Raw genomic sequence first — 82,835 nt, forward strand, 5'->3', positions numbered from 1 at the left:
TGGCCTTCGTCGTCGTGAAGGGGACGTCACTCGTGGCTCGGGCCCGTGTGGTACTCGAACACCAGGCCGCCGATGGCGATCAGCAGCATGACGACCGCGATCACCAGCAGCCAGACGTGCCAGAACGCCAGCGCCACGCCGGCGGTCGCCGCGCAGGCGGCCAGGGCGATCGGCCAGTAGCTGCCCGGGCTGAAGAAGCCCAGCTCACCGGCGCCGTCGCTGACCTCGGCGTCCGCGTTGTCCTCGGGGCGCACCTCGATGCGCCGGGCGACGAAGCGGAAGTAGGTGCCCACGATCAGGGCCAGGCCACCGGTGAGGGCGAGCGCCACCGTGCCGGTGGGCTCGACGGCGTTGGTGTCCGCCCAGGTCCAGTAGCCGTACACGACGGCCATCAGGAACGAGAACGCCATCACCAAGTCGAAAATGCGGGCTTCGACCTTCATCTCAGCCTCCTCCTACTTACCCGCGCCGGACGACGCCTCGCGGACGGTCCGGTCGGTCTCGAAGGGCTTGGTGGTCACCGCGTAGGGGGTGCACAGCTCGCCGCAGTCCATCTCGGTGAGCGCCTCGGCCGCGGTGTAGGGGACGCCGGTCTTCTCGTTCGTCTCCTGGCGCAGTTCCATGTACCGGTCGAAGTCCTCCGGTGTGAGCGCCCTGACCTCGAAGTTCATCACCGCGTGGTAGGTGCCGCACAGCTCGGCGCAGCGACCGACGAACGACCCGGTCCGGTCGATCTGGTCGATCTGGAACTCGTTGTCCTGGTTGTTCTTCTTCGGCTGCGGGAAGACGTCCCGCTTGAAGTGGAACTCGGGCACGAAGAACGAGTGGATGACGTCGGTCGACTCCAGCCGGAACCGGACCGACTTGCCCTGCGGCAGGACCAGCAGCGGGATCTCGCCGGACGAGCCGACGGTGCTCACCGGCAGGTCGGAGGTCCCCGTCTTGTAGTCGGGGTAGCGGAACTCCCAGTTCCACTGGAACGCGACCACGTCGACCGTGACGTCCGGGTCCTCGCTCTGGTCGTTGACGTAGTTCTGCGTCACCGCGGTGAAGTAGAACAACACCGCCACGATGACCGTCGGCACGACGAGCAGGACCAGCTCCAGCGGCAGGTTGTAGGCGACCTGGCGGGGCAGTTCCTCGCTCTTCTTGCGGTGGAACGCGACCGACCAGAGGATCAGGCCCCACACGATCACGCCGACGGCGAGAGCCGCGACGACCGACCAGGTCCACAGCTCGCGCATCGCCTCGGCCTGCGGCGTCACGGCCACCGGCCAGCCGAAGCGCAGCACCTCTTCCGTGGAGCAACCCGTGGCCCCGACGCCGACCAGGCCGACCAGCCCGACGACCTTCGCCAGCCGCGCTGCCCTGGTGCCCTCCTTCAGGCCCACTGCTCGCCGCCTCCTCGCTGAAAGCTCGCAGGCAAGGGCGGAACTTCCCCTTGCCGGATCATGCGGGAGCGTAGCCCAGCGCACGGCAGGTCACCCGCCGGGGGCGGCACCCGCGCGGTGCAGTTTCGGTCACACAGAGGCCCCCCGGCATACTGGGAGCTTCTCCACACGACTCGAAAGGTGTCTACCGCGTGTGTGGCCTGGTAGGACTGGTTTGCCCTAGTGAGCACGAGGCCGAGCGGGCGCGTTCGGCGGTGGCGGGGGCCCTGCGCTGCATGCGGCACCGCGGCCCTGACGAGAGCGGCACCTGGCAGGGCGGTGAGGTCGTCTTCGGCTTCAACCGACTGTCGATCATCGACATCGAGCACTCGCACCAGCCGCTGCACTGGGGTCCCCCCGAGGCGCAGGGCCGGTACGCGATCCTGTTCAACGGCGAGATCTACAACTACGTGGAACTGCGCGCGGAGCTGACCAAGCAGTTCGGCGCGGTGTTCGCCACCGACGGCGACACCGAGACCATCGTGGCGGCCTACCACTACTGGGGCCCGTCCGCGGTGGCGCGGTTGCGCGGCATGTTCGCGTTCCTGATCTGGGACAAGGCGCGGCGCGTCGTGTTCGGCGCGCGCGACCCGTTCGGCATCAAGCCGCTGTACTACGCGGCCGGCCCGGGCGGCGTGGCGTTCTCCAGCGAGAAGAAGTCCGTGCTGGAGCTGGCCCCGGCCGTCGGCATCCGGCCGGAGGTCGACGAGAAGGCGCTCCAGCACTACTTCATCCTCCAGTACGTGCCGGAGCCGGAGTCGCTCCAGACGCACGTTCACCGCATCGAGTCCGGCACCTCGTTCACGCTCACGCCGGGTGGCCGCCCGGTCGTGGAGCGGTACTTCCCGGCGACGTTCCGGCCGCGCGCGGTGCGCGGGCAGGCCGACGAGGACCGCCTGTACGACGAGATCACCGAGGCGCTGCGCGACTCGGTGGCCAAGCACATGCGCGCGGACGTGACGGTCGGCTCGTTCCTGTCCGGCGGCATCGACTCGACGGTCGTCGCGGCGCTGGCCAAGGAGCACAACCCGGACCTGATCACGTTCACCACCGGGTTCCACCGGCAGGGCTACTCCGAGATCGACGTGGCCGCCGAGTCGGCCGCCGCGATCGGGGTGAAGCACGTGGTCAGGGCGGTGACGGCGCAGGAGATGATGGACGCGCTGCCGCTGATCACCTGGTACCTGGACGACCCGGTGGCGGACCCGGCGCTGGTGCCGCTGTGGTTCATCGCCCGCGAGGCGCGCGAGCACGTGAAGGTCGTGCTGTCGGGCGAGGGCGCGGACGAGCTGTTCGGCGGGTACACGATCTACCGCGAGCCGCTGTCGCTGGCGCCGTTCGAGAAGGTGCCGGGCGCGCTGCGCAAGGCCATGGGCAAGGTGTCGACGAAGATCCCGCAGGGCGTGCGCGGCAAGGACCTGCTGCGCCGGGGTGCGCTCACCCTGGAGGAGCGCTACTACGGCAACGCCCGGATCTTCATGGACGACCAGCTGCGGCAGGTGCTGCGCACCTACGACCCGAACGTGTCGCACCAGGACGTGACGGCCCAGCCGTACCGCGAGTCGGCGAGCTGGGACCCGGTCACCCGGATGCAGCACGTCGACCTGTTCACCTGGCTGCGCGGCGACATCCTGGTCAAGGCCGACAAGATGACGATGGCGAACTCGCTGGAGCTGCGGGTGCCGTTCCTGGACCCCGAGGTCTTCAAGATCGCCTCGCAGGTGCCGTCGGAGCTGAAGCTGACCCGGGAGACGACCAAGCACGCGCTGCGCCGCGCGATCCGCGACATCGTGCCCGCGCACGTGCTCAACCGGCGCAAGCTGGGCTTCCCGGTGCCGATCCGGCACTGGCTGAAGGACGAGATGCACGAGTGGGCCGTGGACCACGTGCGCCAGTCGCAGACCGACCGCTACCTCGACAAGAACGCGGTGCTGCGGGTCATCGAGGAGCACCGGTCGGGCGTGGCGGACAACAGCCGCCGCATCTGGGCGCTGCTGGTGTTCATGATCTGGCACGGCATCTTCGTCGAGGGGCGCATCCGGCCGGTCGTGCCGGAGCCGCACTACCCCGTGAAGCTCTGACCCGCGGGAACGCCGGGACGTGAGCAGCGACAAGCCCTACCGGGCGGTAGTACCACCCGGTAGGGCTTTCGTCAAGCGTTTCACGCGCATACGGTCGATGGTGTGAGGAACACCGAGGCGGACACGCTGGCCCAGCTGATCGACGACTGCACCGCGCTGCCCGAGGGGCTGGTGACGCCCGCGGCGGCGTCCCCGGAGCCCCGCGCGGCGGCGCCGTGGGAGGTGGACGACGCCCACTACGCGCAGGTCGCGGAGCTGGACGCCTACGTCTGACCGACTCGTCCGGGACGGAGCCCGGGACCAGCCGGGAACGGAGAAGGCCCCCGCCGAGGCGGGGGCCTTCTCCGTCGGTGCGCGTTCGATCAGTGGAACGAGTCGCCGCAGGCGCAGGAGCCGCCCGCGTTGGGGTTGTCGATCGTGAACCCCTGCTTCTCGATGGTGTCCACGAAGTCGATCACGGCGCCCTCGACGTAGGGGGCGCTCATGCGGTCGACGGCCACCTTGAGGCCGCCGAAGTCGCGCAGGGCGTCGCCGTCGAGCGTGCGCTCGTCGAAGAACAGCTGGTAGCGCAGCCCCGCGCAGCCACCGGGCTGGACGGCGATGCGCAGGTGCATGTCGTCGCGCCCCTCCTGGTCCAGCAGCGCCTTGGCCTTCACGGCCGCCGCGTCGGTGAGCTTCACGCCGTGGGTGGGCGGAGCGTCAGGAGTGGTGGCAGCGTCCTGAGCGGTCGTCATGGCTCTCCCTCAGAGGTCCTTTGCGGGCGTCTTTCCCAACAACACGGGCAGTACCCGCTTTGTTCCTCCCCCCATGGTCGCACAGCTACCGGGGACGGGGGTGTGACCACTGCCTCGCGACGTGCTCGGCCAGGTCGGCGAGGGTGCCGGCCGGGTCGGCCAGGCTCGCCCCGACCGAACCGGCGTGGTCGGCGACGGCGTAGCTGTCGGCCACCCCCGCCGCGGCGGCCTCGCGCCTGCCCACCTCGACCCGGCCCGCGAGCACCAGGCACGGCAGCCCGCGCTCGGCCGCGCCCCGGGCCACGGCGGTGACCAGCTTGCCGCGCAGCGACTGCCAGTCGAAGCTGCCCTCGCCGGTGACGACCAGGTCGGCCCGGTCGAGCGCCGCGTCGAGGCCGGTGAGCGACCGGACCAGGCCCGCGCCGGACTCCGCGGTCGCGCCGAGGGCCATCAGCGCCGCGCCGGGCAGGTCCCGCACGGCGGCCAGCTCGTCCACGGCGGCCAGCCGCGCCTCCAGCCGCTCCACCGCCTCCGGTGACGCGCCCTTCTGCGGGCCGAACGTGCGGGCGGCCCCGTGCGGCCCGAGGAGGGGGTTCTCCACGTCCACGGCGGCGACGAGGCGGGCGGTGACCGGCAGCACCACCTCGCGCAGCCCCGCGCCGCCGTCCGTGGTGCCCGAGCCGCCGAGGCCGACGACGATCGCGTCCGCGTCGCGGGCGGCGTTGAGGAGTTCGCCGACGCCCCTGGTGGTGGCCGTCTCGGCGGCCTCCGCGCGCCGGTCGGCCGGGACGAGGTGCAGGCCGCACGCCTGCGCGGACTCGACGTACGCGGTGCCGCCGTGCTCCAGCCAGGTCGCCTCCACGGGCGTGCCGAGCGGGCCGGTGACGGTCGTCACGCGCAGGTCACCGCCCAGGGCGGCGTGCAGGACGTCCACGAACCCCGGGCCGCCGTCGGCGAGCGGGCGGAGGTCCGGGTGGTCGCCGGGGGCGGCGCGCAGCCAGCCGTCGGCGATCGCGCGGGCGGCCTCGCGGGCGGTCAGGGTGCCGCCGAAGCAGTCGGGCGCTATGACAACTCGCACCTCGCGAACAGTACTTATCGGGGCATCTCCTACTCTGGTGAGGTGAGGTTCCTGCGCCGCAACGCCGACGAAGCCGCCGAGACCGCCCCCGAGGACGTCAGCACCGACTCGGAGGTGACCGCCGGGGACCCGTCGCGCACACCCGGCAAGGGCCGGCCGACGCCGAAGCGCCGCGAGGCCGAGGGCAAGCGCCGCGGCCCCGTGCCGCCGCCGCCGCGCACGCAGCGCGAGGCGCTCAAGCGCGCCCGGGGCAACAAGGTGTCGAAGGAGGAGCGCCGCGCCGCGGCCGTCGAGCGGCGGCAGCGGATGATGGCGGGTGACGAGAAGTACCTGCTCCCCCGCGACCGCGGCCCGGTGAAGGCGTACATCCGCGACGTGGTCGACTCGCGCCGCAACCTCATGGGCCTCTTCATGCCGCTGGCGATCCTGGTGTTCGTGGCGCTGCTGGTGCCGTCACCGGCGATCCAGCAGTACGCGACGCTGCTGACCACGTTCATGCTGCTGGCGATGATCGTGGAGGGCTTCGTGCTGGGCCGCCTGGTCACCCGCCGGGTGCGCCTGAAGTTCCCGAGCGACACCACGCGCGGCCTGTCGATCGGCTGGTACTCGTTCATCCGCGCCAGCCAGCTCCGCCGCCTCCGCGTCCCGAAGCCGCGCGTGGCGCCGGGCGCGAAGGTCTGACCTCGGGGCCGGTCGAACCGTCCCCGGACCACCTGGTCCGGGAACGCGCCGAAGGCGGTGCCCGGGAAGCGCGGGGAGGGTCCGGCGGGTGCCTCGCCGTCCCGCGCAGCGGGGCGCACCGGCAGTTCATTAGCAACCCGAACGACCCGGTACTAGGCTTGGCCGCATGGAGTTCCGACGCCTCGGCCGCAGTGGCCTGAACATCAGCGAGATCTCGTACGGCAACTGGCTCACCCACGGTTCCCAGGTCGAGGAGGACCAGGCGACCGCTTGCGTCCGCGCGGCGCTCGACGCGGGCATCACCACGTTCGACACGGCCGACGTGTACGCCAACACGAAGGCCGAGGAGGTGCTCGGCCGCGCCCTCAAGGGGGAGCGCCGCGAGTCGCTGGAGATCTTCACCAAGGTCTTCTGGCCGACCGGCCCCGGCGGCCCCAACGACAAGGGCCTGGGCCGCAAGCACATCACCGAGTCGATCAACGGCTCGCTCAAGCGCCTCCAGACCGACTACGTCGACCTCTACCAGGCCCACCGGTTCGACCGGACGGTGCCGCTGGAGGAGACGATGCTCGCCTTCGCCGACCTGGTGCGGCAGGGCAAGGTGCTCTACATCGGCGTCTCCGAGTGGAACGCCGAGCAGATCGCGCGCGGCGCGGAGCTGGCGCGCGAGCTGAAGGTGCCGTTCATCTCCAACCAGCCGCAGTACTCGATGCTGTGGCGCGTCATCGAGTCGCAGGTCGTGCCGACCTCCGAGCGCGAGGGCGTCAGCCAGATCGTGTGGTCCCCGATCGCGCAGGGCGTGCTGACCGGCAAGTACCTGCCGGGTCAGCCGGTGCCCGAGGGCTCCCGCGCGACCGACGCCAACGGCTCCAAGTTCATCTCCCGCTTCCTCAAGGACGACGTCCTGGAGCGGGTGCAGAAGCTCAAGCCGCTGGCCGACGAGGTCGGGCTGTCGCTGGCCCAGCTCGCCGTCGCCTGGGTGCTCCAGAACCCGAACGTGGCGAGCGCGATCATCGGCGCGTCCCGTCCGGAGCAGGTGCACGAGAACGTGAAGGCGGCCGGCGTGACGCTGGAGGCCGAGCTGCTGGAGAAGATCGACGAGGTGCTCGGCGACGCGGTCGAGACCGACCCGCGGCTGACCGTCACCCCGTGACGCGCGCCCCGTCCCCGGCCGGCTACTCGGCCGGGGACAGGGACATCGGGCCGTAGACCTCGGACTCGCTGCGCAGCAGCGTCACCTGCGCGACGCCGGTCTCGCGCAGCTCCTCCCACGACGAGCCGAACCAGTCCTCGGCCTCGCCCTGGTCGGCGAACGCCACGACCGGGCCGTCGACCTCCCGACCCTGCTCGTCCTGGTACCGCCAGCGGTACTCCACGCCGGCCTCCTCGTGCCGTCCTGCGGGTAACGTTCCCGGTCAGGCTATGTCCTCGTGGAACGGATGGGGTGCGGTGTGACGCGTCGGACACTGGTGCTCGGCGGCGCGCGGTCGGGGAAGTCCGCGCACGCCGAGGGGTTGCTCACCGACGACGTCGTGACCTACGTCGCGACCGCCCGCCGCTACGCCGACGACGCGGACTGGGACCTGCGGATCGCCCGGCACGTCGCCCGCCGCCCGACCACCTGGACGACGGTCGAGGCGTCCGGGGCCGGCGACCTGCCCGCGGTGCTCACCGCGACCGTCGGCACGGACCCGCCGATCCTGGTGGACGACCTGGCCACGTGGCTCGCGGGGGTGATGGACGACGCGGGCGCGTGGGACGCGGGCGGGGACCCGGGCCGGGTCGAGGACGAGTGCGCCGCGCTGGTCCGGGCGGTGGCCGGCGCGCGCGCCCGGCTGGTCCTGGTGTCCGCCGAGGTCGGGCTCGGCGTCGTGCCCGGCACCCGCTCTGGCAGGCTCTTCCGCGATCACCTCGGCTCGCTCAACGCGCGGCTGGCCGAGGTCTGCGACGAGGTTCTCCTGGTCGTCGCCGGAATCCCACTGCGACTGCGCGAAGCCGGAGGTAGTCGGTGACCATCGAGTTCCCGCCCGTCGAGCCACCCAGCGAGGTGACGCGCCGCGAGGCCGTCGCCCGCCACGCCGTGCTCACGAAACCCGCGGGGTCGCTGGGCAGGCTGGAGGAGCTGGGCGCCTGGGTCGCGGCGTGCCAGGGCGAGTGCCCGCCGCGGCCGTTCACCCGGCCCCGGGTCGTGGTGTTCGCGGGTGACCACGGCGTCGCGAAGCACGGCGTGTCCGCGTACCCGAGCGAGGTCACCGGGCAGATGGTGGCGAACTTCCTCGCGGGCGGCGCGGCGGTGAACGTGCTGGCGAACGTGGCCGGCGCGACCGTGCGCGTGGTGGACGTGTCGGTCGACTCCGACACGGCCGTCGGCGACCTGAAGGTGCGCCGGGGTTCCGGGTCGATCGACCGCGAGGACGCCCTGACGCCCGAGGAGGCGGTCAAGGCGGTCGAGGTCGGCCGCAAGCTCGCGGACGACGAGGTCGACGGCGGCGCGGACCTGCTCATCGCGGGCGACATGGGCATCGGCAACACGACGCCCGCCGCCGTGCTGATCGCCGCCCTGACGGGCTCGGAGCCGGTGGCCGTGGTGGGCCGCGGCACGGGCGTGGACGACCGGGGGTGGATGCGCAAGACCGCCGCGATCCGCGACGCGCTGCGCCGCGCCCGACCGGTGATCAACGACCCGCTGGCGCTGCTCGGGGTGGCGTCGGGCGCGGACGTCGCCGCGATGGCCGGGTTCCTGGCGCAGGCGGCCGTGCGGCGCACCCCGGTGATCCTGGACGGCGTGGTCGTCGGCGCGGCGGCCGTGGTCGCCGAGGAGCTGGCGCCGGGCGCGCGCGACTGGTGGGTGGCCGGGCACCGGTCGGCGGAGCCGGCGCACGCGCTGGCGCTGAACCACCTGGGCCTGGAGCCGCTGCTGGAGTTCGACATGCGGCTCGGCGAGGGCTCGGGCGCGGTGGCGGCGCTGCCGCTGGTGGTGATGGCGACCCGCGTGCTGGCCGAGATGGCGACCTTCGACGGCGCGGGCGTCTCCGGACCCGCCTGATGCGGTTGGCGCTGTCCTGGTTGACCGTGCTGCCCGTGCGCGTCGTCGGTGACGTCGACGCGCGGGCGGCGCGGCGGGCCATCGCGTGCGCGCCGCTCGTGGGGCTGCTGCTGGGCGCGGCCGTCCTGGGCGTGCTCGCGGTCGTGCCCGGCCTGCTCGGCGGGTTCCTCGCGGTGGGCATGCTGGCCCTGGCCACCCGCGGGATGCACCTGGACGGGCTGGCCGACACCGCCGACGGCCTGGGCTGCTACGGCCCGCCGGAACGCGCCCTGGCGGTGATGAAGGACGGCGGCGCGGGTCCGTTCGCGGTGGTCGCGCTGGTCGTGGTGCTGGGCGCGGAGGCCGCCGCGCTCCCGGTCGTGCCGTGGCCCGCGGTGCTGCTCGCGCTCACGGCGGGCCGCGCGGCGTTCCTGCTGTGCTGCCTGCGCGGGGTGCCCGCGGCCCGGCCGGAGGGGCTGGGCGCGCTGGTGGCGGGCAGCCAGCCCGCGTGGGTGGTGGCGCTGTGGTGGACGGCGCTGGTCGCGGCGTCGGTCCTCGTGCACCCGCTGCGCGGCCCGGCCGCCGTGCTGCTGGCGGCCGGGCTGGTGCTGCTGCTGGTCGCGCACGTGCGCCGGCGCTTCGGCGGGATCACCGGCGACGTGCTCGGCGCGGCGTGCGAGGCGGCGACCCTCGCCGTGCTCGCGGTGTGCGCGCTCAGCTGATCGTCTTCATCCAGCCGTGCGGGTCCTCGACGCGGCCCTGCTGGATGCCGGTCAGGTGGTCGCGCAGCCGCGTGGTCACCTCGCCGGTGGCGCCGCCGGCGATGTCGAACTCGCCGCTCGCGTGCTTCACGTGGCCCACCGGGGTGATGACGGCGGCCGTGCCGCAGGCGAAGACCTCGGTCAGCTCGCCCGTCCCGGCCTTCTTCTCCCACTCCTCGGTGGAGAACTTGCGCTCCTCGACGCCGAGGCCGAAGTCCCGCGCCACGCGCAGCAGCGAGTCGCGGGTGATGCCCGGCAGCAGCGCGCCGGACAGCTCGGGCGTGACCACGCGCGCGTCGTCACCGGAGCCGAGGACGAAGAACAGGTTCATCCCGCCCATCTCCTCGACCCACCGGCGCTCCACCGCGTCCAGCCACACGACCTGGTCGCAGCCCTGCTCGGCGGCCTGCGCCTGCGCCACCAGGGACGCCGCGTAGTTGCCCGCGAACTTGGCCGCGCCGGTGCCGCCGGGCGAGGCGCGCACGTACTCGGTGGACAGCCACACCGTCACCGGCTTCAGGCCGCCCGTGAAGTACGAGCCGGCGGGCGAGGCGATGAGCACGAAGAGGTACTCCGACGAGGGCCGCACGCCCAGGCCCTTCTCCGTGGAGATCATGAAGGGCCGCAGGTACAGCGACTCCTCGGGCACGGACGGCACCCAGCGCCCGTCGACGGCCAGCAGCTCCCGGACCGCGCCGAGGAACAGCTCGTCCGGCAGCTCGGGCATCGCCATGCGGCGCGCGGAGGCGCGGAACCGCTCGGCGTTGGCCTCCGGGCGGAAGGACGCGACCGTGCCGTCGGGCTGGCGGTACGCCTTGAGCCCTTCGAAGATCGCCTGGCCGTAGTGCAGCACCATCGCCGCCGGGTCCAGCTCCAACGCGCGGTAGGGCCCGACGACCGCGTCGTGCCAGCCCTGTTCGCGGTTCCAGCGGATCGTCACCATGTGGTCGGTGAAGTGCTGACCGAAGCCCGGCCCGGCGAGTACCCCCGCGACGCGCTCCGGGGTCGCCGGCTGCGGGTGGGGGGTCCGGGTGAAAGGCAACGCTGTCGTCATGACAGCACGATAGCCGCCGCGAGGACGTCGGAAAATCGCCGTCCCGACGCTCGGACGTCCGACCATCCGGTCGGGCTACGCCACGGCGTGCCGGACCCGACCGAGCGCGAGCAGACCGGTACCGACCGCGAGCGCGACGAGCGTGACGAGGAGCGCCCCCGTGGGCGCGCTCATGGCCAGCAGGACCGACAGCCCCAGCCCCAGGCACGCGGTGCGCATGGGCCACGTGCGGTCCTCCTGGAGCAGCACGCGGGCCGAGGCGTTCGTGAAGCCGTAGTAGAAAGCCGTGCCGCACGCGCCCACGGCGAGCGCGGTCGACGGGGGCAGGGCGACGACGGCGAGGGCGGCCGTCGCGGCGCCCACCACGTCCAGCGGCCAGCCGGCGCGGACGCGGGGCAGGTCGCCGGTCTCGACGAGGCCGTCGAGCGTGCGCCGGGCGGAGGCGAGCACGGCGTGCAGCGCGGTCACCGCGGCCACCGCGGCGCCGAACCCGAGGACGGGCAGCAGCCAGCGGCCGTCGGCGGTGACCAGGGCGTCGCGCAGCGGCGCCGGGGACAGGGCCAGGCGGTCCGGGCCGAGCTGGCGCAGCAGCGCCGCGCCGACCGCGACCATGAGCACCAGCACGAGGCCGACCACGACGGGCACCGCGACGCGCAGCGCGCGGGGGGTGAAGACGGGGTCGCCGGGGTGCGGCGCGGTGATCCGCTCGAAGCCGGTGAACGCCGCGAACAGCACCGCCGCCGCGGCCATCACGCCGTCGAAGCCCGGTGCCGCGGCCATCGCCGGCGGCCCGACCGGGTCGCCCGGCGGGGCGACGGAGAAGCACACCAGGACCACCAGCAGCAGGACGCCGACCACCACGACCGCGGAGGCCGCGGACAGCCGGGCCGTCCACCGCACGCCCGCCGTGCCCAGCGCCGCCGTCACCGCGAGGAGCCCCAGGGCCGCCACGACCCGGTGATCCGGCACGACGTACGCGCCGAACGCGCCGGCCAGGGCGGCGGCCACCCCGGCCCGCCCGACCAGGTGGGCGCTGCCCGTGATCCGGGCGGGCCACGGGCCGAGCTGGTTGTGCGTGTAGCCGTAGCCGCCGGGCGCGTCCGGGTAGGCGCGGTGCTGGTCCGCGGTGGAGAACGCGCAGCACAGGGCCGCCACGGCGGCGAGGAGCAGGGCGGGGAGGAACCACGGGCCGGCGACCGCCGCAGCCGGGGCGAACCCGGTGAGCACACCGGCGCCCAGCGTCGCGCCGAGCGCGAGCGCCACGGCCCCGGCACGGGGCGTGATTGTCACCGGTACACAATCGCAGAAAAAGACCGCACGAGTGGTGACCCCCGCTCGGTTTACCCCCGAACGTGTTAATTGTTACTCGGTGCAATCACGAGTGCGGCGACCGGGTGCGTGAACGGGACCTTTAGCATTCGTCACGATCAACCCCCGTTCCCGCCGCACGACCAGGAAGTGCCGGGAGGACCGCATCGAGGAGCCGCCGTGATCGCGCCGAAGCTGGCCATCACCGACAGTGACCTGAGCACCACCGCCACCGACGCCGTGGTGATCGGGACCATCCAGGGCCCCGACGGCCCGGCCCTCGCGGGCGCCTCCGAAGCGGTCGACGCCGCGTTCGAGGGCGGCCTGCTCGGCGTGCTGGAGACCCTGGGGGCCACCGGCAAGGCCGAGGAGGTCGTGAGCGTCCCGACGTTCGGCAGGCTGGCCGCGCCGGTCGTGCTGGCGGTCGGCCTGGGCAAGCCCGCCGCCGACGGCTCCGCGTCCGAGGACCAGGTGCGCAAGGCGTCCGGCGCGGTCGCCCGCGCCCTGGCGGGCCGCAAGCGCGCCGTCACCACGCTCTCGGCGCTGCACCTCGGCCCGGCCGTGGAGGGCACGCTGCTGGGCGGCTACACCTTCACCGAGTACAAGTCCGCCAAGGGCGACGGCCCGGTGGCCCGCGTCGACCTCGTGGCACCGGCCGAGGGCACCAAGCGCGCCCACAACGCCACCGTGAAGGCGTCCACCGCCATCGCCGAGGCCGTCGCCGCCGTGCGCGACCTCGTGAACACCCCGCCGAACGACCTGTACCCGGCCTCGTTCGCCGAGCGCGCCACCGCCCTGGCCAAGGCCGAGGGCCTGGAGGTGGAGGTCCTCGACGAGAAGGCGCTGCGCAAGCAGGGCTTCGGCGGCATCCTCGGCGTCGGCGGCGGCTCCAGCCGCCCCCCGCGCCTGGTGCGCATCACCTACCGCGGCGCGAAGGCGACCAAGAAGGTGGCGCTGGTCGGCAAGGGCATCACGTTCGACACCGGCGGCATCTCCATCAAGCCGGCCGCGGGCATGGACGAGATGACCTCCGACATGGGCGGCGCGGCGGCGGTCATCGCCACCGTCGTGCTGGCGGCGAAGCTGAAGTACCCGCTGGAGGTCACCGCGTGGGCGCCGATGGCGGAGAACATGCCGTCCGGCACCGCCTACCGGCCCGGTGACGTGCTCACCATGTACGGCGGCAAGACCGTCGAGGTGCTCAACACCGACGCCGAGGGCAGGCTGATCCTGTCCGACGCGATCGTGCGGGCCTGCGAGGACGCCCCGGACTACCTGATCGAGACGTCCACGCTGACCGGCGCGCAGGTCGTGTCGCTGGGCAAGCGCACGTCGGGCGTCATGGGCACCGAGGCGTTCCGCGACCGGATCGCCGAGCTGGGCCGCGCGGTGGGCGAGCAGGCGTGGGCCATGCCGCTCCCCGACGAGCTGCGCGGCGACCTGGACTCGCGGGTGGCGGACATCGCCAACGTGTCCGGGCACCGGTTCGGCGGCATGCTCACCGCGGGCGTGTTCCTGCGGGAGTTCGTCGCCGAGGGCGTCACCTGGGCGCACCTCGACGTGGCCGGTCCGTCGTTCCACAGCGGCGGCCCGTACGGCTACACCACCAAGGGCGGCACGGGCGTGCCGGTGCGCACCCTGGCCGCGGTGCTGGCGGACATCGCCGCCAACGGCTGAGCGCGGGGCCCCGGTCCACCCGGACCGGGGCCTCCGCCCGTCCACCGACCGGGTCGCTCCCGGCTCGGCCGTCCTGACCTGGGCGTCCCGGCCCGGTCGCCCCGGCCCGGTCGCCCCGGCCTAGTTGCCCTGGCCCTTGCGGCGCGAGTACTCGCGCATCCGCTTCGGGTAGCCGACGATCCCCGCGTCGTAGATCGGGATGCCGAGCTTCTTCGCCAGCTTCTTCGCGCCGTCCGTGCCGTCGATGCGCCGGCGCGTCCACTCGCCGTCGTGCGCGACGAGCACGACCGTGGTCTCCGTCACGGTGGTCTTGGGCTCGACGTACGCCTCGACCCCGCGCCGGGCCGCCGCCCACTTCTCCAGGTGGCCGGTGTCCGCGGACGTGGACTCGCGCAGCACGCCCGGGCGCTGCTTCCTGCGAAAACGGTCGAACAGGCCCACCAGGGCACCTCCTGTCACGACTCCTGCCGCCCATCGTGCCGGCGCGGGGGTGAAGGCAAGGCCAAATCCTCCGAACAGGACACCGCGTCGCCGCCGTTCGCGAGGTAGTGACAAGATGGCAGCCACACGCGCGCACCCGCGCGGAGTAAGGCATCAAGCTCTTCAGGGAGATCCCGTGACCGACACGTCCGCCGACCTCGTGATCCTCGGTGGCGGCTCGGGCGGCTACGCCTGCGCGTTCCGCGCCGCGGAGCTCGGCCTGTCCGTCGTCCTGGTCGAGAAGGACAAGCTCGGTGGCACCTGCCTGCACCGCGGCTGCATCCCGACCAAGGCGCTGCTGCACGCGGCGGAGGTCGCGGACAACGCGCGCGAGGGCGACCAGTTCGGCGTGAAGTCCTCGCTGGAGGGCATCGACATCGCGGGTGTGAACTCCTACAAGGACGGCGTGGTCAGCCGGCTCTACAAGGGCCTCCAGGGTCTGGCCAAGGCCAACAAGGTCACCCTGGTCGAGGGCGCGGGCACGTTCGTCGGCAACAAGACCGTCGAGGTGAACGGCGACCGGTACACCGGCAAGAACGTCGTGCTGGCCACCGGCTCGTACGCCCGCAGCCTGCCCGGCCTGGAGATCGGCGGCCGGATCATCACCAGCGACCAGGCGCTGAACCTGGACTTCGTCCCGGAGAAGGTCGTGGTGCTCGGCGGCGGCGTCATCGGCGTCGAGTTCGCCAGCGTGTGGGCCTCCTTCGGCGCGGACGTGACCATCGTGGAGGCACTGCCCCGCCTGGTCCCCGCCGAGGACGAGTACGCGTCCAAGCAGCTGGAGCGCGCGTTCCGCCGCCGCGGCATCAAGTTCAAGACCGGCGTGAAGTTCACCGGCGCCACCCAGACCGAGGCGGGCGTCTCGGTGACCCTGGAGTCCGGCGACGTGCTCGACGCCGACCTGCTGCTGGTGGCCGTCGGCCGCGGCCCCAACTCGGCGGGCCACGGCTACGAGGAGGCGGGCGTCGCGGTCGAGCGCGGTTTCGTCACCACGAACGAGCGCCTGGAGACCTCGCTGCCCGGCGTGTACGCCGTCGGCGACATCGTGCGCGGCCTCCAGCTCGCGCACCGCGGTTTCCAGCAGGGCATCTTCGTGGCCGAGGAGATCGCGGGCCTGAGCCCGAAGGTCATCGACGAGGCGGGCATCCCGCGCGTCACCTACTGCAAGCCGGAGGTCGCCTCGGTGGGCCTCTCCGAGGCCGCGGCCAAGGAGAAGTACGGCTCCGTCGAGACGTTCGTCTACGACCTCGCGGGCAACGGCAAGAGCCAGATCCTGAAGACCGCCGGTGGCGTCAAGCTCGTGAAGGCGCCCGATGGCCCGGTGGTCGGTGTCACCATGGTCGGCGAGCGGGTCGGCGAGCTGATCGGTGAGGCCCAGCTGATCTACAGCTGGGAGGCGTACCCCGAGGACGTGGCCCCCCTGATCCACGCCCACCCGACCCAGACAGAAGCCCTCGGCGAAGCCTTCCTCGCCTTGGCCGGCAAGCCGCTGCACGTGCACGGCTGACCGTCGCACCCCAGTCAGCCGAACTTCGACCCACGCACGAGGAGTCAGCGAAAAGATGGCCTTCTCCGTCCAAATGCCCGCACTCGGCGAAAGCGTCACCGAGGGCACGGTCACCCGCTGGTTGAAGCAGGAGGGTGACCGCGTCGAGGTCGACGAGCCGTTGCTGGAGGTCTCGACCGACAAGGTCGACACCGAGATCCCCTCGCCCGCCGCCGGCGTGCTCCAGAAGATCGTCGCCCAGGAGGACGAGACCGTCGAGGTCGGCGCCGAGCTGGCCGTGATCGGCGACGGTTCCGACCAGGGGTCCTCCGACTCGTCCTCCGGCGGCGGCGCAGCGCCCGCCGAGGAGGCGCAGCCCGAGGCCGAGCAGCCCGAGCCCGAGGCCGAGCAGTCCGAGGCCCCGGCCGGCGAGCCCGCCCCGGCGCAGTCCGGTGGCTCCGACTCCGGTTCCGGTCCGGCCGAGGGCACGCCGGTGACCATGCCCGCCCTGGGCGAGAGCGTCACCGAGGGCACCGTGACCCGGTGGCTGAAGTCGGTCGGCGACTCGGTCGAGGTCGACGAGCCGCTGCTGGAGGTCTCGACCGACAAGGTCGACACCGAGATCCCGTCGCCGGTGGCCGGCACCCTGCTGGAGATCACCGCGGGCGAGGACGAGACCGTCGAGGTCGGCGGCCGGCTGGCCGTGGTCGGCTCCGGCTCCCCCGCGCCGAAGGCGGAGGCCCCGAAGCAGGAGGCGCCGAAGCAGGAGGCGCCGAAGGCCGAGCCCAAGGCCGAGGAGCCCGAGCCGGAGGCCCCGAAGCAGGAGGCCCCTAAGGCCGAGGCCCCGAAGCAGGAGGCCGAGTCGGGCGAGGCCAACGGCGCGCCGTACGTCACCCCGCTGGTGCGCAAGCTGGCGTCGGAGAACGACATCGACCTGAACAGCCTCAAGGGCACCGGCGTCGGCGGTCGCATCCGCAAGCAGGACGTGCTGGCCGCCGTCGAGGCGAAGAAGGCCCCGGCCCCCGCGCCGGCCGCCCCCGCCGCCGCCCCGTCTGCCCCGGCGCAGCGCACCGCCGCCCCGGCCGCCGACAACAGCGGCAAGCGCGGCACCGTGCAGAAGCTGCCCCGGCTGCGCCAGATCGTGGCCCAGCGGACGCGCGAGTCGCTCCAGGTGTCGGCCCAGCTCACCCAGGTGTTCGAGGTGGACGTCACCAAGATCGCCCGGCTGCGCAACCGCGCCAAGGCCGCGTTCGAGCAGCGCGAGGGCACGAAGCTGACGTTCCTGCCCTTCTTCGCCAAGGCCGCCGTGGAGGCGCTGAAGCAGCACCCGGTGCTGAACGCCTCCATCGACGAGGAGAAGAAGGAGGTCGTCTACCACGGCGCCGAGCACCTGGGCATCGCGATCGACACCGAGCGCGGCCTGCTCAACGCGGTGATCGCGAACGCGGGCGACCTCAACCTGGCGGGCCTGTCGCACAAGATCGGCGACCTGGCCTCGCGGGCGCGCGCGAACAAGTTGACGCCGGACGAGCTGACCGGCGGCACGTTCTCGCTGACCAACCTGGGCAGCAACGGCGCGCTGTTCGACACCCCGATCATCCAGCAGCCGCAGGTCGGCATCCTGGGTGTCGGCGTGGTCAAGAAGCGCCCGGTCGTGATCACGGACGAGAACGGCGACGACACCATCGCCATCCGTTCGATGGCCTACCTGGCCCTGACCTACGACCACCGCCTGGTGGACGGCGCCGACGCGGGCCGCTTCCTCACCACCGTGAAGAACCGCCTGGAAGAGGGCGCGTTCGAGGCCGACCTGGGCCTCTGACGGCAGCAGCACCGAGGGCCGCTCCCGCTCCGCGCGGGGGCGGCCCTCGCCGTTCGCGCGACCGGGCGCGGCGGGCCGGGGCGGGCGGCCCGCGGCCCCGCCCGTCACCCAGTCGGGCGATAACCACCGGTTCGGGTGATATGGGCGACTCCCGAGCCGCTGTGCAACGCGCCGCCGGCTGCGGGACGATCACGTCATGCGGGTGGTCGTTGCGGGTTCCTCGGGTCTGATCGGCACCAGTCTGGTGGCCGCCCTGCGCGGCGCCGGGCACGAGGTCGTGCGGCTGGTCCGGCGGCCCCCGGCGGCCCCCGACGAACGCGGCTGGGACCCGCCCGCCGGGCGGATCGACCCCGGCGCCCTCGACGGCGCGGACGCGGTGGTCAACCTGTGCGGCGTCGGCGTGGCCGACAAGCGGTGGACCGACGCGCGCAAGCAGGTGCTGCTCGACAGCCGCACGGTGCCGACCGAGGTGCTCGCCGCCGCCGTCGCGGAGCACGGCGTGCCCGTCCTGGTGAACTCCAGCGCCGTCGGCTACTACGGCGACACCGGCGACGAGGTGGTCACCGAGGACACGCCCTCGGGCGCGGGCTTCCTGGCCGACCTGTGCCGCCAGTGGGAGGCCGCGACCGGGGCCGCCGAGGCGGGCGCCCGCGTGGTGCGGCTGCGCACCGGCCTGGTGATCAGCCCCTCCGGCGGCCTGTTCGGCGTGGTCAAGCCCCTGTTCTCGTTCTTCCTCGGCGGGCGCCTCGGCAGCGGGCGGCAGTACATGCCGTGGATCTCCCTGGACGACGCCGTGTCGGCCGTCCGGTTCGCCCTGGAGCACGACGACGTGCGCGGCCCGGTGAACCTGACCTCGCCGACGCCGGTCACCAACACCGAGTTCACCCGCACGGTCGGGCACGCGCTGCACCGCCCGACGCCGTGGGTCGTGCCGGGCTTCGTGCTCAAGGCGGTGCTGGGCGACCTCGCCGAGGAGGGCGTGCTGGCCGGTCAGCGGGCCGTGCCCCGCGTGCTGGAGCGGCACGGCTTCCCGTTCCTGCACCCGGCGCTCGGGGCGGCCGTGGCGGCGGCCGCGACGCGGTGATCGCGGTCCCGGTCGGCGCGGCCCTCGCGCTGGCCTCACTGGTCCTGGGCTTCTCCGTGCACCGGGAGGTGCCGGCGGTGGACCGCGGCCTGCACCTGGCCGCGGCGGACCTGGGGCCGGGGTTCACGCACTCGGCGGCGGTGATCAGCTTCGTGCTGAGCCCCGGCCTGGCGACGATCGCCCTGCTGTCCCTGCTCGCGCGGGCCGCGCTCGCGCGGGACCCGTTCGTCCTCAGGGCCGCCGCGCTCCTCGGCGCGTGCTGGTCGACGGTCCTCGCCCGCCACGCCTACCAGCGGGTGCGGCCGATCGACTTCCCGAAGTGGAGCTACCCGAGCGGGCACGTCACGGCCGTCACGGCGGTCGCGTTCACCGCCGTCGTGCTGACCGCCCACCTGGCCCGCCGGCACCTGGGCACGGCCATCGCGCTGGCCGCCGCCGCCGTCGCCGCCACGGCGGTGAGCCGGGTCGTGCTGGAGATGCACTGGTTCACCGACACGGCGGGCGCGATCCTCGCCGTGACCGGGGTCGGCCTGCTCGTCGCCCACGCCCTGCGCCTGCTGCCGCTGGGCGTAGGGTCGAGACGTGAGCAGTCCTGACCCCTCCTGCCGCGCCTCGACCGACCCGGTCGACGTGCGCGAGCTGGGCACCATCGACTACCTGGCCGCCTGGGACCTGCAGCGCGAGCTGGCCGAGCGCCGCGCCGCGGGCGACGTCGGCGACACGCTGCTGCTGCTGGAGCACCCGCCGGTCTACACCTGCGGTCGGCGCACCGAGCCCGAGGAGCGCCCGAAGGGCGGCGACACCCCGGTCATCGACGTCGACCGGGGCGGCAAGATCACCTGGCACGGGCCGGGCCAGCTCGTGGGCTACCCGATCGTGGGGCTCGCCGAGCCGCTGGACGTCGTGCAGTACGTGCGCCGCCTGGAGCAGGCCCTGATCCACGTGTGCGACCAGCTCGGCGTGCCCACGGGCCGCGTCGAGGGGCGCAGCGGCGTGTGGATCGCGGCCGACGACCGGGGCGGCGAGCGCAAGGTCGCCGCGATCGGCATCCGCGTGCAGCGGGGCGTGACCATGCACGGCTTCGAGATCAACTGCGACGCGGACCTGGGCGCGTTCGGCGACATCATCCCGTGCGGCATCCGGGACGCGGGCGTCGCGTCGCTGTCGCACGAGCTGGGCCGGGACGTGTCGGTGGCCGAGGTGCTGCCGCTCGCCCGGCGGGCGGTGATCGACGCGCTGAACGGCGACCTGCCGTTGACCGACCGCACGCTGGCGCGTCAAGAACCCGCGGCCGCGGGCGTGACGTTCGCGGTGCGGACGGGCTGACAAGACGATCCCCTCCCCTCTAGTATTCCGGAATTACGGACTACCAGAGGGGAGATTCGTCGTGCTCCTGACCCGACGGCACCTGCTCTGCGCCTGCGCCGCCGCGGGCGCAGCCGCCCTGCTGCCCACGGCCACCGCGGGGGCCCGGACCCGGCCGGACGACTGGCTCGCCTGGTTCCGGGCGAACCGGCGGCACGTGGCCGCGGTCGTGGACGACGGGCGGGGCGGGCGGGTCGCGCACCGGCCGCACGAGCGCCAACCGCTCGCCTCGGCCGTCAAGGTCGTGCACCTCGCGGGGTACTCGGCCGCCCTGCGCACCGGCCGGGCCCGCGCGGACGAGCCGGTCCGCGTCGGCGACTGGGAGCGGTACTACCTGGGCCTCGACGGGGGCGCGCACCCGGCGTCCCTGCGCGCGCTGGGCATCCGGTCGACCAACGGCCTCACCGCCGACGACCCGAACCACCTGGTCACCCTGGACGACCTGGCCATGTGCATGATCCGGTTCAGCGACAACGCGGCCACCGACCACCTGCGGTACCGGCTCGGCGAAGGGCCGCTGCGCGCCGCCGCCGCCCGGCACGGCTGGCCCGGCGCGCCCGTGCCGGAGATCCTCGGCGAGTTCCTGGCGTTCATCCTGGGCAGGCGGGTCGACGTCCGGCGGTACCTGGAGGACCCCCGGCTCCAGCTGGAGGTGATCGGGAGGTTGCCCGACATCCCCGCGACCTACGAGGGCCAGCGGCCGTGGGCGCGCACGACGTGGTCCGGGACCGCGGCGGGCCTGCACCGCGCGCACCGCTCGCTGAGCTCCGACGAGGTCGCCCGCACCCACCTGGAACGCGGGTGGGAGACGCCGCCCGGCGTGGCCGGCATCGGGGTCAAGGGCGGGTCGCTGCCCGGCGTCGTCACGGTCGGCACGACGGTCCGCTGGGAGGACGGCCGGCTCGGCTCGGCCGCGGTGCTGCTCCGGGAGGTCGACGAGGAGCGGTTCGCCGCCGTGGGCGACCTGCTCGCGCTGGTGCAGGGGTCCCTGCTCGACCCCGCCGCGCTGCGCGAATTCCAGGTCAGCCTCTCCTAGGATGGCAGCGGTGGACCTGGTGCAGCGACTTGCCGAGCTGGAGCAGCGCGTGGCCGCGCTGGAGGGCGACGAGCGGGGTGCCACCGCGCGACCGGGCACCGGGGACGGCGGGCACCAGGCCGGCGGGCACGGGGTTGGCGGGCACGGGGTTGGCGGCAGGACCGGTGAGCGCGAGGCCGGCGGGCACGAGCCCGGCGAACGTGAGGTCGGTGGCGGGGCCGGCGGGCACGAGGTAGGCGGCGGCGAGGTGGGGTACGGCGGCCGGGTCGCGGTCGGCGACGGGCGCGTGTCGTGGCGGATCGACGTGACGCCGGAGCACGCGCTGGCGCTGGCGGACCGGCCGCGCATCGAGGTGCTGGCCGCGCTGGCGCACCCGGTGCGGGTGGAGATCGTGCGGACCCTGCTGGGGCAGGGCGCGCAGCCCGCGACGGCGCTCCAGGAGGCGGCGCGGCTCGGGTCGACCGGGCAGCTGTACCACCACCTGAAGGCGTTGACCGCGTCCGGCGTGGTGGAGCAGGACAAGCGCGGGAGCTACCGGCTGCGGAGCGAGGCCGCGGTTCCCGTGCTCGTCCTGCTCACCGCCGCGTCGGACGTGGCGGGCCAGCTGAGGGCCTGACGCGGGTCAGAGCTGCGGCGCGACCTCGGCGGCGACGAGCTCCACGTGGTCGAGGTCGGCCAGGTCGAGCACCTGGAGGTAGACCCGGCTCACGCCGGTCCTCTCCCGCCACGCGCCGAGCTTGTCGACGACCTCGGCGGGCGTGCCGGCCAGGCCGTTCTCCCGCAGCTCGGCCTCCTCGCGGCCGATGCGCGCCGCGCGCCGGGCGACCTCGGCGCCGTCGCGGCCGACGCACACCACGAGCGCCACGGACCGGGTGATCTCCCCCGGGTCGCGCCCGACGGCCTCGCACGCCGCGTCGACGCGGGCGAACTGCTCGGTGGCGGCGTCCACGCCCGCGAACGGCAGGTTGAACTCGTCGGCGAACCTCGCGGCCAGCGCGGGCGTGCGCTTCGGGCCCATGCCGCCGATGAGCACCGGGATCTTCGCCTGGGCGGGCTTGGGCAGGGCGGGCGAGTCCTCGACCCGGTAGTGCGTTCCCCCGAACGAGAACTTCTCGCCGACGGGCGTGCCCCACAGGCCGGTGACGACCTCCAGCTGCTCGGCGTAGCGCTCGAAGCGCTCCTTGGTCGACGGGAACGGCAGGCCGTAGGCGGTGTGCTCGGCCTCGAACCAGCCCGCGCCGAGGCCGAACTCGACGCGACCGCCGGACATCGCGTCGACCTGGGCGACGCTGATCGCCAGCGGGCCGGGGTGCCGGAACGTCGCCGCGGTCATCAGCGTGCCGAGGCGGATCCGCTCGGTGTCGCGCGCCAGGCCGGCGAGGGTGATCCAGGCGTCGGTGGGGCCGGGCAGCCCGTCACCGCTCATCGCCAGGTAGTGGTCGGACCGGAAGAAGGCGCCGTAGCCGGCGGCCTCGGCGGTCCGCGCGACGGCCAGCAGGTCGTCGTAGGAGGCCCCCTGCTGGGGCTCGGTGAAGATGCGGAGTTCCACCCGCGCCACGCTAGTGCCCGCGGCCCGGACCGACGACCTCAGTGCCGGCGGCCTCAGCGCCGGCGACCTCAGTGCCGGCGGGAGCGGGAGGAGCGGCGGTCCTCGCGCGGCGGCGGCCCGGCGGGCAGGTCCGGGCGCACCCGCAGCCCCTCGACCACGCGCACGATGGTCCGCTCCACCTCGGCGCTGGCCTTGCGCGGGTCGGACGCGCCCGCGATCGTGCTGGCGCCCGCCGACAGCGCGCCGAACAGCAGCCGCGACATCGTCTCCACCGGCAGCTGCTCCAGCTCGCCGGACTCGACGAGCACCTCGATCGTGGAGCGCAGCAGGCCGTAGCTGAAGTGCTCCTCGGCCTCGCGCCAGCGCTCCCAGCCCATCACGACCGGCGCCTCGTGGACGACGATGCGCTGGTAGGGCGGCTCCAGGCACACCCGCACGTAGGCGCGCAGGCCCGCGACGGCGGTGTCCCACGGGTCGCCGGGCGCGCTGACGATCTCGGTGAGCTTGCGCATGAACGCGTTCTCGACCGAGTCGAAGGCCGCCTCGAACAGCGCCTGCTTGCCGCTGAAGTGGTGGTAGAGCGCGCCCTTGGTGAGCCGCGCCCGCTTGGCGACCTCGTCGAGCGAGGTGCCCGCGTACCCGCGTTTGGTGAACAGCTCCACGGCACTGTCCACGAGGGCCTGCCTCGTGGACTCGGAGTACTCCAACCGCCTCGACCTCACTGTCACCACGTTCACAACCGTACGACATACCGGCGGTACGTACTCGTGGTATGTTCGCCTCATCGGTCATACCGAGGGTATGTGGAAGACCTGGGGTATGACGCCGGTCACCACGAAGAGGGAGGCGTGATCATGGGTTGGACCGACTTCTACCGACGGCGCGACGCTCTGGACGCCGTGCTCACCGCCGCGGCGGCCGACCCGGCGGCGCCGCTGGTCTTCGACCGGGACGTGTTCGCCACCCGGGACGAGCTGCTCCTGGCCCTCCACCACCGCTGGATGCAGCGGCTGACCGGCCGCCTGGGCGTCGCCCTGGAGGCCGACGACGACCGCGTGGAGACCGTCTCGCGGACGTGGCGCGCGCTGGCCGCCGAGGAACCGGTGCTGCGCGCCGTGCTCGACGAGCACCTGACCTCCGCCGAGGCCCTGGAGCGGGAGGACCGGGTGCTGGCCCTCACCTCGGGCCTGGCCGACCTGTCCGAACCCGCCGCGGAGATCGCGCGCGTCGGGCGGGCGTTCGCCCGGCTGATCCGCACCGCGCCGTCGCGAGCCGTCGTGCCAGGCCGGCACCGCGGGCTCGCCAAGAGCGCCTGAACACGAGTAGGAAAGTGCGCATGGCGAAGTGGACGGAAGCCGACATCCCCGACCAGAGCGGGCGCACCGTGCTGGTGACCGGCGCGAACTCGGGCCTGGGCCTGCGCACCGCCGAGGTGCTCGGCGCGAAGGGCGCCCGCGTCCTGCTCGCCTGCCGCTCACCCGAACGGGGACGACGCGCGCTGGATCGCGTGCTCTCGTCCGACGGCGCGGCCGAACTCGTCCCGCTCGACCTGGCCGACCTGGCCTCGGTCCGCTCGGCCGCCGCGCTCGTCCGCGAGCGCACCGGTGACGCGCTGGACGTGCTGGTCAACAACGCCGGCGTGATGGCCGTGCCGCTGGGCCGCACCGCCGACGGCTTCGAGCGCCAGCTCGGCACCAACCACCTCGGGCACGCCGCCCTGACGTGGCTGCTGATGCCCGCCCTGAGCACCCGGCCCGGCGCGCGCGTCGTCACCGTGTCGAGCCTGGCGCACGCCATGGGCTCGGTCGACCTGGCGGACCCGAACTACGAGGTCCGCCCGTACACCGCGTGGGGCGCCTACGGGCAGTCGAAGCTGGCGAACCTGCTGTTCGCGCGCGAGCTGGACCGCCGCACCCGCACCGCGGGCGTGGACGTGACGTCCGTCGCCGCGCACCCCGGCTTCACCGCCACCGAGCTGAGCGCCAACATGGCCCGCGCGCACCGCAACCGGTTCGTCGGCGTCGGTGCCAAGATCGGCGACCTCTTCGCCCAGTCGGTCGCGATGGGGGCGTTGCCGCAGCTCTTCGCGGCGACGTCGCCCGACGTGGAACCCGGTGCCTACTACGGCCCCGACGGGTTCCGCGGCACCCGCGGCCACCCCACCCGCGTCGGCTCCACCGCGGCGGCCCGCGACGACCTCGCGGCCAGCCGGTTGTGGGACCTGACGGCCGAGCTCACGGGCGTGGCGCCCGATCCCTCGTGACGTAAGGTCGGTGACGTGACCGTCGTACCTGAAGGTCGGAAGCTGCTGCGGCTCGAAGTCCGCAACAGCCAAACGCCCATCGAGAAGAAGCCCTCCTGGATCAAGACCAAGGCGAAGATGGGCCCCGAGTACCGGGAGCTCAAGGGTCTGGTCAAACGCGAGGGCCTGCACACGGTGTGCGAGGAAGCCGGTTGTCCCAACATCTACGAGTGCTGGGAAGACCGCGAGGCCACCTTCCTGATCGGTGGCGAGCAGTGCACCCGCCGCTGCGACTTCTGCCAGATCGACACGGGCAAGCCGGCCGACCTGGACCGCGACGAGCCCCGGCGCGTGGCCGAGTCCGTGCAGGCCATGGGCCTGCGCTACTCGACCGTGACCGGCGTGGCGCGGGACGACCTGGAGGACGGCGGCGCCTGGCTGTACGCGGAGACCGTGCGGCAGATCCACGCGCTGAACCCCGGCACGGGCGTCGAGCTGCTCATCCCCGACTTCAACGCGGTGCCCGAGCAGCTGGCCGAGGTGTTCTCCTCGCGCCCCGAGGTGCTCGCGCACAACCTGGAGACCGTGCCGCGGATCTTCAAGCGCATCCGCCCGGCGTTCCGCTACGAGCGGTCGCTGGAGGTCATCACGGCCGCCCGCGAGGCCGGCCTGGTCACCAAGTCCAACCTGATCCTCGGCATGGGCGAGACGCCCGACGAGGTCACCGAGGCGCTGTCCGACCTGCACGACGCGGGCTGCGAGATCATCACGATCACGCAGTACCTGCGGCCCTCGCCGCGCCACCACCCGGTCGAGCGGTGGGTCAAGCCGGAGGAGTTCGTGACGCACAAGGAGACCGCCGAGTCGATCGGCTTCTCCGGCGTCATGGCGGGCCCGCTGGTCCGCTCCTCCTACCGCGCGGGGCGGCTGTACGCGCAGGCCGTGCAGAAGCGCGGCGACGTGCTGCCGGACAACCTGCGCCACCTGCTCGACGCGGGCGGCGCGGCGCAGGAGATCACCTCGCTGCTGTCGTCCCGCCCGTAGGGCCGTCGACCACCACGCCGTCCAGCCCCCGGACGTAGTCCGCACCGAAGGCGCTGGACGGCGTGTGCGCGCCCGCCGGGACGGTGGAGACGCGCCGGGCCGCCGTGACCACCGAGTCGGCGGTGAGGTCGTAGGCGTTGGGCCCGGTGAGCGCCACGCGCACCCGGTTGCCGTCGTCGTCCCACGCCTCGCCGAACACCTCGCTGCGCGTGCGCGCCCGCGTGCCCGCGTCCGGTCCGCCGATCCGCTTCGCCAGCGCCTTGCCGAGCTTCTGCGCCACCGGCGTGCGCAGCAGCGGCGCGGTGAACGGCTGGAGCTTGCCGAGCAGGCTGGGCACCGTCGTGAACGTGGTGACGTTCGGGATGCCGGTCGAGCGGTGGGCGGTGCTCACGTCGCCCCACGGGATCGCCCCGACGTCCCGCGCCCGGTCCCGGAAGTGGGCCGTGCGCCTGCGGTGGCCGAGCGGCACGCCCCGGATCACCCCGTCCACCCGCGCCCGCCCGCCGCCGCCCGAGCCCTCGACGGCGGTCAGCGCCGTGCCCGCGCTGGCCCCGCCCTGGACGACGAACGCGAGGTCGAGGTGCGTGGCGGACGGCAGGGCCTGCTTGAGCATCGCCGCGGCGCAGTCGGTGGGCACGACGTCGAACCCGACGCCGGGCAGCAGCACCACCCCGGCCTCCCGGGCCTCCTCGTGCCGGGCGGCCACGGCCTCGAAGACGTCGATCTCGCCGGTGATGTCGAGGTAGTGGGTCCCGGTGGCCAGGCACGCGTCCACCATCGGCGCGGAGGTGGCCGAGAACGGCCCGGCGCAGTGCGCGACGACGTCGACGTCCCCCAGCGCCCCGGCGGCCTCCGCCAGGTCGAAGACCCGGTACTCCAGCCCCAGCCGCTCGGCGACGGGCCGGACCCTGTCCGCCGAGCGCCCGGCGAGCACCGGCTGTTCCCCGCGCGCCACCGCGAGCTCGGCGACCAACGTCCCGGTGAAACCGCTGACCCCGTACACCATCCACGTCACGGGTCGGACCCTACCAACGGGTAGCTACAAGCGCCGCCGACGCACCACCGCCGCCCCCACGACCAGCAGCAGCCCCACGACGGTCACGGGCGCGGCCCACGCCAACCGCTCCACCCGGAGCCGGGAGCAGATCTCGACGAACGCGGCCCCCTCGGCCTCGACCGCGACCTCGTCGTAGGCCATGCCCACGCTGTTGCCGCAGGAGACCGGGAAGCCCGAGGGCGCGTCGGTGTCGAGGGGCAGCAGCATGATCAGGAGCCCGGCCAGGAAGAACGCAACACCGATCACCGCGGCGACGACCCTGGGCGACATGGCGACAAGTTACGGGCTAGGAACACCCCGGTACAGGGGAATGTCACAAATGGGGAACGGCGGGCACCCTCCGCTGCGCCCGATGCAGCCTCAGCCGCGCCGAACGGACACGCGGGACCACGCGGAACGGGCCACGAACGTCCCGCCGGCGTTCAGCACGACCAACTCCCCCACCCGCACGCACCCGCTCTCCGACCGCGCCAGCTCCTCCACCAGCCGCACGACCCGACCGAGCCCCGGCACCCCCGCCACCACCCCGCGCACCGCGCACCCGATCCGCTCCACCGCGGCGCGGGCCTGGACCCCCGACCCGGGCCGCCGGCACCGCGCCACCCTGAACGCCCCGACCGGCGTCGGCACGGCACCGACGACGTCCAGGCCGAACGCGTCGAGCACGTCGACGAGCGCCAGCTCGACCGCGCTCACCCCCGCCTCCCCGGAGAGCCGGATGGTGACGGGGAGCAGCACCCGACCGTTCACCGGACCACCCCGGCGGGCACGCCGACCTCGACGAGCAGGACGTGCGAGTCGTCCTCGCGACCACCCACGCCCCACAGCTCCAACAGGCTGACGACCGCGCGGCGAATCCCCTCACCGGTGTCGCGGGGCAACCCGACCGGCAGTTCGGCGCGGATCTCGAATGAGCACATGGCCGTGGATCATCACGTGGCGCCCGCGGTCCGCGTAAGTCCCGGATGGTAGGGCGATCGGCACCCGAAGCCCCACCGGGGCCCGGACCGTCCCGGAGCCCGCGACGCGGGCAGGACCCGTTCGACGGAGATTCCCGAGGTAAGGGTGCTCGCGATCGGCACGGGGCCCGTCGGATGAGCCGGCCGGAGGTGCGCGGAACACCTCTCCCGGAGGACCGGTGGTCCGCAGGAACAGCGGGATCGGACTCAATGATCAATCGTTCGGGTGACTCCCGAACAGGTCTTCGACACAACCCGACCGCCGGCAGGGCAAGACGTGCCGACACCCGAACCTGCGGCGCGCCGGTCCGGGGGTGATGCCGCCAACCGCCACTTCCCGGGGTCGGACGGATCAAGAGCCGAAGCATGTGGAGGGCGCGGCTCAGCGGGAGTCGTCGGAAAACCACGCTCGACCGGTACCGCGCCGCCGATCTCGGCAGCGGGAGGTGCGCATCCCCACGACCGCCGACAACCGTCTTCAGCGTCCGCGCGCCTTCGCGCCCGGACTGCGGTCCGTCAACTCGCCGGTGTCTGCGTCGGGGTCGGGGACGCCTCGGGAGACGACCGGTAGACGTCGTCGATCTCATCGAGCCCTTGGTACATGTCACTGGCCGACAGGGTCGGAACACCAGGAGGGGACGTCCACGTGTGCGCCGGCACGAAATAGCCTGACGGTTGGTGATCGGACTGGGCACCCGCGCTGATTAATCGGGAGAACTGCAGCATGAGCCACCTCACCGGTTCGATAAATCGTGAGACCGATTCATTTTCGCCACTGTGCGTCGCCTTGCTTTCCATCACATCCCTTCCCATCCCCCCGACAGGATTTTTCCCGGAACTTCGGCGCGATCGTAACACGAAAGTTGTCATTTGTATACACTACTCCGCTTTTTTCGTAAGTAGATAAGAATATTCCCACGTTCGGATGACGCACTGGTAGGTGATCCGGACTGCGTTCGCCAGAGCCAGACAGACGATGATCGCCCACCCGAGATCGGTGACCCAGAAGATGGAGTTGCCGCCGAACACCCGCGGCCACTCACGCGTGGACCCGAAACTTTTGTGGAGCATGAACACGGCCGTGCCGGCGATCGAGAGCGCCGCTGTCACGACCAGCGACACGCGAGCCGACAGGGTTCCCTCCAGCAGCTTCCGAGAGGGGGCGTCGAAGCCGAGCCACGTGGCGGCGATGGCCGGGAACGCGAGCAGGAAGGCGGGCGCGTCGGTGCCGGGGTCCGGGAACCGGGAGTTGACGAAGCCGACGAGCCACAGGATCACCAATCCCGCCAGTGCCGTGATGGTCGCCCTCAGGATCGACCCCGGCGGCACCTCGAAGAACCGCAACCGCACGACCGGCCTCTCGTCCTCCCTGAAGGTCGGCATGTAGCGGGTGTAGAAGTGGGCGTGCGGTTGACCGAGACGACGACGGAAGCGGCAGTGCGGCCGGGTGGGCGCGGAGTCCGCCGAACGCTTCAGGATGTCACCCGCGCCCTCGATCCTCTGGTGGGCCAGGTACAGGTCATCGGGAGCGTGGACGTGCAGGTGGTAACTCTCGCAGGTCGCCGCGTTCGCGATGTCCAGGTTCAACTCCACGGGACGCGCGCCGAACACGATGCGGACGAATCCCGAGAACGACCAACGCCGCTTCGACTTGTCGCTCCCGAACTTCACACCGGGGGTGAGCGTCAAGGTGTACTTGAAGCGGTGCCGCCGCATCTCCCCCGCCTCGTCGATGCACGCCACGATCGCGAAGTGCGTGATCAGCTGTTGCACGAAGAGCACGGCGATGTGACGGACCTTCTCGTTCGCGACGGGCAGTTTCAGGATCTCCTCGGCGGCGCTGAGGTCCGGGGGCGTGTCGGACCTCGTGTCCCGGCGCCTGACGATCGCCTGCACGGCCAGCAGTTCCGCCTGCCGGGCACCGTTGGGCAGCACCTGCCCCTGGTGGAACCCGTGCGCGGACAGCAGCAAGATGTGGAGGACCTTGGTGGCCAGGCTCAGGTACTGCCGGTACGACAACCACTGCGTCTCCTCGTCATTGGCGTGCAGGATGTGGAAGTCGTCCAGGAGTTCCCCTTTCTGGTTCAGCACGACCGGGACGTAGACGGTGCCATCCATGCTCCCCAGTCTTTTCGGGATGTCGAGGTCGACGGTGGCCGCCTTGCGCAGGGTCCGCCGATCCGGGGTGAACTCCTCGACGACCCGTCGGCGGAACGTCGCCGGCCGGATGATGGCCGACGCGAATATCTTCGCCTGGTTCGCGGTGACGTCAGTGGACTGCTCGGCCTGTTCCAACAACACCGTCGCCCTGCTTTGCGGCACCTCGTGCAACTCGAACGGCTCCTCCGGCCCGGCCCTGAAAGGGCGCACGTGGAACCACGCCGTGTAGAAGACCAGGCAAACGGCGGTCAGCAGGACGAGCAGGATGAGGTCCTGGGCACCGTGGCCGCCGTGGCGGACCACCGACGCCACCATCACCGCGTCGATCAGCACCAGGGCCAGCAGCACCCCGGCCGACGCCAACTTGAAGAAGCCTCGTAACACACGCATCCCCGCATGATCGGCGTTGATTTCGCTGGACTGTCGAGACACTTCCGCCGAACGTTACTTCCGCATTTTTGCACGAACAGGTGCATAGTCGACGGAATACGATTCCGGGTCATCGCGCATGATGCACGGGCAGGCGCTTGCCCGGCGTTCGTCCTCGACGGAGGAGCCGTTCCGCACCCGACACGACCGCATGCGAATGGTGCACCACCGGACAACGCCGTTCCTCCGCAGATGTGCGGGGAACTTTCGTGGACCCACCGCCCACCGGGGGGACAGGTGGGCTGCGAAGCACGAGCGCGACAGCGCTGCGGTACGAAGCCGCCGACGAGGGGAGCGGAACCGAGGGCGTGCCTCGGGGGTGCACCCCGTACCGACGTGGTGGGCGCGGCAGGATTCGAACCTGCGACCGCTCGGGTGTAAACCGAGTGCTCTTCCGCTGAGCTACGCGCCCTTCCCGACCCCCGGGGTGCCCCGGAGCGGCCGGATGCCCACCCGGGCGGTCCTGGAGCCTAGGGCAAGGCCGCCACGGCCCTCTTCCACGCCTCCTGGTCGCGGGGTTCGCCCGGGGCGTTCACCTGGGTGTAGCGGACCACCCCGGCGACGTCCACGAGGAACGTGCCGCGGACCGCCATGCCGGACTTCTCGTCGAACACGCCGTACGCGCGGGCGACCTCCCCGTGCGGCCAGAAGTCGGACAGCAGCGGGAAGCCGTAGCCCTGTTCCGCCGACCACGCCTTCAGGCTGAACGGTGTGTCCACCGACACACCCAGCACCTGCACGTCCTCCCCCTCGTAGGCGGCCAGGTCGTCGCGCAGCCGGCACAGTTCGCCGGTGCACGTGCCGCTGAACGCGAACGGGTAGAACACGAGCAGGACGTGCTTGGACCCGCGGAACGACGACAGCGCGACCCGCTGCCTGTTCTGGTCGTTCAGCGTGAAGTCGGGCGCGGGTCCACCCACCTCGACCACGTCGGCCCCTTCCTCGGCAGAACCCCGGCAACGGGCCCCCCGAACGCACGGGAGCCCGTCCACGAGCCTAGGTCATGCGGGTCTCAGCGCTTGACCTTGACCGACTTCGGCGTCACGAGGCGAGTGGCCGACCAGTCGCCGCTGAGGTTGATGTTGGAGGTCTGCGCGAGGCCGGCGGTGGACGCCGCCTCGGCGATGTCGCTCGGCTCGACGTGCCCGGACCTGCCGGTCTTCGGCGTGAGCACCCAGATCAGGCCCTCGTCCGCCAGCGGTGTCGTCGCGTTGATCAGGGCGTCCGCCAGGTCGCCGTCGCTCTCGCGCCACCACAGCAGGACCACGTCCACGACCTCGTCGGCCTCTTCGTCGAGCAGATCACTCCCGACCCGCTCTTCGACCGCCGCACGGAGGTCGTCGTCGACGTCCTCGTCCCAGCCGATCTCCTGGACAACGGTGCCCGGTTCGATCCCGAGCCTGTCGGCGACACCGATCTTGCCGGCGTCTTCCGCGGCGACCACGGCTTCCACTCCTCCAAGTACACAACAGCGGCAGTCGGGGTACGACTGCCGCGCGGATGTCACTACCAGTCGCGGACAGCGAACACTGTCAGCCCCGCCACGCGCAACCGTAAGGGCGAAGACACGCCGCATCGGGTACCCCAGGGTGCGGGCCCCTCACCCCATGAGGCACGCTCTACATACCTCCTATTCGCGCGCGCGAGGGACACGATCCAGAACTACTCACCGGTAGCGGTGACGGGAGCGTGTCCACGAGACGACGATGGGAGCCGAGAAGACATCGGAACGAGGAGATCCCTTGGCCCCGCAGAACCCCCCCGAGCGGGTACGCGTCATCCGTGACGGTCTGGCCGCCCACCTCCCGGACATCGACCCGGAGGAGACCGCGGAGTGGCTGGAGTCGTTCGACGCCGCGCTCAAGGGCGGCGGGCAGCAGCGCGCCCGCTACCTGATGCTGCGCCTGCTCGAACGGGCCAGGGAGAGCCACGTCGGCGTCCCCTCGCTGACCAGCACGGACTACGTCAACACCATCCCCACCGAGCGCGAGCCGTGGTTCCCCGGTGACGAGGAGGTGGAACGCCGCTACCGCGCGTGGATCAGGTGGAACGCGGCGATGACGGTCCACCGCGCCCAGCGCCCCGGCGTGGGCGTCGGCGGTCACATCTCGACCTACGCGTCCTCCGCGAGCCTCTACGAGGTCGGCTTCAACCACTTCTTCCGGGGCAAGGACCACCCCGGCGGCGGCGACCACGTGTTCATCCAGGGCCACGCCTCCCCCGGCGTCTACGCCCGCGCGTTCCTGGAGGGCAGGCTCTCCGAGAACCAGCTGGACGGCTTCCGCCAGGAGTTCTCGCACGCCGGACCGGGCGGCGGCCTGCCGTCGTACCCGCACCCGCGGCTGATGCCGGACTTCTGGGAGTTCCCGACCGTGTCCATGGGCCTCGGCCCGATGAACGCGATCTACCAGGCCCGGTTCAACCGCTACCTGCGCGACCGCGGCATCAAGGACACGTCCGACCAGCACGTCTGGGCGTTCCTCGGCGACGGCGAGATGGACGAGCCGGAGTCGCGCGGCCTGCTCCAGATCGCCGCGAACGAGCAGCTCGACAACCTCACGTTCGTGGTGAACTGCAACCTCCAGCGCCTCGACGGCCCGGTGCGCGGCAACGGCAAGATCATCCAGGAGCTGGAGTCGTTCTTCCGCGGCGCGGGCTGGAACGTCATCAAGGTCATCTGGGGCCGCGAGTGGGACTCGCTGCTGCACGCCGACCGCGACGGCGCGCTCGTCAACCTGATGAACACCACGCCGGACGGCGACTACCAGACGTACAAGGCCAACGACGGCGCGTACGTCCGCGAGCACTTCTTCGGCCGCGACCCGCGGACGAAGGACCTGGTCACGCCGATGTCGGACGACGAGGTGTGGAACCTCAAGCGCGGCGGCCACGACTACCGCAAGGTCTACGCGGCCTACAAGGCGGCGGTCGAGCACCACGGCCAGCCGACGGTCATCCTCGCCAAGACCATCAAGGGCTACGGCCTGGGCCCGCACTTCGCGGCGCGCAACGCCACGCACCAGATGAAGAAGATGACCCACGAGGACCTCAAGCTCTTCCGGGACAGCCTGCGCATCCCGATCGAGGACAAGGACCTCGACCCGTACCTGCCGCCGTACTACCACCCCGGCAAGGACTCCCCGGAGATCCAGTACCTGCTGGAGCGGCGCAAGCAGCTCGGCGGGTTCGTGCCGGAGCGGCGCACCAAGTCCAAGGCGCTGGTGCTGCCGGGCGACAAGGTCTACGACGTGATCCGCAGGGGTTCGGGCAAGCAGGAGGTCGCCACCACGATGGCGTTCGTCCGGCTGGTCCGCGACCTGGCCAAGGACTCGGAGATCGGCAACCGGATCGTGCCGATCATCCCGGACGAGGCGCGCACGTTCGGCATGGACTCGATGTTCCCGGCGCAGAAGATCTACAACCCGAACGGGCAGATGTACACCTCCGTGGACGCCCAGCTGATGCTGGCGTACAAGGAGTCGGAGCAGGGCCAGATCCTGCACGAGGGCATCAACGAGGCGGGCTCGACCTCGTCGTTCACCGCCGCCGGCACGTCGTACTCGACGCACGGCGAGCCGATGATCCCGATCTACATCTTCTACTCGATGTTCGGGTTCCAGCGGACCGGTGACGGCCTGTGGGCGGCGGCGGACCAGATGGCGCGGGGTTTCGTGCTGGGCGCCACGGCGGGCCGCACGACGCTGACCGGCGAGGGCCTCCAGCACGCCGACGGCCACTCGCTGCTGCTCGCGCACACCAACCCGGCCGTGGTGGCGTACGACCCGGCGTGGTCGTTCGAGGTGGCGCACATCGTCAAGGACGGCCTGCGGCGGATGTACGGCGAGGACGCCGAGAACGTCTTCTACTACATGACCGTCTACAACGAGCCCTACCAGCAGCCGGCCGAGCCGGCGGACCTGGACGTGGACGGCCTGCTCAAGGGCCTCTACCGGTACCGGGTCGCGGAGGGCGGCGACGGGCCGCGGGCGCAGCTGCTGTCCTCGGGCGTGGCCGGGCCGTGGGCCGTGCGGGCGCAGCGGATGCTGGCCGAGGAGTGGGGCGTGCGGGCCGACGTGTGGTCGGCGACGTCGTACTCGGAGCTGCGCCGCGACGCGGTCGAGGCGGACCGGCACAACCTGCTGCACCCCGACCGGGAGCCGCGCGTGCCGTACGTGACGCGGGCGCTGGCCGACGCCGAGGGCCCGGTCGTGGCGGTGTCGGACTGGATGACGGCCGTGCCGGACCTGATCCGGCCTTACGTGCCGACGGACATGACGACGCTGGGCACGGACGGGTTCGGCTTCTCCGACACCCGCCCGGCGGCGCGCCGGCACTTCCTGGTCGACGCCGAGTCGATCGTGGTCGCCACCCTGGCCGCGCTGGCGAGGCGCGGCGAGGTGTCCCGGGACGTGGTCGTGGAGGCGGCGCGCAAGTACCGCATCGACGACGTGGCCGCGGCGGGCCCGTCCACCTCGGACGCCGGCCTGGCCTGACCGGGCGGCACGACGAACGGAGGGGCGGTCCCGCGCGGGGCCGCCCCTCCGGCGTCCCCGCCCCTCCGGCGTCCCCGCACCGCATTAATGCGGCCGACCAGCGGACCACCGCGAACCTCCCGCGATCGGTGTGACCAACCCCATAGACTGCGCGGGTTCGCCGGCATCCGACGAGGGGGCTGATGGGGACGCCGCAGCACGCCCTGCACCGCACCGTGCTGGCCGTCGACGTGTCCTCCTTCGGGCGGCGCGCGTCCAACGGCCAGGGCGAGACCAGGCGCGGCCTCTACGCCGCGCTCGTCGGCGCCTTCGACGCGTGCGGCCTGGACTTCGCGGCGACGCACCACGAGGACCGCGGCGACGGCGTGCTGGTGCTGATCCCGCCGGACGTGGCCAAGAGCCGCCTGGTGCGGCTGCTCCCCGAGGCGCTGGCGGGCGAGCTGCGCCGGCACAACGCGACGCACCACGAGGACGCCTCGATCCGGCTGCGCGTGGCGATCACCGCGGGCGAGGTGCGGCACGACGAGCACGGCGTGGTCGGCGGCGACGTGAACCTGGCGTTCCGGCTGCTGGACGCCGAGCCGCTGCGCCGGGCCCTGGAGCGCACCGACGACGTGCTGGCCCTGATCCTGTCGCGCCGCTTCCACGAGGACGTGGTGCGCGACGACCCGGCGGTGCCGGCCGGGTCGTTCCGGCGGGTCGAGGTCCGGGTGAAGGAGGTCCGCGACCACGCCTGGCTGCGGGTCACCGGGCCGGTGGCCGCGCCGGTCGCCGCACCGGGGTCCCGCCACCGCTCCCGGCACCGCCGCAGGCGGCCGACCCCGCGCCGGGCCGCCGCGGGGCTGGTCGCGGTGCTGCTGGGGATCGCCGTCACGGACGCGTCCGCGGCGGCGCCGCCGGTCGTGCCGCCGTGCCCGGCGCCGGTGCAGCTGGTCGTGCTGACCTCGCGGGACAAGGAACCGGCGGTCACGAACACCGCGGTGGAGTTCGAGGAGCAGTCGCGCGGGTTCACCGAGCGCGGCTGCAAGGGCGCGAGCGTGCAGGTCACGACCGGTTCGTCGGCGCACGGCGCGGCGGCGGCGCTGGCCGGCGGCTGGGAGGGCGGGCAGGACCTCACCGAGCAGGGCGCGCAGCCCCACGTGTGGCTGCCGGACGCGTCGTTCGAGGTCGACCGGGTGCTGGCCGCGCTGGAACGCTCCCCGGACGTGCGCGTCCGACTGGACCGGCGGCCCCCGATCGCCCGCTCGCCCGTGGTGGTCGGCGCCTCCCCCGAGCTGGCCGAGCGGATCGGCGAGGGCGACCGGGACGTGCGGTGGTCCGCCGTCGACCGGGTCGCCGCGCCGGACGCGTCGGAGGGCGCGGGCGTGGCGGCGGTCGCGGCGCTGGTGCACGGGCGGCTGGGCGGCGTCCCCCCCACCGCGCCCGGTGCGGCGCTGGCGCTGCGCGGGCTGGTCCGGCGCGGCGCGGCGGGCACGCCGCCGTGCACGGGGGACGTGGTCCTGGTCGCGCCGGAGCAGGAGGTGGCGGGCACCCGCGGCTGCCGGCTGCTCTACCCGGGCGGCGGGCTGGTGGTGCTCGACCACCCGTTCGTCGCGGTGAGGTGGGCGGCGCTGCCCGAGAACCCCCGCAGGCAGCGCGTGGTGGACCTGTTCGAGGCCCACCTGCGCGACGACGGGGCGCAGGCCGCGTTCCGGCGCGAGGGGTTCCGCGACGCGAACGGCGCGCCGGGGCTGGTGGGCGAACCGCGGCCCGGACCGCCCCCGGACGTGGTCGAGGTGGGCGACGGCGAGGCTTTGCGGCGGGCGTGGGCGGCCGCGGTGGCGCCGGTGGCGGTGGCGGTGGTCTCGGACGGCTCGCCGGACGCGGTGGCGTTCGCGGCCTCGCTGGAGGGCCTGCTCGGCCCGGGGGACCGCCTGGACGCGGTCGCGCCGGGGCCGGGCTCCCTGGAGGAGGCGGTGCGGCGGGAGGCGGGCGCGGTGGTGCTGTTGGCGGCCTCCCCGGCGCCGCGGCAGGCACCGGGGACCAGCGCGCCGGTCCGGGTCGTCGCGGTCGGGTTCGGCGACGGGGCCTGCGACGTCTCCACGGCGCTCTACGCCGCCGCGAAGGCCCACGACGGGGACTGCGCCGAGGTGGACGCCTCGGCGGACCCCCAGAGCGCCCTGGAGACCGTCGCACGGGGGATTTGGGGGGTGTGACGTGATCAGGTCGCTCGTGGCCCTGGTGCTGCTCCTGACGGCCTGCACGGGCCCTTCCGGCGAGCCGCGGGGCGGCCGGGGCGCGATCACGTTCGTCGACGGCCTGGACACCTCGGCCGGCGAGCAGGTCACCGGGCTGGTGGCGGCGTGGAACGCCGCCCACCCGCTGGAGCCGGTGACGTTCAAGGAGATGGCGCAGTCCACCGACGTGCACCGGGCCCAGCTGATGGCGCGGTCCCAGGACCTCGCGGGCGTGCGCGACCCGCGCTACGACGCCCAGTGCTACGACGTGATGAACCTGGACTCGGTGTGGACCGCGGCGTTCGGCGGGTCCGGCTACCTCGAACCGCTGCCCGCCGACGAGTTCGGCGCGGACGGGATGCTGGAGCAGGCGCTGGTGAGCGCGCGGGGCGACGGGGACCGGCTGTGGGCGGTGCCGTGGCGGGTGGACGCCGGGCTCCTGTACTACCGGAAGGACGTGCTGGACCGGGAGGGCGAGGAGCCGCCGCGCACGTGGGCCGAGCTGGAGCGGTTGGCGTCGGAGCTGGGGCCGAAGCACGGCCTGGCGGGCTACGTGGGCCAGTTCGCCGAGTACGAGGGCGTGACGGTCAACGCGCTGGAGGCCGTCTGGGCGCACGGGGGCGACCCGCTGCGGCCCGACGGGCCCGGCGCGAAGCAGGGCGTCGACGTCCTGGCGCGCGGGTTCGCGGAGGGCTGGATACCGCGCGAGGCCCTGGACTACCGGGAGGAGGCGAGCCGCGTCGCGTTCCAGTCCGGCCGGGCGCTGTTCATGCGCAACTGGCCCTACGTGCGGCCCCGGCTGGACGACGGCCGGGACTCGGCGGTGGTCGGCAAGTGGGAGGTCACGCGACTGCCGGGGCCCAGCGCGCTGGGTGGCTGGAACCTGGCGGTGTCGCGCTGCTCGGCGAACCAGGCGACCGCGCGGGCGTTCATCCGGTTCCTCACCGGCACGCCCACCCAGCGCATGCTCTACCGCGCCGCCGGGTGGGCGCCCAGCCTGGAGGCGCTGTACCGGGAGGAGGACACGGGCCTGGTCGCCGAGGCGGTGCGGGACGCGAGGAGCCGCCCCACCTCGGCGCGCTACGACGAGCTGACCAGCGTGATGCGCCAGCGGTTCCGGCTCGCGCTCCAGAACCCCACCGCCGTGGACAGCCTCCTCGACGGGCTCGCCGAGGAGGTCCGCGGGGTGCAGGAGGGCCGTTAGGCGGTCTTCACGGCCCGCGCCGCGGTCTGCTTGGCGGCGCGGTTCCAGTCGAGCCAGCCGCGGACCACCAGGACGGCGAAGATCGTGTAGACGAAGGCGCTGAAGTACAGGCCCGAGCCCAGTTGCAGCGGCACGCCGATCGCGTCCACCACGAGCCAGACCAGCCAGAACTCGACCATGCCGAGGCCCTGGAGGGTGAAGGCCAGCACCGTGCCGACGAAGATCGCGGCGTCCGGCCACGGCGCCCAGCTGGCGTCCAGGGCGTCGAGGACCAGCGCGAACGCGGTCGTGCCGACGACGAACGCGACGCCCACGGCGACCCGCTCGCGGACGGTGCCCCTGCGGACGACGACGCCGAACACGGGGTCGCGCCGGCGGGTCCACGCCCACCAGCCGTAGAGGGTGATCAGCGCGATGACGACCTGCCGCGCGGCCGTGCCGCCGAGCTGGGCGGACAGGTAGACCACGAACAGCAGGGAGACCGACACCAGCTGCACGGGCCAGGTCCAGATCGTGCGGCGCTGCGCCAGGTAGACCACGACCAGCGCGAACACCTGCCCGGTGAACTCGGCCCAGGAGACCTTCTGGCCGAACACAGTGAAGCCGTGCTCCAACAAGACGTGCACCGCGTCCTCCATCCCCGACAGGCCGGTCCGGGGCGACGGCGCGCGGGCACGCCGACGGCACGCGCGCCTACCATCCGGACTTTCACCGTCGGCCCCGGAATCCCACCGGGTCAACCGCCCTGGTGGGCGGGTCGCGGGCTGTCACCGCCGGTTCGGACTTCCACCGAGCCCCGGAGCGCATGTCTTCTCACCCGCGTGAACACCGCCGGGGGCGTGCCTGTTCCCCCGGCGGGGAAAACCACACGGTCGGACGCGTCACGTGACCGGGAGTGCCGGGACCGGCCTCCGGTCGTCCGTTCCGGGAACGCGTCCGGTCACGTTCACCCGGCAACCTGAAGTGGTGGCACGAAAGAGTGACTGACGTGGCGTTTTCCGCCGGAACGGTCCAGAGTGGAGTCACCGGTGGGGACCGGGGAGAGGGAAACCCCCGGCGCGAGGTTCTCGCGCCGGGGGTTTTCGCGTGGGGCCTCGTCCGATCAGCGGCGGGCGGGGCCCAGCGCGAGCGCGTCGAGGTAGTCCTGGGCGTGCTGCGGCGCCACGGCGGCGGCCGGGTCCGGTCGCGGGGCACCCGGGCAGGTGGAGCTGCTGGCCGGCAGCACGCCGTCGAGCAGGTAGCGGTCGACGACCCGGTTCACGCAGGCGTTGCCGGTGCCGTAGATGCCGTGCCGGCCCTCGTCGACGACGGTGACGAGGTTGTGCCGCAGGGCCTCGGCCATCGCCGGGCCGCTCTCGTACTGGGTCTGCGTGTCGCCCTCGGCCTGCACGACCACGCCCACCGGGTAGCCGTCGCGGTGGAGGCGCACCGGCCGCTCGGGCGGGGTGAAGCTGCGGAACGTGCAGTTCATCGGTGCCGCGCGCACCACGCCGAAGCCGTACGGGTAGCGGTCGCGGAAGACGCGCATGTCCTCGTAGTAGGTCTCCAGGTCGGTCGGCCAGTCGGCCTCGCAGAGCACCGTGGTGAACACGCCGGACACGAGGTCGTCCTCGGCGCTGCGGGTCATCGGCTCGATGGCCGCGGCCGGCTCGCCCGCCTTGAGCCGCGCGACCGAGTCGGCCATGTCCGCCCACAGTGGACGGTAGCGGGTGCCGACGCCGACCGCGGCGTCGAAGTGGGTGCGCGCCTGCACGCCCGCCGGGGTGGCGGCGAGGGACTCGGCCACGCCCTCCAGGCCGACGAGCACCTGCTCCGCGGTCGTGCCGAGCCCGAAGCGGTCGTGGTGCCCGGCCACCCAGCCCGCCCACGCCTCGACGTTGCGCCGCAGGGCGACCGCCTGGGCGCGGAACTGCTCGCGCCAGATCCACTCCGGGTGCACGGCCGAGTCGAGCACGCTGCGGTCGAGCCGGTCCGGGAACAGCGTGCCGTAGACCGCGCCCAGGTAGGTGCCGTACGAGTACCCGAGGTAGTTGATCTTCTCCTCGCCCAGCACGGCCCGGATGACGTCCACGTCCCGGGCCGTGTTCGGGGTGTTGACGAACGGCCGGATGCCGCCCGCGGCCTCGCGGCAGGCGTCCTCGGCGGCACGCGCCTCGGCGGCCCACTTGGGGAACTCGCCGTCCCCCGGGCGGCTGTCGACCGAGGCGATCGACGGGACGGTGCGGCAGTTCAGCGCGGTCGAGCCGCCCACGCCGCGCGGGTCGAAGCCGATGATGTCGTAGGCGCGCGCCAGCTCGGTCCTGAGCAGGTAGGCGGGCATGGCCAGGCCGGAGCCGCCCGGTCCGCCGGGGTTGACCACGAGCACGCCGCGCCGCCGCGCGGGCTCCGTCGCCCGGCTGCGGCTGACCACCAGCGAGATGCGCTCCCCGCGCGGGTTGCGGTAGTCGAGCGGCAGCACGACCTCGGCGCACTCCAGCACCTGCTCGCACGGCGACCACGTCGGCCGCTGCGCGTGGAACTCGGCGAGCGGGTCGGGGGCCGCCGCGCCCGGCGGCTCCGGTGTCCCCGACGGTGTCCCGAACGACGGCACCACGGTCGTCGCCAGGACCGCGGCGACCACCACTCCGACTGACACGTACCTGCGCACGGGAACACCCCTTTCGCTCACCGGTCCGGTTGCCACCGAACGTAGGACCGCCGGCGTGCGCCGTCAGGGCGAGTCACTCCTTCGTGGGCGGTCCCGGCCGGCGTGCGATCGTGGGCGCATGAGCAGTCCCACCGCGCTGTCGCGGGCCACGTTGCGAACCCTGCGCCGGGCGTCGGGCGACCTGGCCGCGGCGAGCGTGGCCGAGATGGAGGAGCGCCTGCCGTGGTTCCGGCGGATGCCCGCCGACCAGCGCGCGGGCGTGCTGCTGCTGATCCAGAACGGCGTGGCCGGGTTCGTGTCGTGGCTGGACGACCCGCAGCAGGCGATCAGGCTGACCGCCGAGGCGTTCCGGGCCGCGCCGAAGGACATCTCGCGGTGGGTGAGCCTGCGGCAGACCGTGGAGCTGGTGCGGATCGCGCTGGAGCTGTTCGAGCGGCAGCTCCCGCAGCTCGCCGGGAACGACGCCGAGCGCGCCCTGCTCAGCGAGGGCGTGCTGCGCTACGGGCGGGAGATCGCGTTCTCCGCGGCCACCTCGTACGCGGCGGCGGCCGAGGCGCGCGGCGCGTGGGACGCCCGGTTGGAGGCGCTGGTCGTGGACGGCATCGTCCGCGGCGACGCCGAGGAGTCGCTGCTCTCCCGGGCCACCGCGCTGGGCTGGGACCCGGCGGCGGAGGCGACCGTGCTGGTGGGCAACCCGCCGTCGGACGACCCGCCCGCGGTGGTCTTCGAGGTGCGCAGCCGGGCCGCGCGGATCGGCCGGCCGGTGCTGCTGAGCGTGCAGGGCTCGCGGCTGGTGGTGGTGCTGGGCGGGGAGACCGAGCGGGCCGACGCGCTGGCCCGCGTGTCCGAGGCGTTCGGCCCTGGGCCGGTGGTGGCGGGGCCGACGGTGACGAGCCTGGCCGACTCGCACCGCAGCGCGAGCGACGCGCTGTCCGGGCTGCGGGCGGTGGTGGGCTGGCCCGCGGCGCCCCGCCCGGTGCGGTCGCTCGACCTGCTGCCGGAGCGGGCGCTGGCGGGCGACCCGGAGGCCGAGTGGCAGCTGGTGGACCGGGTGGCGCGGCCCCTGGAGGAGGCGAGCGGCGCGCTGCTGGAGACCGTGGACACCTTCCTGGAGGTGGGCGGCGTGCTGGAGGCGTGCGCGCGGAAGCTGTTCGTGCACCCGAACACGGTGCGTTACCGGCTGCGGCGCGCGACCGAGCTCACGGGGCGCAACGCCAACGACCCCCGTGACGCGCTGGTGCTGCGCATCGCCCTGTCCGTGGGGCGCCTGGCCCGCGCTCGCGGGTTGTGGTGACCCCCGACCGGGTGTGATCGGAAACGCACATCCCATTTGGGGTGGTATGCGTCTTCATATACAACACGCGACGTCGTTGGACGGTCATCTCCGAGTCACATTTGTAGGAACCCCACAACGCTGGGTCCCGGGTTTCGTCCGTGGCGGCATGCCCCCGAACGGCCCGCAGAGTGTTCAGTGAGCGGGTGATCGCGCTCCTCGCCCCCGGACAGGGGTCCCAGACACCCGGCATGCTCACCCCGTGGCTCGACCTCGACGGGGCACGTGAGCGCGTCGCGGCGTGGTCCGCGGCGACCGGCCTGGACCTGGAGCGCCTGGGCACCACCGCCGACGCGGAGGAGATCAAGGACACCGCGATCACCCAGCCGCTCGTCGTGGCGCTGGCGCTGCTGGCCCACGAGGAGCTGCGCCGACGCGTCGAGCTGCCCGCCGACACCGTCGTCGCGGGCCACTCCGTCGGCGAGCTGGCCGCCGCCGCCGTCGCGGGCGTGCTGAGCGCCGACGACGCGGTCGCGCTGGCCGCCGTGCGCGGCGCCGAGATGGCCGCCGCCTGCGCGCGGACCCCCACCGGCATGGTCGCGGTGCTCGGCGGCGAGGAGGACGAGGTGCTGGCCCGCCTGGACGAGCTGGGCCTCGTCGGCGCGAACCGCAACGGCGCGGGCCAGGTCGTCGCCGCGGGCCCGCTCGACGCCCTCGACGCCCTGGTGGCGGAACCGCCCGGTCGGGCGAAGGTCCGCCGGCTCCAGGTGGCGGGCGCGTTCCACACGCGGTACATGGCGTCCGCCGAGGAGGCGCTGCGCGCCGAGGCCGCCGGCATCACCGCCACCGACCCGGTGCTGCCGCTGCTGTCCAACGCCGACGGGGCCGTGCTGACCGACGGCGCCGAGGTGCTGGGCCGACTGATCTCCCAGGTGACCCGCCCGGTGCGGTGGGACGCCTGCCAGGCAACCCTGGCCGGTCGCGGCGTGACCGCGGTGGTGGAACTGCCGCCCGCGGGCGCGTTGACCGGCCTGGCCAAGCGCGAACTGAAGGGCACCCCGACGTTGGGCCTCAAGACCCCCGCACAGCTCGACCAGGTCGTGGAACTGCTGACCCCCTCGGGTGCGTCGGCCGGAGCGGGTGCGTCGCGGTGACCACCTTCTCCCTCCCCACCGGCCCGGTCGGCACCCGCATCACCGGCCTGGGCAGCTACCAGCCGGACACCGTGGTCAGCAACCACGACCTCGCGCAGCGCATGGACACCTCCGACGAGTGGATCCGCGACCGCGTCGGCATCGCCAACCGCCGGGTGGCCAAGCCCGACGAGAAGCTGACCGACATGGCGGTCGAGGCGGGCGCCAAGGCCGTCGCGGACGCCGGGCTCGCCCCGTCCGACATCGGCGCGGTCATCGTGGCCACCTGCACCATGCCGTCCCAGATCCCGAACGCGGCGGCGCAGGTCGCCGACCGGATCGGCGTGAAGGCCGCGCCCGCGTTCGACCTGAACGCCGCGTGCGCCGGCTTCTGCTACGCGCTGGGCACCGCCTCGGACCTGGTCCGGGCGGGCACCGCGCGGAACGTGCTGGTCATCGGCGCGGAGAAGCTCACCGACTGGGTGGACCCGAACGACCGGTCCACCGCGATCATCTTCGCCGACGGCGCGGGCGCGGCGGTCGTCGGCCCGTCCGACGAGCCGGGCATCGGCCCGGTGACGTGGGGCAGCGCGGGCGACCTGGCGGACATGATCCAGGTGGCCGACCGCGACTCGTCCATCTTCCAGGAGGGCCAGTCGGTCTTCCGCTGGGCGACCACGCAGATCGCCCCGATCGCGCTGAGGGCGATCGAGGTGGCGGGCCTGGAGCCGTCGGACGTCGACGTCTTCGTGCCGCACCAGGCGAACCTGCGGATCGTCGAGGCCATCGCGAAGCGGTTGCGCGCCAAGGGTGCGCGCGAGGACCTCGTGATCGCCCGTGACATCGTGGACTCCGGCAACACCTCGTCGGCGTCGATCCCGCTCGCGCTGGACCACATGCGCGCGGCGGGTGAGGTGCGCAGCGGTGACGTGGCGCTGCTCGTCGGCTTCGGGGCCGGCCTGTCCTACGCCGGTCAGGTCGTCCGGCTGCCGTGACCGCTAACCAGAACTCCGGTGGGCAAACCAGCCGGGCCGAGCACGAAAGAAGGGTTTTTCAGTGAGCAACGTGGACATCCAGAAGGGGCTCGCCGAGATCGTCGAGGAGGTCGCCGGTGTCGAGGCGGCCGACGTGACGGCTGACAAGTCCTTTGTGGACGACCTGGACATCGACTCGCTGTCCATGGTGGAGATCGCCGTGCAGGCCGAGGACAAGTTCGGCGTGAAGATCCCGGACGACGAGCTGGCCAACCTCAAGACCGTGGGCGATGCGGTCAACTACATCGCCAGCAACGCATGAGTGGTAGCAACGACGTCGTCGTCACCGGGCTGGGTGCCACCACCCCGCTCGGTGGCGACGTCGCCTCCACCTGGGACGCTCTCCTGGCCGGGCGCAGCGGCGTCCGCACGCTGACGGCCGGCTTCGTGGAGCGCTTCGACCTGCCCGTCAAGATCGGCGCGCCGCTCGCGGTCGAGCCGACCGAGGTGCTGCCCCGCGTCGAGGCCCGCAGGCTGGACCGCTGCGAGCAGGTGGCCGTGGTGGCCGCCCGCCAGGCGTGGGCCGACGCGGGGATCGCCGAGGGCGACGTCGACCTGGAACGGCTGGGCGTCGTGATCGGCACCGGCATCGGCGGCGCGATGACGCTGCTGGACCAGGACGACCTCATCGAGCAGTCCGGCCTGCGCAAGGTCTCGCCGCTGACCGTGCCCATGCTCATGCCCAACGGCCCGGCCGCGCACGTGGGCCTGGACCTGAAGGCCCGCGCGGGCGTGCACGCGCCGGTGTCGGCCTGCGCGTCCGGCGCCGAGGCGCTGGCCTGGGCGTGGCGGATGCTGAAGTCCGGCGAGGCGGACGTGGTCGTGGCCGGTGGCGCCGAGGCGTGCATCACCACGATCACCATGGCGGGCTTCATCCAGGCCCGGACCATGAGCACCCGCAACGACGACCCGACGGCCGCGTCGCGACCGTTCGACGTCAACCGGGACGGGTTCGTGCTCGGCGAGGGCGCGGGCATCCTGGTGCTGGAGCGCGAGGACTTCGCCCGGGCCCGCGGCGCGCGGGTCTACGGCAAGCTCGCGGGCGTCGGCACCAGCTCCGACGGCCACCACATCACGGCGGCCGACCCGGAGGGCATCGGCCAGTCGCGCGCCATCGCGGCGGCGATCCGCACGGCGGGCGTCGACAAGGCGGACGTGGGCCACGTGAACTGCCACGCGACGTCCACCCCGGTGGGCGACGTGATCGAGCCGCTGGCCGTGCGCCGGGCGATCGGCGACCACCCGGTGCTGACCGCGCCGAAGGGCCACCACGGGCACCTGCTGGGCGCCTCGGGCGCGGTGGAGGCGATCACCACGCTGCTGTCGGTCCGCGACGGCATCGTGCCGCCGACGCTGAACCTCCAGGACCAGGACCCGCGGGTCGAGCTGGAGGTCGTCACCGGCGAGCCGCGCAAGGTGGACCTCGTCGCGGCGGTCAACAACTCGTTCGGCTTCGGCGGGCACAACGTCTCGCTCGTCTTCACCCAAGCCTGAGCCGGCCCACCAGAGCTGATCCACGAGGAGCACCACGATGACTGCCCTTGCGTCCCGACCGGCGAACCCGGAGGCGGACGGTGAACCCGACCCGCGCGACCCGGAGGTCAGGCTCGCGCAACTGCTGGACCCCGGTTCCATCGCCCCGTTGAGGCCCCGCGACGGCAGCGGCATGTTCGCCGTGCGCGGCCGGGTCAACGGCGCGAAGGTCGTGGCCTACTGCAGCGACGCCACCCGGATGGGCGGCGCGCTGGGGTCCGAGGGGTGCAGGCACATCGTGGAGGCGATCGACACCGCGGTGCGCGAGCGCACCCCGGTGATCGGCGTGTGGCACTCGGGTGGCGCCCGGCTGCCGGAGGGCGTGGAGTCGCTCGACGGCATGGGCCAGATGTTCGCCGCGATGATCCGCGCGTCCGGCCGGGTGCCGCAGATCTCCGTGGTGGTCGGCCCGGCGGCCGGCGGCGGCGCCTACGGGCCCGCGCTGACCGACGTGGTGATCATGGCCCCGGCCGGCAAGGTCTTCGTGACCGGCCCGGACGTGGTGCGCTCGGTGACCGGCGAGCAGATCGACATGGACGGCCTGGGCGGCGCGGAGGCGCACGGCCGCAAGTCGGGCGTGGTGCACGTCATCGCCTCCGACGAGCCGGACGCCTACGCCCGTGCCCGCCGGATCACCGGCCTGTTCGCCCAGCCGGGCGTGTTCGACCTGCACTCGGTGCCGGACGGGGACGACCTGCGGGCGCTGCTGCCGGAGCAGCCGCAGCGGGCCTACGACGTGAAGCCGCTGGTCAACGCGATCCTCGACGAGGGCTCGTTCGAGGAGTTGCAGGCCAAGTGGGCGCCGAACGTCGTGGTCGGCCTCGGCCGGCTCGGCGGGCGCACGGTCGGCGTGATCGCGAACAACCCGATCCGCAAGGGCGGCTGCCTGGACTCGCTGTCGGCGGAGAAGGCGGCGCGGTTCGTGCGGATGTGCGACGCGTTCGGCGTGCCGCTGCTGGTGCTGGTGGACGTGCCGGGCTACCTGCCGGGCGTCGGCCAGGAGTGGGACGGCGTGGTGCGGCGCGGCGCGAAGCTGCTGCACGCGTTCGGCGAGGCCGTGGTGCCGCGGGTGACCCTGGTGACCCGCAAGTCGTACGGCGGCGCGTACATCGCGATGAACTCGCGCTCGCTGGGCGCGACGGCGGTGTTCGCGTGGCCGATCGCCGAGGTGGCCGTGATGGGCGCCAAGGCCGCGGTCGGCATCCTGCACCGCAAGAAGCTCGCGGCGGTGCCGGACGAGGAGCGCGAGGCGCTGCACGCGAAGCTCGTCGAGGAGCACGAGCGCATCGCGGGCGGCGTGGACCGGGCCATCGCGATCGGCGTGGTGGACGAGGTCGTGGAGCCCACGAAGACCCGGCGCAAGCTGGCGCAGGCCCTGGCGGCGGCGCCCGCCGGCCGGGGCGCGCACGGCAACATCCCGCTCTAGGGAGCCCGCGCGCGGGGAACACAGGTGTCGATGGGGTCGCTCACGTCGGGGGGCGACCCCATCGCCGTGCCCGGGGCCGGGCGGGCCGGACGGGGGTCAGCACGCCTCGTACTGGGACGAGGAGCCCTCGGTGCCCAGGTCGACGCGCCACGCGCCGCCCTCCCGCGCCAGCGGGTACACCACGCGCCACTTGATGCAGTCCGCCGGGAGGTCGAGGGGCGCGCTGGTGACGTCCTGGGTGCTGGTGAACGCCATCATCACGCGCAGCCTGGCCGGGCCGCCCGACTCGATGCGGTGCACGAGGATCGAGCCGTCGGCGGAGGTCTCGTAGTCCGCCGTCCAGCGCGGGCGGAGCGTCGCGCCGACCCGCCGGGCGGTGACGGTCCTCGTCCACTGCTCGTAGTCGTGGTTGTTGATCGAGTCGAAGAACCGCTGGAGCACCTCGCGGACGTGCTCGCCCTCGGGGTGCTGGTAGGCGTCCACGCTGAGCTGGACGGTGCCGCTGCCGGGCTGGGCGCTGCGCGGGACCGGCCCGGAGCTCCCGGTGCCGGGCGCGGCGACCTGGTCGGCCGGCACGACCTCGGGCCGCTGGTACACCTCGCGCGCCGCCGCGCCGACGCCGGCGGTCGCGGCGGCGACCACGAGTACCAGGGGGAGCAGCAGGCGCCAGGACACGTCCCGAGCCTGCCACACCGCGCCGACGGTTCCCGGCGTCACCCGGACGTCGCAGCGCGAACCCCCCGTTCTGCGGTTTGGGACGCGACGGTGCGGATCTCCGTCCGAGTCCGATGGACATTTCCCGCAGCACGCGCACCCCATCGGCGGATCAAGCCCGGGAATTGCGCGGACGTCCCCCGTTGGGAGCATTCCGCAAAGATCGGTGACGATCACCGCGATTCAGTCGGGACCACCTCGAAACGCCTGGTAGGACGCCGGGCGGACATTTGAACGCGAGCGTGCCGTTTAGCGACGGCACCACCGCGCCGACTCACCCGGCCAGAGCTAAACATGGCGTCCGGGTGTTCCTGGACACCCTATGGACACCCGCAGTTCATCTGCGCCCGAAGTGACCTTCACGAACGGACGCACGACCTCCCCGATCTGGTGGATTGGCACTCTGGTGACAAGCGTGCGGGAATATGCCGGTCGAAGAAACCTTCACGAAACGTCCGGGAGGCGAATTCCGGTGGATCTCCGCTACGAGGCTTACTGCTTCGCGGACCGTCTGTTCTACGACGTGCAAAGCCACGCGGAAACCGCCGACGACGATTTCTCACGGGCGCTCCCCGAGCTGCCCCCGGGCTGGTCGCAGGGCGACCGCAACATCTGGCGCCACCTGCACCCGGACGGCGTGGAGCTGCCCGAACAGGGCTGGAAGATCCACGTCTCGGCGACCGTGGTGAACGCGGGCGAAGTGCTGCTGAAGTCCTTCGGGTACCTGACCGCGCGGCGCATCCCGTTCAAATACCTGCGCACGCGGTCGATCGTGCTGGCGCGCAACTCGAAGTACGCCCCGCGCGAGGGCAGCGGCAAGCTCATCACGATCTACCCGGCCGACGACGACCAGTTGGGGATCGTCCTCGCCGAGTTGTCGGAAATCCTGGCCGGGCAGCCCGGCGCGTACATCCTCAGCGACCTGCGCTACGGCTCGGGCCCCCTGTTCGTCCGCTACGGCGGGTTCGTCGAGCAGTGGCTGGAGCGGGACGGCAAGCGCGTGCTGGCCATCAAGGGCCCGGACGGGGCGCTCGTGCCCGACCAGCGCAAGCCGACGTTCTGGACGCCGGAGTGGGTGGCCCTCCCGGCGTGCCTGGAGGAGCACCTGGCCGCGCGCCGCGCCGGCGACGCCGACTCGTTCCCGTACCGGGTCACCTCCTCGCTGCACTTCTCCAACGGCGGCGGCGTGTACGAGGCGGAGCGCAAGTCCGACGGCCGGCCGGTCGTGCTCAAGGAGGCCCGGCCGCACGCCGGCCTGGACCGGGAGAACGTGGACGCGGTGGCCAGGCTGCGCCGCGAGCACGAGGTCCTCACCCGCGTCGCGGGCATCCCGGGCGTGCCGGAGGTGCACGAGCACTTCACGGCGTGGGAGCACGAGTTCGTCGCGATGGGCAAGGTGCCCGGGGTGCCGCTGGGCCAGTGGCTCGGCCACAACTACCCGCTCACCCACCACGAGGTGACCGACGAGGCGATCACCGCGTACACCGCGCGGGCGCTGCGGGTCGTCGCCGAGGTCGAGCGCATCGTGGAGCAGGTGCACGGGCGCGGTGTGGTGTTCTGCGACCTGCACCCGCTCAACGTGCTCGTGGACGACGACGACTCGGTGTCGCTCATCGACTTCGAGCTCGCGTTCGGCGTGGAAACCGGTGGTCGGCCGACGCTCGGCGCGCCCGGCTTCCAGGCCCCGCCGGACCGCACCGGGTTCGAGATCGACGAGCACGCGCTGGCCGCGCTGCGGCTGTACGTGTTCCTGCCGCTCAACGCCGTGGTCGAGCTGTCGCCGGTGAAGCTGGCCTCGCACGTGGAGTTCGCCAGGCGGCGGTTCGGCCTGCCCGACGAGTACTGCGCGAAGATCCTCGACGGGCTCGCGCCGCGGGTGGGCGCCCCCGCCGGGCCCGCGTCGACCGCGCTGGACGTGCCCGAGCCGGACTGGCCCGTGGTGCGCAAGATGATCGCCGCGGCCGTCCTCGCCTCGGCCACGCCGGAGCGCCGCGACCGGCTGTTCCCCGGCGACGTGGAGCAGTTCGAGGTCGGCGGCACCGGGTTCGCCTACGGCGCGGCGGGCGTGCTGCACGCCCTCGACGTCACCGGCGAGGGCCGGTTCCCCGAGCACGAGCGCTGGCTGCTGGACGCGGTGCGCCGCGAGCCGCCGAAGGAGCCCGGTTTCCTCACCGGCGCGCACGGCGTCGCGCACGTGCTGGAGAACCTCGGCCACCACGACCTGGCGGGCGAGCTGGTCCGCTCCTACGCGCAGGTGCTGCCCGACACCGAGGACCACGGCTACAGCGCCGGCCTCTCCGGCATCGGCCTCAACCTGCTGCACTTCGCGACCACCCGCGACGACGACTCGTTCGCCGCGCAGGCCCTGGAGCTGGGCGAACGGCTGGACGCGGCGCTCGCCTCCGCCGAGCCGCCCGGCCCGAAGGCCCGCGCCGGGTTGGAGCACGGGTGGTCCGGCCCGGCGCTGCTCTTCCTGCGGCTGCACCAGCGCACCGGCGACGACCGCTGGCTCGACGCGGGCGTGCGGGCGCTGGAACGGGACCTGGCCGAGACGATGACCGCGCTGGACGGCTCCACCCAGGTCCGCGACGGCAACTTCCGCACCCTGCCCTACGTGGGCGTGGGCAGCGCCGGCATCGCGCTGGTGCTCAACGAGTTCCGCCTCGCCGCGCCGGGCCTGCCCGTCGTCGAGCGGCTGCCCGAGCTGGTCGCGGGCACGACCGGCGAGTTCGTGATCCACCCGGCGCTGATGCTGGGCCGGGCGGGCCTGCTGGCCACGCTCGCCCACGCGGGCGGCTCGCGGACCGCCCTGGACCGGCACCTGGCCGCGCTGGCGTGGCACGCCGTGCCCTACGAGGAGGGCCTGGCGTTCCCCGGCATCCAGCTGCGCCGGTTGTCGATGGACCTCGCCACCGGCGGCGCGGGCGTCCTGCTGGCGCTCGGCTCCGCACTGGACGGCACCCCCGTGCTGCCGTTCCTCACAGCCCCGGCCCTCGCGGGTCGGTAGCACCACCCCTGTCCCCGAACTCCCGAGAGCAAGGAGCAAGTCATGGACTTCATCCTCGACATGCAGGACCTCGAGACCCCCGAGGCCCAGTCCAACGCGATGGCCAGCGGCGGCAGCAGCGGCGGCGGCTCGACCACGGCGTCCAACGCCTCGCTGCTGCTCCCGTGCAGCCACTCCACCGTGAGCCTGATCCTCTGCTGATCACGCCACCACGTGGTGCCCGGTGAGCGGCGCAGGCGAAGTGCGCCGCTCACCGGACTTCTCCTCCGCGGGGGTCCGACGGTTCGCGCCGTCGGGCCCCCGCACACATGATGCGCCCTCCCAAGGAGACCCGGATGCTGCTGTCCTCGGTCGTGCGCCGCGACCCGCGCTGGCTGCTGCTGGCGCTCAACGCGCTGCTGGCCACCGCGGCGGGGCTGCTGCTGCCGACCGCGCTGGCCGCCGCGGTGGACGCGGCGCTGGCCGGGCGGCTCGACGGCGGCACGGTGCTGCGGCTGGCCGGCCTGGCGGGCGTGGAGCTCGTGGGCGACGCGATCGGCGTGGTGCTGGCGGCCTCGATCACCGCGCGCGGCGCGGCGTGGCTGCGGGCCAGGCTGACCGGGCACCTGCTGGCGATCGGGCACCCCGCGCGGTTCGAGGCGGGCGACGCGGTGAGCCGGGTGACCGGCGACTGCGCCATCGCGGGCGGCGTCCCGGTGCTCGCGGTGAACCTGGGCATCTCGGTGTTCACGGCGGTCGGCGCGGTCGTCGCGCTGGCGCTGCTGGACTGGCGGCTGGCCGCGGTGTTCCTGCTGAGCGTGCCGCTGGCGGCGCTGCTGGTGCGCTCGCACCTGCGGCTGACCGCCGAGGACGTGGCGACCTACCAGGAGGTGTCCGGCGAGCTGTCCGCGCGGCTCGTGGACGCGGTGGGCGGGCTGCGCACGATCGCCGCCTCCGGTCGCGCCGACCAGGAGGCCGAGCGGGTGCTGCGGCCCCTGCCGAGGCTGGCGGGCGCCGGCGTCGGCATGTGGCGCACCCAGGCGCGGATGATCTGGCGGGCCGGGCTGCTGCTGCCCGCCGTGGAGCTGGCCGTGCTGACCGCCGCCGGGTTCGGCGTGGTCGCGGGCCGGTTGAGCGTCGGCGACGTGCTGGCCGCGCTCGGGTACGTGGCGCTGGGGATGACGGTGGTCGGGCAGACCGCCCTGCTGACCGCCCTGCAACGGGCGCGGGCGTCCGCGGCGCGCCTGGAGGAGGTGCTCGACACGCCCGTCCCGGCCGCCGGGCCGCCGGGCTCGGCGCCGCCCGGCGAGGTGTCGCTGCGCGGGGTCTGCGTGCCGGGCGCGCTGCACGACGTGGACCTGACCGTGCCGGCGGGCGCGTTCGTCGCCGTGGTGGGCCGGTCGGGCGCGGGCAAGTCGGCGCTGGCCGCGGTGGTCGGCGGGCTGGCCGCGCCGTCCTCGGGCGAGGTGCGGCGCGGCGGGTCGGTCGGCTACGCCTTCGAGCGGCCCGCGCTGGTCGGCGCGACGGTCGCCGACGCGGTCCGCTACGGCACGGACCTCGACGACGGCGCGGTGGAGGCCGCGTGCCGCGCCGCCCAGGTGCACGACGTGGTGGTGCGGCTGCCCGCCGGCTACGCGACGCCGGTGCCGGACGCGCCGATGTCCGGCGGCGAGGCGCAGCGGCTGGGCCTGGCCCGCGCGTTCGTCCGCGACCCGGCGGTGCTGGTGCTGGACGACGCGACGGCGAGCCTGGACGTGGTGACGGAGAACGCCGTGGAGACGGCGGTGGAGACGGCGCTGCCGGGGCGGACGCGGTTCGTGGTGACGCACCGGGCGTCGACCGCGCGGCGGGCCGACCTGGTGGTGTGGCTGGACGGCGGTCGGGTGCGCGCGACGGGCGCCCACCGGGACCTGTGGGACGACGACGAGTACCGGGCGGTGTTCGGATGACCTACCTGCGGGCGTTGCGCGAGCAGCGGCGCGGCATCGCGGTGCTGCTCGGCTGGTCGGTGCTGGAGGGCGTGCCGGCGCTGCTGGGCGGGCGGCTCGTCGGGCTCGCCGTGGACCGCGGGTTCGCGGCGGGGCGCCCGTGGGTGGGCGTCGGCTGGCTGCTGGCGTTCGCGGCGCTGGCGGTGCTCGGCGGGTTCGGGCTGCGGCAGGTGTTCACCCGGTTGGGCGCGGTGGTCGAGCCGCTGCGGGACGCGCTGGTGCGCCAGGTGGTGCGCGGCGTCCTGCACGGCGGCACGCACGCGCGGCAGCCGGACGCGAGCGCCGTCGCCCGGATCACCCGGCACGTCGAGGTGGTGCGCGACGCGACCGCGGGCGTGCTGGTGCAGGCCCGCGCGCTGCTGGTGACGACGACGGCGGCGCTGGTCGGGCTGGCCGCGACGGTGTCGTCCCTGGCCTGGCTCGTGGTGCTGCCGGTGGTGGCGGCGCTGGTGCTGTTCGGCCTGCTGCTGCCGTCCCTGGCGCGCCGCCAGCGGCGGCTGGTCATGGCCGACGAGACCGCCGCGACGGTGGCCGGCACGGTGTTCCTGGGCGTGCGGGACGTGGTGGCGGTCGACGGCGCGCGGCACGCGCTGGCCGACGTGGTGGAGCAGGTCGACCGGCAGGCGGCGGCGACCGTGCGGATGGCGTGGTCGACGGCGCTGCGCGGCGTGGTGATCGCGCTCGGCGGGTTCGCGCCGCTGGTGCTGCTGCTGGTCGTCGCGCCGGGCATGGTGCGCTCGGGCGAGCTGACGGCGGGCGGGGTGCTGGCCGCGGTCGTGTACCTGAGCACGAGCGTGCAGCCCGCGCTGCGGCGGTTGGCGGACACGACGAGCACGGTGGTGCTGCGGCTGGTGGTGGCGCTGCGGCGGCTGGCCGAGGCCGCCCCCCCGCCCCGGGTGGTGGGCGGTGACGCCGAACCCGCCGGGCACGCCGTGGAGCTGCGCGGCGTCACGTTCGGCTGGGGCGCCGGCGCCGAACCCGTAGTGCGCTCGCTGGACCTGGTGCTGCCGGAGGGGTCGCACCTCGCGGTGGTGGGGCCGAGCGGCATCGGCAAGTCGACGCTGGCGGGCCTGGTGACCGGCCTCGTCGAACAGCAGGGGGGCGAGGTCCTCTTCGGCGGCGCGCCCGTGCGGTCGGTGGTGGCGGAGGTGCGGCACCGGCGGATCGCCCTGGTGCCGCAGGAGACGTACCTGTTCACCGGCACGGTGCGGGAGAACCTCGCGCTGCTCGCGCCGGACGCGTCGGACGCCGCGCTGCTGGAGGCGGTGTCCGCGGTCGGCGCCGCCGACGTGCTGGCCCGGCTGGGCGGGCTGTCCGGCCAGGTCGGGCACGCGGGCGGCGGGCTGTCGGCCGGCGAGGCGCAGCTGCTGGCCGCCGCGCGGGTGCACGCGTCGGCGGCCGACGTGGTGATCCTGGACGAGGCGACGTCGTCGCTGGACCCGGCGGCGGAGGCCGTGGTGGAGCGGGCCTTCGCGGAGCGCGGCGGCACGCTGGTGGTGATCGCGCACCGGCTGTCGTCGGCGCTGCGGGCGGAGCGGGTGCTGGTGATGGACGGCGGCCCGCCGCTGCTGGGCGGCCACGACGAGCTGATGGCCTCCTCGCCGCTCTACCGGGACCTGATGGCGGCCTGGCAGCCCGCACCGGCGGCCGGCTAGCCGCCGTTCCGTCCACAGAGGACCGGAAGGCCGGGGGCGCGCTGCTCCGGACGGGTCCCGCCGGGGCGGGGACGACCGGCCTCGCGGCACCGGGCGAGCGGTGCCGCGAGCCGGCGGCTCACCCGACGCGGTGCAGCCAGGTGACCGGGGCGCCGTCCCCCGCGCGCCGGAAGGGCTCCAGCGCGTCGTCCCAGGCGGCGCCGAGGATCTCGTCCACGCCGTGCGCGAACGACTCGCCACCGCGGCTGCGCGCCGCCAGGGCGCGCAACTGGTCCTCGGACACGACGATGTCGCCGTTGGCGCTCGTGCGGGCGTGCCACAGGCCCAGCACGGGCACGAAGCAGTACCGCACGCCGTCCACGCCCGGACTCGGGTCCTCCGTCACCTCGAACCTGAGCATCGGCCACGCCCTGAGGGCGGACACGAGTCTGGCCCCGGTGCCGGCGTCGCCGGTCCAGTTGCATTCGGCGCGCAACTGCCCTGGTGCGGCGGGCTGCGCCGCCCACTTGAGGTCCGCTCGCTCACCGAGGGTGCCCGAGATAGCCCACTCGACGTGCGGACAGACCGCAGACGGCGACGAGTGGACGTAGACCACGCCACTGGTGCTGCCACGGGTGCTCACAGCTGACCTCCGCTACTCGACGAGGGACGTCTTCCCCTACGACCTCTCGAGAACAGTGGTGATCTCGTGAATTCCCGACCCGGCCATTCTGCCCGGTGCGGCGGCGGTCCGCCAGAAGAACCAGCCCGTTCCTCGTGCGGGCGGTGCGGATACAGGACTTTCGACCCTAAATCGCGGACACCGCGCCCCTTCCGGGGGCGTCGGGGGTCACCTTCCGAGATCGTCCCGACACGCCCGCGTGATCACCGGGCGCCCGGTGACGGCCGTCACGGACGGCCGACACCCGGTCCGCGCGCAGCCGGCCGGCCCCCTGCGGCGCTACCGTGTCCGCCCGTGTGGAACGGTGTGGTCTTGTGCGGCTGATCCGGCTCGGGAGCGAACCGTCCGCGGTCGGCGCGGACGTGCGCGCCGCCCTGAGCACGTGGGGCACGGGCGGCGCGGTCCTCGGCGGCGTCGCGCTGCTCGGCGTGCGCCCCCCGGACTGCCCGCGCGAGCTGGACGCCGTCGTCGTGCTGCCGCGCGGGGTGCTCGTGGTGGTCGGCGTCGACCTGCCCGACCCGGCGGTGCGCCTGGAGGCGCCGCTCAACGGCCCGTGGACGATCGACGGCTGGCAGCTGACCCGCACGGACGGCGTGCTCAGCCCGGCCGGCGAGGCCCTGGCCGCGACCACCGCCGTCGCCAAGCGCATCCAGGACATGCGCGGCGAGCCGCTGCCGGTGACCACCGTGGTGGCCGTCGGCCCGTACGTCGGCCACGTCGTGCAGCCGTCCGCGGACCTCAACCGGGGCGTGCGCGTGCTGCACCCCAAGCCCACCACCCTGCTGGCCGCCGCGCGCGAGCTGGCCACCAGCGACCGGCCCTGCTCGGCCGACCACGCGGCCAAGCTCCTCGCCGTGCTCGCGCCGACCGGCGTGCCGCCCGCGCGCCGCGACCTGGTCGCCGAGGGCTTCTCCGACGCCGCCGCCGACCTCGCCTCGGCGAGCACCATGCTGCTGCCGAGGATCGCGCCGGCCTCGCCGCGCCGCCGGTGGCTGCCCTACGCGGCCGCCGTCGTGGTCGTCGCGCTGCTGGTCGCGGGCCTCGTCGTCACGCTGTCGTCGGGCGACGCCGCCGAGCACAGCGGGCCCGCCGACCGGACGCCGCAGCCGACCACGGTCGTCGTCGACGGCCGCAGCTTCTCGCCGCGCGGCGCGGACCGCGCCGAGGACTGCGCCGCGCACGCGTTCGGCGACGTCCGGGCGTGGCTGGGCGGGCACGTGTGCATGCAGCTGCGGCGCGCCCAGTACGAGACCTCGGTGGACGGCCGCAAGGTCGGCGTCGCGCTCGCCGAGCTGAGCCTGCCCGACGCCTCGCGCGCGGTCGAGCTGCACGCGGTGGCCTCGGCGGCGGGCGCGGGCGGCGTCACCGCGCTGGTCAAGGAGGGCAGGGGGTGGCCGGGCGGTCCCGCGTCGTTCGACCGCTCCGCGATCCGCGCGGTGGCGAAGGGCGCGCAGGTGCGCATCGCCCAGGCGGTGTGGGTCGAGGGCGACTCGGACGCGGCGGACGCCGAGCTGGGCCGGCTCGCCGAGCAGGCGCTGCGGCTGCCCGCCGTCCAGCAGTAGGGGCCCTACCGGCCCGTCCGGGCCATGCCGACGGCGATCAGCCCGAACGCCACGTGCAGCACGATCACCAGGCCCGCCACCGCGCTCACCGACTCCGTGCCCGGCTTCCCCGCCAGCGCGCCCAGCGAGAACAGCCACCCGCCGACCGCCACCGCGAACCCGGTGAGCAGCACCGGCTGCGGCACGTGGGCGAGGCACAGCAGGGCGTGCGACCGCGCGCGCAGCAGCGTGTGCAGCACGACCGGCACGACGAGGAACCCCGGCAGGTGGACCGCGATCGGCGCCCAAGAGGGGCCGCCGGGCAGGAACGTCGTGGCGATGACGAAGGCGCACCAGAGCACCGCGCCGATCGCGAGAGCCACGGTTCCTCGGGTCACCAGCGCAGTGTAATGACGCTGGGTCGCACTTCTGCGGAAGAGACGCAGGATGGCGGCAAGGCTCGTACGGCAGTCGGCGCAGCCCGACCACGGTGTGATGACCCACGGTGTACCCGCTGTGGCCGTTCGGGTGAATATGCGCGCTTCCCCTGCGGTGACAGCGGGTTCCGGCTAGAGGCCGTACGCCTCCAGCAGCCGCAGCCACACCTCGCTGATCGTCGGGTAGGCGGGGACCGCGTGCCACAGCCGGTCCACGGTCACCTCGCCGACGATCGCGATGGTCGCCGCGTGCAGCATCTCGGCCACGTCCGGCCCGGCGAACGTGACGCCGACGAGGGTCCGCTTGCGCTCGTCCACGACCACCCGCGCCTTGCCCCGGTAGCCGTCGGCGTGCAGCGAGGAGCCCGCCACGGCGATGTCCAGGTCGACGACCCGCACGTCGAGCCCGGCCCCGCGCGCCTGCGCCTCGGTGAGGCCGACGAACGCGACCTCCGGGTCGGTGAACACCACCTGCGGCACGGCGGCGTGGTCGGCGGTGGCGACCGGGGCCGTCCACGGCTCGGGGTCCACCGCGCCGGTCACGATGGCGGTACCGACCGCGCGGGCGGCGTACTTGCCCTGGTGGGTGAGCAGCGCGCGACCCGTGACGTCGCCCGCCGCGTACAACCAGTCCACTCCGGACACCCGGCCGGTGTCGTCGACCGGGAGCGCCTCGCCCGCCTCGAAGCCGAGGTCCTCCACGCCCAGGTCGAAGGTCGCGGGCCGCCGGCCGGTCGCGACCAGCAGGTGCGCGCCGGACACCGTCTCGCCGGTGGACAGCTCCAACCCGGTGCCGCCGTCCGTTGTGGACACCCGCACCGCGCGCGCGTCCAGGACGACGCGCACGCCGTCCTCGCGCAGCCCCTCGGCGACGAGGTCGCCCGCGAACGCCTCGAACTTCGGCAGCGGCCGTGCACCGGACACCACCAGGGTCACCGAAGACCCCAGGCGGGCCCACGCCTGCGCCATCTCCACGCCGACGACGCCGCCGCCCAGCACCACCAGCGAGGCGGGCACCTCCTGCGCCGAGGTCGCGTCGCGCGACGTCCAGTACGAGCCCAGCCCCGGCAGGTCCGGCACGCGCGGCACGCTGCCCGTGCACACGACGACGGCGCGCGACGCGGTCAGCACCCGGCCGTCGACGGACACCCGCCGCTCACCGGCCAGGCGCCCGTGCCCGCGCACGACGGTCAGCCCGGCGCCCTCGGCCCACGCGACCTGGCCCGAGTCGTCCCAGTCGGAGGTGAAACCGTTGCGCCGCTTGAGCACCGCGGCGGCGTCGAGCGCGTCGCCCACCGGCACGCCCGGCACGCGGCGGGCGGCGGCGAGCGCGTGACCGGGGCGCAGCAGCGCCTTGCTCGGCATGCACGCCCAGTACGAGCACTCGCCGCCGACCCGTTCCGCCTCGACCAGCGCGGTGCGCAGGCCGCCCGCGGCGGTGCGGGCAGCGGCGTTCTCGCCCACCGGGCCGCCGCCGATCACGATCACGTCGAAGTCGTCGCTCACCGCACCACCCCACACCACCCGGGGCGGCGCGGCAAGTCACGCCGGGTCGAACACTCCCGCGAGCATCTTCAGGATCACGCCGTCCGCGGTCCGCAGGACCACCGGCCGCTCGTCGGGCTCCACGCGCTCGGCGAGCTTGTAGAGGGAGTCCGCGGTCTGCGCGGCCATCCTGAAGGTCAGCGTCACCGGCGCGTCGCCGCGCACCGCGAACCGGCCGAGGAACAGGTCGCGGAGCCGTTCGGCCATCAGCTCGTACTGGTCGACCGAGGAGTCGAGGCGGTGCCCGTCGAGCAGGTCGCTGAACCGCACCCGCCCGAACCCCGGCAGCTCGACCAGCATGCGCATGTAGACGGCGACGACCTGCTGCACCGCTTCCCGCCAGGTGGGGGCCAGCTGACCCTCGGTGAACAGGGTCTGCACCCGCCCCAGGTACTCCTCCATGCCGCGCAGCGCCAACGCGTGCACGACAGAACGCTTGTCCGGGAAGTATTGGTAGAACGATCCAATTGGCACGCCTGCCAGCTCGACGATCCGGGCGGTGGTGATGTCGTCGTAGTCGTAGTCGTTGAGCAGCGTCGCGCAGGCATCGACAATCGCGGTCACCGTGGCGGCCCCGCGCTGCTGAACGGGCTGACGCCGCATCACCTTGGCTAAGCGGTTTTCGGCGGGATTTTCATGCACGCACTCATCTTGATGGATACGGACCGGTAAGCCCAAACAGACGATTCCGGAATGTGATGTGAGTACTACTCGCTTTACTCCGCCGCGACCGGTCCGGGACTGCCCCCGGGCGCGAATCTTGCGGAAAGCGGCGGTAATTGTTGGGGTGCAGAACTAATTTCCCACAACGGTGCGCCGGACCGCGAATCGGCGGACTGCTCAGCGTGCCGCGCGCGGGGACGGGACCGGTTCCGGCAGGTCACCGGCCGTGTCGAACGGGTGCGGCCGTTCAGCGGAGGCGACGCGGACGATCGGCGTCCGCGCGGGGCGCGGCGGTCGGGTGAGGTACGGGGCGACCAACCGGGCGAGCGCGAGGCCCGGTGCGACGAGCGGGACGACCGCGGACAGCGCCACCGCCGTCGCACCCGCGCGCGCCACGTCCTTCGGGATCACCACCACCCGGTCGACCACGAACGCCCGCCGCCCGGGGATCGACACCAGGCCCATCACGGCCAGGAAGACCGCCAGCGCGAGCAGCGCCCACTTCACCGCGTCGTACCCGACGTCCTGCGCGGCGGCCATCACGGCGAGCCAGCCGAGGGGCGCCGACGCCTGCCGCCGCGGGCTCGTCATCGCCCACAGCAGGCCGCCCACCGCGGCCAGCGGACCGGTGCGCCCGGAGCACCACGCCGCCGCCGCGTCGAGCCACCCCGTCGGCAGCCCCGCCCAGCGCGCCGGCAGCACGTCCAGCGGGCTCGGCGCGCCGGACACCTGGCCCACCACCCACGCCCCCGACCAGACCGACACGACGACCGTGAACGCGAGCTGCCACCTCGGGCGGTCCACCGCGGCACGGGCGAGCCCCACCAGCTCCTGGCGCTGTTCCCTCACACCTCCACAGCGTGCCGGGTGATCGACGGGCCCGTGCCCGATTTCACCCGCGTGCCCGACCACACCCCTCGTCGGGCGGCACGGCCCTCACCCGGCGTGCCGAAGTGCCGCCGCGCTCGGACGCCCGAGCGGACGACGCGGGGTTCATATGATTGCCCCCATGAGCGTGGAGCGGCTGAGACGACACCCGAGCTACCTCATGCTCCAGCTCACCAAGCGGGCCCGGCGCATCTCGGCCGACCTGGTCGACGACGGCCTCCGCCACATCCACGTGGCCGTGCTCTGGCAGCTCGTGGACGGCGGCCCCGCCTCGCAGCGGCAGATCAGCGACCGGCTCGGCGTGGACGCGAGCGACCTGGTGACCCTGGTGGACGACCTGGAGCGGCTCGGCCTCGCCGCCCGGCTGCGCGACGCCCGGGACCGGCGGCGCTACTCGGTGCACGTGACCGCCGCGGGCGAGCGGGCGCTGCGGCACCGGCTGGAACTCGCGGAAGAGGTGGAGGACCGGTTGTTCGCCGCACTGGACGCCGCCGAACGCGCCCACCTGGCCGACCTGCTGGTGAAGTCGTTCCTGCACCACGAGCAGGGGCGTGTAGTAGATTAGACGTTCTGCGCGCGCGACCAGCGCAGGAAACCGTCACGACGAGCTGTCAGCCGAATGCGACGCAGCCTGATAAACCACGCTATCCAGAAATGAGGCACGTTGTCAAGCCCCTCCGATGACCTCCGGCTCGCGGAAACCGAGTCGGAGCAGGAATACGTGTCGATGCTGTACGGCAGGCTGGACGACCTCCGCGAACAGAGCTCGAAGCGCCTGGCCGGCGCGCTTCGGCAAACCGGCGGGACCCACCAGATGCGCTCCGAGCGGGACACCTCGGTGGCCATGTACTCCGACCAGCTCGCGCAGTACAGCGCGGTGGAGAACGGGCTGTGCTTCGGCCGGCTCGACTTCCACACCGACGACCGCTTCTACATCGGCCGGATCGGCTTGTTCGACGAGGACAAGGAGTACGAGCCGCTGCTGATGGACTGGCGGGCGCCCGCCGCCCGCCCGTTCTACCTGGCCACGGCCGCCGCACCGGACGGCGTGCGCCGGCGGCGGCACCTGCGGACCAAGCAGCGCAAGGTCGTCGGCTTCGACGACGAGCTGCTCGACATCAGCTCGGTCGACCCGAACCGGCCGTCGGAGGGCCTGACCGGCGAGGCGACCCTGCTGGCCGCGGTGAACGCGAGCCGCACCGGGCAGATGGGCGACATCGTCGCCACCATCCAGGCCGAGCAGGACCGGATCATCCGCACCGAGCTGAACGGCGTGGTCGTCGTGCAGGGCGGTCCGGGTACCGGCAAGACGGCGGTCGCGCTGCACCGCGCCGCCTACCTCCTCTACACGCACCGCCGCCAGCTGGCGAAGCGCGGCGTGCTGGTGGTCGGCCCGAACGCGACGTTCCTGCGCTACATCGGGCAGGTGCTGCCGTCGCTGGGCGAGACCGGCGTGCTGCTGTCCACGGTGGGCGAGCTGTTCCCCGGCCTCACCGCGGTCGGCCGCGAACCCGCCGAGGTGGCCGCCCTCAAGGGCCGCGTGGAGATGGCGGACGTGGTGGCGCACGCGATCAAGGACCGGCAGGAGGCGCCGAGCCTGGTCGAGGTGCCGTTCGACCAGGACGTGCTGCGGCTGGACCGGCGCACGATCTCCGACGCCCGGGGCCGCGCCCGGCGCACCCGCCGCCCGCACAACGAGGCGCGGCGGACGTTCCAGCGCGAGATCATCTCCGCGCTGGCCTCGCAGGCGGTGTCCCGGCTGGGGCGGCACCTCCTCGACCAGGCCGACGTGGACGACATCCGGCGCGAGCTGCGCGAGGACCCGAAGGTGCAGGCCACCGTCGAGCGGCTGTGGCCGACCCTGTCGCCGCAGCAGCTGCTGGAGGACCTGTTCGCGTCGCCGAAGCTGATCGCCAAGGCCACCCCGAAGCTCTCCCCCGCCGAGCGCGCCCTGCTGCACCGGCCGCGCGGCACCGAGTGGACGCCCGCCGACGTGCCGCTGCTGGACGAGGCCGCGGAGCTGCTCGGCGAGGACGACACCGAGGCCAAGGCCCGCGCGGAGCGCCAGCGGCGGCAGGCCGTCGACTACGCGCAGGGCGTGCTGGACATCCTCGACCTGGAGGACGACGCCGACCCGGACATCCTCATGGCGACCGACCTGGTCGACGCCTACCGGCTGGCCGAGCGGCACGGCGCGGAGCGCTACGAGACCGCGGCCGAGCGCGCGGCGGCCGACCGGACGTGGACGTTCGGGCACGTCATCGTGGACGAGGCGCAGGAGCTGTCGGCGATGGCCTGGCGCACGCTGATGCGGCGCTGCCCGTCGAAGTCGATGACCGTGGTGGGCGACATCGCGCAGACCGGCGACATCGCGGGCGCGTCGTCGTGGGACCAGGTGCTCTCGCCGTACGTGATGGACCGCTGGAAGCTCACCGAGCTGACCGTGAACTACCGGACGCCGTCGGAGATCATGGCGGTGGCGGCGGACGTGCTGGCCTCCGTCGACCCCGACCTGGTGCCGCCGACCTCGGTGCGCGACAGCGGTTTCCCGCCGTGGAGCCTGCGCGTGCCGACGCCCGCCGAGGTCCTGCCGACGCTGGTGGAGAAGGAGATCACCGCGATCGGGGACGGCAAGCTCGCCGTGATCGTGCCCGCCGCGTCGGTCGGGGAGCTGCGCGAGGCCGTGCCGGGCGCCTCGGACGACCTGGACGCGCAGGTCGTCGTGCTGGGCGTGGTGGACGCGAAGGGCCTGGAGTTCGACTCGGTGCTCGTGGTCGACCCCGCGGGCATCCTCGCCGAGTCGCCGCGCGGGGCGAGCGACCTGTACGTGGCGCTGACCCGGGCCACGCAGCGACTGGGCGTCGTGCACACCGACGAGCTGCCCGACGTGCTGGAGCGGCTCGCCCCTACCGGCTGAGCGCGTGGCCGAGCGCGGCCGCCGCCACCCCCGCGACGAGGTTGGCGGCCGCGTTCGCGAGGGCCTTCGGGTACCGGCCCTGCTCGACGAGGGTCACCGTGTCCTGGCTGAACGTGCTGTAGGTCGTCAGGCCGCCGCACAGGCCGGTGCCAACCAGCGCGGTCAGCGCCGGGGACGAGCCGGCCACGCAGCCCAGGGCGAACGAGCCCACGACGTTGACCGCGAGGACCGCCCACGGGAAGTCGCCGCGCAGCAGCCTGGTGGTCAGGTACCTCAGGACGGCGCCGGTCGCGGCCCCCGCGAAGACGAGCAGCGCGGTCACCGGAGCGCCCGCCGGGTGAGCGCGGCGGCCAGGCCGGTGGCGGCGAAGGCGAGCAGCGGGGTGCCGAGCAGGTAGGCGAACGCGGGCGGGCCGTCGAGGTGGAGCGCGTCGAGGGCGTACGCGGAGAACGTGGTGAAGCCGCCGAGCGCGCCGACGCCGAGGAACGGCCGGGCGAGCGGGTGCAGGCGCGGCGCGAGGGCGAGCAGCACGCCGATCAGGGCGCAGCCGACGACGTTGACGACGAGCGTGCCGACGGGGCCGGGCAGGGCGAGGGACGCGCCGTACCGGGCGAGGCCGCCGAGGCCGCCCCCCAGCGCGACGGCCGCGAGCACGTGGCGTTCAGCTGGCACGCAGGTGGTCCACCAGGTGGTCGAGGGCGGCGAGGGCGCGGACCACGTCGTCGCGCTCGCCCGGCTCCAGCCGGTCCAGCGCGGACCCGATGCGCTTCTCGTGCGCGGCCTGCCAGACGGCGAGCTGCTCGTGCCCCCCGGGCGTCACCGACAGCAGGGCCACCCGCCGGTCGGCCGGGTCGCCGCCGCGTTCGACGAGGCCGCCCTCGATGAGCTGGCCGACGAGGCCGCTGACCGTGTTGGGCGCCAGGCGCAGCTCGGCGGCCAGGTCGCCCACGCGCATGGGCGGGCGTTCGGCGAGCGTCTGGAGGAGCTCGACCTGTGCCATCGGGAGGGAGTCCCACGGCCATTCCGACCGGATGCTGGTGCGCAGTGCCCGACGCAGTCTGGTGACCACGTCCGTGAGCAAGCGTGCCTCGTCTGACATGCGCGAATGGTACTTCCTGGGCTTGTATCGGAATCCGAGACAACGGGGTGGCGACCCGGTCGGCGGGGCGGTCCCGCACCGCTGCGGCGGGCGGTCGGACGGGCCGTGCGGGCGCCGTCCGAAGTGGACCGGACCGGCCGGGCGCGCGCTCGTTTCAGCAGGTTGCCGGCCGACTCCCCGGCGTCCCCGCGCTCGACGCCGAGGGGCCCGCCGGCGGTCGCGCGACGGGGTGGCGGCGGCGTCGGAACGGTGCTCCGGGGCAACGCCGCGGCGTCCACTCCTCGGGACGGCGGGGGTTCCGGCACCGCGTCGGGGGTGCCTCCGGCCGCCCTCCGGCGCCGGCTCGACCACACCGGGCGGACACGCCGCCCCTCCACTCGGGTGACACCTGTTCAGGTGAGGGCAGGTGGCCTTCCGGGGAGCGCCGCCGTGGTCCGGTCGTCGCGCGCACCGCGGACCTCGGGTCACGGGCGCGGCCGGTGGTACTCGCCGTCGTCGTGCCCCGGCGCGCCTGTACGCCGATCGGGGACAAGCGGTCGCAGCCCCTGCCCAGGGGTCGGGCACGTCGGTAACCTCGCCCCCGCGGGGACACCGGCACACGGGAGAGGGAGCGGTGGCGCAACGGCTGGGCTGGGTCCCGGACCACGTGGACGTCGAGCTGCCGAGCGCGGCCCGGCTGTACGACTACCTGCTCGGCGGCGGCCACAACTTCGCCGCCGACCGCGAGCTGGCGGAGCGGTTCGTCCGGGCGCAGCCGAACGCCCGCACGATCGCCCGGCTCAACCGCTCGTTCCTGCGCCGCGCCGTGCTGCACCTGGTCGGCGCGGGCGTGCGGCAGTTCCTCGACCTCGGCTCCGGCATCCCGACCGTGGGCAACGTGCACGAGATCGCGCAGCGGGCCGACCCGGCGTGCCGCGTGGTCTACGTGGACTTCGAGGACGTGGCCGTCGCGCACAGCCGGATGATCCTCGAGGACGACGAGCGGGCCACGATCCTCCAGGAGGACCTGACCGACCCGGACGCCGTGCTGGATGCCGCGCGCGGCACCGGCCTGGTCGACTTCGCCGAACCGCTCGGCGTGCTGGCCGTGGGCGTCTTCCACTTCGTGCCGCCGGAGAAGGACCCGGCGGGGGTGGTCGCCGCCTACCGCGACGCCGTCGTCCCCGGCAGCTTCTTCGCGTTCTCCCAGTTCACGGCGGACCTCCAGCCCGAGGAGACGGCCCGGGTCGTCGAGGTGATGCGCCGCAGCGCCAACCCGGTGTTCCCGCGCACGCACGAGGAGATCACGGCGCTGTTCGCCGGTTTCGACGTCGTCGAGCCCGGGATCGTGCCGCTGCCCCGGTGGCGGCCGGAGGAGGGCGCGGCCGAGGAGGACGCCGACCGGGCCGGGATCTTCGCCGGGGTGGGTCGCAAGAGGTGAGCACCGGTGTCGCCGCCCGTTAGGACGAGGCGGCAGGAGATCGCGCGCGCCTGGATGCGGGCGGTGTACCCGACCGCCTACGTCCCGCTCTCGCCCGTCGAGATCGAGCTGTTCCTGCTGGAGCAGGTGGACGTGATCGCCGACGCCGTGCAGGCCGACCCCTTCACCGCCGACCCGGTCGACGTCGTCGGGCACCGGTTGGTGCGCGCGCACTTCACCGGCCCGAAGACGCTCCAGCGGACCGTGGACGTGCTGGGTCACGCCCTGCTGTTCACCCCGGAGCTGCGCGACGTGCCCGCGCTCCCGGAGAAGGTCGTGGCGATCCTGGGCAGCCTCGCCGCGAGCTTCGCCACCGCGATGCGGCTGGACGCGTTCGACCAGCAGGAGGAGATCAAGCGGGCCCTGGTCTTCGGCAAGCGGCGCGCGGAGCGCGGGCTCCGGGCCAGCGAGGCGCGGTTCCGCGAGGTGTTCGAGACGGTCGCGACCGGCATGGTGGTCGCCGACCTCGACGGCACCTGCGTGCAGGCGAACGCGGCGCTGGCCGAGATGCTCGACCTCGACCGGTCCTCGCTGCCCGGCACGCCGCTGGCCGGGCTGTTCCACCCGGAGGACGCCGAGGCGCTCGCGGCGAGGTACCGGGCGGTCGCGGCGGGCGGCGTGGAGCGGTTCCGCGAGCGGCGGCGGCTGCGGCGCGCCGACGGCGAGCCGGTGTGGGCGCACCTGGCCGTGTCGCTGCTGCGCGACGAGGACGGGCGGCCCGCGTACCACGTGACGATGGCCGACGACGTCAGCGAGCTGCACCTGCTCCAGAAGAACCTGGACCACCAGCTGCTGCACGACTCGCTGACCGGCCTGGCGAACCGGCAGCTGCTGGCCGGCCGGCTGGAGGCGCTGCACGGTTCGACGCCCGGCGGGATCACCCTCTACCACCTGGACCTCGACGCGTTCTCGCTGGTCGACAACGGGTTGGGGCACGCCGCCGGCGACCGGCTGCTCCAGGAGGTCGCGCGCAGGCTGGAGGCGGTCGTGGCCGAGGAGAAGGCGCTGGTGGCGCGGGTCGGCGACGACGAGTTCGCCGTCCTGGTCGAGAACTCGCCCACCACGCCGGCCGTGCCCGACCTGGTGGAGCGGTTCAACGAGGCGCTGGCGCGGCCCGGCGAGGGCGGGGTGGCGCTGCCCGCGTGCACCGGGGTGGTCGACCGGCCGGCGGCGGGCTGGGACGTGGCCGAGGTGCTGCGCGCGGCGAACGCGACCGCGCGGCGGGCCAAGGCGTGCGGCACGCGGCAGTGGCAGACCTACGACCGGCACGAGGACCAGCGGACCCGGCGGCGGCAGGCGACGGCCGCGCGGATGCCCGGCGCGCTCGCCGACGGGGAGCTGGAGGTGTGGCACCAGCCCGTGGTGGCCCTGGCCGGCGGGGGGCTGCTCGGCCACGTGGTCCGGGTCCGCTGGCCGCTCCCGGACGAGGACCTGGGGCACGACGAGTGCGTGGCGCTGGCCGAGGCCGGCGGGTTGACGTTCGAGCTGGGCCGGTGGTCGATGCGCGAGGCGGCGGGCGAGGTGACCGGGGCGTCCGGCGCGCTGCACGTCGTGCTGTCGCCCACCCAGTCCCGCGACGAGGACCTGGTGCGCACGGTCAAGCGGACGCTCGACGAGACCGGGCTGCCCGCGGAGCGGCTGCGGGTCTTCCTGGACACCCGGTCGGTGCTCGCGGGGTACGGCGAGGACAACGCGCAGGTGCTGCGGGACAACGGCATCGCCACCGGTCTCGCCGGGTTCGACGGCGGGCAGGCCGAGCTGGCGCTGCTGGCGGAGCTGCCCGTGGACGCCCTGCTGCTCGACCCGTCGGTGGTGCGCCGGCTCGCCGACCGGCCCGGGTCGTTCCTGCACCGGGCGACGACCGACCTGGTCGCGCTGCTCCGCGACACCGGCGTGTCCGTCCTGGTCCCCGACGTCGCCACCGCCGAGTCCGCCGCGTGGTGGGCGCGGGCCGGTGCGGACGCCGCGTTCGGCGACCACCTCGGCCCACCCGTCCCCGGCTACGACCTCCCCTGACCCACCCGAGAGTCCAACCCCCAGGCCCCGAGAGTCCAACCCCCGGGTCCCGAGAGTCCAACGCCCAGGCCCGGTGAGTTCTTCGTTCGGGCCGACCGGTCGGTATGCGGAACGCGGAACTCAGGGGTCCTGGGCGTTGGACTCTCGGGGCTTGAGCGTTGGACTCTCGGGGTCTGGGCGTTGGACTCTCGGGGTCTGGGCGTTGGACTCTCGGGTCAGACTTGTTTCACCGCGGCGAGGAGCTTGGTCAGCGAGTCCTTCGCGTCGCCGAACAGCAGCGTGGTCTTGGGGTTGTAGAGCAGCGCGTTGTCCACGCCCGCGAAGCCCGGCCGCATCGAGCGCTTCATGAACACCACGGCCTTGGCGCGGTCCACGTCGAAGATCGGCATGCCGTAGATCGGGCTGGACGGCTCGTCGCGCGCGCCGGGGTTGACCACGTCGTTCGCCCCGACGACCAGCACCACGTCGACGCTGCCGATGCCCGGGTTGACGTCGTCCAGCTCCTTCAGGTGCTCGTACGGCACGTCGGCCTCGGCCAGCAGCACGTTCATGTGCCCCGGCATCCGCCCGGCGACGGGGTGGATGCCGTAGTCCACGGCGATGCCGCGCCGCTCCAGGACCTGCGCCAGCTCCCGCGCGGCGTGCTGGGCCTGCGCCACGGCCAGGCCGTAGCCGGGCACCACCAGCACCGAGTGGGCGTAGCCGAGCAGGATGGCGACGTCCTCCACGGTGCCGGAGCGCACGGTGCGCTGCTCCCCCGACACCGCGGCCACCGCGGTGGCCTTGAACGCGCCGAACAGGATGTTGGCCAGGGAACGGCCCATCGCCTGCGCCATCAGCCGGGTCAGGATCGTGCCGGACGCGCCGACGAGCGTGCCGGAGACGATCAGCAGCGTGTTGGCCAGCACGTAGCCCGACGCCGCCACGGCCAGGCCGGTGAACGCGTTGAGCAGCGAGATCGCGATCGGCACGTCCGCGCCGCCGACCGGCAGCACGAACAGCACGCCCAGCGCGAGCCCCGCGAGGGCCAGCAGCAGGAGCAGCGCGCCGCTCCCGGTGACCACGACCAGCACCGCCAGCACCGCGCTCACCGCCGCCGCGCCGATGCCGAGCACCCGGCCGGCGGGCAGCAGCACGGGCCGCGTCGTCATGACCTCCTGGAGCTTGAGGAAGGTGACGACGCTGCCGGAGAAGCTGACCGAGCCGATCAGCACGGTGAGCGCGGTGGCGACCTGGAACAGCACCGCCCCGTCGGTCACCTCCAGGAACTCGGCGAGCGCGACCAGGGCCGCCGCCGCGCCGCCGACGCCGTTGAACAGCGCCACCATCTGCGGGACGGCGGTCATCCGCACCGAGCGCGCGGCCGGGACGCCGACGGCGACGCCCGCCGCGACGGCCAGCGCGATGAGCACCCCGTTGTGGACCGCGCCGTGGGCGAACGCCACGACCACCGCCAGCGCCATGCCCGCCGCGCCGACCAGGTTGCCCGCGCGGGCGTACCTCGGCGTGCTCAGGCCCTTGAGCGCCAGCACGAAGCACACGGCGGCGACGAGGTACGCCAGCTGCACCCAGGTGGGGGTCACCGCCGGTGCCCCTTGAACATCTCCAGCATCCGGTCGGTCACCACGAACCCGCCCACGACGTTGACCGTGGCCAGGAAGACCGCCGCGAGGCCGAGCGCGACCTCCAGCGGGCCCTCCGCGCGCCCGGTGATGAGGACCGCGCCGACCAGGATCACGCCGTGGATGGCGTTCGCGCCGGACATCAGCGGCGTGTGCAGGATGGTGGACACCTTCGACACGACCTCGAAGCCCACGAACACGGCGAGCACGAAGATCGTCAGCAGGTCGATCACGGCAGCTCCCCCCTCAGCTCGCCCGCGTGGGTCAGGCAGCAGCCGCCCAGCACCTCGTCGTCGAGGTCGGGCCGCACCTCGCCGTCCCGGGTCATCATCAGCAGCAGGTTGGCGACGTTGCGCGCGTAGAGCTTGCTGGCGTGCGCCGGCATGGTGCTGGGCAGGTTGCGCGCGCCGAACACGAGCACGTCGCCCACCCACGTGTCCTCGCCGGCGACGCTCGCGGCGACGTTGCCGCCCGACTCGGCGGCGAGGTCGACCACGACCGAGCCGGGGGCCATGGCCTTGAGCATGTCCGTGGTGACGAGCACGGGCGCGGTGCGGCCGGGGACGGCGGCCGTGGTGATCACCACGTCGGAGGCGGCGACGCGCTCGGCGATCAGCTCGCGCTGCCGCTCCAGGAACGTCTCGGACTGCGCCCGCGCGTAGACGCCGTCCTGGGTCTCCAGGTCCAGCTCGACGAACTTCGCGCCGAGGCTGCGGACCTCCTCCGCGGCGGCGGCGCGCACGTCGTACGCCTCGACGACCGCGCCGAGCCGCCGCGCCGTGGCGATGGCCTGGAGGCCGGCCACGCCCGCCCCGAGCACCAGCACCTTGGCGGGCGGGACGGTGCCCGCGGCGGTGGTGAACATCGGCAGGAACCTCGGCAGGCGGTGCGCGGCCTCCACGACCGCGCGGTAGCCCGCCACGAGGGCCTGGGAGGACAGGGCGTCCGCCGACTGCGCCCGGGTGACCCGGGGCAGCAGGTCGAGGCTGAACGCGGTGACGCCGCGGTCCCTCAGGACCGCGACCAGCTCCGGTTCCTGCCTCGGCTGGAGGAAGCTGATCGTGATGTCGCCCTCCCTCAGCCGCGCTGCCTCGGCCGGGGTGGGGGGTTGGACGGAGATGACGACCTCGGCGCGACCCGCCGGGTGGTCGGGCGTGGTGCTCGCGCCGGCCGCGCGGTAGGCGGCGTCCGGGGCGTGGGCGCGCGCGCCCGCCCCGGCCTGCACGTCCACCGCGAGACCGGCACCGATCAGCGTGGTCACCGTTTCCGGTAGACCGGCGACGCGGCGCTCGGCGGGCCGCGACTCTGCGGGTATGCCGACTCTCACGGAGAGTCACCCTAGTCCGCCCAAGGTGATCTACACCACACTTACGGCCGTATTTCAACCGTATGTACGTCTTGCTGCACTCCGACCAGCAGCCGGCGTCCGGCGGCCGGTGCCCGGCGTCAGTGGATGACCGGGCAGACCCCCGTGGTGTCGCCGGGGAAGAAGTTGGGCAGCAACTCCTCCTCGTCGTAGTACCGGTGGAAGACGCTCGTGACGCCGCTCGACATCGGCGGCACGATCCACGTCCAGTCGGCCGGGCACTTGCGGCCCGCGGCCTCCTCCTTCCTGATGTGCGTGAGGAAGCGGTCGGACTCGGTGTGGTGGTCGGTGATGGTCACGCCCGCCTCGGCGAACGAGTGCAGCACCGCGCGGTTCAGCTCGACCAGCACGCGGTCCTTCCACAGCGACTGCACGTTGGCCGTGTCCAGGCCCATCCGCCGGCCCAGGTAGGGCAGCAGGTCGTACCGGTCGGTGTCGGCGAAGTTGCGCGCGCCGATCTCGGTGCCCATGTACCAGCCGTTGAACGGCGCGGCCGGGTAGTCGACGCCGCCGATCCGCAGCCGCATGTTGCTGATGGCGGGCACGGCGTGCCAGCGCAGCCCCAGCTCGGCCAGCCACGGGAACTCGGGGTGCGTGATCGGCACCTCCATCACCGCGTCGCGCGGGATCTCCACCAGGCACGGGTCGGCGTCCTCGCGCTCGACGACCAGCGGCAGGACGTCGAACGGCCCGCGCCGCGCCGGCGGTCGCCAGCCCATGTCGAGGGCCTTCCCGGTGAGCGCGAGGTTGCGGCGGTCGCCGAGCACGCCCCCGTCCGCGCCCTCGTAGCCCGCGTAGCGGATCAGCTGCTCGTTGACGACGCGCGGACCGGGTCGACCGGGCTCGTCGGGCGCGAACACGGTGATCACCGGGCGGACCCGGCCGCCGTTGCCGGCGAGCCTGAGGTGCTCGACGCACTCGTCGGCGACCTCCTTGGGGTCGCGCAGGTCCCGCAGGTCGCGCACCTTCAGGCTCCGCCAGTACAGGCGACCGATGCACCGCGCGCTGTTGCGCCACGCGACCCGGGCGCCGAACGCCAGCTCGGCGGCCGTGTGGCGGTACGTCCCCGTGGCCGCGATCTCGGCGTGCACCTCGGCCAGGCGGTGTTCCACCGGGCCGAGGTCGGGGTGCTCGGAGTGGTGCAGCCGGATGAAGTCGTCGGCCTCCGCGAGGTCGACGACGGGCTCGCGCAGGGAGATGGCTTCAGCCGGACACGAGGGGACGGGGGCCATGGCGGGACACCGTAGTTGCACTTTCGAGGAAGGTGAACCGCCGTGCCGGGCACTCGGCGGGAGTACAGCCTGGAGTCAGGACCACACTGTGAGTGCTTGATACCTCGAAAGAGTGACGCAGACTGGGAAAACGAGTGATATTCGATTGTTACATGCTCGAATCGCGGGAGTTATCTGTGATATCTGTCACCGTGAATATTTCACCTATCGGGTGAGAGGTCCGGGGCCGTCCAGCGGAGGAACCGCGCCATCCCGCGCAGGGCCACCGCGTCGGGCACGGCGCGCATCGCCGCGTCGCGCACCGCCACCGCGACCGGGTTGCGCAGCCGGTGCCCCACCCGGCCCGCCGCCCGGGACGCCCGCGCGACGGCCTGCGTGCGGGGGCGGCGCACCCGGTCGTACTCCGCCAGGGCGGTCGGCAGGTCGTGGCGCGCGCAGAGCGCGGCGAGCACCACGCCGTCCTCGATCGCCATGCACGCGCCCTGCCCGAGGTACGGGGTCATCGCGTGCGCGGCGTCGCCGAGCAGCGCCACCCGGCCGCGCACGTAGGTCGGCAGCGGCGCGCGCAGCTCCTGGACGTCGTGCCGCAGCACGGCGTCCGGCGGCGTGGCGTCGAGCACGGCCGGGATCGGGTCGTGCCAGTCGCCGACCAGCCGCCGCACCTCCCCCAGCTCGTCGTCGGCACGGCCGCCGGGGGGCGCGACCGTCGCCGCGTACCAGCACACCCGGCCGTCGCCGAGCGGCAGCACGCCCGCCTCGGTGCCCGGCCCGAGCGTCTGGCTGATCCCCAGGTCGGCCGGGAAGCGGGCCGCGCCGACCCCGCGCCACGCCGTCGTGCCCGTGTGGACCGGGCCGGGGTGGTCGGGGAACAGCGCCCGCCGGAGGCCGCTGCGGATGCCGTCTGCGGCCACCACGAGGTCCGCGTCCAGGTCCTCCGCCGACCGCACCTCGGCGTCGGTGACCAGGCACGCCGGGGGCAGCGCCGAGCGCAGCACGCGGTGCAGGTCCGCCCGGTGCACGGCCACCACGTGCTCCGGCCGCCCGGCGTCCACGTGCGTCAGCGGCCGACCGCGCGGGTCGAGGACCCCGCCCGCCACGCGCGGCGTGCCGATCCGCCGCACCTCGTCCGCCAGGCCGAGCGCGGCCAGCGCGCCCAGGGCGTTGGGCATGATCCCGATGCCCGCGCCCACCTCGCCGAACCCGGCCGCCCGTTCGAGGACGACCACCTCCCAGCCGACCGCCCGCAACGCCACCGCCGCGGTGATCCCCCCGAGGCCGCCGCCCACCACCGCTGCCTTCACGTCCCCCACCTTCTACACCTGTAGATACGGTTACTCTACACCCGTAGAGGGAGGACGCACCCGTGACCGAGCGCATGGCCGTGCTGGCCGACGCCGCCATCCACCTCGTGGCCACGCGGGGGATGCGCGGGCTGACCCACCGGGCCGTGGACGCCGAAGCGGGCGTGCCGCTCGGGTCCACGTCGGCGTACTTCCGCACGCGCAAGGCGCTCGTCGAGGGCGTCGTGCGGCGGCTGGCCGAGCTGGACGCGGCGGAGGTGGCCGAGGCGGGTGCCGACGTGCCCCGGGAGCCCGACGAGCTGGCCGAGGCCCTCGCGCGGGTCCTGGACGCCTGGATGACGGTCGGCCGGGAGCGAACCCTGGCCCGCTACGCGTGCCTGCTGGAGGCCACCCACCACCCGGAGCTGCGCGGCGTCCTGGCCCACGGCGAACGCCTGCGCGAGCAGGCGCGGGACCTGCTCGCCGCCCTCGGCGCGACCGAACCGGAGCGGCGCGGGCGCGAGCTGGTGGCGTTCGTCGACGGCCTGCTGTTCGACCGGCTGGTCGGCGCGGGGGCGCTCGGCGCGCCCGAACCGGGCACGCCGGAGAGCCGCGCCGAACTGGCCCTGGCCCTGCGCGCGGCGCTGCGCGGTGTGCTGGGCGGGTGAGGGACGGCCCTCGCGGGACCGCCCCCCTCCGCGTCTACGCGGACCGCTCCGCCCCCTGGCTGCCCAGGCGCGGGAACGGGTCGGTCGAGAACACGACCTCCACCGGCACCTCGAAGTACCGCGCGATGCGCAGCGCGAGGTACAGGCTCGGGCTGTACTCGCCCCGCTCCAGGTAGCCCACCGTCTGGTAGTGGATGCCCAGGGCCTCGGACAGCTGCCGGCGCGACACACCCCGTTCGGCGCGCAGCATCGCGATCCGGTTGTAGACGCTCTCGCTCACCCCGCGCCCCTCTGGAGCGCCGCCTGGCGGCGCTTCTCCATGTCGGCCCCCGACTCCCGGCGGGCCATCCGCCGCAGGATCGTAGGCGCGAGCAGGAACCCGACCGCTGCCCAGGTGGCCAGGACCGCGATCACCACCGGTGTCCGCCACGTCCCGCCGATCTCGGCCGCCGCCGCCGCGTCGGGCAGCAGCGCCGAGCGCGCGCCGAGCCCCACCCAGTACACCGGGAAGAACTGGCCGAGCGCCTGGAGCCAGCCGGGCAGCGCGGTGATCGGGTAGAAGACGCCCGAGATCGCGGCGATGCCCATCATCGGCAGCATGGTGATGCCCATGGCGCTGCCGGGGCTCTTGGTGATCGACCCGGCGACCGCGCCCCACGGCAGGGTCGCGAGCATCCCCAGCACCAGCACGGCCAGCAGGCCGAGCACGCCGCCGACGCCCGCGTGGCCGAACACGTCGACCAGCAGCGCCGCCGGGACCAGCAGCACGACCAGGCTGAAGCCGCTGTCCAGGGCCATCTGCACGAGCCGGCCGACGAGGTAGCCGAGCATCCCGTTGGGCACCGCCTTGGCGCGCAGCAGCGTGCCGTCCTCGCGGTTGGTGCTGAGCTGGCCCGCCGGCCCGACCAGGCCGCCGAACGCGACGCCCATGCCGAGCAGGCTGGGCAGCGTGAACGCGGCCAGGGTGAGGCCGGTGCCCTCGACCACCGTGTCGCGCTGGAACCACAGCACCAGCATGAAGCCGATCGTGGTGACCACGTTGAACATCTGGTCGCTGCTGCCCAGCGTGTGCCGGAACTCGCGCAGGCCCCGGTCCACGCCGAGCCGCACCGCGAGGAGCTTGCCGTCGGCGCCGCTCACAGGACCGCCACCTCCTCGCCCTCGGCCTGCCCGCTCTCGTGCCGCTGGACCAGCGCCATGTAGGTGTCCTCCAGGGTGCTGCGGCGCACCTCCAGCTCGGAGATGCCCGTCGCGTGCTGCCGGAACAGGTCCCGCACGAACCCGGTCGCGTCGTCGGCGGTGTGCACGTGCCGCTGCCCGTCGTGCGTCCAGCGCACCTCGGTCTTGCCCGCGACCCGGCGGCCGAGCTGGTCGGGGCTGCCGTCGGCGATGATCCGGCCGCCCGCGAGGACCAGGATGCGGTCCGCCAGCCGCTCGGCCTCGGCCAGGTCGTGCGTGGTGAGCAGGATCGTCATGCCCTCCAGGTCCGACAGCCGGTGCACGAGGTCGTGGAAGTCGCGGCGGGCGTGCGGGTCGAACCCGGCGGTGGGCTCGTCCAGGAACAGCAGCTCGGGCTTGCCGACGATGCCGATGGCGACGTCGAGCCGCCGCCGCTGGCCGCCGGAGAGCGTGGCGACCTTCTTGTGCGCGTGCTCGGTGAGGCCCACGGTCTTGACCAGCTCGTCGGTGTCGACCGGCCGGGCGCGGCCGGGCGTGGAGTAGGGCCGGTAGTAGCGCCCGATGTGGTGCAGCAGCTCGCGGACCTTCCACCGGCCGTGGTCGCGCCAGGACTGGAGCACCACGCCGAGCTTGGCCCGCCACGCCTCGTCGCCGGTGGCCGGGTCCTGCCCCAGCACCCGGACGTGGCCGGCGGAGGGCAGCCGGAAGCCCTCCAGGATCTCGATGGTCGTGGTCTTGCCCGCCCCGTTCGGCCCGAGCAGGGCGACGACCTCGCCCGGGCCCGCCGTGAAGTCGATGCCGCGCAGCACGTCCGTCGAGCCGTAGCGCATGCGCAGGTCACGTACGTCGATGACCAAGGACCCCCACCTCCCCATGTCAGAGTTCTCGGGCGATTTGTAGCACACCTGCTATCAGCCGTACTACAGCCGTTCCCTGACGGCATATTTACTTCACGGGTTCGTGAATTTTCTGTAGCTTGCGAAGGAGGTCCCTTAACGCACTGGGAGGTGTGCGAGATGACCGACGTCCTGCAAATCGCGCTGCCGACGAAACGCACGGCGGTGTTCGACCCGCCCGCGCAGCTGGGGGAGATCCGCGCGACGGAGCCCATCAGCAGGCTGCGGTTCCCCGACGGGCACGAGGGGTGGCTCGTCACCGGCTACGCGCCGGCGCGGGAGGTGCTCGCGGACCGGCGCTTCAGCAGCCGGTCCGAGCTGCACCACCCGCTGCGCGGCATGGCCGACCGGCCGGTGCCGCGCCAGGACCCGGCCAAGCCCGGCATGTTCATCGGGATGGACGCCCCCGACCACACCCGGTACCGCAAGCTGCTCACCGGCCAGTTCACCGTGCGGCGGATGAACGCGCTGATGCCGCGCATCGAGCAGATCGTGGCCGAGCACCTCGCGCAGCTGCGCGCGGCCGGGTCGCCCGCGGACCTGGTGGCGCACTTCGCGCTGCCGGTGCCGTCCATGGTGATCTGCGAGCTGCTGGGGGTGCCGTGGGAGGAGCGCGAGACGTTCCAGCGCGACACCGCGGCGGCGCTGCGCCTGGACCAGACGTTCGAGCAGTCCAGGGAGGCGTTCGGCAGGCTGGAGGAGTTCGTCGCCCGGCTCGTGCGGCGCAAGCACGCCGAACCGGGCGACGACATGCTCACCGGGCTCGTCCAGACCGGCGAGCTGACCGACCAGGAAGTCGCCAACATGGGGCTGCTCCTGCTCGTCGCCGGGCACGAGACCACGGCGAACATGCTCGGCATCGGCACGTTCGCGCTGCTGCGGCACCCCGAGCAGCTGGCCGCGTTCCGGGCCGACCCCTCGTTGGTGGACAACACCGTCGAGGAGCTGATGCGGTACGTGTCGATCCTCCAGTTCGGCACGATCCGCACGGCGCTGGAGGACGTGGAGATCGGCGGCTTCGTGATCCGCGCGGGCGACACGGTGTCCATCTCGGTGGCCGCCGCGAACCGCGACCCGGAGCGCTTCGAGCGGCCGGACGAGTTCGACGTCCACCGGCCCGCGGCGGGGCACCTCGGGTTCGGGCACGGTGTGCACCAGTGCCTGGGCCAGCAGTTGGCCCGCATCGAGATGAGGGTCGGGTACGCGGCGCTGTTCCGGGAGTTCCCGGACCTGCGCCTGGCCGTGCCCGCCGAGGAGGTGAAGGTGAGGTCCGACATGGCGATCTACGGCGTGCACGAGCTGCCGGTGGCGTTCTCGTGAGGGTCGAGGTGGACCCGGACCGCTGCGCGGGCTCCGGCATGTGCGCCCTGACCGACCCGGACGTCTTCGACCAGGACGAGTCGGACGGGACCGTCGTGCTGCTGGAGCCCACGCCGACCGGCCCGCACGAGGCGACGGCCCGCGAGGCCGCCCAGCTGTGCCCGGCGTCGGCGATCCGGGTGCTCGGCTGACCGCTCCCCGCCGGGGCCCCTCGGGGCTCCGGCGGGTCCGCGGTCTCTGCCACACTCGTCGCCGTGTCGTTGGAGCTGGCGGACCAGGTCGCGTCCGTGACGTCGGCCGTCCTGGGTGCCGCGGGGCTGGCGTGCGCGCTGGTCGGCCTGGTGCTCCAGTGGCGCGACCGCAGGCGGGCGCGGGTCGCCGCGCTGTTCACCGATCCGGTGGTCCCCGACGCGCCCGCCCCGGAAGCCCCCACCGCGGAGAGCACGGGCCTGTACGTGCCGAGCCGGAACGAGTGGGTCCCCGACCCGAGCAACCTGCCGCAGGGCGGGTACGGCAACGCGCCGTGGGACGCCGGACACGGCTTCCCGGACGTCGGGGAACTGTCGACCTTCCCGCCGTCCTTCCCGCAGCAGGCCCCGGTCCCGGGCGGGCGGGGACCGGCCGGGCGGGCGTTGCTGGTGGTGGGCGCGTCCCTGCTGGCGCTGTGCGCGGTGGCCGCCGCCGTCAGCCTCGCCCTGTAGTCCGCCCCCGGTCCAAGCCCCGGTCCAGGCTCCGGTCCAGGGTGCGCTCCGGAGCGCGCTTCAGAGCGCCAGGTGCATCCGCAGGGCCTCGTCGAGCTGCTTGAGCACCGCGGGCGGCAGGCCGCCGATGCGGGCGCGGAGCCTGGCCGCGGCGACCGTGCGCACCTGCTCGGCCTGGGCCTTCGAGTCCGCGCCGAGCCCGCACTCCCTGGCGGGCAGCAGCACCTGGAACGGGTACACCCGGCTGGTGTTGGAGGTGATCGGCACGACCGTCACGACCCCTCGGCCGCCCCGTCCGGCGGCCCGGTTCGCCGCGTCGTTGCTCACGACCACGGCCGGGCGGACCTTGTTGGCCTCGGCGCCGCGCACCGGTTCCAGGTCCACCCAGTAGATGTCACCTCGTCGCATCGACCGCACCGTCTGGCGCGGTCGTCTCCCACAGCTCGCCCTCGCCGCCGGTCTCCCACTCGTCCCAGGCACTGGCGTAGGCGTTCTCCAGGCCGGCCTCGCGCAGCATCGCGATCGCCTGGTGGATGACCGACGACCGCGACGAGCTGCGGTGCTGCCTGAGGTAGCGGTCGACGAACTCGACGTCCTCCTCCGGGAGGCTCACACTGATTTTCATACCGCTGATGCTACCCGCGGTGCTACCGGGCGACCACCCCGGCGAGCCCGCTGCGCCGAGCCGTCTGCCACGCCAGCGGCGTGCCCTGCAAGGCCGTGACCAGCGATTTGATCACCACGACGTACGTGAGCTGCCGGTAGGCCACCTGCTGGAGCGGGAACACCCACAGGGGTTTGAGCGACTCGCCGTCCAGCCTCAGGGCGTACCCGGCGCCGATCGTCTGCACGACCAGGAACACCGCCCAGATCACCAGCGCCCACGGCGCGTCGGCCACGAACGCCCCGTACAGCACGTAGACGTCCAGCGCGGGCGCCAGGGCGGGCAGCGACACGTGGAACAGCAGCAGGTACAGCAGCCCGAACCGGCCCATCCGGCCGTGCTCGCGCAGCGCCGTCCGGTGCTTCCACATCGACTGGAACGTGCCGTAGGACCACCGGTAGCGCTGCTTGTAGAGCCCGGACGCGCCGGTCGGCACCTCGGTCCACGCCCGCGCCGCCGGTTCGTAGACCACCCGCCACCCGGCGCGGGTGATCGCCATCGTCACGTCGGTGTCCTCGGCGAGGGTGTCGGCGCTGATGCCGCCGACCTCGTCCAGCGCCTCCCGGCGGAACGCCCCGATCGCGCCCGGGATCGTCGGGATGCACTCCAGCGCGTTGAGGATCTGCCGGTCGAGGTTCGACCCCGCCGTGTACTCCAGGTGCTGCCAGCGCCCGAGCAGGCCGCCCCGGTTGGCGACCTTCACGTTGCCCGACACCGCGCCCACACCGGGGTCGCCGAGCGGGCGGACGACCTTGGACACGGTGTCGCGCTCGAACACGGTGTCGCCGTCCACCAGGACCAGCGCGTCGTGCCGGGCCAGCGCGATGCCCGTGTTGAGGGCGGCGAACTTGCCGCCGTTGGACTGGCTGACCACCCGCACGTTCGCCAGCCCCAGCGACCGCGCGATGTCGGCCGTGCCGTCGGTGGAGCCGTCGTCGACCACCACGACCTCCACCTCCGCCGGGTGCTCGGAGGCGGCGATCGAGCGCACGGCCGCGGCGATGTTGGCGGCCTCGTCGTAGGCGGGCACGACCACCGACACCGGCGGGGCGTGCGGCCTGACGACGGTGTCGCGGTGCAGGCGGCGGGCCGTGTGCGCGAGGCCGAGCTGGAGGACGGTGCGCAGCGTCGCGAGCACCGCCACCGCCGCGCAGACCAGGCCGAGCAGGGTGGCCGGCACGTCGCCGTGGTGCTGCGACCAGCTCAGCGCGTGCCCGGTGACCACCTCGGCGGTGTCCGCGTCGCCGAGCGCGGGCGGCCGTCCGGTCGCGTCGGTGAGCGTGGTGAAGCGGCGGTCCGGCAGCGCCTCGACGAGCAGGCCGACCACGGCGGGCGTCGCGCTGGACACGTGCAGCCGGACGACCCGGTCGGCGTTCGGCAGCACGTCCGCCACCACGTGCTGCGGGTCGTACCGGTGCAGGTCCGGCGTGTCGGGATCCGGTTCGGACAGTCCGCTGTGGACGTCCGCGGCGGCGGCCAGGGCGGTGCGGGCGAACGCCGTGCCCAACCCGTCGTGCTCGCCCTCGCGGAAGGAGGACACACCGACCTCGTGCCCGTCGCGCACCATCCGCCGCACCAGCTCGGGGTGCGCGTTGACGTGCGCGCCGACGACGAAGAAGGTGGCCCGCGCGCCGCGGGCGGCGAGTTCGTCGAGCAGGCGCGGCGTCCACCGCGGGTGCGGCCCGCCGTGGAACACCAGCGCCGCCGTGCCGTCCGCCACCCCCTCGTTCACCACCGGCACCCGTTCGGGTTCCGACACCCTGGCCGTGGCGTAGGCGTGGAAGCTCAACACGCCCATCAGGAGCCCCAGCCCCACCACCAGCGACACCCAGTGCGTCCTCACGGCACGTGCCCGGCGACGGTCGTCACGATGACCGCCGCCAACCCCAGCAACGACGACGCCAGCGCCCACCCGAGCGCGCGCATCACGCCGCGGCGCCTCCCCGTCGGGTCGACGAAGACCTGCCCCTCCACCACGATCCCCCCACCCGCACCGCCGCCACCACCAGCCCGGCGCCCACCGCCACCGCGAGGTGCGGGAACGCGCGGACGACCGGTGGTGCGACGAGAACCGCCAACTCCCCCGTGGAACTGCCCCCCAGCGCGGACGCGGCCACCACCAGACCCGCGTACAACAGCGGGGGTGCGGGCGCCACGACCCAGAGCCCGACCGGCCGCACCATCGCGGTCGCGAGCAACGCGCCGAACACCATGAAGACGCCGAGCAGCACGCCGGGTTGCTCGCCGTCGAGCAGAAAGCCGACACCGGTGAAGAGCGCCGTCACGGCGAGCGCCGCCAGGCTCGGCAAGTGCGCCACGCGGTCAACCACGGCACGTCCCCCAACGTCAGCTTGTCTAGGTTAGAGGACGCATGGGGGGCGGTCGTGGTGCACAGGGTTTTGCGAGTAGTGGTCCGGACCACGTGGATCGCGCTGTCGGCGGTCGTGCTGGTCGCGGCGGGCGTGGCGTGGACGACGTACCAGGAGGTGGACGCGGGCATCCGCCGTTCGACGGCGATCCCGCCGGACGCACCCCGTTCCGCGTCCGGCACCACGGTGCTGGTCATGGGCCTGACGACCCGCCGCGACCTGGACGGCGGCACCCCGCCCGAGGAGGTGCTGGACGCCCTGCACGCGGGCGACGTGGACCGCGGCGGGTACAACGCCAACACGCTGATCCTGCTGCACCTGTCACCCGGGGGCGGCGCGAAGGCCCTGTCCCTGCCGCGGGACAACGGCGCGGAGCTGCTCGGGATTCCCGGCGGACCGCAGCGGGGCAAGGTCAAGGAGGCGTACGGGAGGGCCAAGGAGGCGGTGGAGCGCACCCTGTCCACCACCCTGAGCCCGGCGGAGCAGGAGTGGCGGGGCCGCGAGGCGGGCCGGAGGGCCCAGGTGCAGACCGTCAGCGCTCTGCTGGACGTCCCGGTCGACCACCTCGTGGAGGTCAGCATGGTCGGCTTCCACCACCTGGCCGAGGCGCTGGGCGGCGTGGACGTGTGCCTCAACCGGGCGACCGCCGACCCCTACTCGGGCGCCGACTTCCCGGCCGGACCGCAACACCTGACCCCGGCCCAGTCCCTGGCATTCGTCCGCCAGCGCCACGGCCTGCCGAACGGCGACCTGGACCGCACGCGACGTCAACAGGCGTTCCTGTCCGCCCTGGTCCACCGCCTCAAGACGGAGGGCCCGGCGGCCCTGGGCCGGGTGGCGGAGGTGGCCAAGCACAACGTGGTCCTGTCGGAGGGCTGGGACGTCCTGGCGTCCGCCCAGGGCACGTCGGGCGTCACCTTCAGCACCCTGCCCCTGGTGCCGGACGACGTGCCGGACCCGCGCCCCGTCCTGCGGGCCGCCGCGGCGGCGACCCTGCACCCGGCCGGCGGCCCGTCGGGCCCGGGCTCGGCCCCGTCCCCGGTGCCGTGCGTGGACTGACCCGCCGGTCCCGGGATCACCGACCGCGCCGACCGGCCACGGGACCGGTCGGCCCCCAGGGGCCCGGTGCCCGTCAGGAAACGATCGGTTCGCGGTGGTGGGCCGCGTCCTGGGGGCAGAACCACGCGGCGCGGCCGTCGACCGCTCGGGCGCTCATCGGGTGGCGGTGCCCCGGACACGGCGGAAGGGGCGCGCCACCGGTCTCCTCGATCGCGTGGTCCTGGATCTGGGCGGCCGTGGCCGCGACGGCCTGGTCCGGGGGCACGTCGAGGGAAAAGTACACCCGGACCGCGGCTTCGTCGCCTTCGCCGCGGCCCAAGGTCACCACCAGGCTGTCGGGCGCGGCCAGCCCCGGCGGTGCCTCCGGGGACTCGTGGTGCTGCTCGACGGCGAGGACGCGCCACGGCGG

82 protein-coding genes, 1 tRNA gene and 1 riboswitch are annotated in these 82,835 nt (G+C 73.6%); of the genes, 41 read left to right on the forward strand and 42 right to left on the reverse strand.

The window, feature by feature from the left end; genetic code table 11:
- Positions 1-26: 26 nt before the first annotated feature.
- Both ACR807_RS08345 and ctaC read right to left on the reverse strand, forming a co-directional pair.
- Positions 27-443 (reverse strand): cytochrome c oxidase subunit 4, encoded by a 417-nt coding sequence (locus tag ACR807_RS08345; RefSeq protein WP_438920631.1) that lies wholly within the window; start codon positions 441-443, stop codon positions 27-29.
- A 12-nt stretch (positions 444-455) separates the two neighbouring features.
- A complete protein-coding gene (gene ctaC, locus ACR807_RS08350; RefSeq protein ID WP_438920632.1) occupies positions 456-1,391 on the reverse strand; it encodes an aa3-type cytochrome oxidase subunit II in 936 nt (311 codons plus the stop codon).
- A 191-nt stretch (positions 1,392-1,582) separates the two neighbouring features.
- On the opposite strand from ctaC, the gene asnB reads away from it, so the two are divergent.
- The gene (asnB, locus tag ACR807_RS08355; protein ID WP_438920633.1) at positions 1,583-3,511 is read left to right on the forward strand and encodes an asparagine synthase (glutamine-hydrolyzing); all 1,929 of its coding nucleotides are present in this window, start codon (positions 1,583-1,585) and stop codon (positions 3,509-3,511) included.
- A gap of 102 nt (positions 3,512-3,613) precedes the next feature.
- Positions 3,614-3,784, forward strand: coding sequence for a hypothetical protein (locus ACR807_RS08360; protein WP_438920634.1), 171 nt, complete (start codon positions 3,614-3,616; stop codon positions 3,782-3,784).
- 89 nt (positions 3,785-3,873) lie between these two features.
- On the opposite strand, the gene ACR807_RS08365 is transcribed toward ACR807_RS08360, so the two are convergent.
- Together ACR807_RS08365 and ACR807_RS08370 are read right to left on the reverse strand one after the other, a co-directional pair.
- Positions 3,874-4,245, reverse strand: coding sequence for a HesB/IscA family protein (locus tag ACR807_RS08365; RefSeq protein ID WP_438920635.1), 372 nt, complete (start codon positions 4,243-4,245; stop codon positions 3,874-3,876).
- Between the two features lie 85 nt (positions 4,246-4,330).
- Entirely contained in the window at positions 4,331-5,323 is a 993-nt protein-coding gene (locus tag ACR807_RS08370; protein ID WP_438920636.1) for a glycerate kinase family protein, read from the reverse strand.
- Positions 5,324-5,365: 42 nt separating this feature from the next.
- Between ACR807_RS08370 and ACR807_RS08375 the strand changes: the two genes are divergently transcribed.
- Both ACR807_RS08375 and ACR807_RS08380 read left to right on the forward strand, forming a co-directional pair.
- Positions 5,366-6,004, forward strand: coding sequence for a DUF3043 domain-containing protein (locus tag ACR807_RS08375; protein WP_438920637.1), 639 nt, complete (start codon positions 5,366-5,368; stop codon positions 6,002-6,004).
- A 166-nt stretch (positions 6,005-6,170) separates the two neighbouring features.
- Positions 6,171-7,157 (forward strand): aldo/keto reductase family protein, encoded by a 987-nt coding sequence (locus ACR807_RS08380; RefSeq protein ID WP_438920638.1) that lies wholly within the window; start codon positions 6,171-6,173, stop codon positions 7,155-7,157.
- 22 nt (positions 7,158-7,179) lie between these two features.
- On the opposite strand, the gene ACR807_RS08385 is transcribed toward ACR807_RS08380, so the two are convergent.
- Positions 7,180-7,380: a hypothetical protein gene (locus tag ACR807_RS08385; protein WP_438920639.1), complete on the reverse strand. Its 201-nt coding sequence runs from the start codon at positions 7,378-7,380 to the stop codon at positions 7,180-7,182.
- A gap of 75 nt (positions 7,381-7,455) precedes the next feature.
- Between ACR807_RS08385 and cobU the strand changes: the two genes are divergently transcribed.
- From cobU to ACR807_RS08400, 3 genes are read left to right on the forward strand one after another with little or no spacing between them, the layout of a single operon-like run.
- Positions 7,456-8,016 carry a bifunctional adenosylcobinamide kinase/adenosylcobinamide-phosphate guanylyltransferase gene (gene cobU, locus ACR807_RS08390; protein ID WP_438920640.1) on the forward strand — a complete coding sequence of 187 codons (561 nt, stop codon included), beginning with the start codon at positions 7,456-7,458 and terminating at the stop codon, positions 8,014-8,016.
- Entirely contained in the window at positions 8,013-9,050 is a 1,038-nt protein-coding gene (cobT, locus tag ACR807_RS08395; protein WP_438920641.1) for a nicotinate-nucleotide--dimethylbenzimidazole phosphoribosyltransferase, read from the forward strand. The genes cobU and cobT overlap by 4 nt, the downstream gene beginning before the upstream one ends.
- The gene (locus ACR807_RS08400) at positions 9,050-9,751 is read left to right on the forward strand and encodes an adenosylcobinamide-GDP ribazoletransferase (RefSeq protein WP_438920642.1); all 702 of its coding nucleotides are present in this window, start codon (positions 9,050-9,052) and stop codon (positions 9,749-9,751) included. Before cobT ends, ACR807_RS08400 begins: the two co-directional genes overlap by 1 nt.
- On the opposite strand, the gene ACR807_RS08405 is transcribed toward ACR807_RS08400, so the two are convergent.
- Together ACR807_RS08405 and ACR807_RS08410 are read right to left on the reverse strand one after the other, a co-directional pair.
- Positions 9,744-10,844 carry a branched-chain amino acid aminotransferase gene (locus ACR807_RS08405; RefSeq protein WP_438920643.1) on the reverse strand — a complete coding sequence of 367 codons (1,101 nt, stop codon included), beginning with the start codon at positions 10,842-10,844 and terminating at the stop codon, positions 9,744-9,746. The genes ACR807_RS08400 and ACR807_RS08405 overlap by 8 nt on opposite strands.
- 75 nt (positions 10,845-10,919) lie before the next feature.
- The gene (locus ACR807_RS08410) at positions 10,920-12,134 is read right to left on the reverse strand and encodes an amino acid permease (protein ID WP_438920644.1); all 1,215 of its coding nucleotides are present in this window, start codon (positions 12,132-12,134) and stop codon (positions 10,920-10,922) included.
- A 198-nt stretch (positions 12,135-12,332) separates the two neighbouring features.
- On the opposite strand from ACR807_RS08410, the gene ACR807_RS08415 reads away from it, so the two are divergent.
- On the forward strand, positions 12,333-13,829 hold the full coding sequence (locus ACR807_RS08415) for a leucyl aminopeptidase (protein ID WP_438920645.1): 1,497 nt from the start codon (positions 12,333-12,335) through the stop codon (positions 13,827-13,829).
- Positions 13,830-13,949: 120 nt separating this feature from the next.
- Here the strand turns inward: ACR807_RS08415 and ACR807_RS08420 are convergent, their stop codons facing one another.
- Positions 13,950-14,270, reverse strand: coding sequence for an oxidoreductase (locus tag ACR807_RS08420; RefSeq protein ID WP_438920708.1), 321 nt, complete (start codon positions 14,268-14,270; stop codon positions 13,950-13,952).
- A gap of 175 nt (positions 14,271-14,445) precedes the next feature.
- Here ACR807_RS08420 and lpdA point away from each other — a divergent pair, with 175 nt between their 5' ends.
- The 7 genes from lpdA (at position 14,446) to ACR807_RS08455 (ending at position 21,718) form a co-directional block, all read left to right on the forward strand.
- Positions 14,446-15,816 carry a dihydrolipoyl dehydrogenase gene (gene lpdA / locus ACR807_RS08425; RefSeq protein WP_438920646.1) on the forward strand — a complete coding sequence of 457 codons (1,371 nt, stop codon included), beginning with the start codon at positions 14,446-14,448 and terminating at the stop codon, positions 15,814-15,816.
- A gap of 55 nt (positions 15,817-15,871) precedes the next feature.
- Complete coding sequence (gene sucB, locus ACR807_RS08430) at positions 15,872-17,617, forward strand: 2-oxoglutarate dehydrogenase, E2 component, dihydrolipoamide succinyltransferase (RefSeq protein WP_438920647.1); 1,746 nt, start codon at positions 15,872-15,874, stop codon at positions 17,615-17,617.
- Between the two features lie 196 nt (positions 17,618-17,813).
- Positions 17,814-18,701, forward strand: a complete 888-nt coding sequence (locus tag ACR807_RS08435; RefSeq protein WP_438920648.1) for a TIGR01777 family oxidoreductase — start codon at positions 17,814-17,816, stop codon at positions 18,699-18,701.
- The gene (locus ACR807_RS08440; RefSeq protein WP_438920649.1) at positions 18,698-19,297 is read left to right on the forward strand and encodes a phosphatase PAP2 family protein; all 600 of its coding nucleotides are present in this window, start codon (positions 18,698-18,700) and stop codon (positions 19,295-19,297) included. Before ACR807_RS08435 ends, ACR807_RS08440 begins: the two co-directional genes overlap by 4 nt.
- The gene (gene lipB / locus ACR807_RS08445) at positions 19,284-20,027 is read left to right on the forward strand and encodes a lipoyl(octanoyl) transferase LipB (RefSeq protein ID WP_438920650.1); all 744 of its coding nucleotides are present in this window, start codon (positions 19,284-19,286) and stop codon (positions 20,025-20,027) included. Before ACR807_RS08440 ends, lipB begins: the two co-directional genes overlap by 14 nt.
- Before the next feature lie 61 nt (positions 20,028-20,088).
- Complete coding sequence (locus ACR807_RS08450) at positions 20,089-21,102, forward strand: serine hydrolase (protein WP_438920651.1); 1,014 nt, start codon at positions 20,089-20,091, stop codon at positions 21,100-21,102.
- A 1-nt stretch (position 21,103) separates the two neighbouring features.
- Positions 21,104-21,718 (forward strand): ArsR/SmtB family transcription factor, encoded by a 615-nt coding sequence (locus tag ACR807_RS08455; RefSeq protein ID WP_438920652.1) that lies wholly within the window; start codon positions 21,104-21,106, stop codon positions 21,716-21,718.
- Positions 21,719-21,724: 6 nt separating this feature from the next.
- Here ACR807_RS08455 and ACR807_RS08460 read toward each other — a convergent pair whose 3' ends face one another.
- Both ACR807_RS08460 and ACR807_RS08465 read right to left on the reverse strand, forming a co-directional pair.
- Positions 21,725-22,651, reverse strand: a complete 927-nt coding sequence (locus ACR807_RS08460; protein WP_438920653.1) for an LLM class F420-dependent oxidoreductase — start codon at positions 22,649-22,651, stop codon at positions 21,725-21,727.
- Between the two features lie 68 nt (positions 22,652-22,719).
- Complete coding sequence (locus ACR807_RS08465; RefSeq protein WP_438920709.1) at positions 22,720-23,373, reverse strand: TetR/AcrR family transcriptional regulator; 654 nt, start codon at positions 23,371-23,373, stop codon at positions 22,720-22,722.
- A gap of 132 nt (positions 23,374-23,505) precedes the next feature.
- Between ACR807_RS08465 and ACR807_RS08470 the strand changes: the two genes are divergently transcribed.
- The 3 genes from ACR807_RS08470 to lipA are packed head-to-tail and all read left to right on the forward strand — an operon-like array spanning position 23,506 to position 25,937.
- Positions 23,506-23,967 (forward strand): hypothetical protein, encoded by a 462-nt coding sequence (locus ACR807_RS08470; RefSeq protein WP_438920654.1) that lies wholly within the window; start codon positions 23,506-23,508, stop codon positions 23,965-23,967.
- 20 nt (positions 23,968-23,987) lie between these two features.
- The gene (locus tag ACR807_RS08475) at positions 23,988-24,914 is read left to right on the forward strand and encodes an oxidoreductase (RefSeq protein WP_438920655.1); all 927 of its coding nucleotides are present in this window, start codon (positions 23,988-23,990) and stop codon (positions 24,912-24,914) included.
- 15 nt (positions 24,915-24,929) lie between these two features.
- Positions 24,930-25,937, forward strand: coding sequence for a lipoyl synthase (lipA, locus tag ACR807_RS08480; RefSeq protein WP_438920656.1), 1,008 nt, complete (start codon positions 24,930-24,932; stop codon positions 25,935-25,937).
- Here the strand turns inward: lipA and ACR807_RS08485 are convergent.
- The 8 genes from ACR807_RS08485 to ACR807_RS08520 form a co-directional block, all read right to left on the reverse strand.
- Positions 25,909-26,943: a saccharopine dehydrogenase family protein gene (locus ACR807_RS08485; protein WP_438920710.1), complete on the reverse strand. Its 1,035-nt coding sequence runs from the start codon at positions 26,941-26,943 to the stop codon at positions 25,909-25,911. The two genes, lipA and ACR807_RS08485, sit on opposite strands and share 29 nt — an antisense overlap.
- A 33-nt stretch (positions 26,944-26,976) precedes the next feature.
- Positions 26,977-27,264 carry a PEP-CTERM sorting domain-containing protein gene (locus ACR807_RS08490; RefSeq protein WP_438920657.1) on the reverse strand — a complete coding sequence of 96 codons (288 nt, stop codon included), beginning with the start codon at positions 27,262-27,264 and terminating at the stop codon, positions 26,977-26,979.
- Positions 27,265-27,354: 90 nt separating this feature from the next.
- Positions 27,355-27,744, reverse strand: coding sequence for a hypothetical protein (locus ACR807_RS08495; protein WP_438920658.1), 390 nt, complete (start codon positions 27,742-27,744; stop codon positions 27,355-27,357).
- A complete protein-coding gene (locus ACR807_RS08500) occupies positions 27,741-27,914 on the reverse strand; it encodes a hypothetical protein (protein WP_438920659.1) in 174 nt (57 codons plus the stop codon). The genes ACR807_RS08495 and ACR807_RS08500 overlap by 4 nt, the downstream gene beginning before the upstream one ends.
- A 918-nt stretch (positions 27,915-28,832) precedes the next feature.
- Positions 28,833-30,545 carry a hypothetical protein gene (locus tag ACR807_RS08505; RefSeq protein WP_438920660.1) on the reverse strand — a complete coding sequence of 571 codons (1,713 nt, stop codon included), beginning with the start codon at positions 30,543-30,545 and terminating at the stop codon, positions 28,833-28,835.
- Positions 30,546-30,879: 334 nt separating this feature from the next.
- A tRNA-Val gene (locus ACR807_RS08510) sits at positions 30,880-30,954 on the reverse strand.
- Positions 30,955-31,012: 58 nt separating this feature from the next.
- A complete protein-coding gene (locus ACR807_RS08515; protein WP_438920661.1) occupies positions 31,013-31,471 on the reverse strand; it encodes a peroxiredoxin in 459 nt (152 codons plus the stop codon).
- 83 nt (positions 31,472-31,554) lie between these two features.
- Complete coding sequence (locus ACR807_RS08520) at positions 31,555-31,986, reverse strand: DUF3052 domain-containing protein (RefSeq protein WP_438920662.1); 432 nt, start codon at positions 31,984-31,986, stop codon at positions 31,555-31,557.
- Between the two features lie 262 nt (positions 31,987-32,248).
- On the opposite strand from ACR807_RS08520, the gene aceE reads away from it, so the two are divergent.
- The 3 genes from aceE (at position 32,249) to ACR807_RS08535 (ending at position 38,455) form a co-directional block, all read left to right on the forward strand.
- A complete protein-coding gene (aceE, locus tag ACR807_RS08525) occupies positions 32,249-35,035 on the forward strand; it encodes a pyruvate dehydrogenase (acetyl-transferring), homodimeric type (RefSeq protein WP_438920663.1) in 2,787 nt (928 codons plus the stop codon).
- Positions 35,036-35,217: 182 nt separating this feature from the next.
- Positions 35,218-37,230, forward strand: coding sequence for a substrate-binding domain-containing protein (locus ACR807_RS08530; protein ID WP_438920664.1), 2,013 nt, complete (start codon positions 35,218-35,220; stop codon positions 37,228-37,230).
- A gap of 1 nt (position 37,231) precedes the next feature.
- Positions 37,232-38,455 (forward strand): extracellular solute-binding protein, encoded by a 1,224-nt coding sequence (locus ACR807_RS08535; protein WP_438920665.1) that lies wholly within the window; start codon positions 37,232-37,234, stop codon positions 38,453-38,455.
- Here ACR807_RS08535 and pnuC read toward each other — a convergent pair.
- Complete coding sequence (gene pnuC / locus ACR807_RS08540) at positions 38,452-39,081, reverse strand: nicotinamide riboside transporter PnuC (RefSeq protein ID WP_438920666.1); 630 nt, start codon at positions 39,079-39,081, stop codon at positions 38,452-38,454. The two genes, ACR807_RS08535 and pnuC, sit on opposite strands and share 4 nt — an antisense overlap.
- A gap of 58 nt (positions 39,082-39,139) precedes the next feature.
- Positions 39,140-39,263: riboswitch (FMN riboswitch) on the reverse strand.
- Positions 39,264-39,557: 294 nt separating this feature from the next.
- The gene (locus ACR807_RS08545) at positions 39,558-41,102 is read right to left on the reverse strand and encodes an alpha/beta fold hydrolase (protein WP_438920667.1); all 1,545 of its coding nucleotides are present in this window, start codon (positions 41,100-41,102) and stop codon (positions 39,558-39,560) included.
- A gap of 118 nt (positions 41,103-41,220) precedes the next feature.
- Here ACR807_RS08545 and ACR807_RS08550 point away from each other — a divergent pair, with 118 nt between their 5' ends.
- The 6 genes from ACR807_RS08550 to ACR807_RS08575 all read left to right on the forward strand — a co-directional run bounded on the left by ACR807_RS08550 (position 41,221) and on the right by ACR807_RS08575 (position 47,501).
- A complete protein-coding gene (locus ACR807_RS08550) occupies positions 41,221-42,396 on the forward strand; it encodes a PucR family transcriptional regulator (RefSeq protein ID WP_438920668.1) in 1,176 nt (391 codons plus the stop codon).
- Positions 42,397-42,566: 170 nt separating this feature from the next.
- The gene (locus tag ACR807_RS08555; RefSeq protein WP_438920669.1) at positions 42,567-43,529 is read left to right on the forward strand and encodes an ACP S-malonyltransferase; all 963 of its coding nucleotides are present in this window, start codon (positions 42,567-42,569) and stop codon (positions 43,527-43,529) included.
- Positions 43,526-44,503 (forward strand): beta-ketoacyl-ACP synthase III, encoded by a 978-nt coding sequence (locus ACR807_RS08560; protein ID WP_438920670.1) that lies wholly within the window; start codon positions 43,526-43,528, stop codon positions 44,501-44,503. The genes ACR807_RS08555 and ACR807_RS08560 overlap by 4 nt, the downstream gene beginning before the upstream one ends.
- A gap of 61 nt (positions 44,504-44,564) precedes the next feature.
- Positions 44,565-44,804, forward strand: coding sequence for an acyl carrier protein (locus tag ACR807_RS08565; RefSeq protein ID WP_438920671.1), 240 nt, complete (start codon positions 44,565-44,567; stop codon positions 44,802-44,804).
- On the forward strand, positions 44,801-46,036 hold the full coding sequence (locus tag ACR807_RS08570) for a beta-ketoacyl-[acyl-carrier-protein] synthase family protein (protein WP_438920672.1): 1,236 nt from the start codon (positions 44,801-44,803) through the stop codon (positions 46,034-46,036). The genes ACR807_RS08565 and ACR807_RS08570 overlap by 4 nt, the downstream gene beginning before the upstream one ends.
- A gap of 37 nt (positions 46,037-46,073) precedes the next feature.
- Positions 46,074-47,501 carry an acyl-CoA carboxylase subunit beta gene (locus ACR807_RS08575; protein WP_438920673.1) on the forward strand — a complete coding sequence of 476 codons (1,428 nt, stop codon included), beginning with the start codon at positions 46,074-46,076 and terminating at the stop codon, positions 47,499-47,501.
- Between the two features lie 96 nt (positions 47,502-47,597).
- Here ACR807_RS08575 and ACR807_RS08580 read toward each other — a convergent pair whose 3' ends face one another.
- Positions 47,598-48,176 carry a hypothetical protein gene (locus tag ACR807_RS08580; RefSeq protein WP_438920674.1) on the reverse strand — a complete coding sequence of 193 codons (579 nt, stop codon included), beginning with the start codon at positions 48,174-48,176 and terminating at the stop codon, positions 47,598-47,600.
- 511 nt (positions 48,177-48,687) lie between these two features.
- Here ACR807_RS08580 and lanKC point away from each other — a divergent pair.
- The 4 genes from lanKC (at position 48,688) to ACR807_RS08600 (ending at position 54,844) form a co-directional block, all read left to right on the forward strand.
- Positions 48,688-51,222, forward strand: a complete 2,535-nt coding sequence (gene lanKC / locus ACR807_RS08585; protein WP_438920675.1) for a class III lanthionine synthetase LanKC — start codon at positions 48,688-48,690, stop codon at positions 51,220-51,222.
- Between the two features lie 42 nt (positions 51,223-51,264).
- The gene (locus ACR807_RS08590; RefSeq protein WP_438920676.1) at positions 51,265-51,423 is read left to right on the forward strand and encodes a SapB/AmfS family lanthipeptide; all 159 of its coding nucleotides are present in this window, start codon (positions 51,265-51,267) and stop codon (positions 51,421-51,423) included.
- A 134-nt stretch (positions 51,424-51,557) separates the two neighbouring features.
- Positions 51,558-53,150 (forward strand): ABC transporter ATP-binding protein, encoded by a 1,593-nt coding sequence (locus ACR807_RS08595; RefSeq protein ID WP_438920677.1) that lies wholly within the window; start codon positions 51,558-51,560, stop codon positions 53,148-53,150.
- Positions 53,147-54,844: an ABC transporter ATP-binding protein gene (locus ACR807_RS08600; RefSeq protein ID WP_438920678.1), complete on the forward strand. Its 1,698-nt coding sequence runs from the start codon at positions 53,147-53,149 to the stop codon at positions 54,842-54,844. The genes ACR807_RS08595 and ACR807_RS08600 overlap by 4 nt, the downstream gene beginning before the upstream one ends.
- A 118-nt stretch (positions 54,845-54,962) precedes the next feature.
- Here the strand turns inward: ACR807_RS08600 and ACR807_RS08605 are convergent, their stop codons facing one another.
- Positions 54,963-55,466, reverse strand: coding sequence for a DUF3145 domain-containing protein (locus ACR807_RS08605; RefSeq protein ID WP_438920679.1), 504 nt, complete (start codon positions 55,464-55,466; stop codon positions 54,963-54,965).
- A gap of 353 nt (positions 55,467-55,819) precedes the next feature.
- On the opposite strand from ACR807_RS08605, the gene ACR807_RS08610 reads away from it, so the two are divergent.
- Positions 55,820-57,067 (forward strand): hypothetical protein, encoded by a 1,248-nt coding sequence (locus ACR807_RS08610; RefSeq protein ID WP_438920680.1) that lies wholly within the window; start codon positions 55,820-55,822, stop codon positions 57,065-57,067.
- 5 nt (positions 57,068-57,072) lie between these two features.
- Here ACR807_RS08610 and ACR807_RS08615 read toward each other — a convergent pair whose 3' ends face one another.
- From ACR807_RS08615 to ACR807_RS08630, 4 genes are all read right to left on the reverse strand, one after another.
- A complete protein-coding gene (locus ACR807_RS08615; RefSeq protein WP_438920681.1) occupies positions 57,073-57,444 on the reverse strand; it encodes a hypothetical protein in 372 nt (123 codons plus the stop codon).
- Positions 57,445-57,615: 171 nt separating this feature from the next.
- Positions 57,616-58,971: a dihydrolipoyl dehydrogenase family protein gene (locus ACR807_RS08620; protein WP_438920711.1), complete on the reverse strand. Its 1,356-nt coding sequence runs from the start codon at positions 58,969-58,971 to the stop codon at positions 57,616-57,618.
- A gap of 54 nt (positions 58,972-59,025) precedes the next feature.
- Positions 59,026-59,592, reverse strand: a complete 567-nt coding sequence (locus tag ACR807_RS08625) for a TetR/AcrR family transcriptional regulator (RefSeq protein ID WP_438920682.1) — start codon at positions 59,590-59,592, stop codon at positions 59,026-59,028.
- A 276-nt stretch (positions 59,593-59,868) separates the two neighbouring features.
- Positions 59,869-60,540 carry a hypothetical protein gene (locus tag ACR807_RS08630; RefSeq protein WP_438920683.1) on the reverse strand — a complete coding sequence of 224 codons (672 nt, stop codon included), beginning with the start codon at positions 60,538-60,540 and terminating at the stop codon, positions 59,869-59,871.
- Positions 60,541-60,700: 160 nt separating this feature from the next.
- Here ACR807_RS08630 and ACR807_RS08635 point away from each other — a divergent pair, with 160 nt between their 5' ends.
- Together ACR807_RS08635 and ACR807_RS08640 are read left to right on the forward strand one after the other, a co-directional pair.
- Entirely contained in the window at positions 60,701-61,144 is a 444-nt protein-coding gene (locus ACR807_RS08635) for a MarR family winged helix-turn-helix transcriptional regulator (RefSeq protein WP_438920684.1), read from the forward strand.
- A gap of 99 nt (positions 61,145-61,243) precedes the next feature.
- Positions 61,244-63,496 (forward strand): HelD family protein, encoded by a 2,253-nt coding sequence (locus ACR807_RS08640; protein ID WP_438920685.1) that lies wholly within the window; start codon positions 61,244-61,246, stop codon positions 63,494-63,496.
- On the opposite strand, the gene crcB is transcribed toward ACR807_RS08640, so the two are convergent.
- The 3 genes from crcB to ACR807_RS08655 are packed head-to-tail and all read right to left on the reverse strand — an operon-like array spanning position 63,486 to position 64,595.
- Entirely contained in the window at positions 63,486-63,818 is a 333-nt protein-coding gene (gene crcB, locus ACR807_RS08645) for a fluoride efflux transporter CrcB (protein WP_438920686.1), read from the reverse strand. The two genes, ACR807_RS08640 and crcB, sit on opposite strands and share 11 nt — an antisense overlap.
- Complete coding sequence (locus tag ACR807_RS08650) at positions 63,815-64,168, reverse strand: fluoride efflux transporter FluC (RefSeq protein WP_438920687.1); 354 nt, start codon at positions 64,166-64,168, stop codon at positions 63,815-63,817. Before ACR807_RS08650 ends, crcB begins: the two co-directional genes overlap by 4 nt.
- Positions 64,158-64,595: a MarR family winged helix-turn-helix transcriptional regulator gene (locus tag ACR807_RS08655; RefSeq protein ID WP_438920688.1), complete on the reverse strand. Its 438-nt coding sequence runs from the start codon at positions 64,593-64,595 to the stop codon at positions 64,158-64,160. Before ACR807_RS08655 ends, ACR807_RS08650 begins: the two co-directional genes overlap by 11 nt.
- Positions 64,596-65,208: 613 nt before the next feature.
- Between ACR807_RS08655 and ACR807_RS08660 the strand changes: the two genes are divergently transcribed.
- Positions 65,209-66,015 carry an SAM-dependent methyltransferase gene (locus ACR807_RS08660; protein ID WP_438920689.1) on the forward strand — a complete coding sequence of 269 codons (807 nt, stop codon included), beginning with the start codon at positions 65,209-65,211 and terminating at the stop codon, positions 66,013-66,015.
- A 6-nt stretch (positions 66,016-66,021) separates the two neighbouring features.
- On the forward strand, positions 66,022-68,070 hold the full coding sequence (locus ACR807_RS08665; protein WP_438920690.1) for an EAL domain-containing protein: 2,049 nt from the start codon (positions 66,022-66,024) through the stop codon (positions 68,068-68,070).
- A 215-nt stretch (positions 68,071-68,285) separates the two neighbouring features.
- Here the strand turns inward: ACR807_RS08665 and ACR807_RS08670 are convergent, their stop codons facing one another.
- The 5 genes from ACR807_RS08670 to ACR807_RS08690 form a co-directional block, all read right to left on the reverse strand.
- Entirely contained in the window at positions 68,286-69,653 is a 1,368-nt protein-coding gene (locus ACR807_RS08670; RefSeq protein WP_438920691.1) for an NAD(P)(+) transhydrogenase (Re/Si-specific) subunit beta, read from the reverse strand.
- On the reverse strand, positions 69,650-69,925 hold the full coding sequence (locus tag ACR807_RS08675) for an NAD(P) transhydrogenase subunit alpha part 2 (protein ID WP_438920692.1): 276 nt from the start codon (positions 69,923-69,925) through the stop codon (positions 69,650-69,652). The genes ACR807_RS08670 and ACR807_RS08675 overlap by 4 nt, the downstream gene beginning before the upstream one ends.
- On the reverse strand, positions 69,922-71,019 hold the full coding sequence (locus tag ACR807_RS08680) for a Re/Si-specific NAD(P)(+) transhydrogenase subunit alpha (RefSeq protein ID WP_438920693.1): 1,098 nt from the start codon (positions 71,017-71,019) through the stop codon (positions 69,922-69,924). Before ACR807_RS08680 ends, ACR807_RS08675 begins: the two co-directional genes overlap by 4 nt.
- A 119-nt stretch (positions 71,020-71,138) precedes the next feature.
- A complete protein-coding gene (locus tag ACR807_RS08685) occupies positions 71,139-72,290 on the reverse strand; it encodes a nitric oxide synthase oxygenase (protein ID WP_438920694.1) in 1,152 nt (383 codons plus the stop codon).
- 200 nt (positions 72,291-72,490) lie between these two features.
- Positions 72,491-73,591: an FAD-dependent monooxygenase gene (locus tag ACR807_RS08690; RefSeq protein WP_438920695.1), complete on the reverse strand. Its 1,101-nt coding sequence runs from the start codon at positions 73,589-73,591 to the stop codon at positions 72,491-72,493.
- Between the two features lie 62 nt (positions 73,592-73,653).
- On the opposite strand from ACR807_RS08690, the gene ACR807_RS08695 reads away from it, so the two are divergent.
- A complete protein-coding gene (locus tag ACR807_RS08695) occupies positions 73,654-74,238 on the forward strand; it encodes a TetR/AcrR family transcriptional regulator (protein ID WP_438920696.1) in 585 nt (194 codons plus the stop codon).
- A gap of 34 nt (positions 74,239-74,272) precedes the next feature.
- Here the strand turns inward: ACR807_RS08695 and ACR807_RS08700 are convergent, their stop codons facing one another.
- The 3 genes from ACR807_RS08700 to ACR807_RS08710 are packed head-to-tail and all read right to left on the reverse strand — an operon-like array spanning position 74,273 to position 76,247.
- Positions 74,273-74,518, reverse strand: coding sequence for a helix-turn-helix transcriptional regulator (locus tag ACR807_RS08700; RefSeq protein ID WP_438920697.1), 246 nt, complete (start codon positions 74,516-74,518; stop codon positions 74,273-74,275).
- Positions 74,515-75,378 carry an ABC transporter permease gene (locus ACR807_RS08705; RefSeq protein WP_438920698.1) on the reverse strand — a complete coding sequence of 288 codons (864 nt, stop codon included), beginning with the start codon at positions 75,376-75,378 and terminating at the stop codon, positions 74,515-74,517. The genes ACR807_RS08700 and ACR807_RS08705 overlap by 4 nt, the downstream gene beginning before the upstream one ends.
- Entirely contained in the window at positions 75,375-76,247 is an 873-nt protein-coding gene (locus ACR807_RS08710; RefSeq protein WP_438920712.1) for an ABC transporter ATP-binding protein, read from the reverse strand. Before ACR807_RS08710 ends, ACR807_RS08705 begins: the two co-directional genes overlap by 4 nt.
- Before the next feature lie 186 nt (positions 76,248-76,433).
- On the opposite strand from ACR807_RS08710, the gene ACR807_RS08715 reads away from it, so the two are divergent.
- From ACR807_RS08715 to ACR807_RS08725, 3 genes are all read left to right on the forward strand, one after another.
- Entirely contained in the window at positions 76,434-77,633 is a 1,200-nt protein-coding gene (locus ACR807_RS08715) for a cytochrome P450 (protein ID WP_438920699.1), read from the forward strand.
- Positions 77,630-77,824, forward strand: a complete 195-nt coding sequence (locus ACR807_RS08720) for a ferredoxin (RefSeq protein ID WP_438920700.1) — start codon at positions 77,630-77,632, stop codon at positions 77,822-77,824. Before ACR807_RS08715 ends, ACR807_RS08720 begins: the two co-directional genes overlap by 4 nt.
- 63 nt (positions 77,825-77,887) lie before the next feature.
- Positions 77,888-78,334 carry a hypothetical protein gene (locus ACR807_RS08725; RefSeq protein WP_438920701.1) on the forward strand — a complete coding sequence of 149 codons (447 nt, stop codon included), beginning with the start codon at positions 77,888-77,890 and terminating at the stop codon, positions 78,332-78,334.
- Positions 78,335-78,394: 60 nt separating this feature from the next.
- On the opposite strand, the gene ACR807_RS08730 is transcribed toward ACR807_RS08725, so the two are convergent.
- The 4 genes from ACR807_RS08730 to ACR807_RS08745 form a co-directional block, all read right to left on the reverse strand.
- Complete coding sequence (locus ACR807_RS08730; RefSeq protein WP_438920702.1) at positions 78,395-78,742, reverse strand: type II toxin-antitoxin system PemK/MazF family toxin; 348 nt, start codon at positions 78,740-78,742, stop codon at positions 78,395-78,397.
- On the reverse strand, positions 78,729-78,959 hold the full coding sequence (locus ACR807_RS08735; RefSeq protein ID WP_438920703.1) for a DUF8778 family protein: 231 nt from the start codon (positions 78,957-78,959) through the stop codon (positions 78,729-78,731). Before ACR807_RS08735 ends, ACR807_RS08730 begins: the two co-directional genes overlap by 14 nt.
- Positions 78,960-78,981: 22 nt before the next feature.
- A complete protein-coding gene (locus ACR807_RS08740; protein WP_438920704.1) occupies positions 78,982-80,841 on the reverse strand; it encodes a bifunctional polysaccharide deacetylase/glycosyltransferase family 2 protein in 1,860 nt (619 codons plus the stop codon).
- Between the two features lie 82 nt (positions 80,842-80,923).
- Positions 80,924-81,316 carry a DUF6542 domain-containing protein gene (locus ACR807_RS08745; RefSeq protein WP_438920705.1) on the reverse strand — a complete coding sequence of 131 codons (393 nt, stop codon included), beginning with the start codon at positions 81,314-81,316 and terminating at the stop codon, positions 80,924-80,926.
- A 66-nt stretch (positions 81,317-81,382) separates the two neighbouring features.
- Between ACR807_RS08745 and ACR807_RS08750 the strand changes: the two genes are divergently transcribed.
- Positions 81,383-82,426, forward strand: a complete 1,044-nt coding sequence (locus ACR807_RS08750) for an LCP family protein (protein ID WP_438920706.1) — start codon at positions 81,383-81,385, stop codon at positions 82,424-82,426.
- A gap of 73 nt (positions 82,427-82,499) precedes the next feature.
- Here ACR807_RS08750 and ACR807_RS08755 read toward each other — a convergent pair.
- On the reverse strand, positions 82,500-82,835 hold a 336-nt coding region (locus ACR807_RS08755), incomplete at its 5' end, for a hypothetical protein (RefSeq protein ID WP_438920707.1).

The sequence above is a fragment of the Saccharothrix sabaoui genome (assembly GCF_051756985.1).
Taxonomy (GTDB): domain Bacteria; phylum Actinomycetota; class Actinomycetes; order Mycobacteriales; family Pseudonocardiaceae; genus Actinosynnema.

Excerpts from the sequence above, each read along its gene's own strand:
- ACR807_RS08345 (WP_438920631.1), bottom strand. The coding sequence starts at position 443 with ATGAAGGTCGAAGCCCGCATTTTCGACTTGGTGATGGCGTTCTCGTTC.
- ACR807_RS08365 (WP_438920635.1), bottom strand. The coding sequence starts at position 4,245 with ATGACGACCGCTCAGGACGCTGCCACCACTCCTGACGCTCCGCCCACC.
- ACR807_RS08380 (WP_438920638.1), top strand. The coding sequence starts at position 6,171 with ATGGAGTTCCGACGCCTCGGCCGCAGTGGCCTGAACATCAGCGAGATC.
- ACR807_RS08400 (WP_438920642.1), top strand. The coding sequence starts at position 9,050 with ATGCGGTTGGCGCTGTCCTGGTTGACCGTGCTGCCCGTGCGCGTCGTC.
- ACR807_RS08405 (WP_438920643.1), bottom strand. The coding sequence starts at position 10,844 with ATGACGACAGCGTTGCCTTTCACCCGGACCCCCCACCCGCAGCCGGCG.
- sucB (WP_438920647.1), top strand. The coding sequence starts at position 15,872 with ATGGCCTTCTCCGTCCAAATGCCCGCACTCGGCGAAAGCGTCACCGAG.
- ACR807_RS08435 (WP_438920648.1), top strand. The coding sequence starts at position 17,814 with ATGCGGGTGGTCGTTGCGGGTTCCTCGGGTCTGATCGGCACCAGTCTG.
- ACR807_RS08455 (WP_438920652.1), top strand. The coding sequence starts at position 21,104 with ATGGCAGCGGTGGACCTGGTGCAGCGACTTGCCGAGCTGGAGCAGCGC.
- ACR807_RS08470 (WP_438920654.1), top strand. The coding sequence starts at position 23,506 with ATGGGTTGGACCGACTTCTACCGACGGCGCGACGCTCTGGACGCCGTG.
- ACR807_RS08475 (WP_438920655.1), top strand. The coding sequence starts at position 23,988 with ATGGCGAAGTGGACGGAAGCCGACATCCCCGACCAGAGCGGGCGCACC.
- ACR807_RS08485 (WP_438920710.1), bottom strand. The coding sequence starts at position 26,943 with ATGGTGTACGGGGTCAGCGGTTTCACCGGGACGTTGGTCGCCGAGCTC.
- ACR807_RS08490 (WP_438920657.1), bottom strand. The coding sequence starts at position 27,264 with ATGTCGCCCAGGGTCGTCGCCGCGGTGATCGGTGTTGCGTTCTTCCTG.
- ACR807_RS08500 (WP_438920659.1), bottom strand. The coding sequence starts at position 27,914 with ATGTGCTCATTCGAGATCCGCGCCGAACTGCCGGTCGGGTTGCCCCGC.
- aceE (WP_438920663.1), top strand. The coding sequence starts at position 32,249 with ATGGGAGCCGAGAAGACATCGGAACGAGGAGATCCCTTGGCCCCGCAG.
- ACR807_RS08530 (WP_438920664.1), top strand. The coding sequence starts at position 35,218 with ATGGGGACGCCGCAGCACGCCCTGCACCGCACCGTGCTGGCCGTCGAC.
- ACR807_RS08550 (WP_438920668.1), top strand. The coding sequence starts at position 41,221 with ATGAGCAGTCCCACCGCGCTGTCGCGGGCCACGTTGCGAACCCTGCGC.
- ACR807_RS08570 (WP_438920672.1), top strand. The coding sequence starts at position 44,801 with ATGAGTGGTAGCAACGACGTCGTCGTCACCGGGCTGGGTGCCACCACC.
- ACR807_RS08575 (WP_438920673.1), top strand. The coding sequence starts at position 46,074 with ATGACTGCCCTTGCGTCCCGACCGGCGAACCCGGAGGCGGACGGTGAA.
- ACR807_RS08590 (WP_438920676.1), top strand. The coding sequence starts at position 51,265 with ATGGACTTCATCCTCGACATGCAGGACCTCGAGACCCCCGAGGCCCAG.
- ACR807_RS08595 (WP_438920677.1), top strand. The coding sequence starts at position 51,558 with ATGCTGCTGTCCTCGGTCGTGCGCCGCGACCCGCGCTGGCTGCTGCTG.
- ACR807_RS08600 (WP_438920678.1), top strand. The coding sequence starts at position 53,147 with ATGACCTACCTGCGGGCGTTGCGCGAGCAGCGGCGCGGCATCGCGGTG.
- ACR807_RS08635 (WP_438920684.1), top strand. The coding sequence starts at position 60,701 with ATGAGCGTGGAGCGGCTGAGACGACACCCGAGCTACCTCATGCTCCAG.
- ACR807_RS08655 (WP_438920688.1), bottom strand. The coding sequence starts at position 64,595 with ATGTCAGACGAGGCACGCTTGCTCACGGACGTGGTCACCAGACTGCGT.
- ACR807_RS08685 (WP_438920694.1), bottom strand. The coding sequence starts at position 72,290 with ATGGCCCCCGTCCCCTCGTGTCCGGCTGAAGCCATCTCCCTGCGCGAG.
- ACR807_RS08710 (WP_438920712.1), bottom strand. The coding sequence starts at position 76,247 with ATGCGCTACGGCTCGACGGACGTGCTGCGCGGCATCGACTTCACGGCG.
- ACR807_RS08715 (WP_438920699.1), top strand. The coding sequence starts at position 76,434 with ATGACCGACGTCCTGCAAATCGCGCTGCCGACGAAACGCACGGCGGTG.
- ACR807_RS08730 (WP_438920702.1), bottom strand. The coding sequence starts at position 78,742 with ATGCGACGAGGTGACATCTACTGGGTGGACCTGGAACCGGTGCGCGGC.
- ACR807_RS08735 (WP_438920703.1), bottom strand. The coding sequence starts at position 78,959 with ATGAAAATCAGTGTGAGCCTCCCGGAGGAGGACGTCGAGTTCGTCGAC.